The organism is Sphingobacterium sp. 40-24, from assembly GCF_001899705.1.
Lineage (GTDB): Bacteria > Bacteroidota > Bacteroidia > Sphingobacteriales > Sphingobacteriaceae > Sphingobacterium > Sphingobacterium multivorum.
In genome coordinates this window covers 1-115,343 of sequence record NZ_MKWH01000026.1, presented here as the reverse complement: position 1 = coordinate 115,343, position 115,343 = coordinate 1, and the positions used below count along the sequence as shown (strand labels likewise).

The window sequence follows — 115,343 nt, the reverse complement described above, 5'->3', positions numbered from 1 at the left end:
GTCTTTATCTTCCTTTTTCTAATCTATCACTAATCTACGAATAATTCGTAAATACCAAAAATATTTTTTCCTCTCCTGTACGCATCTAACCCAAAATAGAGCCTTCCTCAACCCTCAAAAAAAAGAAGTGGCTCATTTCTTGCGTATTTAAACTCAAATCCGACGAATATAAGTTAGCTGGCAAAAAATTTGTTATACGTTTATTTTAATTCTAAATTCATTCATAAATCGCTTCATCAATTGAAAGAACGGGAATTTTCACTGTATAAAATTGATAGCAATCAGTCGCACCATTCACTCCAAAAGGAGATGGTTTAAACAAATACAAGAAAGATAAATGGCCAAAAATATCAAAGCGATCAAATGTCCGCATTGTGGTAGTATAAAAATCACCACACTACGCCCCGATTATTACAAATGCGATAGTTGTGGAACAGAATTTTTTCTGGATAGTGATGACATCAATATCAACCACAACTATAACTACCCACGCAACAACCAAGATCAATATAAAGCCATACGGATTGTATTATTTGCTGTTGTGGGCTTTATTGCGCTGATGTTTGTCATTGGAGCCCTAAGTGCTCTATTTTCCAAAAAGCCAGCGTCTAATTATTCAACTTACAGCACTTCCAATACAGCAGAGAAAAAAGAAGAAGCCCAACCGCTGGAATGGAATTACGCAAGTAACACGCTATTTTTGGATAAAGATAATACGCCACATATCGTCGTCGTCGGTAATGTCGGAACCTTCAGGGGTCGAATGGACGAAGGCAAGGACAATAAGGTTTATATTGGGCTCTTCGATCCAAAAACTGGTAAGAAAGAATGGGTTAAGACTTTGATGGAAACTCCCGTCGAACTGTCGAGCAGCGACGTCAAACTTCAGGTATTTGAAGATCAGCATCTTTATATCATCGTCAAATCCAAATATATTTATCAGCTGGACAGAAATACACTCACTTATAAAAGTGTCCTAGAGAACTATGTAAAAGATGCTCCATCTTTAAGCACAGGCATCGCTAAAGTTGAATTTAAATACGAAGACTATGGCTCTGCCTATCAGATTGTCAACAATGAAGGACAAAACCTAGCTTATTACCCCTTAATTAACAAATCTATTCCCGATAAACAACTGTACGATGAAAGAAGGAAAAAGCTGCCCAACCCAACAACAAAAACGGAATTCACCTTTTCAAGTAAATCAAGTTATTACCCAGAAGAAAAAATTCAGTTAATCCAGTACAGCTACCAATATCAATATGGATTTCCCAAAGATAGCCCACGCTTTTCCTGGGATAAGGATTACGGCGGATCAGGTATTTTTACCGACCGCGATCCATACAAAAAGGTCTTGATAAATCCATGGCAATTTAAAGGAGCCCGTCTGATCAGTTTCAAAGACTTTACACCGGGCAGACTTTACTTCCAGCCCGTAGTGGTTGCTCAAAATGACAAAACACTTCTCATTGCGTATAAGCCGACACCTGCTGAGGACGACCCCTTACAGATCCAGTTGCTGGATATAACAACGGGGGCCATACAAAAAACGATCAGCACAGACCTAAAGTCCATTTATGGAAATGGATGCCTGTTAAAGGATGGTTTTATTGTAAAAGACGGGAGCAACTATTATTATTTTGATAATAATGGCAAACAAATCAACAAGTTTGAAGGGTATAACCCCAAATTCGACACACTAAATTAAATACTATGGGACTATTTAATCTTTTTAACAACCAGCTTTCTGAGATCATTGAGTGGAAAAACCAGGATCCCCGAATATTATGGTATAAATTTCCATCTGAAAGGAATGAGATCAAAAATTCCAGTAAGCTGATCCTTGCTCCAGGGCAGGGCTGCATCCTCGTCTACGAAGGAAAAGGTGAAAACTTGCTGACCGAGGCAGGCACATACAATCTGAAAACGGACAACCATCCATTCTTTACTACTTTAGCACGTTTGCGGCAAAATTTTGAATCAGAACATAAGCTCTACATTTACTTTTTCCGTACAGCCGCTATTGTCAATCAATCTTGGGGAACGGGAACACCTATTAAATATATCGACCCCCATTACAATTTACCGATAGAAATCGGCTTGAATGGTACGTTCTCTTACCTCATCAAGGAACCTGTACATTTCTATAAAAACATTGTGGCGAATCAAAATACGGTTAACACAGCTGTTATTCAAGACATCATCAATAATCGGATCCCCCAACAAATTATCGCGCAGATTGCACAAAAGAAACTGGGTTACAATGAGATTGACAGTCAACTGGGATTACTTTCCAACGACATCAAGACCGCGGTTACACAAGACTTTAATGACCTTGGTCTCGACATTACGGATTTCAAAATCCTAGGAACTCAATTTGATGCCAATACACAACGAAGAATTGGAGAAATCGCCGATTTAAGCACACAAAATCAAGCAGCGCTACAGGCAGGTCTGAGCTATGTTGAATTAGAAAAATTACGGGCACTACGCGACGCAGCTAAAAATGAAGGCGGAATTGCTGGTGTAGGTGCACAACTGGGAGTCGGTATGGAACTCGGAAAGCAATTCGACCTTCAAAAAGAGGAGATCAAAGATCATATTCAGCAAGAGGGTGACTTTGTCGAGAAACTCCAAAAGCTACAGCTGCTGCTTCGTGAGAATATCATTACCCAAGAAGAATTCGACACATTAAAAAAACAGATTCTCAATAAAATCTAGTGTATTACGGGAGATTCAACCTTAAAAGTGATAGCTATCCCATGAGATATTTTAAAATGTAAATCGGTACGATTCAGCTCAATATACTGAGGTCAATCCATTCACAACCCATAAATTAATTCAGCTATGAAATATATATTCGGCATATTATTCACCCTGGTGATCCTTTTCGTTGCCACCTATTTCCTTTTGGGACTTTGGGGTATTAAGCTATTGGAGGCGGAAAACTTCAGCAAAATATTGTGGACTACAGGAATTCTGACACTAACGTCCATTATTCTGGTTTGTTTTGTCATACTACCTTTTTTCGGATCGGGCAAACACGACAACTACGAAGACAAAGGAAAGGTTGCGCAACGAAAAATAGATTGATATTTTTGCAGAATAAGATAATGTTAAATTTGAATAAATTATTTGCTTATTTAAGTAAATAATTCGTGAATATTATCCAAAATGACGCAGTCATGTCATTTTAATTCCAAAAGAACTTTCAATTTTAAATATCAAATAGTTAAATTTGTGAGATTAGCATAACAAATCAGATATAAGATAATATATAAACATGTCAGATAAAGCATCTATAAATTTAGACGGCACTTCGTATGACCTTCCGGTCATTGTCGGTACTGAAAATGAAAAAGCAGTTGATATTTCGAAATTAAGAGATCTAAGCGGATTTATTACGTTAGACCCAGGATACAAAAATACAGGTGCAACGAAAAGTGCGATTACTTTCCTTGACGGTGAAAAAGGCATATTGAGATATAGAGGATATCCAATTGAACAATTGGCAGAGAAATCGACTTTCTTGGAAGTTGCTTATTTGTTGATTTATGGAGAACTTCCCAAAAAAGAGGTATTGGAAAAATTCAGAGCTGACATCAAAAAGCAAATGATGATTCACGAAGACATGAAAAACTTCTTCGCTGGATTCCCATCCAAATCTCACCCAATGGGTCAGCTTTCGTGTTTAGTAGGCGCATTATCGGCATTTTACCCAGAATCTTTAAATCCTAACTTAACTGACGAAGAAGAGGATCAAACGATCATCAATCTTTTGGCAAAAATGCCAACGATCGTTTCCTGGATTCAAAAGAAATCATTGGGTCATCCTGTCGTTTATCCAAAAAACAACCTTGGTTACATTGACAACTTCCTAAACATGCTGTTTGGAGAAGTGAATGATGAAAAAACATTCGATCCTGTGGTGATTGACGCCATGCACAAATTGTTGATTTTACATGCTGATCATGAGCAAAACTGTTCAACATCTACTGTTCGCATCGTTGGTTCATCCAATGCAAACCTTTATGCATCTGTTGCATCGGGTATCAATGCATTATGGGGACCATTACATGGTGGTGCAAACCAAGCTGTAATCGAGATGTTGGAGGCCATTAAAAATGATGGTGGTGATGCTGAAAAATATCTTGCTAAAGCAAAAGACAAAAACGACCCTTTCCGTCTGATGGGATTCGGTCACCGCGTTTACAAAAACTTCGACCCTCGTGCTAAGATCATCAAAAAAGCATGTGATGACATCTTGGAAAAATTAGGCGTTCAAGATCCGGTATTGGATATCGCTAAAAGACTCGAAGAAGCAGCATTGAACGACCAATACTTCATCGACAGAAAACTTTATCCGAATGTTGACTTCTATTCAGGTATCATCTACCGCGCATTAGGTTTCAAAGCAGATATGTTTACCGTATTATTTGCTTTAGGCCGTCTACCAGGATGGATTGCACAATGGAAAGAAATGCGTGAAAACAAAGAGCCTATCGGTCGTCCTAGACAAGTATACGTTGGCCACACAGAACGCGACTACGTTGAATTTTCAAATCGCTAATCCGATTTCGATTTATATCCTTAAAAAGCATCCCTCGGGGATGCTTTTTTTATTTCTACCCCAACCAACATGGAGAACTTTACAGCTGTCCGAAACCACCCACTCGAACACTATAGGATGCACCGTCGTTACGTTATTGTCACGATAATCTACTTGTTAAGTATATTTTAATTTTTCCTTATCTAAATTCCCTGTTTTTCGTTAAGTTTGCGTATTCATTGGTCTCTTATTAAAAATCATTATAAATAAGACTTGTTAGAAACAATACTACATATCTTGGTTCCCATTGCTATTTTCACTTTTATAGCAGCCTTTACCTTATTTGCAGTATATGCCGAGCGTAAGATCGCGGGATTTGTACAAGATCGTCTAGGACCGATGGAAACAGGAAAGTATGGCAGTCTCCAAACGATTGCCGACATTCTCAAATTATTACAAAAAGAATTAATTACCCCCTCATCGGCCGATAAAATACTCTTTAGAGTTGCTCCTATCGTTATTTTCGTTGCTGTATTTACAGGTTTTGCCGTTATTCCCTGGGCCAAAGATTTTATCCCTGCGGATACACATACAGGCTTGTTCTTTATTATGGCCATCATCTCCATTGATGCTTTGGGCATTTTAATGGCAGGTTGGGGATCTAACAACAAATATTCTTTATTGGGTTCCATGCGTGCCATTGCACAGATGGTGTCCTATGAAATACCGGTAGCCCTTTCGCTGATTGCTGTAGTGATGCTAACCCAAACCCTAAATTTGAATGAAATCGCCATTGGACAAGGAATTCTAACTCATGGAAGCATTAAATTCTTTGGTTTTTGGGAAGTCAATGAGATCGGAGGCCTTTTCGCCTGGAACATCTTTCAGGCCCCACATTTGATTATTACCTACATCATATTCTTTATTGCTACCCTTGCCGAGTGTAATCGTGCACCCTTTGATATCCCGGAAGCCGAATCTGAATTAGTTGGTGGTTTCCATACAGAATATGGGGGCATACAATTTGCCTTTATCTTTTTGGCAGAGTATGCCATGATGTTTTTGGTATCGATGTTGGGAGTTGTTCTCTTCTTAGGCGCTTGGAATACACCATTACCAAACATAGGTGCAATACGCTTGGCCGATTGGACCACAGGTTTAGTGTGGGGAATATTTTGGACATTAGCCAAATCATTATTTATTGTTGGTATCCAAATGTGGATTCGATGGACATTACCACGGTTACGTGCAGACCAGCTGATGAGTTTATGTTGGAAAGTATTGACACCGCTGGCTTTTCTTTGTATGGCCATCTCTGCAATTTGGCGAATTTTAGTTATAGCATAGGATATGATATTTAAAACAGCTTCGCATGCATTTCGTACGGCAATCAAGGGTTTATCTTTGACTGTTAAGCACTTGTTTGGTGCCCGACGTTCGCGAACAGAATTGAATATCAAGAAAGACAATTACTTTGATCAACAAGAAGGTATTGTCACCGTACAATACCCGCGTGAAAAAATGCCAATCCCCGAAGTTGCCCGCTATCAATTGCAAGTCGATATCGAGGACTGTATTGTATGTGATCTATGCGCAAAGGCTTGTCCTGTCGACTGCATCGAAATCGAAGCTATCAAATCACCGGAAGCGATTGGAAAAACTTCCGATGGCAGCGTTAAAAGACTATATCCGGCCAAATTCAATATTGATATGGCCAAATGTATGTACTGTGGCCTTTGTACTGTGGTATGTCCGACGGAATGTATTACCATGACCAATGAATATGACCGCAGTTCTCAAAAACTGACCGATCTTATCTATGGTTTTTCAGATATGACCGATAGTGAGGTCGCACAGCGCAAAGCAGAGTGGACCAAGTTTCAAGCTGAAAAGGAGGCAGCAAAGCAAAAATAAAAGATGGAAAGTATTTTATTCTACGCCTTTGCTACCCTAGCAATCGGTTCAGCACTTTTACTGGTCAATCTTAAAAATATCGCGCGTGCATTGTTCCTGTTTTTTATTGTGTTATTTGCTATGGCAGGACTCTACTTATTTGCTTTAGCCGATTTTGTAGCTATCACGCAAATTATGGTGTATGTCGGAGGCGTGCTCATATTGATGTTATTTGCCTTTATGCTCTCCAACAAAGAACTCCTGAAAGACCTTCAGGATAGCAGCGGTACATTCTTAACCATGCCTAAGTGGCAGACGATTCCCATCGTGCTTGGCTTCCTATTGCTTATGCTATACGGTATTGTTGAATGGCAACAAGCACCATCTGCGTGGATTTTACAAGCTAGGGAAAATAACACCGAGATTGTCGCAACAGATAATAACATTCATCAGATTGGTTTACGTTTTATGACCTTTTACGTTTTACCATTTGAAATTATATCCGTGTTTTTGATGATGGCCTTGATCGGAGCCTCACATCTATCCAGAAAGGAGCGTACAATATGATTACGCTGACGCATTTCTTAGTTGTCAGTGCCTGCATCTTTTGCATTGGTCTTTATACTGTACTTTCCAAGAAAAATGCGATCATGATTCTGGTGGGTATTGAATTGATGATCAATGCCGCCATCCTGAACTTTGTTGCTTTTGGAAAATACGACAAGGTCAGTTATGGTGGGCAAATTTTCGCATTATTTGCCATTGTTCTCGCAGCGGCTGCAGTCGCTGTTGGATTGGCTATTGTATTAAATGTCTATCGGCATTACAAAACCATTAATCCGGATGAGATAAACCAATTAAAAGACAAATAAGCATTGGATCAATTTGTTCACATATCGCCCCTTCTGACCGCACTGTTTACCTTGGCAGCGCCATTTGTGGCATTCCTATATCAAGCAATAGCAGGCAAACGCGATCAGTCGGGCCTAGTTTCTCTCACGGCTATTATCCTCAGTTTTATCGCTGGTGGATTGACCTGGTTCTCTATATGGAATAATCCGGCAGTATCAATGCAAGTAAGCTGGTTCACTATTGGTGAAACATCATTTAAAGTTGGTATCCTGCTGAACAATTTGAGCACGTTGATGCTTTTTTTGGTACCGACGGTTGCCCTACCCGTACATATATACTCCAGAGCCTATATGCATGGCGATTCAGGTATTCACCGTTATTGGATGTATCTTAGCTTATTTTGTTTTGCGATGTTGGGATTGGTCATTATGGATAGCCTCCTATTGATGTATGTTTTTTGGGAATTAGTCGGTTTCGCATCGTATCTCCTCATCGGCTTCTGGTTCACACGTGAAACAGCTGTACAAGCCAATAAAAAAGCATTTTTGGTCAATCGCATCGGCGACCTCGGGTTTCTAATTGGGCTTGCGATCCTATTTACACAGTTCAAAACCCTCAATTTAATCGATCTCTTTGGGGACAATGGCTTGATTTATCAATCCACAATCGCCCAAGGATTATGGACATCTCCAGTCAATAGCTTACCTCAGATTTGGCTTACCATTGCAGGATTAGCCTTTTTCTTGGCAGCGATGGCTAAATCTGCACAATTCCCATTACATGTATGGCTTCCTGACGCCATGGAAGGTCCTACATCCGTATCCTCATTGATTCACGCCGCGACCATGGTTGCTGCAGGTGTATTCCTTTTGGCTACTGTATTTCCATTATTTAATGAATCTGCCTTATTATTTATTGCCATCATCGGTACAATAACCGCTGCTTTGGCCGCATACTTCGCGCTTGGCCAATACGACATCAAACGTATTCTTGCTTTTTCGACCATATCGCAGCTCGGTTATATGATGGTTGGAATAGGTATTGGAACCTGGGACGCTGCTTTATTTCATCTGACTACACATGCCTTCTTTAAGTGTCTATTATTTCTTTCTGCAGGAGCTGTCATTCATGAAATGGCCCATCTCAAAGCCCATAGTCAATTGGACTTTAACCCGCAGGATTTACGGAATATGGGTGGACTACGTCACTATATGCCAAAGACCTTCGTGCTGATGTGTATAGCATCGCTAGCACTTGCAGGCTTCCCTTTGACTTCAGGTTATCTATCCAAAGACAGTATCGTCATCTCTTCCTTTGAATGGGCTCTTTCAAAAGGTAACTTATACCTTATCATCCCCGCGATTTTAATTCTAGTAAGTATTTTAACGGCTTTCTACATCGGTCGTCTGCTCTTTAAAGCCTTTTTTGGAGAGTTCAGACTGTTGAAACAGCTTCAGGGCAAACTACTGGATCATCCACTACATGAAGCCCCAAAGACCATGTTGATCCCCATGTTTGTTTTGGGACTATTCTGCTTATTTCCACTGTTTTCTTTCAATCCGTTTTCGTATCACGATTCCTGGTTGATGGACGGCCTTTTATTGGATGAATATGCTTTTGCACCAAGCCATAGTGCACACCTTATTATCCCTGCAATACTGCTCCTTGGTTCGGTTATTGGCTGGATCATCGGCTGGAAATGGTATGTACAAAATAAATACCCTTTGAACTCAGCTAGCCAGGCATTAAAAGCCGCTTTCAACCAGGGGTATATCAATGAATTTTACCAAGCAGTCTTTGTGAATGGCACATTAAAATTAGCGCAGTTCTGTTATTGGTTTGATCGTCACATCGTTGACGCTTTCGTTTCTTTGATTCAGTTTATCGTCTTATCCCTCTCACAGCTAAGTGTGTGGATAGATAAATATATTGTAGATGGTTTTGTTAATACGGTTGCTACTGTAGCCTATTGGACAGGCAATCAAGTTCGCCTGGTCCAAAACGGAAAGATACAGACAGCATTGTATTCCGTCTTTTTATTAGTTTTACTTGGTTTAATTTATCTTATATTCTTTTAGGAAATGCCTATTCTATCCTTATTGATATTTTTACCGCTATTGGCTACGGCGCTCATTCTCGCCTTACCAACACGCTATAAATCGAGTTACAAATATATTGCTTTAGCATTCACAGCAATACAATTTGTACTGGCCGGAATATGTTATGCACAATTTGATGCAAGCAAAACAGGAGTCCAAGATCTAGCGGGCTATCAATTTGTTGAACAGCTTTCCTGGATCCGATTAGATTTAGGATCAATAGGAAAACTAGAGATTGATTATCTTATTGGTATTGACGGGATCTCCATGCCCTTGTTATTGCTGAGTGCATTCGTTATGCTGATGGCTATAGGTGCCTCCTGGAATATTCAGAAAAGTCCGAAGGGATATTTTGCCTTGCTCATGGTACTTAATATGGCCGTTATGGGGATTTTCTGCGCATTGGATTTCTTCCTATTCTATTTGTTTTATGAAGTCATGTTACTGCCACTCTACTTCTTGATCGGTATCTGGGGTGGCGCAAGACGCGAATATGCAGCTATAAAATTCTTTTTATATACCCTATTCGGGTCTGTATTTATGTTGTTGATTATCGTCGGATTGTATTTTTCAGTAATCAACCCCTTTACTGGAGCACATACCTTCAACATGATCTATATGATGAATCCACAGAATTATCTTGAGGGTTCTATTTTCGGCTGGGAAGGTTATCAGGAGATTTTGGGCATTTCCGCTCGTCTGGTCGGTTTCATTGTGCTCTTTTTTGCCTTTGCTATTAAAGTACCCATTGTTCCGCTACATACTTGGCTACCGGATGCGCACGTTGAAGCGCCAACACCAGTATCTATTATTCTTGCCGGTATTCTCCTCAAAATTGGTGGTTACGGTATCATCCGTATCTGTTACAGCATCTTTCCCGATATGGCAGCCTTATCCAATTGGTGGCTTGGGTTAATCGGTGTTGTTTCCATTATTTATGGTGCTTTGAATGCCCTATCGCAAAAAGACTTGAAACGAATGATTGCTTATTCATCGGTTTCACATATGGGTTTTGTGCTGCTTGGTGTTGCATCGCTGACTGCAGAAGGTATTTCTGGCGCCATGTTTCAGATGATTTCGCATGGTTTTTTATCGGCGGCACTCTTTTTCCTTGTCGGCGTGGTCTATGACCGTGTACACGACAGAAATATCTATAGTTTCCGTGGCCTAGCTCAAATTATGCCCAAATACACAGGTTATGTCGCTGTGGCATTTTTTGCGTCCCTAGGCCTGCCCGGCTTTTCAGCTTTTATTGGCGAAGCCTTTGTCATTATCGGTTCCTTCAATGCCGCGAGTATAGGAACTGGATTACCGCGCTGGATGGCACTAGCGGGATCCATAGGTATCCTATTAAGTGCAGCCTATTTACTTTGGACACTGCAACGCATGTTCTTTGGACAAATTCGCTTAAAAGGCGGAGACTCCTGGAGTAATGCACTTACAGACGTCAATTTACGGGAACAAGTGATCTTATTTCCTACCCTAGCGCTTGCGCTATTACTTGGAATTATGCCGGCATTAGTATTTAACAACCTAAACGCCAGTATTCTGAATCTCGTGAGTTTTATCCAACAATTTATCTAATTCAGCATGCTCGCATTCAGTCCATATATCAGTTCTTTCATCGATCAGATTATCGTAAGCGTTCCTTATTTTAAGCCCGAACTGACATTGATCGTCACTTTTATTGGTACTATCCTCGCTAGTCTTTTTATTGACAGACACTGGAAGAATACCTCTTTTGTCATTACCCTCGTTGGCTTATTGCTCAGTGGTTGTTACCTTGTGGGCCAGGGACTCAGTAAGGTCGAGGTAACGGGCTTCTTTGATATGATCCATATTGATGCATTTGCTGTAGCTGCACGTTTGATTATGCTGTTGTCGACAATGCTCATCTGTATCTTCATCCAACAACGCCAGCAAGACCGTCCCTTAGGCGACCTATACGCCGTGCTATTGACCGCAACCCTTGGCCTGAACCTGCTGACGATGACGAGTAACTGGCTGATGATCTTTATCGCTGTGGAGACTGTTTCGATCAGCTCCTATATTATGGTTGGCTATTTTTCTTCCACAAAGGTTCAATCGGAAGCTGCTTTAAAATATGTCCTGTTCGGATCCATTTGTGCCGCCGTTATGCTCTATGGCTTGTCTTTACTATACGGTTTCACGGGAAACCTGAATTTTGATGCACCAAGCCACATTGCCGGCTTGATGGAAGCACCTCAGATCATGATCAGCATTGCTTTATTATTTTTGCTGACAGGTATTGGATTCAAACTCAGTTTTTTTCCCTTTCATGTCTGGAGCCCGGATGTTTATCAAGGTGCCCCAACAGTGATTACCACCTATCTTGCTACTGTACCCAAAATTGCGGTCGTTGTTCTTTTGTCCAAGATATTCTCCGCATGGCTCAATGTCTCCTTTTATTTCAGCGATTTTCTGACTTATGTGATTATTGCGATCGCCATCGCAACCATGCTGATTGGTAATTTAGCCGCTTTGCGTCAACAGGATGCCAAAAGGATGATGGCCTACTCTTCCATTGGGCATACGGGTATACTCCTTATGGCTGTATTGGTTTATCAAAATAAGGAATCAAATGTGCTCTTATTTTACCTTTCCATATACGCGCTGATGAATATTGCTGTATTTATCTTTATTGATGCCTTGGAAGCTAGTTTAGGAAATACCACGATTGAATCTTATCGTGGCTTAGGAAAGCAATTTCCCTTATTGTTTACTTCCTTTTCGATTGTTTTAATCGCTTTGGTCGGCCTACCTCCTACTGCGGGTTTTGTTGGGAAACTTTTGGTCTTTTCCAAAGTATTCGAGCAATACCAAAACTTCCAATCCTTTAGTTTGCTGGCATTACTCCTAGTGGGTGCATTGACATCTGTCATCTCCCTATTTTATTATTTTAAGATACCACTGAATGCGTTTCTAAGGGAAAATACGGGATCTCCAGCGGTTAAATTCAATGTGCTACTCTTGTGTATTGGAATCTTATGTACCGTGGCCGTGTTGATCTTAGGTATCTTTCCCGATTTATTACTTTCGGCATTCTAGAAAACAGGAAACTTCTTTCATTTTAATAAGTTTATCGTCCAATTCATTCCCTTAATGTCTGCGTTGAATAGTAAGAATAACTCCATAATATATTTTATATTTGTAACATGATTAGTGCAATAGCAAATCCAATTTTTCAGCGTGCTATCCAGGATTACCACGTATACGATCAGATTGATCATCCAATCCAAAATCCGTATGACAAACAATCTCTGGAACATCTCCTCTATTTAAAATGCTGGATTGATACCGTCCAATGGCATATGGAAGATGTTGTGCGTAATCCCGCTATTGAACCTCAAGAAGGCTTATATTGGAAAAGACGTATCGATGAATCCAATCAGTACCGCACAGATACCGTCGAGTACATTGATAGTTATTTTCTGCAAAAATTTCAAGATATACAGGCGAGTTCTACAGCGACAATCAATACTGAAAGTCCGGCATGGGCTATTGATAGACTTTCCATTCTGGCATTAAAAATCTACCACATGGAACAGGAAACATTACGCACAGATGCTTCCGAAGCACACATCATTTCCTGCCAGGAAAAACTAAACGTTTTATTGGAACAACGAAAAGATTTATCCCAAAGTATTGATGAATTGATGAGCGCCATCGCATCAGGTGATAAATACATGAAAGTCTATAAACAGATGAAAATGTATAACGATCCGGCATTGAACCCTGTCCTATATTCATCAGGAAAATAAAACATGTCCTTACCGCAACGGATCATAGTAACCCGATTTTCAGCTATGGGCGATGTTGCCATGGTCGCTTCAGTATTGAAAGAATTCAGCAACCAATACCCTGATGTAGAAATCATTATGGTCAGCCGGCAATTCTTTGCCCCATTTTTTGATGGAATAAAAGGTGTACGGTTTCACGCGATTGAGCCCAAAACAATTCATAAAGGTTTTTTTGGATTAGTCAAGCTAAAAAAAGAACTGGCTCAATACGGCGCAGATGCTGTAGCGGACTTACATTTCAATTTACGCTCCCGCGTAGTCGATCTTTTATTTTCCTTATCGGGTGTAAAAATAAAACAACTTGACAAAGGCAGGGCTGAAAAAAAAGCCTTAACCCGCGAAAACAACAAAATTAAGGTTCCTTTAAAGCTAACGGTCGAGCGCTATGCAGATGTATTTCGCGCATTAGGTTTCAAATTTGAACTCAGCAATAAATTGGTTCTTAATTTGCAGGATGTACCCAAAGCTGCATTTAGTATGTTCGCGAATTTCGATCGAAAGAAAATTGGCATTGCCCCATTTGCGCAACATCGTTATAAGATTTTTCCGCAAACCAAGATGGAAAATGTGATAGAGATATTGACACACAATGGCTATGATGTTTTGTTGTTTGGTGGTGGTGAACAGGAATTCCAGATTGCGCAAAACTGGACGGAGCGATTTCCCAACACCTATAATACCATAGGCAAGCTTTCGCTGCGGGAAGAACTGGATTTGATTTCAAATCTAGATCTCATGATCAGTATGGACTCTTCGGGACTTCATATGGCATCGTTGATGGGTGTAAGGTGTCTTTCTTTGTGGGGAGCAACGCATCCTTATGCTGGATTCACCGGTTACGGGCAGCAGCTAACAGATTGCATCCAAGTTGAACACCCCAATAGACCGAGTTCAGTGTACGGCAACAAGCCCTGTGATTGTGATGGGATAGAAGCAATTGATTTAATTACACCGGAAATGGTGATTGAAAAAATAAGAGCAATAGGATGAAGATAGGGTTAATAACCATTCGATACGGATTGGATATCACCGGTGGAGCCGAATTCCATTGTAGAATGCTAGCTGAACGATTATCAGCAAAGCATGACGTGACAGTATTAACCACCACTATTAAGTTTTTAAATAAACCAGCGGAAGATTTCACTCCGGGCCTAGAAATTATACAGGGAATACCTGTGACGAGGTTCGTGACCGATAAAAATTTGCGTTCCGAAAAGAAAAGTAAAATCGCCCGGAAGATACGCCGATTGATCTATCGCTGGGGATTAGCAAGGCCTATTTTCTCCTTATTTCCTGTTTGGAAATTCAAAGTTGATGATGAATCAACCTATTTGGAAGGACATCCATTTTATTCGTCTTCATTACTTAACTATATTAGGGAATTCCAACACGATTTCGACAAATTCATTTTCTTTACTTACGAAAACCCACTAACCATATTGGGATCACTCCTTGTACCAGAGAAGTCTATTCTGATTCCCACTGCACATATGGAGAGCATGTTATTTAGAAGTATCAACACACTTTTATTTTCAAAAGTCAATCATATTGCCTTTAATACAGAAAGTGAAAAAGAAATGTGTTTAGAAATTTTCAGAAATTCGCTGGCAAAAAATACAATTGTTGGCATAGGCGTCAATCAAATAGATGACTTAGCAGCTGCGACAACCATCAGTGCCAAATATCAGATCAAATCACCATACTTACTTTATTGTGGTCGCATTACACCAGTGAAAATCAACAATTTTATGGCCTATTTTCTGAAATTAAAATCGGAAAAACAGATCGACTTGCAGCTTGTACTTACAGGAGAAAATACCATGGATGTTCAGCAAGATCCTGATATCATCTATACTGGTTTTGTAAGCGAGGAAGAAAAAAAAGCGCTAATGCTACAAAGCTTTGCCATTATTAATCCCTCACTCGCTGAGAGTTTATCACTATTGACATTAGAAGCGCTCCATTTAGGGAAACCAGTCATTGGTAACAAAAAGTGTGATGTCATGGTCGAACATGAACGCAAAAGTGGAGCTGTATTCTGTTATGATTCCTTCAACTCCCTAAGTTCCATTATCACATATTTGCAAGATCCAAATACCGATAAGAACATCATTGCGGCAAAAGCTAAAGAATATGTTTCTAAATATTATAATTGGGATTTGGTATTAAGTAAATTTGAACACATTTTTAAAGAAAGCTAAACCGGGTCAAGCATGATAACAATTGGATTTGACGCTAAACGATATTTTCTCAATCGAACAGGCTTAGGCAATTATAGTCGGGACCTTGTCCGTATACTGGAACAATATTATCCGGACAATACTTATTTGAAGTATACACCAAGATTGGACGATAATGATCTTTCGAAGAAGGCGCTTATCGAAGAAAAAATTCGTCTCCCCAAAAGCACATTTAACCGCGCTTTTCCCGCACTTTGGCGAAGCTTTGGAATAGCATCTGACCTGCTTAATGACGGTGTAGAACTCTTTCACGGGCTTACAGGAGAAATACCAAGGGGCTTAAAAGCCCGTGGAATTAAATCTGTTGTCACGATACATGATTTAATCTTCTTACGCTATCCCGAACTCTATAAACCCATCGATCGTTGGATATACAACAAGAAATTCCAATTAGCGGTTAATCACGCGGATAAAATTATTGCAATTAGTGAACAGACTAAATCAGATATCATCGATTACTATGCAATTCCCGAACATAAGATCGAGGTTATCTATCAGGGTTGCCATCCGGCTTTCAAGGTTCCAAAAAGTGACGACGAGCAGGACAAATTAAGGTTAAAATATAATTTACCCAAAGACTTTCTGTTAAATGTGGGTTCAATTGAAAAACGAAAAAATGTTTTACAAATTGTAAAAGCTATTCAGGATATCGATATCCCATTATTAATAATTGGTAAGAAAACGCCCTATCTTGAGGAGATTAACAGATATATTATAGCCAACAAATTGGAAAGAAAAGTCATTATAAAACAAGGGTTTACTATTGAAGAACTATCGACTATTTATTCGATGGCATCAATTTTTATATACCCTTCTATCTTTGAAGGCTTTGGTATCCCTATCATCGAAGCCTTATATGCTGGTACTCCTGTCATTACAACCAATTCGGGCGTATTTCCAGAAGCTGGTGGACCATCGTCTTGTTATGTCGACCCTTCAAATGTAGACGAAATAAATCTAGCGATCAAACGTATTCTCGGCGACTCCCAAACCAGTGCAAGGATGATTTCACAAGGACGTCACTATGTGCAAAAATTTAATGATGAAAAAATTGCATCAGAACTCATAAACTGTTATCAGTCCTTATTGTAATTTAGGCTGAACGGTATGCGTAAAATATTTATCCAAGACTTTTAATGCGATTATATCCTCTATTTTTTTATTTTTAAACTGAGCAATATATTCGTGTGCATTTTTTACGATCCTCCTAGCCGCATGATCATCTGCCATAAAATACCGTAATTTTTCCTCCAAATCAGAATAATCATCTTTAATACAAATAAAATGAACATCTGGAATTAGGCGTCCTTCCATAAACCAAGTCTCATATTTCGGCATAGGCATGACCGCAATAGAATTAGAGGACATAATCCACTTCAAATTTGTCGCAACATCGTTTCCCTCAAGCGCCAAAATAAATTTATAATCAAGGTGCCCTGCGATGGATAAATAATCCTTATCGGAAGATCGATTAGCCTTTTTGATATTGCACAATGGATGATCATAATACAATTGGTAGAATCGACTTCGATGAATCTGTCCAAAACCGCTCCTTCCGACCAACATATCTATTTTTTTATCAAAAGACACGTCGTCCTGAAGAAAATTAAAATGTCTTGCTTTATCCAAATTTAAGACTATTGCATTGCTATTATTACCATGAATAGGTCGGCTCTTGAGTAAAGTCGGATGTGAGGGAATATGAATGATATCACCGGGCAAAATACTGAACCGCAATTTGGGGTTAAAATACCTTAAATATTCCTTACTGTCGAAATAATAAACGCGTATGCGTTCTGGTACGCGATATTTGCCTATTTCAATGGCGTCCTGATCTAAAATCTCAAGCCGTTCCAACTTATTGTAATAATTTACCCTATCATCAATATATGTGGCATTTTTGCGATAATAAGTGCTATCTAAACGCTTTGTCAGTTGGGCTTGAAAAAGACTATCAGGAACTAGCTCCCTAAGAATTGCTTTAATATAATAGTAAATCTTATTATTTTTATTTCGCAAAAAGATTCTTTTGAAATTCATCGATGTGCAATGCTTTTTCCTCAAAAATAAGTAAAAATAACTCTCCCTTAAAATAAATAAGCCTAAAAGTCTGTATCAGGTTTTACAACAGGAATACGCAGTTGTAGTTTCTTCCAATGGTTAGATTTGTCTTTATAAATCATGAGTTTACCTAATTTATACTTAAATTTCAGTAATCCTTTATAATCATCTTCAATGCAGCGATACGCTACATTCGGATTTTCTTTCAGAACTTCATTAATCGCTAATGTATAAACTGTTGGGCCTGTCATCGCATGTACATCATGTGGAAATCGATTCTGTTCAATATTATCCACAATCAGCTCCATCGTTCTTTTTAAAAAAGGATGTCCTTTATCAAAGATAAGTGCCCATTGTGCATACAGGCTCCTATTGTTCTCATGCGTTATTACCGCAACGTCATCGCTATTTAGATATTTATCGATGGAGACTAACAAATCACTATCTAAATCTATATAAATACCACCATATATATATAAAACAGCATAGCGAAAAAAATCTGCTTTGGCGGCCCCTATCTGAAGACGATGATAAGCTTTGTTAATGCGCTCATCAAAATGTTCAGCAAAGAAGTCACTCACCCGTTGATCATCATAGAACTCATACGAATAATCCTTATTCTTTTTTAAAAATGAGCGAATATAGAGCTTCGTAAGCCAAGGAATCTTATTATCCTTAAATGTTTGAAATATATTTTTTGGAATTCCCATGATAATGAATAACTATAGGAAACTAGAAAGTCCGTCAGCACAGGATGTCAGCTTTTCTAATTTTGTCTTTTCTAATAAATGATCGTTTTGTGGTAGTGCTTTTCTAGACGCCTCCTTATGATATAAGTGATACCCAATTGCAGCAAACTTGATTAGTTGCCCTTTGAGTCCATAATTGAATAAACGTTCAACAAATTCACTGTCTTCCCGGCCCCAGCCTTCAAAAAGATTATTAAAACCATTCACTGCACGAACATCGCGCATGTAGAAGGACATATTACAAGAGCGTACTTTGCTTCTTTTATGTGCTAGGTTTTTCGCAGTCCATCGTGCTAAAAGAAGATTACGAAAACTACTTATTCTCTTTTCAAACCGACCAGATTCGAATCCCGCCTGAAACATATTCGGATACCTTAGTTGATTCGACTCAGTTAACAATTTGGCTGTTAATGCTTGATTCAGTAAAACCCTTCCACCTTGGATAAAATGTCCGACTTTGGCAAGTTTTAGATGGTCTTCAATAAAATTTGGTGCCATAAGGATATCACCGTCGACAAGTATAACATAGGGTGATTTTACTTGGGCTAGCGCTTGATTTCTAATACGTGCAACGCGAAAACCACAATCGTCCTGCCAAACATGGCTGATTGGAATTTCAGAAACCTGCTCATAACGATGGACCAGCTGTCTTGTTCGATCATCAGAACCGTCATCTGCAACAATAACTTGACTCGGCAAAACTGTTTGATTTAATGCAGACAATAGCACCAATTCCAATGCATCGGGCCTATTATACGTTGTAATAATTATCGAAGTTTCCAAAAAATAGCTATAAAACCGTAAGTGCTAATCAGATGATTTCAGGTATTTATCAATACCGTTATCACAATAGGTCAAATTTAGCTTTTTTGTTTTTGCAAACAAACAATTGTTGTTGCCTAAATTCTCTTTTGCATTTATCGCATGCCAGATGTGAAACACAATGCCGCCGAATTTTAAGAATCGTTTTTTGATGTTGATATTTAGAAGTCTAGCGACAAATTCTTTATCTTCCGGCCCCCAGCCCTTAAAGTCTTCATTATAGCCATTCACACGAATGGCATCTTCTCTCCAATAGGCCATATTGGCACCATGAATCTCCCAACGCTCGTTGCCTTTGTTTTTATAATTAAATTCAAAATATTTCCATAACAACTGAAAACGAAAAGCACTGAATAAGTTCGAAACTCCTTTATCGAATCTATTTACCTTTGTATCACGCTTCGTCAATTTTTTCTCGGAAAATTCCCGATCAAGGTAAATACGGCTGGCGCGTACCACCGATCCTTTTCGCGCAAACTTTCGATGATCTCGAATAAAATAGGGATGCAAAATTAAATCACCATCAATTTGGACAATATAATCGGATGAGGCTTTAGCAATGGCTTTATTTCTGATTTTCGCCAACTGAAACCCCTCATCTTCATGCCATACATGAATAAAAGGAATATTAAACTTACTTTTATATTCTGCCACAACTCGCTCTGTCTCCTTTCCAGACCCGTCATCAGCGATAAGGATTTCATCAGGAAGAACCTTCTGAAGCAATACACTTTCCAAGCATAATGCCAACGCCTCCGGCCAGTTATAAGTAGATATTATTAGAGAGATTTTCATTTATTCATCTATTGTTAAAAACAGCGTCCAAGACTTCATACTCTTTCTTTACGGTATGATTATTTCTCATATATTCAATGGCCTGATTCGATTTTATCTTATAAAATTCATCCTCCTGGAGCAATTCAATAATATGAGAAGCAAAAGCCTGTTCATCTAACGATATAAGACATCCATTATCTGATTTATTAAACAATCCATCGACACCACGTTGATTGGTTACAACCGGAATGCCAAAAGATAATGCTTCCAAAACCTTTATTTTGATTCCTGTCCCTGAAAGCATTGGACAGATCGCAACTTTAGCTTGCTCATAATATGCTGCAAGATCATCCACCAATCCATGTTTTATAACATTTTTCACGGTTGGAATATGTGCACAAATCTTTCCAATCACATGCAGTTCAACATGTGCAAGTAGCGGAAATACTTGTTCTAAAAACCACTTTATACTCGATACATTGTGTGGATTATCACTCGCCACATAAATTAAGTCTATCTTCTTTTCGCGTTCTTGAATAACAGGAGATGGCATTGAAACCGGAATTAATCGTACAAATTTATCTGCAAACTGTTCAAAAATATATTTTTCCTCAATTGAAAATGTCCATATCTCATTAAAAGAGGTCATCATAGACAACTCAGCTCCAAACATTTTACCCAATTGACGCATTGAAAAGTTTTCCTTTTCCTTTGTCTTATTTTGCAGCGTCAGAAAATCATGCGAATCTAAAATTGTATAAGATCCTATCAAACTCTTTACCAAACTACCAAATTCAACATAACTAATAATAACGTAATCATACTTATGATCGCTTAAAATCTTTTCAAATCTTCTTTGAAATGATGGCGAAACACGATCAATCAAATTGGAGTGGAAGATATTTTTAATCTCTTTTTGTAATTTATCACGAAAGAAATAACTAATCCTATTTTTTTTGGAAGATTTAAAAGGTAAAATAATCAGGTTAATATTTGGAAATTCGGATTGAAAAATAGCTTCATCACCTGTTCTCCAATTAATTGAGGATACAAAATCGATCTCAAAATTTGCACTTATCGTATTAAAATAAGTTAACAATTGCTTACACCTAGTCAAATTGCCTGCTTTCGAACTGTTAGGATTTTCAGGCATAAAGTATAATATTCTCTTTCTCTTTATTGTTTGCATTTATTCTTATTGAATAGGTAAAAAGCAGCATTTGCTTTTATAATAAATAATACGAATTATTCTCGGAAAATGCCACATTCTATTTGAATTTTTCTTTGCCGGACTAACTAAATCTCGCCTTCGCCCCGAAAATGCTTTGTGACGGTCTCCACTAAATTTAACCACCCTTTAGCCATATTTTCAAAACTGTACACCTCCATTGCCAAGTTGCCCTGAACGCCAAATCTCGAACGTAGCGAAGAGTCCATGATCAATTGTTCGAGGTACAGGGCCATCTCACGGTCGTCCAATGCTAAAAAACCATTCTGATTATGTTTGATCAATTCATTTACCCCGGAACAAGTGGAAAAGCCAATACTTGGCAGGCCTATTGACATGGCTTCTGCTAAGGCTAATCCAAACCCCTCATATTTGCTGGGGAAAATAAAAATATCCGCATCCCGCATCCTTATCAGAGGATCCTCGGTGAATCCACGCAGAAAAACCCGTTCAGCCAATCCAAGATCACAAATTTGTGTATTCAATCGATCAAAGTCTGGACCTGTCCCCCAAAACTCCAAATCCCAATTGGGATATTTGTTTGCCAGGCCAGCAAAAATTGCAATGGCAACATGCTGCTGCTTACATTCTGTATCCAAACGCCCAACATGAATAATCTTATATCTTTCCTTGATACGGTCATGCCTAACTAAATCGCGGGAATCTACCTGCTGGATTGGATTGGCAATAACGTCGCATTGTCCCGAAAAATTAGACGGTAGAAAATCCCGATAGCTATCAAATAAGATCTGAACACCATTCAGATGATCGAAACTAGCCGTTAACAAATCAACCATATATGCTTTTCTCCCGCCTAGAACATTGGTATAATCGTAATCAGGTCTTCCATTCACCGAATCTATAATGGGGATTGACAGTGTATTTCCATAAGTAATCTCCAGAAGTGAGCCAATGGACATGGTAATAATCAAATCCGGCTTTAGTCCGTCGATATAATCTTTCCATAAAATCGCCCGCTTTCGCAAATTAAATTGAAATAATTTAGCTTCCCCCCCCATCCGTTGCTTCAATCGGCGGTTATACCACTTGCTGTATTTTTTGCGGGCCTTGTATTTCAACCATAAAAGTGGATTCGTCCCCTTATAGTTATAAATAGGAAGCTCGAGCTTTTGCTCCAAATTAGCGTCAAAGATATTCGTCACTTTCACCGACTTATGCAGCGGAAAAACTGGGGAGCCTTTTATGTTTTCATTGGTTGCAATCTCCACTACATATCCATTTGTACTCAGTATGTTCGCTAACGTAGAACATATCTTTTCCGTGCCTCCTATTCCATTTAAAAAATACAAATGTTGTATTAGTAAAATCTTCATACGTCGAGATACTTATTTCTGATCCTTTGACGGACTTTTCTTCTTAGGCCAGCAATTGGAATAAACCTCACCCAAAATAAGCCTCGCTTCAATTTTTCAGCTCTCCTTTTACAATAATCTACGTAAAACGTATCAAAATCCCTATGATCTCGAGCTTCTACAAAATAGCTAAAAGGCACCGTTAATATTTCTTTATCAGCTTTGGTAAGATGTGGGCTTACATATTCTTGCATAAAATTTTGCAATAACTTAAACAGCTCTTCCTTCTCAAGATCATTAAATGCCATTTTTAAATAGCGAAACTCAAAAGGTTCATGTTCGATAAATAGCGCTAGTTTTAAGGCTTTTGAAGCAAAAAGATCATGTTCCTTATAAAACTCCTTCAATAGTTCTAACCATATTGGGATCTGTTTCAATAAGCGATCCGTCTGCCGATTAATTTGCGTATGATTTTGATTCTCGTGCTGTCTATAAAAATATACTGCGCCCGGATTGAATCCGATCTTATCGGTCATCAAAAAGAGACGATGTGAAAACAAGCCATCCTCGCAGGGCTGAATTCCTTCAGGAAAACGGATATTGGGATAAGTGTCCAATAAGGTCTTTTTGGTCAGCAAACCGCATGTCGGTACAGCAGTCAAACGTGGCGCCCGGGAACAATAAGGCTCCCCCAAAATCAGCAAATCAAAATTTTGCTGTTTAGCAATCGCTAAAGAAGCTGACAAAAAGGTGCGTTCAATAGTATCATCAGAATCTAAAAAATAGACATATTCTCCGCTCGCATGAATGAGGCCGTTATTTCGAGCGACAGAAACGCCCGAATTTTCCTGGTCAAAAAAATAAATGCGAGCATCCAATGATGCATACTTCCGACAGATTTCAGCCGAAGAATCACTGCTACCATCATTAACGAGTATGATTTCGAAATCTTGTAATTCCTGATCAAGCACACTTTGGATCGTCTCGTCTAAATATTTTTCGACATTGTATACCGGTATAACTACCGAAACAGCAACCGGACGAGGACAATCCATACAACCATTTTTTACCATCATTAATCTTTAATATACAAAAATAGTAACAGAAATGATATATTAAATGCTGAAATCATTTTAATGATTTCTCGATCCTGTCTTTATTCAATGTAAATTCCCGGTATCTGAACTCACCAGATTTATTACCGATCATTGCTCCCATTTTAATTAAAGATTCGTTGCTGCCCATTGGAAAAATTGAACTTCTATAGGCATTATTTTTCAACAGCGGCTTCGGTAATACTTTGAAATTTAATCCATCTTTGGAATACCCAACGTACAATAGTTCCGCGGTATATCGTTTCACATCACCCACAGCAACACAGAGAAAATAATAACCATCGGCAAATGTGGCCTGAATATGCCATGGTGAATTCACTCGTCCCTCCTTTAACCAGGGTCTATTTAGAAAATTTATGATTTTGCTTTCTTTAAACCCTGTAAAATTAATGCCATCGGTAGATGTTCTACGAACAACATAAGAAGGGTCTTTACCTTTAAAATTTTTCGAATTAAAATTCAGCTCAATTTCATAACTCAAAAACTCCTTCCCGTCATGAATAAACGAAGGGGACAATAGATGATCATCTTTGGGCGTAAACGGAGGGTTGCTGGTAAAGGCGACATTCAAATTCGACCACTTTATACCATCTGTAGAGGTTTGTTGTACAATGGTGCGATGTGCATTTTGTTTCAATCGATCAAAATTGGTATTACTTAACACACATTTGCCTTTCAAAGCCTGCGCAGTGATAAAACTACCCCTATAGTAAAGATAAAACTGATTATTTAAGTAGATCCAATCCACATCTGACCAGAAACCCTGAATCGGATCAACCTTGTTTTCACCGAAACTTTCTGTCGGAAAGGGAGCATTGATAATTGGATTGCTCAATCCCGGAGGATTTACCCAATCAAGACCATCATTGGATACAACAACACTTGGATTTTCAAATTTCTTTGAGTTTTGATTCGTTCCAACTGCGCCAAAATAAGGCGTGAAAACCATCCAATACTTGTATCCATTCAGCTTATTTGGAAAATAGAGAACATCCGGATGACAATAGCTGGCATTTGCACCCGAGATATCTATAAAATCATTGGCATTTTTTAGGCCTTTAAAATTAGCGTCAGCAACAGTATGTATATTGACCAAACCTTCATCACTATCAAAAGTAACTGAATCAATGGGTTCAACAGTCCAAATAGGAGCTTCAACATCCTGCGCAAAAAAGTCCTCTGGACGGTGGCAAGCCACGAGAATAATACTTCCATATAGAAGTATCAAAAAATTACGAATCATAAGTAAATATCAAACGGTAGAAACAAAAAAATGCGACTTGGCTAATGATGTTTTTCAATAAATAAAATAAGCTGACGGCAAATAGCTGGATAAAACAAATTATTGTTTTTCGCTGCGAAATTAGCATAATTTTATCAAAGTAAAACAACGATTTTGTTTTTTAAATCACCAAGACAACAAAGACCCAAAATCAATCTAAAAAATTCGTTATCAAGACTTTCATTTTGCCGTTATAGGCACTAAAAAAACCACAATGCTTTAGCTTTGACACGATATTAAACGTATCACTTGAGGTAAAAAAACTATTCATAATGTAATATACTTTTCAAAACTTACTGTATTATTATTTGTATTCATACGCAAGCCTGCTCATTGCGCAAACACAATGAACCGGAACAACAAGCGTTATTATCTATATTGGTATTAAGAATCAAAAATTTTAATCATGGACAACAGTAAAAAACTTTATATCATCCGACATGCAAAAGCCGAAACTATTCCGGGCATAAACGACTTTGATCGTGCGCTTACATCCGACGGTATACAACAGGCCAAACAAGTTGCGGCTAAGTTATCCGCAAAATTGACCCTAGATGAAAACAGTATGGTGATCAGTTCGCCAGCCAATCGCGCACTCCAAACAACGCGTATTTTTCTAGACGTCATGGGCTCCTCTTCTTTTGATATTCAAATTGAAGAAACAATTTATGAATGTACGTACAAGCATATGCTGTCCATCATCAATGCCATCCCCGATCATGTCAATCATGTCCTGCTCTTTGGGCACAATCCCACGTTGACTGATCTGGTGGAATACCTGACCCGAAAAGCAGCCTACTTACGCACCTCATCTTGTGCAGAGATAAGACTTGACGGCGGCTTCACCTTTCATATGCTCAGTGGCAATTGTGCCGATCTTGTGCAAATAATTGATTAAAATTCTATTCAAAGAACAAACTTATTTCCAGCTAATATCTGCTGATCACTTACCCGCATTTGATTTCATTGCCTTATCAATCACCAAAGGCACTGAAATCAAATCCAAATCATGTGAATACACCACAAATTTCTCGACCCAGCAGGGATCAAATTTTTCCTTAAATTCTTTTAAGCCCTTTGGCTGACGGAAGTAAGGATTATTTTCATATAAAAAACTGATCAAACGTTCAACGAGCCCTTTCTTCTTGTCAAATCCTGAAAAAGGAGCCAGTCCCATATTGAGAAAAGAATAACCTTCCTCTTTGCAATATTCTAAAAAACGGATAATCAATACATCCATATTTCCGCCTGGTGCATCTTGCAATTTCCGGATAAGATCATACGTCGCCTCGTCCGGAGCATAATTAGGAATGATATTCAAAAAGGCCAAAATGCGCCCTTCGTTATCCTCCAAAGTAATTACATGGCTATTTTTAATCTTACCAACGTCAAACATGCCCTGAGAAAAAACACGTTCTGAACGCTTCATGTCTCTCAACCAATGGTCCGATACAACCTGTAATTTCTGAAGCAAACCATTGGATAACGGCGCCCGATATAAATTCGAAACAAAACCTTTCTTTTCAATGCTATTCACCGCATTCCGGAGTGATTTGCGTTTCTTTCCTTCCAGCGAAAAATTATCGACATTGACAATGGCCTCTTCTCCAATCAGAAAAGATTTTTTGCCCAACTGCTTAAAAACCCCCAAATGTCTACCGTCAACGCGGTAATAAGCTGTTTTTAAACTCGATTTGCGACAATAGTGTTCAAATGCATTTATCAGTTCTTTCATGGCATCTTCAGTATCTTCACAAACGGGACCTTCGAGCACCATCGCAAAACCATAACATTTTTTATACGCAATAAAGCCTGTCAGCTCCTTGTTAAAGAAAAGATCTTTATCGCCATAGGTCTTAAAGTAATCGACAGGTGATTTACCATAACGCTCCAAAATGCGCTGCGCGATTTCCATCTGTCCATCCACCTCTTCCTCCGCTAACTGACATGGGTTGACCATCCAGTAGAATAATGCGGAAAGACTGATCACACTAAAAAAATTGATAGAATATAAAAAGTATTGTCCAATGGCAGTCTGCGGCTCTGCGACATCACCATTGAGCAGTACAAAACCGTGTAATGTATTGCTCACTGCATTTACAATGGTGAAGTCCGTATTAAAATGCTTCGCATTCAAGAAATAAAAGCCCGTAATCCCATACAGAAGCACAACCCCAATAAGCCACAAAACCAAGCTGAGATTTAAAGAGCTTAGCCTTCTGTTACTTTGCACAAAGTAATGTTTCGATGAATAGAGTAACATCAGCAACACCAAAAAAGCAAACCAGGCTTCTTCAAAATCCAACCCTTTGGAAAGATTGGCAACAATAGAAAGTGAACATAACGCAACCGCAACATACCAAGCCATACGTAGTCCCTTCAACAAAAAGCCCGAACACATCACCAACAATATACCGAAGAAAAGTACCGCTGCATTTGAAAAATTTAATGCATCATAAGATATAAATTGCTTTAATGCCGTTATACGGCTATGGATAGCCGGCGTCAAGACCGAGATGATATTAATAAGGCCCATCACAAAAATAAAAACAGATGGAAGTATCCGAACAAAGATGTTGTTCTTATTCACAAAGAAACTAATTCCACCCAATGCCAATGGACCCCAAAACTCAAATAAACGATATAACAAGGATATCGAAATCGCCTGTTCTTCGCTGTAGCCAAACTTACACAGAATGACAACCATCGACACCTCGATAAGTCCAACCCCCTTCATCAACGGTGAAAAACAATAGACCAACGTTCCGACTGCATAGGTTACCGTACAAGCCAATAACGATGTTTCAAAGCCTAAAGCAAGCATAGCGATATAGATATGTAAAATCCCGACAAGCTCAATGGCTGTTGCCCAAAGGAGACTTTGCAATACAGCCCAAAAATCTACGCCTTTTTTATGGAGTTCATCCCAGGTACCTGCAACGGAAGGGAAATGACGTACTGTAAAATTGTATGCTCGGCCACCACGGTAAAATGATCTGCAGTACCAGCCAAATCCCAGCAGTAGGACGCTAAAAACAAGCATAATCCCGATGATCTGCATATCAAGACCTGCGATTCCAACAAACAGAAAAACAAAAAGACAGAGGATAAATAAGGACACCAAACTAATGACGGCGTAGATAACAGAAGAAAGGTTGGCGTTTGCATCATCAATTCCCTCCTGATTGACCTCTTTCTTAAAGAAAGCCAGGGAGGTAAATCCACCTACCGGAAGAAAGACACTGATAAAGTTTCTTTTTAGAAATAGGCGGGTAGCCCCACCCAGTGATAGTTTTTGTTGCAAAGACTTAAAACTATAGACATAGACCAGACCTTGCATGGCGATATAAGCCAAAGAAACCACGATCCCGATTGCCACCCAAAATAACGAACTTGACTGGATAAGCCCTACCGACGATGCCAGCTCCTGTCTTTGATTTGCAAAAAAATATACAGCACCCAAAATGACCAATAGGCCCAACAAGGATTTCCAGATCAACATCTTGTTTTTCATCAGCATAATTACCTCTCGAATTGACAAACCCAATTATTTCGTTTTTCTAAACCACTTTTACTAATGACATCATTTCCTCAAAATAGTCCCAATCCAATTTGTCTTTTTTCAAACATCAAAAATCAATACCGATCTTTGCCCGCACACCCCATGGAGATACCCCCGAATTATCCAGGTACGTAAAACGGCGAACCAGATCGACCCGTAAAATTTTAAAGATATTACTCAGCCCAACACTACCTTCTATATAGGCCCCATTATTAAGCGAGAACAGCTGCGGTTCGCGCGGATCCTTGGGCAATTCATCAAAATTTTTTGTGTATCTGTTGGAGGCATCAACAGCGCCATACAACATCTTTACAGAGGCAATCTCCCGGAGATCCAGTTTTTTTAAAAGCGGAACTTTATTCAGAAAAAAACCATTAAATGAATATTGAAGCAATAGTGATGTATATTTATCGCTCATAAATTCCATCGAATTCATCAAATTGTAGGAGTTGAGCTGATACGAATACGTTTGATTTGCCCGATGAATAATCATCAGCGGATAAGGAACCTTTCCAAATTGGATACCCGATTCAAATACGATATCGGCAAAACCAAATTGGGACGCAAAAAATCGCTTATTGGCATTTAATATGAAACGTTGGTAGTTATAATCTCCACCCAATAAACCTTTCACACCAACCTGTGCGGCTAAGGTAAAAATTGGTTGGCCCGTATTGATGATACGTCGATAACGTTTTCCCTGGTATAATTTCTCATGTGGAGCCCAGCGAATCTCTCCGGTGAAAGCAGAAGTCCACAGCTCATTGCCGTTACTTCTTCTAAAAGCGCGACGGTCAAATGTTAAGATACCACCCGGACTAAGGATTTGATTGAAGAACCCCACTTTAAAGGATAAATGGTTTTCAAACTCCTGCCAATATTCGATCTGCCTCCGCTGTAGATAAAACATTTTGTCATTTTCCCCTCTTCTGAATGAAAGCAAAAAATTGTCATTGTCAATAAAATTGAGATCCTGGCCCGGCACCTGCACCTCTTTACTAACCTTAGCGGAGACTAACTTTACCGGAAATTTGTATACCGATTCACCGTTAAGGGAGTAAGTAGCCCCCATATTATATTTCCATTGCCTATCTTTCGTACCATAGGCACCATAACCATCCAGGACCAATGTCTTGCTAAAAATATCCGTCGTGTTGCCCCCAAATTTAAATCGGCTTCCTTCGACAGGGTTAAAACTATAGAATGAAGGTACTGGCCCTATTTCGATAACACCGCGGCCATAATACCCCGACATGATAAAGGAGCCCAATGCCATCAGATTTTTGAAAGATTTTGATTGTTTTAAACTATCGATATTCGTAAAGGCCTGCGCCTCCAGCTTACTCAGTTTCTCAGGTCTCGCAAGATTCCAGTCAATTCCATTCGGATTCTGTGGTCCTGTTCGTGTCAATGCTTTACCATTAACAGCGAGCTGTGTTTCACTGGAAGGTGACCTGCTGGTCACTTTCTCCCCAAACAAACCCATACCATCCTTAAAGATTCCCATGTCTATCGTCAGGACTCCCCTACTCAGAAAAAAACGATGTGCTTGATTTTCCGAATAATTCAAAACAATATTTAACCCCTTCACCCAATTGATATTGGTCGCTTCGTTGATGGTCAGCTCCGCTTGATCTAAGGCATAACTCCCATCTAGGCGGATATAGATGAAGCCTGAAAAAAGTGCATCCTCCCTATTGCGTGGCTCTACGCGTATTTTGGCATGCCAAGGTTTACTATCCTTCAAAGTGTCAACCAGGTAATATTTATAAAACGAAGGTGCCAACGTCGCTATGGGGCTCAAAAACCGTCTATTCCCAATAGAGACATCCGTATCATAGATATTTGTTTCGCCATAGATTTTATCCAGATACTCATCAATACCGTCTTCATCCAGGTACTGATCTACGCGCGACTGATTCTCCCCCAATAAAACAAAGTTATTACCTTTAGCGGCATCCAATTTTCGCTGACCGATTTTTTCATCCATGAATATGGGTACCAGCGATCTCCCCGGATACTTTAGCGTATCCATCCCCTGTTTCAAGAATCCGAAACGTTTGAGTAAGCGGGATTTATCCACCTTTTGATTTTGGATAGACAGGGACATCGATAGCTTCTCATATTCCTGATAGCTACCCGCTGCCCCATTTAGGGCATTATTTTCGTCTCTTTTTTCAATTACTTTACGGATTAAATCGACTGTTGGATTATGTTTATTCGTGTATTTCCTCTTTTTAGGCGCATTCACGACAACTTCATCGAGGCTCTGTTGTTCATCTTCCAAACGGATAATAAGAACCTTCTTGCCCTGTGCGACACTCATCGGGAACAACTGCTTTTTATAGCCAACGGCACTAAATAATAATTCCCAGTTGTCAGGCACGGATGATAGTTGAAAATGCCCCTCTTTATTTGTTGCTACAGATCTGGCCGTGTGGGAAAGCGTTACAGTAACACCTTGAATGGGTTTTGCTGATGAGGTATCGAGGACAATTCCTGTTAATGAAGCTCCTTGTCCAAATAGTCGAGAAGTAAAGAACAGTAAAACCAATAAGAAACGATATTGCATAAAAAAACCTTGCATCTAAATTCAGTAGGATGACAAGGTTTTTATAAAAAAGTCCTAGTGCGATTGCTATCTTAATCGCACAGTATTATAAATCGTCTTAAAATCACGATTATAATTATGCGGTCCAGCCAATACATCGACCTTTAATCCCGCATTACGAAACATTTTCACGAGATCTTCTTCGCCCTCTTTACAAAAAACATAAGTCGAAGGGATTTGCTTTAGCTTCAACACTTCAGCAAGTACCTCATAGCCATTGGCTTTCTGTTTCCAGTTGAGCATTGTCGATACGGTCACCTCAAAGCTCGCGTACTGATCGGGTGATAAATAGGTAACATGCCGGATAGCTTTTTTCAATGGATCCGAAAAATTATTCAGGACAAAGGGCAACACTCCCGCAGAAAATGAATGTCCTATCAAATAAATCTGGTCACAATCCCATTCTTTTCTGAAATGGTCAATATATCGTTCGAATTCCCTGCCCGCTTCTTGTGGTGTTTTCTTTTTCCAGAAATATTTTTTTGCATCGATGACCAAACGAGGATATCCATCGAGCGAAAAGTAAGCTAACAGGCTTTTACTAAAATCATTATAACCGCCATCACCCGTAATAAATACAAGCATTGTTTTTTGTTTGTTATTGGCATCTTTAAGTGGAATAACGTAACTTGGTAGTACTTCTGCGTGTACTGGTTTTAGGGCAAGACTTAGCCAAAAAAATAGCAATAGCAATAATCTATCTGCTTTATAATGTGCAGTGTTCATGTGTATATAATATGTGTAAATATTTGCTTTGAATAATAACAATGCCTGTGACCACCTGGGATGATTCATTAATAAATACGCCGTGAAATCCTTTCCTCTGACACTATTTACCGGTTCTAATGTCCTTTATTGGAATAGATTTACGCACACCGTCCATCACATAAAAAAAACCAAGGGCATTATTCGAAATATTACCCTCGACATTAGCAGGTACTGCAGACAATAAACCTTTCCATTCCGTCTCCTGAAATAGATTATAAATAAAACGGGAGTAACGTGGCGATTCAGAAAACTTAGAGACGATTAAACTATCCTTCAACGATACTTCATAGTTGTAGGTCTTCCCAAGTAAGTTGTTCAGTACGTTGGGCGCGCCCAAACGATAACTATAACTAAAAGGAGATCGAAAAGAAGAGATATCGTCTTCGGAAAAATCCTTCTGCGGCATAATAAGCCATTTATTAGAAGTTCGCATCCCGAACAGATGTTTACTGACTTTTACCCCCCATTTGCCATTCAAGTTATTTTTTTCTACCGGCAGAAAGGCATTTTCAATCGGTATCACGGGTATCAATTGATCCTGTGCTTCATATGATTTCCCATTCAAAGTAATCGTAAGCTGAAATACATTTCCTACGGTGTCCTTGAGGTTGAACAGCTCCCCATAGTAAAGCCCTTCACCCAAATCATTGAATTCAATCGTATTGGGACCATTGGTTACCCGGACGGTGGCTCCGCTAATCCCAATAGTCCCTGAATTAGACTTTAGCCCATCCAATTTCTTTAATTGGATATACTGCTCTTTGTACATGGTATTAATCCCGCCTTCAACAATCATATCGTACGATTGCCCCTCGTCTACAGCTGACTTCTGACAGGAAACCACTAAAAAACAAGCAACTATAATCAATAAGAATCTCATATCAATCAAAATCTCATGGTGTAACTAATTGAGGGAACCCGCCCGGAAAAGGATGTTTTCTGAATTGCCAAATTCCCATTGCTATCTTCGGAGAAACTATAATAAAGTGGATTGCGCTGATCAAATATATTATATAATCCAAAATTCAAGGTGTGTCTTCTCCCTCGCTCTCGCTGCCTTATCGTTTCCAAATCTACCGAGCAATTTAGATCAAAACGACTAAACGTAGGCATGCGATGGGAATTACGGCTTGAATACACTGGAACATATATCCCCTCATATTCCATAAATCCTATTGGATAGGTTAAAGGTCTCCCTGTATGAATCGTATAAAAAGCACTGAGATGCACCGACCTCCCCAAATCGTAGGACAAGTTGCTCTTAAGCACATGTGGAATATCGAAATTGGCGGCATACTCTTTTCCTTTATTGATGCCGTTGATCTTCCGAAAAGATCTGGACCAACTATAGAAAATACTGCCCGAAAACTCACCGATACGCTGATTGACGGATAATTCCAGTCCATAGGCGCGCCCCTTTCCTTGGCGCAGCTGTGTTTCGATAAATGGGTTGAGTATTAGCTGCGCATGATCGATCAATTCGACCTGATTGCCCATTCTCTTCCAATACCCTTCCAGTCCAATATTTCCACGATACAATAATCTGTTGATACGAAAAGAAATCGCGTCAACATATTGTGGTTTAATATTTAATCCCGCCGGTACCCATGCTTCCAACGAGGAAAAAGCAAGTTCATCGTTCTGTAACAACTGCAAATACTGATAGCTCCGATTATAAGCCAGTCTGAAAGCGTAATCATTGCCCATTTTATATTGCAAAGACAGGCGTGGCTCTAAACCATAATACGATTTTTTCTTGTCGGCATCGTTCGACAACGGCTTATACGAGCTGCCATCCAATAAATAATAGCGTCCAAAGGAAGCATTAAAAAAGGCATTCGCCCGCATTCCCGCAACAATCCGGAAGGCGGAATCAATCTTCCAGTTAAACGAAACATAACCCGTATAATCATAGGCCTGGGCCCTAAAGATATTATCCTCCGTATTTGAATTTACCGGTGATATCTCCCCGGGATTAAAACGATGTAAGGTTCCCTGGAGACCAAAATCCAAGGTGCGATCCAATCCCATAAAATACGTAAAATCGGATTTCAAACTAAAGTCACGTATCCGTGTCAACCAGATCTGATTGTCACTCGATTCGGGTTTACTGACATCCAATTTATTATGATAATCACTGAATATGGCCGAAAGGTTCATAAATAATCGGTCACTATGCACATGGTTCCACCGCAAAGTAGAAGTCCAATTACCCCAACGATTGGTATTCTTATTCGGTGAAATAACTTTATCTTGCCCATAATAACCCGAAAGATAAACCCGATTTTTCTCGTCAAATGTATAGTTGAACTTCACGTTATAGTCACTGTATTTACCTTTGACATTAAACAACCGATAATCTGTATTAAAAGCATTTAATATACTTCCCCGTGCAGTGGCAATGAAAGCACCTTTTCCTTTTTTTATAAATGGCCCCTCAGCACCAACCCGAGCAATCAAAAGACTTGATCCACCAAAAACATGAAAAGCATTGGCATCGCCGTCTCTGGTACTCATATCCATAATGGAAGAAAGACGTCCCCCTAGATTTGCAGGGATAGCATCCTTATAAAACTGTGTATTCTTCAAGATATCCGAATTAAACACCGAGGTTAAACCGAATAGATGCGATGGATTATAAACAACAGCTTCATCGAGCAAAATAAGATTCTGATCTTTACCGCTTCCCCTTACAAAAAGATTACTGCCACCTTCTGTTAATCCGTTAATCCCATTTTGCATCTGTAATACCTTCATGATATCAGCCTCGCCTTTATAAAAAGCATTTCTTCGTGTTTGGGTCCAATTGATCTTATCGGTGAAACTTCCCATGTGCTGCGCTGTCAAGGAAGAATCAACATTAACCACCACCTCACTCAAGTTGAAATCTACCGGAGCAAGCTTAATGACCAGGTAATTATTTTCTAACGCAGCATTTAAAGAGACCACCCTTGTTTTATAGCCCAGATAACTCACATAACAACTGTATTCGCCCCGTGGTAATGTCAGTGAGTAAAACCCATATTTATTACTTAAACTACTTTTGTTTTTCTCCGCGATCAACAAAGTGGCACCAATCAGGTTTTCACCGCTCAGACTGTCCACCACACGTCCTTTTATGGTAAAAGTTTTATCTTCCTCATAGAAGATCAGCGCTCTATTGATAATTGTAAATCCAACATTGGAATCTTTCAGCAAATAATTAAGGACTTCTTCCAAACTGGACTTGTCGAACGAACGACTATAGATGATGTCCTTGTTAAAAATCTGCTCATCATAGGACATGGATATATCGTATGTTTTATGAATTTCGGTAAGTATCTGAATGATCTGTTTGTTGTGCGTGTCAATTGAGATCCGTAATTCAGCAGGGGAGCTCTGTCCCATGGCTTTCGAACATACAACCATAACTAACCCGCAGAAAAAGAGCAGACGATACAGGATCCTATCTTTCATATCAGCAACGCGAAGAGTCTATTCGTAGATACTATATCCCTTTTTACCAGTTTTCCATTTCACGTTTAAGGTTTTGGAAAGAATCTGAACGATCTCATTGAGCGTCTGCCCATCAAAATACATGCTGAGCTTCCGTGCTTTTAAACTATCTCCAACGACAGTTATATTCGCCCGAAAGTGCTTTTCCAAATCTGAGCAGATACTATCCAACCGAACATTTGAGTAGCTCAGCTTTTGCGCTACGTCAGTATCATTGTCTACCGACAGATCAATTTTAGATAAAGACGCTGTTTGTCTTTTATAAAGGCCCTTTTGATTTTTCTGTAAAACAAGTTCTTCCGCATGGTCTCCTTTTCCACTGCTTAAAGCCACTATCCCCTCCTTAACAAGTACTTCGACATCATCTTTTAGTAGGTTGACTTCAAAGGTAGTGCCGATATCACGTACATAATTATGTTCAAGATCAACCACAAAGGAGCTTCCTGTTTGATGTTTGACATCGAATAGCGCTTTTCCCTTTTTGAGCTCGACAGTTCTTTGCTGTGGAAATGTCCTTTTGTTGAACATCGCTTCAGCTCCGGCCTGTAGTGTGATGATCGAACCATCGGGAAGTAGGGTAGGCTGCTGAGCTACTGATCCATATAATCGGATTTCATTGCCCATCCAACGGTCAAAGTTCAGGTAAGCGGCAAAACCGACCACGAACAATACGGCTGCAGCCACAAATTTCATCCAGGGTTTCCAGATTGTTCGTACCGCTTTCGCGATCTCCGGTTTTTGATGATCCCCTGTTTTATCCAACTGATTTTTAAATTTTTCCCATTGGCTACCAGTATCTACTTTTTTATAGCGTTCCAGTACTATAAGGTCGTCAGCTATACTTCTAACGTCGTGGTATAGCTCGTGGTTCTCTACATCCTCCGAAATCCAACGCCCAAGCAACACTCCTTCCCTTTCGGAAATAGTCCCATCCAGCTCTTTCTGAATCAAGTCATAAGGAATAAATCTTGAAGTATTGTTTTCTTCCATAACTATAAGATAATAAACTGGACAAAAAGTCCCAATGAAAAAAATAAAAAGCCAATGAGAAGCAACAGAAAAGTTTTTTGCTTGGCCAAAGCGACCCGAATTTTATCGTAAGCAATGGTCAGATGATTTTTAACCGTTTTTATGGAGATTCCCAATTGATCTGCGATTTCCTGTTGTTTCATCTTATCGTACTTACTCATAAGAACGATTTTTCGACACTGCGGCGGCAGTCCTTCCAGTATACTTTCGATCATCAACAACTTGGATTCGTAAAGTGCGGCACGATCAGTTTCATCTTCATCATCGGTCAGATCCAATTCCTTGCTATAATCGTTATTCCGTTCCAATAAACGTTGATTCTTTTTGAGGTAGGTAAGCGAAAGGTTAATAACGCTGCGAGATAGGTAAGCTCCCAGTGATTGACTAATAGCCAACTTGCCTGCATTTTCCCATAACATCATAAATACGTCGTTGGTGAGCTCTTCAGCGATGGCCTCCTCGCGCACGTACCGAAAAGACAAGCTATACAATTTACGGAAATGGCTCTTATAAATAGCTTCAAAAGCATCGCGATCTTTTTGGACTATCTTCTTAAGCAGGTCAACGTCATTTGACATAGGACTTCGGTAAAGCTAATAATAAACGTATGTAAAAATAATCAAATTCCATGGAGATTTTATGCATCTAGTTAATTTACAACTTAATGAGTCACCAAAACTGTTTAACGTAGAAACAAACAATAACGCGACTCAATTAAGTGAATTTTAAATAAATTTTCTATTTTTACAAAAAATCACAAAAACATGTTAAAAAACCACTTTTTTATAAGTTTAATTTTATTTATTTTCATTTCATGTGCCAAAGAAAAAATAAATCCGCACAATTAACACCAGAAAAAGAAAAAGAATATTTACTGGAAGCGGCAAGTAAAACCTATAGTAGCCCTTCGCTCTCTGCAGGGAATAATGGGCAAGCTGAACTAGATAATAAGTATAATTTACTTTTCAAAAATAAGTTTAACGCCACTACAGTAGCAATCTGGGAAAACCGATCTACCGCTGTCGCCCTGATAGGTTATCCAAAAGATAATATTGAACATTATAGGATTATCGGAGAACCTAAATATTAAAACATGTTTTTAATATTAGAGAAACAAAAGCATGTTTACACGCTAATTTTAACAGCTATTTTTATAGTTTACATAAAAACATCAAATTTAATTTTACAATCATGAGATCATTTTTTTTATTCACTGTAATCGGTCTTTTCTTTATTTCTTGCAAAAAAGATCAACCTGAAGTTAATCCTGATGACAATACAAAAGCAAAACTCATGTTGAGCGACAGTATTTCGTATACAATTGACGGCGTAAAATATGCTTCTAATGATCTATATACTAATGGCTACAGTAATAAGCAAATTAACATCAAACCCTATAATCAGGAATTGCCGAATAGACATTTTGCCTATAACACAGGTAATACCTGGTGGTATGGCGAAAAAGATTCTTTGCTCGTTGAATATAATTATGCATTTCTTGGCGAAGCAAATGTGACAATTGGTTTTACTAAAAAATACAATATCGCGAAATTGCAAGAAGGAGCAACAGTGTATCAACCTATCAATGGATTTCAATTAGCAACAGGACCACAACAATTTATCACAGACTATGCCCGTGAAAATAAAACTTCAGGTGTATTTTTAAGTATCTCTCCCCAAACGGAAGAAGCTATGTTTTCGTACATTCCCAATAGATCCATGACAAAACCTGTCCAATTGAATAATAATATCCAGGATGACGCTACGTTTACGATTTTGAAGTTTGAAAAGCTCGATAGGGGATTTTATTTACTGGAAGCCGAGTTTGAACTCAACGGATATACGGAAAAGAATAAAAAATATCGTATCAAAGATGGTTATGTACGATTAGTTAGCCAATTTAAACACTTTTAATGTAGAAGAATCTGCATCAACTAGCATTGTTTTACAAGGCAATGCTAGTTGATGCAGATTTTCACTACCTTCGTCTTATGGCGAATCAATTGCAATTTGAAAATTCACCCTACCTTAAACAGCACGCACACAATCCCATAGATTGGATGCCCTGGGGACCGGAAGCTTTAAAAAAAGCAAAGGACGAAAATAAACTCATCATTGTAAGCATTGGCTACTCGGCCTGCCACTGGTGTCATGTGATGGAGCGTGAAAGTTTTGAAAACTCAGCCATCGCCCAAACCATGAATACGTTTTTTGTATCCATCAAAATCGACCGTGAAGAACGCCCCGATATCGATCAAGTTTATATGCTTGCGGTGCAGCTGATGACCAATGCCGGCGGCTGGCCCTTGAATTGTATCTGCCTACCCGATGGAAGACCAATTTATGGTGGCACCTATTTCAAACCGCACGACTGGCAGAATATCTTATTGCAAATTGCACAAATGTGGACGGAGAAACCCGAAGTCGCGTTTGACTATGCCGAAAAGCTGAACAACGGCATCCAACGTGCCGAGAAGCTCCCTATCAATCCCATCCCTGATCAATACACGATCGACGACTTAAATGAAATTGTGGCCCCTTGGACCGAGATGTTCGATAAAAAAGACGGTGGTTATCAAAAAGCACCCAAATTTCCGCTACCTAACAATTGGTTGTTCTTGCTTAAATATGCGGTGCTTGCCGACAATCAGGAAGTCCTGGATCATGTTCATTTGACGTTGAAAAAAATTGGATCAGGAGGTATCTACGACCAGATCGGTGGTGGCTTTGCCCGTTATTCGGTTGACCATTATTGGCATATTCCCCACTTCGAAAAAATGCTCTACGACAACGGGCAATTACTATCCCTTTATGCCGAAGCTTATCAACAAAGTCAAGATCCATTCTATAAGCGGATTATCGAGGAAACGATTGACTGGGCCGAGCGTGAAATGCTTGCGCCGAACCATGGTTTCTATAGCGCTTTAGATGCAGATAGCGAAGGTATTGAAGGAAAATACTATTCCTTCTCAAAAGCTGAATTTGACGAGGTATTGGGCGATGATGCTGCCCTCCTTGGCCAATATTTTAACATCACCGAAGCAGGGAACTGGACGGAAGAGAAAACTAACATCCCAATTTGCGCCATTAATGCAGACCAGTTAGCCGTAAAGGTCAATATGTCAGCTGACGAATGGGCAGATTTTCTAAAAATTTCAAAGAAAAAATTATACAACTATCGTGAACAACGGATCCGTCCGGGACTCGACCATAAGCAGCTGACCACCTGGAATGCTTTATTTCTAAAAGGACTAATAGATGCTTATCACAGTCTTGGGAACAGCCATTTTCTCGAACTCGCTTTAAACAATGCCCAGTTTATCTGTACACACCTTATTCAAGACGACCTCCAGTTATTGCACCAACCAAAAGATAACAACAGAGCGATCGCAGGCTTCCTGGATGACTATGCATTCACTATTGAAGCCTTTATAGCCTTATATGAAGCGACATTTGACCTCAATTGGCTCACAAAAGCAAGACAGCTTGCCGATGAGGCCATTGCATTGTTTTACGATGGATCACAAAAAACATTCTACTATACGTCGACAGCGGCGGAGGAACTTATCGCACGGAAAAGCGAAATTATGGATAACGTAATCCCGTCCTCTTCCTCGACAATGGTTCGCCAATTGAAACGATTAGGTTTACTTTTTGACGATGAAAATTACATCGCCATTACAGACCAATTGCTAGCGAATGTATTCCCCCAAATCAAGACTTATGGTTCGGCCTATTCAAATTGGGCAATATTATTGCTAGAAGAAATATATGGAATCAATGAAATTGCATTGACGGGGGATAAAGCGATGGCTTTAAAAAAAGAACTCGACCAATATTATATTCCTAATAAAATTGTTCTTGGCGGTACGGAAGAAAATCTTCCATTGCTAGAACATAGAGTCGGAAAGGAGACAAAAGCATATCTTTGTAAAAACAAGACCTGCAGTCTACCACAGGATTCAATACAAGCGTTAATAAATTATATTTAATAAACGGTAGCCTCGGCTTCCAAAAATCAAAATCAGATGGCTATAAAAGCAAACGACGTCGTAGCATTGACGTACAGACTTCACACAGTAGAAAACGGTGAAAAAGTTTTCGTTGAAGAAACAACTGCAGAACAACCTTTAGATTTCTTATATGGTGTAGGTATGATGTTACCTAAATTTGAAGAAAACATCGCAGACTTAAACGTTGGTGATAAGATTTCATTTGAATTGGCACCGGATGATGCTTACGGTCAAAAAGACGACAGAGCATTCGCACAATTGCCAGTAGATATGTTCAAAGAAACAGGTTTACCTCCAGTAGGAGAAGTATTGCCTTTACAAGACAATCAAGGAAACCAATTCCGCGCTGTAGTAGCTGAGGTTACTCCAGAAGTAGTTGTTGCTGACTTAAACCACCCAATGGCTGGTAAAACATTAAATTTCGATATTGAAATCTTAACTGTACGTCCTGCTACTGAAGAAGAGTTGTCTCACGGACACTCGCATGGTGTAGACGGTACGCAAGGTCACTAATCCTGACTCAAGATACTAAAAAACAAAGCCGGATGTCAGATGACACCCGGCTTTGTTTTTTGCTTATTTAAAAACCGTATCTTGTTTTTAAACACACGAACGATGCTAACATTTGCGGAAAAAGTAGTTTTATTCAATAAACATCTTCATTATCAGGGAAGTCTTCCCCCAGCATTCAATGTAATTAACCCCTACCTTGACAACCCCGAAACATTGGTCGTGATGGAACAGTTCTACCACAAATATTACAATGATAACCTAACAAGAAAATTCATTATTGGTATTAATCCGAGCAGACACGGGGCAGGTGTAACGGGAGTTCCTTTTACGGATACCAAAAGACTAGCTAGCGCATGTGGCATACAAATGCATTCTGCATATACCCATGAAATATCTTCGGTGTTCATGTACGATATGATCGAAGCCTATGGTGGCCCCGATATTTTCTACAAACAATTTTATATCAATTCACCCTTTCCCCTGGCGATTGTCCGAGAAACGAAACCCAACAATTGGATCAATGCAAACTACTATGATGATAAAACACTTTTCGACATGGTCAGCCCTTTTATGCTTGATTCATTGAAACAACACATCGCTATGGGCTTAGCGACGGAGGAGGTCTTTGTGCTCGGAAAGAAATATGCAACCTTTCTCGCTAAGATCAACAAAGAAGAAAAGTTGTTTGGAAAAATGACCGTCCTAGACCACCCACGCTATATACAACAATATAAATCCAAAGACAAACTGCACTACATCGATAATTACATCAGCGTGCTGAGCATAGACTAGGTTATCACACATGTAAACTCTAAACAAAAATTTAGAAAAGCATAAAATAATTTGTATCTATATTCCGAACAAATTAAATATTATAATATACATTTTGAAAATTAAAAGATATAAATGCATATATTAACAGAACGAAGTCCGAGTTAACCAACCGATTTGACAATCCGTTTGAGTCGCTTCGAATCAATTTCCGCCCTTATTCGTATCAGGAAGCAGATAGATGCATGCCCCGACCATACTGTTACCTCCTCATTTCCGGGTTTGACTCGGACTCACCACGGACTCATGCTGCTTGCAGTATGCTAGCAATCCGACGCTATGACGAATGTTTTCCAAAGAAGATTGGAATAAATTTCAAATCAAACATATCATTCCGTAGCGAATGAAATACGTTTTCATTATGAGTTTAATAATTGGCATTTGACAACGATTGCCATATTTAAAATCAGAGGCAAAGCCCAATTTTAAATCTATTAAAAACAAACAACTATTTGTTTTTCAGCAATTTAAATACATATATTTACGATATGGCAACGATAGAAAATGGAAATCTGAAAGGCTTAGTTGGGAACGTGGTCTTTCGACAATCGAATGAAAAAACAATTGTCCAGACGAAAGTAGGACGGAAACCAAAACAAACCAAAGGGACAAAAGCCGCCTCCGTAAGCTTTGGAGTGAGCAGTGCGATTGGCGCTTACATACGACGGACGATGGCAGAAGTACACATGGGTTTTTATGATAGCAATATGCACAATCGCTTAGTAACTCAGTTGCAGCGAGTGAACGGCCCTAGCGGACATATATCCAAAGAAAAATCTATACGCAGCAATAAGATAAACCGTTTGGTCAATTTTCAATTCAATGAAAAATGCCATATGCAGGACTTTATGCATTTCGATCCACAGATCCAATTATTGGACAATAAGCAACTTACAATCCAGTTTCCAAAATTTGATAAACAAAAGGACATACGGCAGCCAAAAAATTGCGACCTGCTCATCTTTAACCTCTTTATTGTCATGCTCAACTTTGAGCAGCAACAATATATTCATGTCCATAGCCCCCAGATCCCCATCAACCTGCATACGGGACCCAAAATGGTTGAATTAGAACAGCTATCATTTGATGTAAACTATAAAGATGCAACAACCGTACTTGTTGGTATGAACATCGAATATTATGGATTTCATCGCCATAAACATCTGTTATTAAATAACAAAAGCTTTCATCCAGCTGCAATAGTCGGTGCGTTTATTAATTAAGATGTGCAACTCTCAAAAGCTGATGTTATCACAATGCCTAATAAAATCGATTGGATACTAAAACTATATTACCCATTGAATAGCAGACGCTATACAAGCCACAGCCGTAGCAATCTTAGCATTATTGGTTTCTACAAGCTTTCTAAAGCGTGGACCTGTATAGAGCAAGTTATACTCTATTTCAATTTCTTTCGTCATGTATGTTGACCCGTAAGATTAACTCTTTCCGATGCTATTATATAAGACAACCGCTACAACTTTGTGGCACGCAGCATTTCCCGCTTGCCTGGTGCTCCGGGAGCCTTTTCTATCGAAAATCCCAATGTTTTCATACTGCGTTTGAGGTTCCCGGTAATCGCATAAGTCACAAAAACACCACCCGGTTTAACAAACTGTGCAATATGCCCCAAGGCAGCATCATTCCACATCTCAGGCTGATGCACAGCAGCAAAGGCATCAAAATAAACGACGTTAAATAAGCGGTCCGATTGAAAATTCATCAACAGGGTATGATCAATATGAAGTTTTAATTGTTCGTTAATCTGCACGTTTCCCGTCAAAGCCAGCTCGTATGCATTCAAATAACTTGTCCAAACAGTTGGGTGTACCGTCGCATCATAGCCCGTTGCAGCAATAGTAGACAAAGGCAGGGGAAATCCTTCAATTCCGACGTATTCCACCTGAAAAGATTTATCCCTAAGAAAGTTGGCTGTTTGTAGAAAATTCAAACCGGTACCAAAGCCAACCTCCAAGATACCAACGTCGGCGGCTCCTGTCGTTTGTACGTAGTGGTCAAGCCCTGTCTTTATAAAAACATGCCTACTTTCCTGTACCGCACCGTGTTTCGAATGATAACATTCTCCTATTTCAGCATTAAACAAAGTTTTCGAACCATCTCCTGTCGTTACAAATTCCATTTTTATACAAATACGTTAAGTTCTAATTTTTACACATGGAGTCCAAACAAAGAAACGATGCCAAAACGAATGGCCTACTCCCTGCCCATGATGCATATCTTGCTACTGTCCAAAGATAAAAAAGCCAATGCCCGTATCAAAATCCTCACGGTTTTAGCAAGCCCGACCATCTATCAGCGTAGACTAAAGGTGATGTCAACCAATTGACCAGTACATCGACTTCCAAATGAAAAAGCATATCAATACCGAGCGTATAGTAGGCATGGGTACCGCTATAAAGAAATGCTTTCAATAAAAAAAGTCCAGTCGACAAAAAGCGGATTTTTTCAGTAAGAAAAAACAAAAATGAACAAACACGCATAAATTCAGCTCGTTTTAATAGACCTATTCGAGAAAAACAGTATTTTAGCAATCTAAATAAGAAACATTCACAAAACCTAATGGAATATCCAAACCTAACAAGCGCAAGCAATACAACAGCATTGGATATTCTCCATATGACCAAATTACAAAAACAATATAAGCAGTTCTTCCATGCGAATGAACTCCTTCTAAATAACTAATCATACACCTATGAAATACGCTACAAAAACTTTTGTGCAGAACTACGGCAGTATCTTACTTCTACTCCTAGGAATCAGTATTGGAAGTTTGATCGGCATCTTTTTTCCTCCTATCGTCAACAATCTTAAACCGATCGGCGACATTTTTCTAAACCTCCTCTTTGTCAGCGTCATACCCTTGGTATTCTTTGCCATATCCTCATCTGTTGCCAATATCGATGGCGACAGTGTGCTGGGAAGGATCATCGGCATGATGTCATTCGTATTTGTATTGGGTATTGTTGTCGCCGGAGTATCAAGCATCTGCTTCCTTTACCTCTTTCCAGTCGATGCTCCCCTGCCTATCGAACAAGCAACTCAGATCGTGGAAACGGTTGCCCATGATTCTTGGGGTGAAAAAATGGTCCGCTTTTTAACCGTTAGCGAATTTTCGAGTTTATTATCACGTCAAAATATGCTGGCCTTTGTCATCTTTTCGTTCCTCGTTGGCATTGCTACGCGCAAGTCTGGAACATCTGCAGAGACCTTCCGTAAATTTATAAACTCGGGCAATGTAGTGATGGGAAATCTGCTCGTGATGGTCATGAACCTCGCTCCCATTGGTTTGGGAGCATATTTTGCCTATCAGGTTGGAACATTAGGCCCTCAGCTCTTCGGTTTTTATGCCAAACCTATCGGGCTATATTACTTTTTCGGAATCTTCTATTTTTTCACGGTTTTCAGTTTATTCGCTTTTTTAGCATTCGGGCTTAAGGGGGTCAAACGCTATTGGCAAAACAACATATTACCTTCCTTAACTGCATTGAGCAGCTGCAGCAGCCTTGCCACCATGCCAGCAAACTTACTTGCGGCCAAACAAATTGGAATCCCCGACAGCGTCGCTAGTGTCGTCATTCCCCTAGGCACGACATTGCACAAGCATGGTTCTGCAATCGCCTGTATCTTTAAAATTTATGTTGCGCTTTTATTAAGTGGAAAGGAATTTTTTGATCCGTCGAATCTAATTATGGCGGTAGGAATTACTTTATTGGTCAGTATTGTGGCCGGCGGCATTCCTAATGGTGGCTATATTGGAGAAATGCTGATTATATCGGTTTATCAGATGCCAACCGAGGTGATCCCGTCCATTATGATTATCGCAACCCTGGTCGATCCCCTCGCAACAATGCTCAATGCTACTGGAGACACCGTAGCCGCTATGCTCACCAGCAGATTGATCGGGCAAAAACTGGCCGATCCTATTCCCGAAAATCCAGGCTAAACAGGCTACAAACGGCAAGCATTTCAAGGATAGCGGATCAACGGAGACTCTACCAATGCGCAGCGGATCAATATGGGTCATATCTATGGCTGGCAGATCAAAAACGGTAGGCAAAAAACAGCTCGCCATATTGATGCCGATGAAACACCGATTTGAGCTCTTTCGAATTGAATATATAATTGATACCGTAATTGATCTTGTGATTCGACCAGTTGAAACCTATGCGGTGACTAAGCATCCAAGGCTGAATAGTGTATAGCTTGCCTATGGGATCATTTTGACCTCTCCCTCCTTCTACGGTTGCGCTGTAAAAAATACGGGACATACTTGGTTGATAGATAAAATACCATTCTTTATCATTATCTGCTCTACCTTGTGTCAAATGCCCATGTGTAAGGGTCGATGCCTGATAGGATTTCAGCTTCCCCAACCGAAACGGGGCCGCAATCCCCAGATTGGTATTATTTAGTCCAATAGTCCCTTCACCGATAATTCCCACATCAAATTGCTGGTTTTGACTGCGATATAGTCCTTTTTTATAGGTTGCACTTAAATCAATACCGAAGGAATTTCCAAGCTGCGTATCCCAACCTGTTGCCTCATACATACCAAATAGATGATGGATAAACTTCTGGGCTTCTTCACCGTAGGATTTAGGACCGATCTGCGCCAATTCGGTCTTGAACTCAATGACCTGATCCTGCGGTAAAAATCGCGTTACCCCAGCACTAAAATAAAGGTAACCTGCAAACGGTCTATCGTATTTTTTTTCCTGCCGTCTATAGTCAATAATACTGATACCGTTATAAATACGCTGGCCTATTTCAAAATCCAATACCGTATTTGAAGACTGTTTATCCAGTTTCCCCGGCAACGCAATCCTATAGTTTATATTGATACCGTTTGTATAATAGCGGTCTTGACCGGTCAGGAGATATACGTCATTGTCATTTTGAACAGCAATTTCCTGATTACGGAATTTCACCTGTCCAAAAACAAAAAAACAGGGAACTATAACAGCCCAAAAGAGGCCTAAAAATCGCAAAGCAACACTCATATTAACAGGAAATTGTAAAATTCATGCGATATCATTAGAACCAAAACAGCAAATTTCACTTCAAATTATTCAAAAGCATTCGAATCTAGCTTATTTTTCCAATTAATTCAAACTATTTAGAATAGATATAAATAATATGGAAAAGTTGCATTATTCCTTTCTTAGCGAATCTATTTGTAATTTTGCATTCGATTAGGTGTCAAATGTAAACAATTTGGGATTTTAGCGCGCATAACGTTGTCAGGTTTGGGTAATAATCTTTCGAAAAAAACAGAAAGATATCGGACAGATCGGAACAGCCATTAACTGGTAAAAAAACAAACCGAGTGAAACGAGCTCATTGATACGACGAGTTCAGACACTTATAAATAAGTAAATACAAATGAAAAAAAGTTCAATTATTCTAATCGCTATCATTGCTGTCGCAATTGCCATGATACTTGTTATCTATACCGATTCAAGTACGTATTCGACATTTACCGAAGCTAAAGAAAAGAAAACCGAACTATATGTGGTAGGTCAATTGAATAAAGACAAAGCACTTCACTATGATCCCAAAACTGACGCCAACAAATTTTCGTTTTTCATGCGTGACAACGATGGTACAGAATGTGAAGTGATTTTTAGAGGTGCCAAACCTCAAGATATTGAACGTTCAGAGCAGATTGTATTGACAGGAAAAATGGACGGGAATGTGTTTAGGGCAAGTAAGATATTGATGAAATGTCCGTCGAAATATAACGATAAATCGGTCGTCACCGAGATCAATGCTACTGCTTTCAATAATTAATTCGTAAAATCAATTTTCAATGGACGTTAATTACGTTGGTGAGCACCTGCTGCCAGGGCAGATCGGACAATTTTTCATTGTACTTTCTTTTGGTGCTGCACTTCTATCTTGTATCAGTTACTTTTTTGCAACAAAATACCCTGAAGAGCATTCATGGAAAAAAATTGCACGTATTGCCTTCTGGGTTAATGCAGCCTCCGTCGTAGCGATTGGTGCAACTTTATTTTATATTATATACAATCACCTTTTTGAATATAATTATGCCTGGGCGCACTCGTCCAAGACACTCCCTACCTACTACATCATTTCCAGTTTTTGGGAAGGTCAGGAGGGTAGTTTTTGGCTTTGGATGTTCTGGCAAACGGTATTAGGCGCTGTTTTGCTCTTTAAAGCAAAAAGCTGGGAATCGTCTGTTATGACTTTCGTCATGTTATGTCAAGCATTTTTAGCATCCATGATTATTGGTGTGGAAATCTTCGGTCTGCGGATCGGTAGCTCTCCTTTTATCTTATTGCGTGAAGCAATGGATATTCCAATCTTTAGAGAAGCAAATTATCTTTCACTAATCACCGACGGTAATGGTTTGAACCCTTTACTTCAAAATTACTGGATGGTGATTCACCCACCGACACTTTTCCTTGGCTTTGCGTCGATGATTGTTCCTTTTGCTTATGCAACAGGTGCTCTTTGGACCAAACGTTACAAAGAATGGATCAATGCAGCACTTCCTTGGGCTTTATTTGCCGTGATGATTTTAGGCGCAGGTATTATCATGGGCTCATTCTGGGCTTACGAAGCACTTAACTTCGGTGGATTCTGGGCATGGGATCCGGTAGAAAATGCATCTATTATTCCTTGGTTTACCTTGATTGCCGCTGTTCACGTCATGATTGCTTACAAGAATTCAGGCCACTCCTACTTCACCGCTACTTTTTTGGCGATGATCAGCTTTGTGCTTGTGATCTACGCATCTTACCTGACACGTAGTGGCGTCCTCGGAGAGACTTCGGTACACTCCTTTACCGACCTGGGCATGAGCGGACAATTGATCTTATTCAATGTTGTCTTTTTGGTTATCATGGTGGTCTTTCTTACCGTCAAAAAGAAAGAGATGCCCATCACAGAAAAGGATGAGGATATCTATTCAAGAGAATTCTGGATGTTTATTGGCGCCTTGGTATTGACTGTTGCCTGTGCACAGATCATTGCTTCAACATCAATTCCAGTGTTCAACAAGATCTTTGGCACCAAGGTAGCTCCGCCTTTGGATCCGATCCAACATTATAACAAATGGCAATCGGGTTTTGCCGTCATCGTGATGATTTTAACCGGATTTACGCAATTCTTAAAATACAAACGTACCGATAGCCGCAAGTTTTTGGCTTCCACTGTAGCATCCTTGGTTGTGTCTTTAATCCTAACGGCTGCTGTAGTCTATTTTACGAAGACGTATACCAACTTGATCTACATTTTGATCACCTTCGCAAGTATTTTCTGTATTCTGGCAAATATCCGCGTATTGGGTGACGCTGTCAAAGGTAAATGGAAACTGGCTGGTTCTTCGGTAGCCCATATCGGTTTTGGTTTATTACTTATCGGTGCCATGGTGGCCGCGGCAACCAACGAAGTCATCTCTGTCAACAACACGGGTTACATCGCTGTATCGGGATTCGACAAAGTAGAAAAGCCTGGCGACAACTTATTCCTGACCGAGGGTGAACCTGTACAAATGGGTGAATACAAAATTACCTATATCGGCGATAGCATTGTTGCTCCAAATACGTTCTATAAAATCAAATACGAGCGGATCGACGAAGAAACAGGCAAAGTGAAGGAGCATTTTGTGCTGCAACCTTTTGCACAAAACAACGCGAAAATGGGGGGGTTGATTGGTACTCCAGCCACCAAACATTATGTTACGCATGACGTATATACACTGATTACAGCGGCCGCAGCTGAAAGTCAAGCAACACACGCCAAAGTTCCTGCTGAAGATAAAACTGGTTTTGAGGACTACGAGGAGCCGGCAACATATCAGGTAAATATTGGCGATACCTTACGCTACCGCAATGGATATTACGTCATTGAAGGCTTAAACAAAGAGGCCCACCTAGAGAAAATTCCAAAGGGACCCAGTGATGTCATGGTTGGATTGAAAATAAAAGTATTTTCGGCCGACAACAAACAGTATGAGGTACAACCGATTTACTTAATTAAAGACGGTGGTGTTTACGACTTCAACAAGGATGTTACCGAGCAAGGACTTAAATTCAGATTTACGGGAATTAAACCTGACAAGGATAAACTGGAAATCATGGTTTATCAAAAGCCACTTCCAGAAAAGAAATGGGTGGTATTTAAAGCCATTAAATTCCCATACATCAACTTTTTCTGGTGTGGAACAATTGTCATGACCATCGGTTTTATCATGTCCATTGTGAGAAGAAATAAAGAAGAGAAACGAAAAGCACTTAAATAATGAATATTGTGATCTTAGGAAGCGGTAATGCCGCGACCCATTTTGGACAACAGTTTCAAAAAACAGGACAGCATATCGTTCAGATCTACAGTAAAACAAAAGCCAATGCAGACGCATTGGCTTTTGCGCTTCATTGCACAGCAACTGACCTACTGTCTGAACTCGACCTCCATGCCGATCTCTACCTTATTGCTGTTTCGGATCAAGCTATTTTACCGCTGGTAGAAGCGCTACCGAAGGATTTAACAGGCATTGTTGTCCACTGTTCAGGAGCAACCGATCTTGCTGCCCTGGCTGGATTTAAAAACACGGGCGTCATCTATCCACCACAATCGTTATCCAAAAATAAAGCAGTGGATTTCTCGACGGTTCCACTTTGCATTGAAGGTAACACAGATGAAAATAGTGCCGCGCTACTTCAGCTTGCACAGACATTTGCACCGCAGAGTATCTATTGTAACTCACCGCAACGCTTAGCCATTCACCTAGCCTCGGTCATGGTCAATAATTTCTCCAATATCCTCTATCAGATGGCTTATGAGTTACTGGAAGAAAACAACTTATCCTTTGATTTAATCAAACCAATTATCCTGGAGACGGCAGAAAAAGTGCAAAATAATATTCCGATAACAGTTCAGACAGGACCAGCGATCCGACAGGATGTATCGACAATGCAAAAACATTTGCAATTTATTAGCAATAAACCAGATTTACAGCAAATCTATCAACTTTTGTCGCAGGAGATTACTAAAAGAAAATAGTTTGTTAGAAACGGTTATAAACTTATCAAAACTTACTTCCAGGGGGTAAATATATCCATTTACTTCAGGAACTTTAGTACATTTGCTTCGTCCAAAAGCGCATTTTGGAATGCTAATTGAGTAATAAAATAGTCAGTTGGGCTAAACATTAAAATAGCGAATTAAAACTAAACAATCGTATTTTCTATGGAAGTTAGAAAACTCATTCTTTCAATAATGATTGTGATTAATTTAATCATTGTATCATTTGGATTTATATTTACATCAAGCTGGTTTTGGCTGCTTATTATCCCATTTCCGTTGCTATTGATCGCGTTATATCATAGTTTCCAGACCAAACATGCCATTCTGCGCAACTATCCTTTAGTTGGATATTTTCGTTATATCTTCGAATCTATTCGTCCCGAGTTGAGACAATATTTTTGGGAATCGGATATGGATGGACGTCCTTTCAACAGAAGACAACGTTCGATCGTATACCAACGTGCAAAAAATCAACGGGAAACTGTTGCATTTGGTATGCAGACAGATCCACAGGCTGTCGGGAACGAATGGGCTGCGCACTCTGTTTTCCCTTGCCATATCGAAAACCACGATCTGCGTACCACGGTAGGAAATGCAGCCTGTAAGAAACCTTATAGCTTAAGTGTGTTCAACATCTCGGCTATGAGTTATGGTGCGTTGAGTAAAACAGCGATAACGGCACTAAATAAAGGTGCTGCCCTTCAAAACTTTGCACACAATACCGGCGAAGGGGGGATCAGCGATTACCACAACAATGGAGGTGATTTAATCTGGCAGGTCGGTACAGGTTATTTTGGCTGCCGCAATAAGGAGGGAAAATTTGATCCCGAACTTTTCAGAGAAAAATCCAACCGTGAAAACGTGAAGATGGTCGAATTGAAGCTTTCGCAAGGCGCTAAACCTGGTCATGGCGGTATACTTCCGGCGGCAAAAAACACCCCTGAAGTCGCTGCTATCCGTCACGTCATTCCTGGAACAGACGTGATGTCGCCACCAGCACATAGTGCTTTCTCTTCACCGACTGAAATGATGCACTTCATACAACAGCTGCGCGAGCTATCCGGTGGAAAGCCTATTGGCTTCAAAATTTGTATCGGCGATAAACATGAGTTTATCGACATCTGTCATGCCATGCAAAACACGCAAATCTTCCCGGATTTTATCTCCGTAGATGGATCAGAAGGTGGTACGGGAGCTGCTCCACTTGAGTTTACAGATAACTTGGGGATGCCACTATACGATGCATTGGCATTTGTAACGAAAACCTTGATTGCTTTTGGTTTAAAAAAACACATTAAAGTTATTGTATCAAGCCGTATCGTAACAGGTTTCGATATCTTGAAAGTCATTGCCTTAGGCGCAGATGCATGTTATAGTGCTCGCGGTATGATGTTCGCTTTAGGTTGTATTCAGGCACTTAAATGTAATGAAGACGTCTGTCCGGTTGGGGTTGCCACACAACAGCCGCATTTATACAAAGGACTCGACGTAAATGATAAATATGTACGCGTCGCCCAGTTCCACCGCAACACATTACGTGCGACAGTTGAAATTATGGAAGCTTGTGGTTTCAAAACACTTTCGGATGTATCGGCAGATAAATTCTATCGTAAGGTGGATGCAATCCGGACGCTCAGTTTTCAGGAAATCTATTTCGGTACTGAAGGTAAATTAGTCAATAGCCACACCGATTTCGAAAGCAAACTTTTCGAAGATTAATTGCTAGCAATTCATAAAAAGAAGGTCCCCCATGTATTCATAGGGGACCTTTTTTTTATACCTTGATAGTTCCCTTACAGGATAAAACCCGCTAATTATCTTTATTTCAAATTAAACAATACGCGGTGCAGAATCGTATTTGATAAAGTAATTTGATCGTCGGCCAATCCCCCTAAGGCCTGTTCAATTGTATTTTTTGCCTGCTTCATTCCTTCATCCTTCATCTTCCGCCCGATTTTTGTTAAATAGATCAGATTGGACCGTCTGTCGTTTTTATCATTAACACGAATAACCAGATTTACCCGTTCCAGGTTATTAATTAATCGAGTGACACTTGGTTTATCTCGAAATGTGCGCACAGCAAGCTCCTGCTGGGTAAGCCCCTCTTCTACCCACAGGTTATACATGATACTCCATTGTTCAGAAGTAATGTTTAACCCGGCCTCCTTGAGATTACGCTGTAATCTCCGCATAACTGCAATTGAGTATTTCCCTGTTAAGAAATTATAAAAATACTCTTGTGATACTAAATCTTGGTCTAACATATGAATAATGGTTATGGTTGTTTACGCAACTTATTTTAATAATAAAACGTCGTCTTTCAATCAATTTGAGAAAAAGCTAAACGTATTTTGGCTAATAGTTAGCCTAAATTACGCTTTAATATAGCTGTCTCAAACAAAATTTTATCAACATGTCATAAGTAGATGTTGATAAATCATAACAATTTGATTTATACTAGACTGAATTTAATAAATAAAAAGGATACAAACAAAACCTTCATAACTTTGCAAACACCAACAGCAATTAAATCAAACTGAAGGTTCTTTCTGACTAATAAGATCAGGCACTCTCAGAAAAAATAAATGCTTGCAATTGTACCTAATTTAGAGGATGTTATCCGATTGTAAAAGAATCGGAATCTTTTAAGAAAGGAAATTTCTCACGTGCTTCCAACAGGTCGTTCGGATTTAAGGTAAAGGTATACAAGTCCTCATCTTCCGGTTTATAATACACCACGTCACCAAGAGGGGATATACACATAGAGCCACCAGAATAGTAAATATCATTACCGTCGTGCCCAACACGGTTTACCCCAACAACATAAGCTTGGTTTTCTATTGCACGTGCCGGAATAAGAGCTCTCCAATGTGCTGAGCGCTTGTCTGGCCAGCTGGCGGTATACACTAAAATATCATATGCTCCGTTTTGATTTTTAGACCAGACTGGGAATCTCAGGTCATAACAGATCATCGGGCAGATTTTCCATCCTTTGATATCGACCAGGATACGTTCATTTCCTGGCTCAAAGTACTCGCTTTCTTTGGATAATCCGAAAAGATGACGTTTATCATATTTTACATATTTACCGTCTGGAAACATCCATACAAAGCGATTATAGTATTTCCCACCTTCTTCGATAATCAAAGAACCGGCAACAACACAGTTAAGTGAGCTTGCCATTTCAAATAGCCATCTTGTCGTAGGTCCATTTGCAGGTTCTGCACATTTCTCGACATTATTCGTGAAGCCTGTATTAAACATTTCGGGGAGAATAATAACATCCGTTTTCTCACGCAATGAGGAAAGTCTCAAGGCTAGATTATTTAGATTCTTCTCAATATTTTCCCAGAATAAATATGCTTGAAATACGGTGATTTTTAAAGGCTCCATGAACGTAATCTAAAAATTTATTTAATTATTTTCTTACAAAAAGACATTTAATGGCAAGATACGAATTTTAATAGAATTTATACTTATTGCTGTCTTACCAAAAGGTTATTTGCTAACACTAATAACGCTTCTTTGCGATCATTTGGTACATTCAATGCTTCCATTTTTTCAAATGCCCGTTGCGTATAGCTATCTTTCAACTCGTCGGCCGCAGTTTTAACCGCATACTTGTCGTATAAGGCAAGCATATCCGCTACTTTTGATGGAGCAGTCTCTATAGTGGCATTTAATAGGGCTTGTAAAACCGTCTTATCATCCTCCGAAATTACCGCCATCAACTTCACCAATAAAAAAGTTTTTTTATTGATCATGATATCACCACCAACAATCTTTCCAAAGGTATCTGGATCTCCATATGCATCCAAGATATCGTCCTGTAATTGAAATGCTAAGCCTACGTTCTCTCCAAAATCGTAGATCAGCTGCTGTTGCTGTTCATCTGCTCCCGACAGAATAGCCCCCAACTGTAATGCTCCACCCAATAACACCGAAGTTTTAAGACGGATCATCTCAAGATACTCAGGCATTGTCAGCGAATCCCGGCTCTCATAATCCATATCTAATTGCTGGCCTTCACATACCTCCATAGCCACTTTACTCAAAATTTTCAAAGTTGCAGGCAAGTAAATAGGATTACATTTTGAAATTTCCTCATACGCTTTGACCAACAAGCCGTCTCCAGACAATATGGCAATATTAGCATCCCACTTTTCGTGAACTGTCGTTTTACCTCTTCTTAAAGGAGCCTTATCCATCAGATCATCGTGGATCAGTGAAAAGTTATGAAAAAACTCCACTGCTTTGGCAGCAGGGATAATTTCCTCCATCTCTTGCATGCCGAATAATTCGGCGGCCATCAATGTCAGCACAGGTCGAACCCTCTTTCCGCCCAAAGTCAATATATACCGTATCGGATCATATAAATTTGATGGTGTTTCAGGAAATTGACTTGTCTCTATCGCCTCTATCACGAGTTGTTGTAAATGTTGCATATATCTTTACGATCGAATCTTGCGAATATAGCAATAATCATATAGAAATGGCAATTTTGTCCCTTTAAAGGAAGTCACCTCAAAATTGTACATTTGTATAAGTCTTTTATTATGCGCATACTGATTATCCATACATTTTATCAAGATCCTGGTGGTGAAGACACTGTATTTCAGCAGGAATCTTCCCTCCTCGCGCAAGGACATGAGGTCCAAACGCTAACCTTTCAAAATAAAAAGGGGTTGCAGGGTGCACTACAGACAATAGGATCTTTTTGGAATATTTGCGCTGCTCAACGTGTCAAAAAAATAATTCGGGCGTTTAAACCAGACATCGTTCACGTTCACAACACGCATTATGCAGCCGGCCCGATTATCGTGCGTACCATTGCCAAACTCGGCGTCCCCCAGGTCATGACCCTGCACAATTTTCGTTTACTATGCCCTTCGGCGACACTGTACCATCACAACCGTCTCTTTCTGGACTCACTCCAAGAGGAGTTTCCGTGGACAGCCGTCCGACAAAAAGCATTTAACAACTCGATAGTAAAAACATTTCTTCTCGCACTGAATTACTGGTTTCACCGCAAAATTGGAACCTGGGCAAAAGTAAATCGCTACATCAATTTAAGCTCCTTTGCAAAGAACATATTCGTTGAATCGACATTGCACCTTCCGCCTACTAAATTCGCGATCAAACCGAATTTTGTCTTTCCTACGACAATAGCACCAGAGGGTCCGCAGGCTCACTTTGTATATGTCGGTCGTCTTTCAGATGAAAAGGGGATATTACAGCTGATCGATGCTTTCATCGGCACAGATTTTCAACTAGCAATTATCGGCGGCGGTCCGCTCGAAAATGAGGTTTTGAGAAGCATTAAACACCAGGCGAATATTTCCTACCTCGGTTTTAAAAAAAGATCAGAAATACTTCCCTTGATAGCCAAAGCACAGGCTTTACTTGTACCATCGATTTGTTTTGAAGGGATGCCGATTACGATTCTTGAGGCTTATTCAGTCGGAACAGCTGTGCTTTGCTCCAATTTAGGCCCGCTCCCCGAACTGATTATCCCCGGCAAAACAGGGCAAACGTTCGATCCCCACAACAAAAACGATATTATCCAATGTTTGAGGGAGTGGAGCACAAAAACAACAAATGAAAAAGATGAGATAAGAAAGACTTGTATTGCTTACTATTTTAGTAATTTTACGCCTGAAATAAATGAAGCTAAATTATTAGCGATCTATCAGGACGCTATTCACGATAAAAAACGGAATAAATGAGTATCATTGTATTAGATAAACTGGGTCTGGCGCCACAAATCCAAGCTGTACTGGAAACAATTTATGATCCTGAACTGAAACCCGCAAATATTGTGGATTTGGGGCTTGTATATGAAATCATTACGAAGGAAGAGGGTATTGCAAAGATTGTAATGACGCTGACTGCTCCTGGCTGTCCCGTGGCAGGCGAAATCATGAATGAAGTTCAAGAAAAAGTTGCTGCTGTAGCAGGTGTCAAAGAAGCATTGGTCGAATTGACATTTGATCCACCATGGACAAAAGACATGATGTCGGAAGAAGCAAAACTGGAGCTGGGTTTTTTGTAAAATTCACCGACTAATCAAACAAAACAGGGCTATCCAAGAATATTGGAAAGCCCTGTTTTGTTTGTATATGCTATATGCCTCTCCTAAAACATCGTTTGAGCTGTACCCTATCCGCAGGTCTATCTGCCCTGATTGTTTTCCAAATCACTCAACTTTTTCAAAGGCTTGGCGCTATTGGCATCCGCACCGAAAAGTAATTTCCAAAGCTTACGTGACTCTTTGGTCAATAGTGGGGATACAATGGAAAGAATGAGCACATATACGACCACAAAGGATTGAATAACGGGTAATAAAGCCCCTGCTTTACCAATATTTGCCATGATAATGGAAAACTCCCCCCGCGCAGACAAGGTAAAGCCAATATCAAAGGACGTTTTAGGTTTCATACCCGAAAATTTAGCTGCAAAATAGCCCGAAGCAAGATTCCCCATCACCGTCACCAGCGCTGCAATCGAAGCCCAAAAGACAGCTCCTCCAAGGGACATAATGTCAATAGACAATCCGAAACTAAAGAAAAACATGGCCCCAAAAAAGTCCTTATAGGGCAGCACCATCGATTCAATCTTTTTGATGTATTGCGAATCCGCCAACACTAAGCCGGCCATCAATGCCCCGATAGCCTCCGCAACATGGATGGTTTCGGAGAAACCTGCCACAATAAAAAGTAAGGCAAAGATGATCAATATAAATAATTCAGAAGTTTTCTCCTTCAATAAGCGATCGATCGCAGGCACCAGTTTTCTGCCCAAAATCAAAAAGGCCAATATAAATCCCAAGGCCAGTAAGGAAGTTCCAGCTACCGTCCAAAACGAACTGCTTCCTGTCAGTATCAGGCCCGAAAGGAAAGAAATATGCATCGCTATAAACAGGTCATCGAACATAATCATTCCCATGATCACCTCCGTCTCCGGGTTGGCTGTACGTTTGAGATCTGTCAGCACCTTTGCAACAATCGCCGTGGATGAACTCGTCATGATACCACATAACACCATCATCTCCTTAAATGGCATATCCATTAGCCATCCGATCAACAAACCTGAAGTAAAGTTCAATAAGACGTAAATTGTCCCACCGGTGACAATTGCTTTACCGGACTTAATCAGCCGATTGACCGAAAACTCAAGACCAAGGTAGAACAACAGGAACAACACGCCCAACCGTCCCATGAAATCGATAAAAGGTTTACTCTCTGTAAATGTTAAATCCACCAGACCAACCTGCGGAGCGTGCTGTCCCAAAACCATTCCTATAATAATGAAAAATGGAATAACAGAAAACTTAAGCTTATTGGCGATGAGGCCAACAATGGCAACAAGTCCTACAGCGATTCCAATTTCCAGAATTAAGGTATGTGATAGCATAAATTACAGTAAAATTTCCTTTAAAAGTTTAATATTATTCTTCTTTCCAGCAATGACAAGTGTGGTACCTGGGCTAATCAAATAAGACGGTCCTGGATTGATAACCGTATCATCATCTCGTATCCCAGCAATAATCGATGCACCTGTACGTTGACGAACTTCCAGCTCTCCAATTGTCTTACCAGCACCCTCATTTTTGCCTTCCACTTTGTACCATTCAATGCGTAAATCGTCCAAAGCGACTTCAATTGTCTCCAATGCTTTAGGCTTATAGGACAAGCCACCGATAATACCCGCAATCTGCCGAGATTCATCGTCATTGAGTGTCATGACGCAACGTGACTCATGCTCCTCGTCATCATAGCGATAAAGTTCCCGTCTGCCATCGTCATGGATAACAACAACCATATTGTCTCCCGCATCGGTTTCAATTTGAAATTTTTTTCCAATTCCAATCAGATCGGACTCTCTTACAATAGACATAATTTTCTATTTAAATAAATACTAATAATATAAGCTTCATAACGTGGTATACCACAATTACAAAAGCAAGCTGAAGGTTCTTTCTCGCAAAAAAACAAAGACTTTGAGGAAAAACAGCATCAGCCCTTAGCTACTAAAACACAAATTTACCCAAAAAATCAATCTTAAACGAATCCGCAGGTAGCTAACGGGATGGGCTACAAAGAGCAAATTACCCCAAAATACTAAAAAAAGAGCAGAAAAACGACTCTTTTAACCAATTTCATCCCTTTTTTCGACGTATGGCTTCGTGATGACATAACTGAACAACACTAAAAGCGCTCGAGGTACACATGCTATTAACGATCCGAGTTCCTAACAGAACAAATCAGCTTTTATTAGCTCCAATTTTCATTACAAATACCCATTTCTATAACGTTTTCGTAGTTCATGCAATCGTTTGTTCCAAGAAGCAATAGAATTGCCAAAGGTTTATTTCTTTATAATTGCCGCATTAAACACTTACTGAATCTAAATTACACACCTATGGTCAAAAAGAGTCATCTCATCCTTCTGACACCATTATCAATCTTGTCATTAGCGGCACCTATTTACGGGGTAGCGAACCCACGTAATTTAGTTGCAATAACCAGTCTTTCACCCTTTCAGCAGGTCGTCTCCGGAAAGGTCATTGATGAAACCGGGAAACCAATAAGCGGGGTTACCGTTTCTGAAAAAGGTAAAGCGGCAGCAACGACAACCAATCAAGACGGAATCTTCTCACTGAACGTCAGTTCAAAAAGTGCCATCCTAACATTTAACTCGATCGGATTTACCGCGAAAGAAGTCTCCGCGGCACAAGCAGCACAAATAACCTTGACAAAATCCGAGGATGTTTTGGATGAAGTTGTGGTCGTAGGTTATGGTAAACAGAAAAAGAGCGATTTGACAGGAAGTATCGCTACAGTGGAAGCAAAATCCCTGGAACGAATAAATTCACCGAATGTTGTCGATAAACTTCAGGGTAAGATTTCTGGTTTAGCGATCAATTCCGGTTCGGCCAAACCTGGCGAAACAGCTTCTATCAATATCCGCGGTGAGAACTCGATCTCGGCGTCCAATGCACCCCTAATTATCCTGGATGGAATTCCTTTTAGTGGTTCCCTGGGCGATATCTCTTCCAATACAATTGCCAGTATCTCGGTACTGAAAGATGCCTCATCCACTGCAATCTATGGTTCAAGAGCTGCAAATGGCGTTATCCTCATCACCTCAAAAAAGGGTGCGGCAGGAAAAGCACGCATCAATTATAACGGTTATTTTGGGGTACAAAGTGTAGAACGTCGTCTTAAATTGATGAACGGCCCACAATACATCCAATTTATGCGTGATTACCAGGCTTCGAAAGGAAAAACCGGCGATCAGCTTAACCCAGAGAATTATCTTTTTGCCAACGTATTGGAACAATACAAAAAAGGGGAAGAAGTCAATTGGCAGGATGAAGTATTCAATAGCGGCGCTCCTGTTCAGGAACATCAACTCAGTTTTTCGGGCGGAACGGATAAATCCGATTATTATGCATCTGTGAGCTACCTAAATCAAGATGGCGTTGTAAAAAATACGCCATACGAAAGATACAATGTCAACCTGAACCTCAATCAAAGTTTAAGCTCTTGGTTAAAGCTAGGAATGACCATGCAGGCTTCTCAAGGGAACCGCGACGGCGTACAGCCCAACCTCGAGAGTGTTGTAAAACTTTCCCCTTACAGTAAAAACCGCGATGCCGATGGTACTGCTATAACGTACCCGATGTATGCACAAACACTATGGGCACATCCTTTTGCAGACGAAAAAGGCCAATGGGATCAGACCAGAAGAACAGTCTATGCGAATACTTGGCTTGATGTGAAACTCCCTATTGAAGGATTAAGTTTCAAAACCACATTCGGAACCAACTACCGAAATATTAATGAAAACTCCTATTACGGTTCCAATACAGTTACAGGACGTGGCGTGAATGGTACCGGATCAATTTACAATGAGCATTTCTGGGACTGGACCTGGGAAAATCTCTTGACCTATGACCGTACCTTTGGTGACCACAAGATTAATGTCGTGGGTCTCTATTCCTCGCAGAAAACAAATTTGAAAACTTCAAGAATGAATGGAGACGATTTTGTATCAGATGCCGGATATAACAACATGGCCTCTGCCTCTAAAAATCTTAAGATCGAATCTAATCTGCAAAATACAGCGATGATTTCCTACATGGGAAGAATCAACTATGCTTTTAAGGATCGTTACCTATTAACTTTAACCGGTCGTTCGGACGGTTATAGTGCATTCTCGATCAACAACCGATATGCATTTTTCCCATCCGTTGCAGGAGCCTGGGTGGTTTCTAAAGAAGGAAATGTGCAGGATTATTTCGATTTATTAAAACTTCGTGTTTCTTATGGTAAAAATGGAAACCAGGCCGTATCGCCATATCAAACTTACGACCGTCTGACTAACGTCGATTATATCTATGGTCTTGACCCCGTCAAAGGACTTGTGATGAATTTCAATGGCCGTGGAAGTAATCTAACGTGGGAAACAACAGCTTCATTAAACCTTGGTTTGGATTTTGGTATTCTCAAAAATAGACTTTCAGGAACGATCGACTACTACTCCTCTAAGACATCGGATCTCTTATTAAGTGAACAGGTTCCTGTCATGAACGGTTACAACACCATTTTGACCAATATCGGTGAAACCTCAAACAAAGGGATCGAAGTTACCTTGAATGCCATACCGGTCAAAAATGACAATTTCCAATGGAACGTCAATACGACCTTTGCCTATAACAACAATAAAATCACCAAACTGCGCGCGGATGGAAAAGATGATTTGACCAATGCCTGGTTAATCGGAAAGCCTATCCGTATTTTCTACGATTATAAAGTCATTGGTGTATGGCAAGAGGGCGACGACATCGCAAACTCCTATCAGCCTAAAGCGAAACCTGGCGATGCCAAGTTAGCAGATCTCAACAATGACGGTAAAATCGACGCCAATGACCGTACCATGATGGGGAACAAGATATCACCTTATACACTCGGTATTGGCAATGATTTCACGTACAAGAATTTCTCCCTGTCGTTCTTTATGAATGGAGCATTTGGTGGAACGAAAATAGATGATTTCAAAAACATCGAACGTTTCTTACCTAACAACGGCGCCAATTATCTTGCTGACATGCCTTACTGGACACCGGAGCGTACAAACACAGACATCCCATCCCCTGGATACACCCCAGTAAACAACCATACGTATTATATCAATTCATCCTATTGGCGAATTAGAGACTTTAGCTTGGGCTATACCTTTGACGGCGATTTTCTAAAAAGATTGAATCTCTCTTCCATTAAAGCATTTATCAACGCCCGTAACCTCTATACATTCTCCAAAATCAAAGGTTACAACGTAGAGGCATTGAGCGTGAGTTCGACCACAGGTAATCCAACAACGACAAATATTGCCAGTCCTTATCCTGTTGCAAGAACATTCTCATTGGGAGTAAATGTCCAATTCTAAACACATCAAAATCATGAAGAAAAGAAATACAACTTTATATACAATGCTAGCTGGCCTAAGCCTACTTTTCACAGGCTGCAGCAAGAACTTCTTAAATGAAGACACCAGTAGCTTTCAGTCACCTGATAATACCTATATTAACACGAAAGGCTTCGAAACTGGACTAAATGGTTTATACTCTTATGCCCGCATGGAATTCCTGACCTGGAACGGTAGTATCTTTTCCCAAGGAGCAACCCCGCAGGAAGCGCTACAAGTCGGAACGGATATCGTTGCCATCAAAACTACAGGTACAGACGCTACATTGGCTCCATTCAGCAATTATACGCTAAATCCGGCTTCGTCTTATGTACGCAATTATTGGAAATATGCCTACGGATTTATCGGTAATACCAATACCATCCTCGAGGCTTTAAAAAAGGATGGCATCAGCTGGACGGACAAGGATAACGATCCAAAACGTGTAGAAGCAACGGCCCGTTTCTTCCGCGCCTATAGCTATCGCTACTTAGTCAACTTATACGGCGATGTGCCTTGGGTGGACAAGGTCTCCGAAACACCCCGTCGTGATTTCACCCGTACACCGAAAGCTGAAATCTTGACGCACATGATTGAAGACCTGAAGTATGCAAGTGAAAACCTACCCGACAATCCAGGCACAATTCAGGAAGGTAAATTGACGAAATGGGCTGCTTTACATTACCTGGCAGAAGCATATATCGAAGCTGGACAGCCAGATTTAGCTGTAGAGGCTGCCAACAAAGTGGTTCAAAGTGGCTACTTTAAATTGAACGATCAACGTTTTGGTGCCGAAAAAGATAAACCCGGGGATTATTTCCACGATATGTTTATTGAAAACAATCAAAATCGCGGTTCCGGCAATCAAGAAACCATCTGGGCCATCCAATTGGAATACAATACACAAGGAGGTGGCGACCGCTACACCGATTGGAGCAAACGCGCGTGGGTTCCTTTCTATTCACAACAAAAAGGATTTGCCTTGGCCGACTCACTTGGAGGAAGAGGTCTTGGGCAAGTACGCCCTTACCAATGGTGGCTGGATAGTTATGAAAAACAGGATGTCAGAAATTCTTCTTTCAATATCAAACGCGATTGGTATTATAACGATCCTTCCGTACCTGAACTTTATGGTAAGAAGATCGTACTTACTGACGCGATCAAAGAATCAGGCAACGTGTTCCCGACAACAACCAAATTTTTCTACGGAAAGACAGCTGTTGACCCTGCATTTGAAGGAAATATGAAGGACCGTGTGAAAGTACGTTTGGCCGAAACTTACCTGCTATTGGCTGAAGCATACTGGCGTGCCAATAAACCAGCACAAGCTAAGGATGCCATCAATGCTGTCCGTGCCCGTGCGAAAGCGTCATTAATCGATGCCGCAGCGATCAATGCGGATCTGATTCTCGACGAACGTGCCCGCGAGCTTATTGGTGAGGAAATGCGTCGCATGACCCTTGCCCGTTTCGGTGAGGATGTCTTTTTACGCCGCGTGCAAACGTTAAACACACAATCGAAAAATGTGGTGAAAAAAGAATTTATTCTTTGGCCTATTCCACAAGAAGTTATCGACAGTAACACTGGTGCAGCCTTCCCACAAAATCCGGGATACTAAACCTTCCAAAAACCTTCATGAGCCCAAAGGCCATGGAGGTTTTTTCTTTTACGACTTTGCTTCAATCAGTTTATAGGTGCCATCTTCCCGGATCTGACTACGACCAATGGTGATATTTTTTGAATGGTAAAACAAAAAAATCCAGCCCGCTGGTGCACCTTCTGCCCAGTACTCCTGACGCAACGCTTTGGAGCGCCGACCATCAAAATCATATTTGGCAACATAGTTATGGAAAATTTCTTCAGGCTCAGGTAATACATCTCCGCCAAAGAAATAGTGCTGGTCGCCCGTTTGAATATGAAATGCCTGATGATGTGCTGTATGTCCACCATTGAGCGCATAGCTGATTTCTGTATTTATTCTACCTTCACCTTCCACCAGAACCAAATTTCCACTGCGCTGAATCACATCAAAAATCTCGGTTCTATATGAACTGGAGATGCCTGAATAAGCATCTTCCCATTCGCCACGTTGAACAATATATTCGGCTTCAGGAAATGCGATGCGTCCGGTTCCGTTTTCAAATGTGACCATCCCCCCAGCATGATCCTTATGAAGATGAGACATCAGTACATATTTTACATCTTCTGGTCTGAAACCCAACTTACGGATATTATGATGCAGTTGTAGCACGCCACTGTCATCGGTATAGCCAAGACCGGTATCACAGAGTACAAGTCCCGCATCAGTTTCGATCAAAAAGGGGTGAACTTGAATAAATAGGGAGCCTGGCCGGTCCTGGGGCTTGTCTATTAACGGATCAAAGGGTATAAATTTTCTGCTTTTGTCGACTGAAAAAGAACCTTCATATAAAGAATAAGCCTGCACCATATTTAAAACATTGGGAATATGCACGTTAAGCAACAGCGGATCAATACCGGGTTTAGGAATTAGGTAAGTCCAGCCTTAAAACGTATATTTACACTTAAAATATTGTGCAAAGATATGCAAAAAAGGTGGGTACTAAAATCTAAAACTGATGTCAAAATAACCAACAAACTGCGCGAGGAATTAAACATCAACACTGTCTTGGCAGAGTTGCTCGTGAGTAGAGGAGTGGAGACTTTTGACGAATCAAAGCAGTTTTTTAGGCCTCAATTATCGGATTTGCACGATCCATTTTTGATGCGGGACATGGAAAAAGCCATCACCCGGATCATCCAAGCCATTGGCAACAAAGAAAAAATACTCATCTATGGAGACTATGACGTAGACGGTACAACAGCTGTTGCCGTTGTTTATAGTTTTTTCAGGGAATTTCATAGCCAGCTGGAGTTTTATATTCCAGACCGCTATGCCGAAGGTTATGGAATCTCCACACAGGGTATTGACTATGCCGCAGCAAATGGTTTCAGCTTAATTATTGCATTGGACTGCGGTATCAAGGCAATCGATAAAATAGATTACGCAAATAGCAAAGGAATTGATTTTATCATTGGCGATCACCACCTTCCCGGTGAGGAACTTCCCAAAGCCTACGCCGTGTTAGATCCCAAGCGTGCAGACTGTGAATACCCCTACAAAGAACTTTCAGGTTGTGGAATAGGCTTTAAGATTATTCAGGCTTTTATACTCACCAATGGCATGGATATCAATGCCTGTTATCAGTTTTTGGATCTTGTGGCCGTGAGTATTGCTTCGGACATTGTTCCTATTACCGGCGAAAATAGAATACTAAGCCACTTTGGTCTCATTAAACTCAATACGAATCCCTGCGTCGGACTAAAGGCACTGATTGATTTATCCAATAATCGAACGAAGATCTTTACAGTGAATGACATCGTGTTCCAGATCGGGCCCCGCATCAATGCAGCGGGCAGAATAGACCATGCTAAGGACGCCGTCAAACTTTTGATCTCCAAATCGCTGCAAGAAGCCAAAGACTTCAGCTCTAGCATAGACGATCAAAACAATGTACGGAAAGACTTTGATCTCAAAATAACAGAAGAAGCGCTTGCACTGATTGAGGATAATGTTCTTCTTAAAAGCCGCAAATCCACGGTATTGTATAAAGCCGACTGGCACAAAGGTGTCATTGGTATTGTCGCTTCCCGACTGACCGAAAAATATTACCGTCCGACGATTATATTGACCGAAACAAATGGTCATATTGCAGGTTCCTGCCGTTCGGTACTGGGTTTTGACTTGTATGAAGCCTTAAGCGAATGCGCTGACTTGTTGGAGCAATTTGGTGGTCATAAATATGCTGCCGGACTAACGATGTCCTTAGATAATGTCACGCTATTCCAGGATCGTTTTGAGGAAGTGGTATCGCGACGTATCAGTCCTGAAATGCTGACCCAAGAAATTTTGATCGATGCAAAGTTGGCATTGAAAGATATCGATGCTAAGTTCTTCCGTATTCTCCAGCAGTTTGAACCTTTCGGGCCCCAAAATGAATCCCCTATTTTCCTCAGTAAAAAGGTAAATGCAGTAGGACAAGCTTTTATTGTGGGCACCAATCACCTCAAGATGACGGTTATTCAAGAAGACTCTCCTTCATTTGACTGTATCGGTTTTGGACTGGCAGAACATATCACACACATCAATTCTGGGCAAAGTTTCGACATCTGCTACAGCATTGAAGAGAATGTGTGGCGCAACAAAAGAAACTTACAGCTCAACATCAAAGGGATTAAGTATTAGTATTGCATTAGTAAGAAGATATTAAATATATTTACACAAGATTTGGTCGGGCATCCCCCCATACTGGATTAGATACCAGGCATGAAAGAATGGTGAGGGTTTTAATTAGTCCTATTGAACAGATACATACAACACAAGACATTCCACGAAGATGATTTTAAAGGCAGAACATCTCATAAAAAAATATAAGCAGCGTACCGTTGTCAACAATGTTTCCTTCCATGTGGAACAAGGCGAGATTGTCGGGTTATTGGGCCCTAATGGGGCAGGAAAAACGACCTCATTCTATATGATTGTTGGTCTTATCAAGCCCAATGAAGGGAAAGTATTTCTCGACGATCAGGAGATTACGCAGGATGCGATGTATCAACGCGCACAACGTGGGATAGGTTATCTCGCTCAGGAAGCATCGGTTTTTCGGAAGCTCTCCGTAGAAAACAACATCCTGGCAGTATTAGAAATCCATTATCCGAATAAAGAAGAACGTTTGGCAAAATTGGAAGAACTACTCACAGAATTCAGCTTACACCGTGTCCGTAAAAACAGAGGTGATTTGTTGTCCGGTGGTGAGCGTCGACGTACCGAAATTGCGCGAGCATTAGCTGCTAATCCATCCTTTATTCTTCTGGATGAACCTTTTGCAGGGGTTGACCCGATCGCCGTAGAAGAAATTCAGACGATCGTAGCCAAGCTCAAAACCCGTAACATCGGCATCTTAATTACCGACCACAACGTACAGGAAACGCTATCTATTACTGACAGGGCCTATCTCCTGACCGAAGGAAAGATTATGCTGACGGGTACACCTGAAGAAATTGCAGATAATGAGCTTGCCCGTAAATTTTATCTCGGTCGACATTTTGAATTAAGAAGGAAAAAATTTTAAAGATTAAAGAATCCCTCCCCATATGGCCTTATTAAACTCCATTTTTACTTGGTTCATGAAAAAAAGAATTCACCAGATTGAACTTTTCATGAAATACCCACACGATGTACAAGAAGAATGGTTTCAGAGTTTAATTGCCACTGCTGAAGCGACGGAATGGGGAAAAAAATACGATTATACAAGTATATTAACCCCAGAGATCTTCAAAGAACGCGTCCCGATACAGGACTATGATGATATCAAGGGCTACGTTGATCGCATGATAAAAGGAGAACAGAATATCCTGTGGCCTTCTGATATCAAATGGTTTGCCAAGTCCTCAGGTACCACATCTGATCGCAGCAAATTTATTCCCGTTAGTGAAGAAGCACTCGAAGAATGTCACTTCCAGGGCGGTAAAGATATGCTGACAATATACTGCCATAATAGACCTGAAAATCGCGTATTTACGGGAAAATCAGTTGTTATTGGTGGTTCTTCACAGATCAACAATTTCAGTCCGGACTCCTACTACGGCGATCTTTCATCAATCCTCATCCGTAACCTTCCTTTCTGGGCCGAATTTAAGCGAACGCCCAATATGGAGGTTACTTTAAACCCAAACTTTGAAGAGAAAATTGAGCAGATTGCCCAAATTACACTCAAAGAAAATGTAACGAGCTTAGCTGGCGTACCGACATGGAATATTGTTATGGCCAAGCGTATTCTTGAGATTACAGGCAAAGACAACTTGCTTGAGGTATGGCCAAATCTAGAATTTTATGGACATGGCGGAGTGAGCTTCAAACCTTACCGCGAGCAATTCCAAAAATTGATCCCTTCGGACAACATGTATTATCTCGAGAATTATAATGCCTCAGAAGGATATTTTGGCTTACAGGATCAATCTGATTCGGAAGATCTTCTGCTCATGCTAGATTATGGTATTTATTACGAATTCTTACCTACTGAACGAATGCACGAAGAAAATCCGTCAACCTTACGTTTGGATCAGGTGGAGCTCGGAAAAAACTATGCATTGATCATTTCAACCAATGCGGGTTTGTGGCGTTATAAAATTGGAGATACCATCAGGTTTACGTCATTGTCTCCCTATCGCTTTCAGATCTCCGGACGAACCAAACAATATATTAACACCTTTGGCGAAGAGGTTATTGTTGACAACGCAGAACAAGCCTTGGCCGAAGCGAGCAAATTGACACAGGCACGAATCAGAGATTATACCGCTGGACCGGTCTATTTTAAAGATGCCGAGGCCGGAGCACACGAATGGGTGATCGAATTTGAGCAACAACCCAATGATTTTAAGCGTTTTTGTGAAATATTGGATGCTAAACTCCGTGAAATCAATTCGGATTATGACGCCAAACGTTTTAAGAATATGGCACTTCGACCACCTATTGTACACAATGCGCCCGAAGATACATTCTATAAATGGATGAAATCAAGAGGTAAGCTAGGTGGACAAAATAAGGTTCCAAGATTGAGTAACAGCCGCGAATATCTCGAGCCGCTCCTGAAAATACTCGCCGAATAATACGGCATATCAACTTAAAAATACGGCACAGCGACCGAATAATAGCACGGTCTCCGGCTGGAGATTAGCCAAAATTTTTGGAAACCTTATTTTGGCTAATCTCGTATTGCTGAATTTTGTTGTTTTAAAGAACTGCTGTGAGTTCGTCTAATTGATAAGCTCAAGAAAGCTTAGACTATAATGGAGGTTTGTTAAGGTTTAATTGCCGTTTTATATAAAAAAACAAAAAAACCAAGAATAAAATTCATAGAAATACCTTTCTTCTGAACTTCAACATCACCCTGTAACAAGGAGCGATTATCGCCTGCTGCTACTTCGTTACTTTTGTTTAGACTGTGCGTCAATTCCATACTAAGTTTATTTTTATGATAAGTGATTTTATAGCGTTACTGCGGACCAGAATGCCCATCTAAAGGACCGCATTCTTTACAGCCAAACTTTATGCCATAATATGAAAAGAGTGTATTAATTAATAAAAAATTAACACATTTAATTATTAATACAGGATAACTGAGAGATATGAAGTGAAATTCTTCCATTTCAAAAAAAAGTGTAGTAAAATAGGGAACAACTGTCCGAAATAAAAGGCATAGCCAGGCTGGTAAATTATACAGGTATATGTGCAACTTATATTTCATTTTTTTCCTAACTTAGCCTAAGTAATTAAATAATAAGATGAACGCGACAGAGAACTATTCAATTCGCGTAGAGCCAACTCAAAATTCAAGACTCTCGCAAGTAGATTTCGACAATCTAAAATTCGGAAAGATTTTATCCGACCACATGCTGGTCGCAAACTATGATGACGGTGAATGGAAAGATGTCAGCATCGTCCCTTATGGAGATATCAGTATTAGTCCTTCGATGTCCGCTTTACATTATGGTCAAGCGATCTTTGAAGGAATCAAAGCTTATAAATTTGCAGATGGAACAGTGAGTATCTTCCGTCCGGACAGAAACTGGGAAAGATTCAATAAATCTGCCGCACGTCTTCAAATGCCGGAGGTGCCTGAGGAGATTTTTATGGATGGTCTAAGCAAACTATTGGACATCGACCGTAACTGGATCCCGGCAAAAGAAGGTTCATCATTGTACATCCGTCCTTTTATGTTCGCAACAGAAGCGGCATTAGGTGTACACCCTTCTAAGTCATACAAATTTATCATTATCACTGGCCCTGTAGGCGCATATTATAGCAAAGCAATCAGCTTAAAAGTGGAGACCTACTATACACGTGCAGCAGAGGGTGGTGTTGGTTTTTCTAAAAATGCAGGTAACTACGCCTTATCGCTTTACCCAACACAATTGGCCAATGACGAAGGTTATGACCAAATTATGTGGACAGATGCTTCTGAACATAAATACATTGAAGAAGCAGGTACGGCAAACCTTATTTTCCGCATTGGCGATACGATTATCACACCACATGGTGATACAATCTTACACGGTGTGACACGCCGTACAATTATGGAATTGGCGGAGAAATGGGGTTATAAAGCCGAGCAGAGAAAGGTATCTATTCAAGAACTAATCGACGGTATTAAAGCCGGTACAGTAACGGAAGCTTTCGCAGCTGGTACTGCAGCCACAATTACGGATATCAGCCGTATCGGTTTTGAAGGACAAGATTATCACTTGCCACCAGTAGAGGGCCGCGAGTTTTCAAATCGTGTTTTGAATTACCTCAACGACTTGCGTTATGGTAAAGTAGAAGATCCATTCGGATGGAACTATTTAGTGAAGTAATTTCTAAGAAGAAATAAAAAAAGCCTTTGTTATGAATAACAAAGGCTTTTTTTATTTCTTCTATTTAAATTGCCGGTGTACGATAGGTATGCTTTGAAACACAGGCCATATGCTTGGTTTGGATCTGCGATGCTTCATTTGAATCTGCGCGGATAACCCCAAGTTCTCTCCTATCAGATCCTTAGGAATGTTCTCCCCTCAGCTCCTTTTGAATAAAATCAATGATAGCGGCAGTTTCTTGGGGTTGGAACCAGTGTGTATTACCGTATTTTTTAAACCATGTAATCTGTCGCTTGGCATAACGTCGCGAATTTTGTTTGATTTTTTCGGTCGCTTCCGCCAAAGACTGCTTGCCATCAAGATAATCAAACAACTCGGCATAGCCAACAGTGAGCAATGCAGGCTTCGTTCTGAAAGGAAGTAAAGCTTTCACTTCGTCCAGCAAGCCATTTTTTATCATCAGATCGACACGTAAATTGATCCGTTCATACAACTTTGCCCGATCCATATTCAAGCCAATGGTAAGAATATCAAAAGGTCTTTTTTCGACATCTTTCTTATGGTAAAATGACATCGGTTTACCAGTCGCCTCAAAAACTTCAAGCGCCCGTACGACACGTTGCGGATTATCGATGTCCGCCGTTTCAAAATATGCAGGGTCAATACTTTTCAATCGATCTTTTAAGGCCTCCAATCCTAATACTGCAAGTTCATGATTAAGTCGCTCGCGCACTTCATCTCCGGCCTTGGGTAGATCATCCAATCCTTCGCATAGGGCCCGTACAAACAAGCCTGATCCACCTACCATAATGACGACGTCATGCAATTGAAATAACTCTTCTAGTTTCAGTAAAGCCTCCCGTTCAAAATCTCCTGAAGAATAATCCTGCGTGATGGAGTGTGAATCAATGAAATAATGGGGAGCAGCAGCAAGTTCCACTGGATCTGGTTTAGCCGTACCAATAGACATTTCCCGATAGAACTGACGGGAATCAGCCGAAATGATCGCTGTTTTAAAATATTGTGCCAATGAAATAGCCATTGTAGTCTTACCAACAGCAGTTGGCCCCACAATGGCTATCAATGTTTTCTTATTTGCCATAATATAGCACTTCACAGGCCGAAAGAACCTGTAAAGTCTTCTTAATTAATATTCGTCTTCGTAGCCGCTGGATTCTTCACGCTCTTCACCTTCTTCGCCCTCTTCCTCATCGTCACCATCACTGTCGAAGCCATCCAGTTCGTCTTCATCATCGACCCCATATTGCGTATCGTCTTCCTCCACATAATCGTCCTCTTCAACAGCATCTGAGACCGGAAAATTAGCAGCAGTCATTGTTTTGGGAACCTGACCAATAGATTTAAACAACGCCGGATAGTCCTTTCCATCCTCTTCCTTCAAGATCTTGATCAATTCAACCTGGAAATCATAAGGGCGATCAAAATTGTAAACGTAGTAAAATTTCTGATGTGGATCATCGATAAACTTACTTAAACGGATATTCTCCATCAACAATACCTCAGCATCTTTTTTACGTTGTGTAGGCTTGAATGCAATCTCTGTTCCCTTTTTCCACTGATCATTGCTCACATAGAACGAGGAAGATGCATCTGCAGCATAACCTGTTGATTTATGGATTTCCTCATGTAGGTCTATAAATGTGCTTTTAGAAGGCATGTCGATCTCACGATATACATCTTCATAATCCTCAAAAGTAACTCTAAATCTATAAATTGCCATCTCTGCTATTTTCTTCTTTTAACCCTCTAAAATTAATACTATATTTTAAGAATTGGAAATTTCCAATGGGATTTCTTCTTTGATCGTCAGGTTCATTTCCCCTGCTTTTTTCACCAAAAATTGGTATGCTTCTACTCTGGAATTTGGAATCTCGCCCTCTAAAATAGCCTCGCGAATCAAATTTTTCAGCAACCCTACAGTACGCCCTGGTGCCAAGCCAAATAGGATCATGATATCCTCGCCACTGATCGGCGGCTGCCAGTTCCGAACCTTGTCCCGCTCTTCGACATCCTTCAATTTTTGTTTGACAAGTTCAAAATTCTGACGATATTTCTTCTTTTTAAACTCATTTTTTGTGGTCACATCCGCATGACATAACATCATCAGGGCTTCAATATCATCGCCAGCCTCAAACAACAGACGACGTACAGCAGAATCTGTTACGATATCCTGCGCCAAGACAATTGGCCGAAGATGCAATTGTACCAGCTTTTGCACAAATTTCATTTTCTCATGGAGCGGCAACTTTAGTTCGGCAAAAAGCTTTGGTACCATACGGGCACCACGATCTTCGTGCCCATGAAAGGTCCAGCCGAGCTTTTTATCGAAACGTTTTGTTGCCGGTTTGGCAATATCATGCATAATCGCGGCCCAACGTAACCAGAGGTCATCAGACAATTCACATACATTATCCAGCACTTCCAAGGTGTGGTAGAAATTATCTTTATGGCCTTTGCCATCAATGACATCAACCCCGTGCAAATTATACATGGCCGGAAATATCAATTCCAGGAGACCGGTATCAAAAAGATATTTAAAACCTACTGACGGTTTAGGTGAGAGAATAATCTTATTGATTTCATCGATAATACGTTCTTTCGAGATAATCTTTATTCGCTCTTTGGTATCGCTAATCGCTTTGATTGCATCAATCGTGATTTTAAAATTTAGCTGTGTCGCAAAACGGATAGCCCGCATCATACGCAGTGGATCATCAGAAAACGTTTCTATCGGATCTAGAGGCGTTCGAATAATACGTTGTTCAAGATCTTGCACGCCGTCAAACGGATCCACCAAAGCACCATAATCTGCTTTATTCAATGAAAACGCCATCGCGTTGATCGTAAAATCACGTCGATTTTGATCATCGGATAAGGTACCGTCTTCCACAATAGGCTTACGCGAGTTGGCACGATAGGATTCCCTTCGGGCACCGACGAACTCCACATTGAGTCCTTCATAAACCAGCATGGCTGTACCAAAATTCTTGTAGACAGCAACTTTAGTATGTAGCCTATCACCCAGTAAAGTCGCAAATTCAATGCCGCTGCCGACGACAACAATATCCACATCATTCTTAAAAGGCCGCTTCATAATATAGTCGCGAACATACCCCCCGATGACATAACATTCTGTATTTGTTGTCTCGGCGAGTTCCTTAATGATTGAAAATATTGGATGTTGTAAATTATCGTACATAGTTAGAACAGCAGGTAAAAAACCAAACAGTTTGCAAAAGTAACAATTTTTTTTGTATTGGAATTAGAGACAATTGAACAAGGATCAAAGACGCTGACACTATAAGCGGCGAGCTTACAGATTAAATCAACCCTCTTTATCCTTGTCCCTAAAAAAGTAAGACGGAATATTTAGTCTCTATCTTTGGATAACTTACGGAAAGCAAGTGGATTTTTAAGTAATTCGGCTTGTTCACGGCGGCGTTTTACAATATGTAAAGCCGAGAAAATTGCCTCTACAAAAGAGCTTTCAGAAGCTAAGTTTTTTCCAGCAATATCATAGCCTGTACCGTGATCTGGCGAAGTACGTACAATAGGTAAACCAGCTGTAAAGTTTACACCGGCACCTTTGGCAATATGCTTAAAAGGGATTAAACCCTGGTCATGGTACATCGCGAGTACCGCATCGAATTTCTCATAAGCACCTTTTGCGAAGAATCCATCGGCAGGATATGGACCAAAGCAGAAGATCCCCTGTTCGTTTGCTTTTTCTACGGTAGGTCTAATGATCTGATCATCTTCGGTACCAATAATCCCATGATCGCCAGCATGTGGATTTAGTCCCAAAACTGCGATCTTAGGCTTTTCAATCCAAAAATCTTTCTTCAATGAGTCATTCATGAGGGCTAGCTTTTTAAGAATAGCCTCTTCGGTAATATTCGCCGCAACCTCATGCAGTGGAATATGACCTGTTACCACGCCAATACGCAATTCATCACAAACCATAAACATCAATACATCATCAGCCTCTACTTTGGCCTGCAAGTATTCGGTATGGCCGGGAAATTGAAATCCTTCCTGTTGAATATTATGCTTATTAATTGGGGCAGTCACTAAAGCATCAATCTTGCCGGCTTTCAGGTCTTCAACAGCTTTCTCCAACGAAAGGAAAGCATATTTACCGCCGATCTCGTTTTCTTCACCCAACGAAATCTTGACGTCTTCCTGCCAGCAATTGATCATATTTGCTCTTTTGGAATGCGCCTGCTCAGCATCATTGATCACGTTAAAACTAAAATCATTTACACCGATCGCTTTACGGTGAAAAGAAGCCACCTTTGTATTTCCGTAAACCACTGGCGTAAAGAAATCGCACATACGCTGATCTACCAAAGATTTAATGATGACTTCAAGTCCAATGCCGTTAATATCGCCTACGGTAATTCCGATTTTTAATTTATCGCTCATTCTGTTTAAATGCTTTGATTCAAAAATAGGGATTTTTTTCTTAGAATGACTTTTCACTTATTTATTTTTTACTTTTGCACTATGAGCACAGTAAGAGCAAAAAAACATTTAGGACAGCATTTCTTGAACGATAAAAATGCTGCACAAAAGATTGTGGAAGCATTGGATCCTAAATTGGGTTTTAGCCAGGTGCTTGAAGTTGGCCCGGGAATGGGGGTACTTTCAGATTTTCTCTTGCAGAAGGAAGATTATGAAACTTATTTGATCGATGTGGATGATGAATCCATTGCTTATTTGGACGATAAATATCCCCAATTGGGTAAGCGATTGATCCACGGTGATTTCCTGAACCTTGACTTTTCACAGTATTTTGGCGAGAAAATGGCCGTTATTGGCAATTTTCCGTACAACATCTCCTCTCAGATTCTCTTTAAAATTTTGGATGAGCGGCATCGTGTTGTTCAAATGGCGGGGATGTTCCAGAAAGAGGTCGCTGAACGCTGTACTGCCAAAGCAGGAAGTAAAGAATATGGCATCTTGAGTGTCTTTTTACAGGCGTATTATAAAGTAGAATACCTGTTTACTGTAAAGGCGGGAGCATTCAATCCGCCGCCAAAAGTATTGTCGGGCGTGATTCGCATGACACGCAACGACAGGGAACAATTGAATTGTGATGAGAAATTATTTTGGCGCGTTGTTAAAGCAGGTTTCAATCAACGTCGTAAGACCCTCCGAAACTCACTTTCGGGTGTTGTTCCGAAAGATAAAATGTCTGACAACCCACTGTACGAACTACGCGCAGAACGACTAACAGTAGATGATTTTGTCGGCTTAACAAACGAAATAGCAAACAGTCTCTAATATGCATCCGACCGGCAGCACATTTATGATTATTGGCGGTGGTATCGCTGGATTATGTGCCGCAATAGGGCTTGCAAAAGTAGGTATTGAAGCACATGTCTATGAAAGCGCCATTGAACTCAAAGGCATAGGTGCTGGATTCGGGCTCGCGGCCAACGCCATGCAAGCTTTGGAACATCTCGGATTGAAGGATGAAATCGTCCCGATAGGGCACTACCTTGCATCCTACAACGTCTTGGATCAAAAAGGAAATATTCTTGTTGAACCAGACACTAGGTCAATCAGCCAGAAATATCAACAGGACAACTTCGCTATCCATCGGGCTGATCTGCATCAGTTTCTCCTATCCAAAATCCCCACTGAACAAATTCATCTCGGCAAACGCGCCATTTCCTTTGAGCGAGAGGGGGAAGATATTCAAGTTTATTTCGCAGACGGAAGTCATGTACGCGGCCAGGCTCTTTCGATTGCTGATGGCGTACACTCAGCATTACGACAACAGCTCATACCAGGCTCGGCCCCTCGTTATTCAGGCTATACCTGTTGGCGGGCAACCATTGACAATAGCAGCATACAGCTCAGTAAAGGAACGGAGACCTGGGGCAGCAAAGGACGCTTCGGAATGACCCCACTTGTCAATAACCGCATCTATTGGTACGCCTGCATCAATACAGAAGCACAGAATCCGGTCTTAAAAAACTGGAAAACAAAGGAGCTCCTCGAAAATTTTAAAGATTATCATGCCCCTATTCCAACGATCCTGTCGGAGACAAAAGATAGCGAACTAATCGCAAATGACATTATTGACATCACACCACTTCAACAACTCGCTTTTGGCAATATCTTGTTATTGGGTGACGCTGGACATGCGACGACGCCCAACTTGGGCCAGGGAGCCTGTCAGGCTATTGAAGATGTTGCTGTTCTCGTGGATGAGCTCCAAACCTCAGCTTCCGTTAATTTGGCTTTCCAACGATTCGAAAAAAGACGATTGGATAGGGTAAATTATATCTGTAATACTTCCTGGAGGATAGGAAAAATAGCGCAATGGGAAAATCCTTTCCTGATAGGAATGCGAAATTTTGGCATGAAAATAATGCCCAATCGCATGAAACAACAACAGTTAAATAAATTACTGTCTGTAGATTTTATGCAGATCAACCATAATCATGACGCTGGGATCTAAATCATCGTACTACACAGCAACGGTATTCACTGATCAGTGCCACATAAAAAAAATTGAATGAAAACTACTATTTTGATCGTCGACGACATTCATGAAATCATGCTTGAGAAATTCGAACAGGCGGGGATCGCCTACAATTATCAACCTGATATCAGCCGAGAAGAAACTGAAAAAATCATCGCTAATTACTCGGGTATGGTTATCCGTTCCAAATTTCAGGTAGATAAAGCTTTTTTTGACTTGGCACCAAACCTCCGCTTTATCGCTCGTGCTGGTGCTGGGATGGACAATATCGACGATACAATTGCTGCGCAAAGAGACGTGCTGTTAATTCCGGCCAATGAAGGCAATCGGGATGCTGTAGGTGAACATATGATCGGTATGTTGCTTAGTCTAATGAACAATTTGAATCGTGGTGACCAACAAATACGATCTGGGCAGTGGCTGCGTGAGGCCAATCGTGGATATGAACTTAAGGGGCGTACTGTAGGTTTGATCGGCTATGGACACAATGGTGTGGCCATGGCAAAAAAATTATCCGGCTTTGATGTACAGGTACTTGCCTATGATAAATATCGAATCGACTATACGGATCAATATGCATCGGCAGCAGACATGGAAAAGATCTGCAAAGAAGCCGATGTGATAAGTTTCCATATCCCCTTAACGGATGAAACAAGAGGTATGATTGATGTGGATTATCTGGCAAAATTTGAGAAACCCATTTTCTTCTTACTTGGTGCCCGAGGCGGTATTGTACAAGTTCCAGCAGTGCTTAACGGCCTTGATTCCGGTTCCATTATCGGAGCAGCATTTGATGTGTTGCCCGTAGAAAAGTTCCCAAAACTCGCCGAACAGAGCTGGTATGCAGATCTTATCCGTAGAGACAATGTAATCTTGTCGCCGCACGTTGCCGGATGGACCTTTGAAAGTTATTATAAATTGTCGGAAGTCGCCGCAGATAAGATCATCGCCTTTTTGGCGTCTTAATTTTGGCAAAGAGTTATTTGCCAAAATCTTCAATCAATCAATCAATCAATCAATCAATCAATCAATCAATCAATCAATCAATCAATCATGCGAGCAAGCGAGCAAGTAATCAATTAAGCATCCCCTATTCATACAGGTACAGGAGAGTAAAGTAAGCCATTGCTCTTGAAAGGTCTAAAAAATCAGGTTCCGGGGCTAAAGATACCGACAACAACAACAATCAGAAACTGAAGCACCAAGCTACAGTCCAGTAGATAAGCGTAGTGGTAATGGTCTCTTGTTTTGAAAACAGCCAACTTAAGCAAGGCAAATATAAGTACGTTGGTCAGAATCAATCCGATTTTAATAGGTGCTGTATAAGGCACGGTCAAGATCAAAACACAATGCAGGCCTAATAGTCCATAGGTTAGATTTTTAGCTTTTTGTTCGCCCAGCATATTAGGTAAAGTGCGTAGATGATAATAGGAATCCTGTTGGATATCCCGAATATCGAAAGGCAATGTACAGATAACCAAAAATATAAACTTCAATCCGCAGAGCGCAATAAAAACCCACTGATCTATTGTGACACCGATGTTGGCTAGTTCCACATAAGGGAGCACCACACTGCTGCAGACCCAGACCAGGGCAATGTGAAAAATCTTGGCCCCGGGTATCTGTCGAAGCCCCACTTTGCGGTCACGGAAAGTAAATAGAGGCATTCCGTATAGTAGACTCAGGATTCCAATAAATCCCAAAAACAAAAAGGAATACACATGAATAAACCACAAGCAATAACCAAGCACAAGCAAAGCGATACCATTGTTTAACCACATGACCCATTCATGATTAAAGATCCAGCGTGTCCGGGGGAATTTTGATTCTTTTGGGTGCTTCGGTTTGGACCACCACAGGCTAAAATTATAGAGTAGCAAGGTCGCCGTTCCTTCTACTAAAACGATATACCAATTGATAGACCGTTCAAATATGATATAAGTCAATGCGCATTGTGCCATGGCCGCCATGGCGATCAGAAGATTTGTATAGATTGTAATATAGAATAGCTTTCTTAGAAAAGACATCTTGAAAAATCTTGATGCAAGATAACAATCTTATAGATAAAAGTAGTTTAACATTATATTAAACATCAATTTTTTGATAAAATGGGCAAAAACCGCTAAATTGTACACCGAAATCGAAATATCAAAAACAATTTCGCAACGATAACAATATAAATTAAAATAATTCATAATAATCCTAATAACGATGAGCCTACAAATAAAATCATTTGAAGAATATCAAAGTGAATATAAGCGAAGTGTAGAACAACCTGAGGAGTTTTGGGCGAGCATTGCAGATCATTTTTTCTGGAAAAGAAAGTGGAATAAGGTGCTGAACTGGAACTTTGAGGAACCCAATGTCAAATGGTTTGAGGGTGCTAAATTAAATATTACAGAAAACTGTCTAGATCGCCATATTTATGCTAATGGTGATAAACCAGCCATCATCTGGGAACCTAATGATCCCAATGAAGCGCACCGCATTCTTTCCTATAAGCAATTACTACAAAAGGTAGAGCAATTTGCCAACGTACTTAAAAATAATAACATCAAAAAAGGAGACCGGGTATGTATTTACTTGCCAATGGTTCCTGAATTGGTTATTGCTGTATTAGCCTGTGCTCGTATCGGCGCTATCCACTCGGTGGTGTTTGGAGGTTTTTCAGCACGATCTATCGCGGATCGTATCGTCGATGCGGAATGCAAACTGATCGTCACTTCAGATGGTAGTTACCGCGGCAATAAAACCATTGGTTTAAAAAACATTGTGGACGATGCTTTAATGCAATGTGACACTGTTGAAAAAGTAATTGTTTTAACACGTACGCGTACACCGGTATCGATGATCAAAGGACGTGATGTATGGTGGGAAGATGAGATCAAAAAAGTAGAAACACAGGGAAATCCAGCATGTCCAGCAGAAGAGATGGATGCTGAGGACAATTTATTCATCCTTTATACATCGGGATCCACAGGTAAACCTAAGGGTGTAGTACACACTTGTGGTGGTTATATGGTGTATACAGGCTATACCTTTATGAATACCTTCCAATATAAGCCAAACGATGTCTTTTTCTGTACAGCGGATATCGGCTGGATTACAGGACACAGTTACATCGTTTACGGACCGTTATCACAAGGAGCTACTTCTTTAATGTTTGAGGGTATTCCAACATTCCCGGATGCGAGCCGTTATTGGGATATCGTTGATAAATTCAAAGTCAATATTATCTATACATCCCCTACTGCTTTGCGTTCATTGATGGCTTTTGGGGACGAATTTGTCGACAAAAACGACCTTTCATCTTTACGTGTTTTGGGATCTGTAGGCGAACCAATCAACGAAGAAGCCTGGAACTGGTTTAACGAAAAAGTTGGTAAAAAGAATTGCCCTATTGTTGACACCTATTGGCAGACAGAGAATGGAGGCCATTTGATCACTTCATTGGCCGGAGTAACACCAGAAAAAGCAAGTTATGCGATGTTCCCGATGCCGGGCATTCAACCCGCTTTGATGGATGAGAATGGAAAAGAAATCGAAGGCAATGATGTAACTGGCAATCTGTGTATTAAATTCCCATGGCCAGGTATGTTACGCACGACATGGGGCGATCATGACCGCTGTCGTCAAACCTATTTCTCGACGTATAAAGATATGTATTTTACGGGCGATGGATGTTTCCGTAGTCCAGAGGGCTATTACAAAATCACAGGCCGTGTAGATGATGTATTAAATGTTTCGGGTCACCGCATTGGTACAGCAGAAGTGGAAAATGCCATTAATATGCACGCTGACGTGGTTGAATCTGCCATTGTTGGGTATCCGCACCCCGTAAAAGGACAGGGTATCTATGCTTATGTCATTGCGAATCACCATACCGATGCAGAAGCCACCAAAAAGGATATCATGGAAACCGTTTCACGCATTATTGGCCCAATTGCTAAACCAGACATCATCCAATTTGTTGATGATTTACCAAAAACACGTTCAGGAAAGATCATGCGTCGTATTTTACGTAAGATTGCCGAAGACGATATCGCCAATGTAGGTGATACTTCGACACTTCAGGATCCTGCCGTTGTAGAAGGAATCATCAAAGGCGCTGCAGCTTTGAGAAAATAGCATATAAAGTATCTAAAAAAATAACAGCCGTCCAAATGGAAGGCTGTTATTTTTTTAGATACTTTTGATTATATCCCACTCAAATTTAACCTTATAGGCAATGTATAGCCAACCCGCACAGGTTCACCACGGAGGATACCGGGTTTCCAGTCTCTAAGCTTTTTTACGACCTGTATACCAGCCGCCCCTGTACCGAAACCCAAATCGTTCTTTACTTTCAAATCTTCTATTCGGCCGTGTTGATTTATAATGAACGCTATTTCTACAGTACCACTTACACCGTTCATCATGGCTTGTTTTGGATATTCATAATTTCTTGCCACAAAATACAACATTTCCTTGGTGCCTCCAGGATATTCGGGTTGCGTTTTATAGGTCGTAGAATCATATGGAATGACGACACCATTTTCTTTTGTTTTGGTGCCTGACAGTAATTTATCTGCATTATAATACTCTACAAAGGAATCACGACCGCTCTTTCCTCGCCACTCCCCTTCACGCATATTATTGACCAGCTGACCTTCTTCAGTTTCTTCCTTTTCATCTATACTAAAACGAATAATACCATTTCCATTTTCTAACTTTTTATTGTTTAAAGAGTCATAATACACCACATAGATCGGCTTCTTCACCAGCACTTTTTTCTTCTTAAGTTCGCTTGGATAAAATACGACCATTTTCAACCTATTGTTGGGGTATAGATAAAATGCCGAATCGATCAATTTACTCTCATCGTTAAAGTTCTCAAGACTTTTGAGTGTGCCATTTTCATAGAATTCATATTTTTTACCTAGAAAATTGAAAGGTGCGTTCCCGCTCTTACTTATCGCATTTAACTTTAGCGAGTCATTGCGTAGATAATACTCCGCTATTCGATACACTTTATCCTTTCCCGCCGCATCGATCTGAATTGCTCTTAAAAAATAAGCCGAGTCTTGCTTCTTCGTCTCCTCCCCATTTTTCTTATGATAAGTGGTAAAAGTAACTTGTGCCGAAAGGCTCAATCCGCACAGGTTCAATAGAAAAAAACAAATAAGTTTCGTCGAAAAGTCTAAATAATACTTCATAATATTTGTTAATGCAACGGTAATAATAAGAAATATCGAGATTAATTAAAAAATTAATAGGTTAAATAATGTTTAATTTTATCGCAAGGGGATTGCAAAATACTTCTTTTATGTTATCCACATTATGTTAATAACATTGTGGATAACATAAAAAGCTACGGTCATCATCATCAACGCGCAAGATTTAGCCGTATGGGCAAGGTATAACCCACTCTTACGGGCTCACCTCTCCGAATACCCGGTTTCCATTTTTTAAGCATTTTTACAACTCGGATACCAGCTTCACCAGTATTAAATCCTAAATCACTCTTTACTTTTATATCTTCGATGTGACCATCCCTATCGACCACAAAATCTATTTCTACTAAACCATTTACCCCATTTTTGACGGCTTCTTTGGGATATTCGTAATTTTTGGCAATAAAAGTCAATAACTTATATATACCTCCAGGGTATTCTGGTTGCACAAAATAAGTTTTCGCATCATAGTTTATGAGCTCCCCATTTTCTTTGATTTTACTACCCTTTAATAATTTTCCTTTTTTATATGTTTCGACAAAAGTTTCATTATCTGCCCGTCCTTTCCACTCTCCATCACGCAAATTATTGACCATCCTCCCTTCTTCAACATCATCGTCACCGCCTTCGCGTAAACGAATTAAACCATTTCCATCCGACAAGGTTTTATTCTCTAAAGAGTCAAAATAAGCCACATAAATAGGATCTTCGGCCATCCGATCGCCTCTTTTATTTAATGAGCTTGGGTAAAACACCGTCAATTCAGGCTTACCGCTTGGGTACCAATAGTATGCAGAATCTATCAGTTCACTCTTTTCACTGAAATTTTCCATGCTCCTTAACACTCCATTTTCGTAAAACTGTGATTTCTGACCTTGAAAGCTAAACTGAGATTTCTGACCCTGAAATCTAAATGGAAAACCAGCGTCTTTGCTGGTTCCTTTTAACTTAATCGTGTTGCTATTGATATAGTACTCTTCGACTACATAATATTTTTTGTTTTGTTCGCTTACAGGACGAATGATACGTTTAAAATAAGCGGGGTCTTTCGCTGTTATCTCTTCCCCATCTTTTTTATGAAATGTTGTGTCGATATCTTGGGCTACAGTAGTCTGCAGGCAAGAAATCATTAGTACAATGAGGCAAGCGAATTTTGACAATTGATTTAAATAATATTTCATAAAATGCGCAGTATAATAAATGTAGGAGGCAATTTACACAATTCATTTGATGGTCTTTTCAACACTGACCCATAAACAGTTTTCCACACAATGTTAATAACGATGTTGATAAGTTTTAAAGCACATTAAGATTAACCAGCATAAAAAAGCATTAAACACAAAAAAGCCACATCATCCCGACGTGGCTAAAATAAACATATGAATTTAATTAAACAGTTTCTATTTATAGGAGTTTACGGAGCTTGTAACCTTCCAGGTTCCCGATTCATTGATTAATGTCACTAGATCTGTTTTCGTGAAATCGTCAAACTTCATGGTGATACGCGCTACCATATAGTTTTCAGATTCCTCAAGTACCTCAGTACTTGTACTGCAGTTCAATTTTTCACCTTTTTGCTTTTTCAGGAAGGAAATGACTTCCGAACGGCTATTGGTACGTGCAGCTTTCCCCTGGACTTTTTGATTGAATTCGGATGCAAACAATTTTTCTACGCCCTGAGATGCACCTTCTGTCATTACTGACACGTAGCTATCGATAGCCAAATCGGCTGTGGAAAGGTTCAATGCTTTACCAGGGTCAGCTGCTGCCATTGCGAAAGTTGATAGTGTAATCAATGCTGCTGCTGCGAATGTCTTTACTAAAGTTTTCATAATTGCTATACTTTATATTGTTAGTTTTTTATCTCTTTTCTTATTGTCGCAAGGATATTGATTTTGTTGCATCATTTCCTTTAAGATTCTGATTCAAAAGTAAGACAATGCAGCATCCCATTTTATTACATTTAGATCAACAGAATAAAAAAGTCGGTAAATGGAGGTAAAGGAGCGGTAAATGATGGCCCACTCCGATAAGAGAAACAAAGTTATAGGCAGGAATTTGTCATAAATCGATATGACGTTTGTATCGAAAAAGTATAGCTATATACGTCTTGCACCTTTATTGGAGTTTGCGGATAAAGTAATCACGATGCTGCTTGATATAAAACCTACAAATATGGAATCTCGAACGGAAGATTTGTCATCCAAAAAAAAGTAAACCGACGCTGCAATTAAAAAACATACGACAAAGGCCAATATTAAAACAAGTACAGATCTGATTTTCATTTTTAAGGTCTTAATCCAGTATAGTTAAAAATACAAAAATTATATAAACCCTGAAAGTCACTCCACTTTAATTTTCTAGCTCAATGAGGTTTGACTACAAATTGCGATATTATGGATAGAGCAAAACGTTTTCCACATCGTTATTAACATCTTGTGGAAAACTTAAATATTCACAAAAACATAACTATTACCTAATTTACGTGGTATGATAATGGTTCTATCGTCCAATACCCCAAGCTAATTGTATATAGAAATGTCCCAGTCTGTCCTTCGGAACATTTGAAACGGCAGCATTCACTACTTTCCAATCATTATGTGTAATCGAAGATTTATAACCGATTCTACATTCTGGGCGAAAGCTAGTTCGTTCGGAATTGGATGTTTTCAACGTAACACTTAGATCGACAATAGCAGCATCATGTTTCATTTTTGTTTGGTTGGACTGTGTTGTCAAAAAATCTCCAAATTCCCCATTCAGATTTTTCTTTTGAATGGTAAAGGTAGTAGACTGCGTACCGACTCCCAGCTGCGGGCTAAAGATCAATCCGCCTGTACGTATCGCATTGGTAGATACATATAGCGTAAAATCGCCTGTATTCATTGTATTGTCGTTTTTACTGCTTGTCGACAAGCTAAAATTCACGCCAATAAGGGTTTGTTTGATCCTGTATGCAAGTCCAGCCCCAGCATTCCACCCAAATCCAGGCACCTTTCCGGAATCATAATCTTTCAGAATCCTATTCAGATTGCTAGCGTTATTAAATTGAACACCAGCGAAATAGATCGTCTCAAATGGCAGATGTTTAGTTTGATTGTTTTTTTGTTGCGCGAATAACGGAAATGCAAAAACAAATAAAAGGGCACTAAAAAAATACTTCATAAAATTTACACTTTGGTTTATTTCAATTAAACTAATTAAGGTAAGGCCTATATCCTTTAATTATGACAACTGAATCAACAGATTTATTACATCAGAAAAGAGATTTACAAAAACCTTCACCCAAAGCAACGAGAAACCAATTCGTATTGACGAAACTTTATTGAGGAAACATACTATTTTGCTTCGATAACATTGATGCTAGGTGCAATTTGTTTTAATTTATCAATAAACTCAGTCGGATTTTCTGGATCAACGAATATATCATCAATCACATTATAATGCAGGATCATTCCCCTTCTGTAGGGCCTTAAAACTGTGAACCTCATCGATCCAAACCAAAATACCTTATCCGTCTCTACTTTACGAATGGAGTTGACATCAACAGATTCTGTTCCGCAAATACTTTTTATAAACAGTTTGTTATCTTCAATCCAATAACGTTTATAGAAGAAAGTGAAATACCAGGTTAATGCAAATACAGCGAATAATAAAAGTGCCCCTGTGTAAAGTCCTTGCTCCAAGTCACCATATGATACCATGGCAATAAATATAATCATCCCAGTCCCCCAAATATAACTACCGAAGGGTATGTGGGTATTAAAAAATTCTTTCATAATCAATAGTTTGATAGGTCAGTTACTTTTATTCCAAACGGTAAAATTTTGCTTAACTGAAAGCGGGAACAAATTATAGACTTCACGATATTGTTCGAAATCTTCTTTCGTATTAACCTGAATATGATAGATATGGGAAATGACCTCGCTATCTATATTATCTTTCATAAAATTTATTTCTTCACGTAACAGTGCTGTTTTAATATTTGGCAACCAATCTTTTGCTAAGAGTGCGCTTAATCGCTCTGAGCCCTCGAATAATTTAAGATCATTGTAATGCATTGCTACTTGCTGAAGGCTGTCATTTAGATGTCGATTTTCGGTCCTATATTGATCCACTAAGGCTAAGTATTCATTGTAGACCTTATTGTTTTTTCCATCGGATACGACCGCCATTTTTATTGATTCGCCTCTATTCTTCGCTAACAAAAGTTCTTCTAGTTCTGCTTGTTGATAGGTACTGTCCAGTAACAGTTTATAATTATCAGACTCATTGGCATCCAGCCAAAATGTGGTTGACATATAATATTTTGGTGTACCGAGTTCAGGTTGACGGGCAAATCGTTCGATTTCTTGGGCTTTCAAAATATCTCTATCCCATGAAACAGTGAGTTGATAAATGCCCTTTGGTAATATGCCTACCTCATAATTGATATTGTTAGAACAAATTGTATCAGACATAACCTTAATTCCCGTACGCATATTGTATACATCGATATAAAAAGGATTTTTTATCGGAATATTCCCACGTAGATGAATTTGATCTGGTGTACCGCAGCCAACTAAAAGAAATAAAATAACACTAAATAACAGTTTTATTTTATTGTTCTCTAAAACGCGTGCATTTTCTGCTGCAAATAAATATATTTCACTATTATAATAGACCATAATACAATTAAGACGGCTTCTTTCTTAAGACATAAAAGAAAAGTAATATCACAATAGCAAGAAACGTCCGAACAATTTAATATAATACCCCACGATACCTTTTTTGGATATCGTAGGGCATATTTATTAAAAAATCAACATCTTACTTTAGTAAGCGAAAGAGAAATAATAATTTGGATCCTCTACACTTGTAAACTGTATTCCCGACCCAAAATCTTTATCTGTTATGAATGAAAGTTTAAAATCATGATTTATCATTTTCTTAAAGAATGTAGCATTCATGTAAGGCACCATAATCCCCCCATTATTAGTTGTATTCTTGATGGAAAGAAAACGTATCGTGCCTTTTTCAAGATCAATGGAGTAATTCATTAAATACCCTCCAATAAACCTTGTATTCCCCTGATAAATATAACCATCCATGGTAATGACTTTCTTTGCATCATTAAAATTGTAGAAAGAATCTCCTACGGTGAGATTATATCCACTTGTTTTCGATAACCGCACATACTCATTCCAATCCACCACATAACTTGCAGACCAAGTTTTTAAAGGTAGATAGCTCGCATAGCTGTAAACACCTGGCTGGAACATATCCGTAATTGCTGTTCCCAATTTATACTGTGGCGGTAATAAATAGTCGTTCGATTTTTTGATAGCAAACGTTTTTCCCGATAAGGCATGCAGTGTATAAACACCATTCTTTTCTGTAATCTTTGAAAATTTCTCGCCATCAAAGGTTGAATCGCTGAGCAGAGTCATATTTTTATCCAAATTGTAAAAATATGGAATCTGTACACTCTCCACTTTACCATCGATCATTGCCATTAGATTAACTTGTTTTGCTGATGTATTCAGTGTAAATTCACAGTTAGCTTTATTCAGCATGACAATGTTTATTCCATTTTCAAAATAAGCGTCTACATCATTTATACTAGCCAAAAGTTTTTTGCTTAAATAGGCCGTCTGTTCTTCCGCCGTCGCCTTGACCAATACAAGCGGTTTTATAAATTTCCGTCCTTGGAAAAACAAAGTATCACCATGTGTTTTAACATAATCGTACTCGTTGTCGCTCCCATGTCCCCTTCCCGGAAGACCTCCATAAACACTGGGGTCTGGATCCTGTAACATAGTAATGTAGTTATAGGTGTCAAATGACAAGGTAGCATACATAATCTGGCGTATCCGATAAGTAGATTCTTTTGCTTCGGAAGCAGTCGTTTTGTTTAGATCTGCAATCATCCTCAACCGATCATTTTTATCAAACTGCATATAAAAGCCATATCCACCTTTAGATATTTCCGTCGTTGTATAAGCTTTCCAGCCGTATGGAGCATCTACTAATGTCTTCCTGACGTATAACAACGTATCGGATATCCTTTCGTCGGGATTACCGAATATGGGATCCATTTCTTTTGGTTTACTACAACTGAAAGCCAATAGGACCAAAAACATTAAATAAAATATCTTTTTCATAATCTAATACTTCCTCAAATTTACTTTGCCTATGAATGTTGCATTCGGATCTTTTGTATCCTTAAAAATCAAAAATTGCAGATAATCACTTGGATTAACCGTTAAATCAACCTGTTTCCATCCACTGGAGAAACTGGTACTACCTAGATAATCGATTAACGGCTTAGTATCCTTTAATACCCAATCTATATTTCCGTTACCATAATTATTACCTGTCCCTTGGGTAGCCGACTTAGCAATTTTAAATGTATTGTCTGCATTTTTTGTGATATCAAAGTCATAGGATGCCGTGTAGGTTACATTATTATCGCCAAACCCAATGTTTAATGTTGCCTTTGTAGCGGAGACAAACTGGAATGTCATTGATTTGGTGGTCCATCCGCCAAGCTCATCCAAAATAGCCATAAATAAAGACCTTTGCTTGTTAGAAATCGTGTTCTCTAATCCCCAGGTGTTCCTTATATCCCAGTCTAAAGAACCAAAATAATTGCTACTAAGTGCGGTTGCAGCAGAATAACGAGTTGAATTATACTTTTCGGTCATGACGCGTTGAAATTCAATTTGTAACTGCGTTACATCAATATTAAAATTTTGCATCATGTAATCTCGTACAATCGATTCCTTCTGTTTAAACTTGGGATAGGCCTCTCTTCCGCTATCGTAAGCAAAATCATCATAATATAATTGACCTGCGACGATTAAATGTGATAAGACTTCCGCAAAATCTTCACCGATAGACTTTCTTGAATAAGGAGTGATAAACCCCAATGATCTAGCTTTTGCCTGATCATTCTCTTGGGCGGTCCAATTCGAGTAATAATCGCCTGCACAAACTTTTCCGAACTCAGCGGGAATAAATCTCATCTGATTAAGGATATGCGTAAATTCGTGATGGATGACTTGAAGATTTCCACTTATGGAATTCGGATTTACCGCATCGAAATTATTAATTCCATACAAGGTAATGCGTCGACCTCCATCCGCAGTTCCTCCTTTCACAGAGCCATCTACATCGTAGTCTCCTGATCCAAATAAAGCAAACTGTTTGGGTGTATATGTTTTTATAAAGGGCACTCCGCCGATTTTTTTATAGACATCCAAAAATCCATTAATTACCACATCCATTTGGGGAATGACTTTGGACTCATCTGCTGGAGCTATGTTTTTATTGATATCATGCATATTGCGTTGATACCTATATACGACTTCAATATTATAGGGGTCAGTCAGATTCTTTGTAATCCATTCGTCAATAGCTCCTGGAACAAAGGTGTCATAATTTTCAATTTTTGTATTGAGCTTTTCCTCTTTTACGCAAGAATATAAACTGACGATCAGACCGACTATTATGTATGTTTTTGTTATTGTTTTCATAAAATTACCTTGGATTTTGTTCAACACCTGACAATTTTGCTTCTTGTGGGATCTGAAAAACACGTCGCGGATCCTCAGGTTTTAATTCGATATAAGACTCGCTTTCATCATTGGCAATGACAAGATGTTTCACTGTTATCCCTTTACGAATAATATCGAACCAACGTAATCCCATCGACATAAAACCAACCTGCTTAAATTGCAGCACGGTTTGAATAAGCGCTTCCTTATCATCTTGAACCCCAAAAAACAACCGGGACTTTGCAGCCGTTACAGCATGGTTCGTCGGGTTATAATTTTCAATTCGGTTGCTTGCCATCAAATTCATATCGGCAATACCAGCTGCATTATTTCCCAATTCCAAATAAGCCTCGGCTCGATTCATCAGCGCCTCATCTGTGATTAATACAGGAACCATAAGCATAGGAAACCCTGTGTTTGCCGTTGCGTTTGTTACATACCAAAATTCCTTCCAGATATAAGTAGTATAGTGTGGAGCACCATAGGAAACCCCAAAATTATAAAACTTGGCTCCAGCAGCAGTCGTACCATTATAAATATTCTGGAACACATTGATCCCCATAGCGTAACGATTATCCCACCAGCGTTGATAACCACTGTAAGTCTCGTTGATCAAAAGGCTATAAGGCTGATCCGCTTTGGAAAAAACTGAATGTACCTCCTCAAAAGTCATTTTTTTAAAGGTGGAATTATAGGGTATCAATTTCCCCGCAAAATTTCCTCCTGCAAAAATTTTGTTGGCATTGTCAACTACTTTTTGCCATTCGCCTGTAAACAAATAGAATCGAGTCGCAAAGGCATGCGCAGCTGCGGGTGTAAAATGGTATTTAGGCACATTCCATTCAGCAGGGTTTCCATCCAATAGGGCTAAGCCCTCTTCCAAATCCTTCCGAATATTGTCATAGACAGACTTTACGGTTCCACGATCATATTGTTTGATCACCACAGTCTCTGGTTCAATCACATAAGGGATTCCAGGAGAAGTATTGTTCTCTGGTTTTTTATAATCATAGACTTTCGCAAAGAAATTGACGAGCATAAAATGTGCATATGCCCTTGCAACCAAAGCTTCACCTTTAAATGCAGCAATTTCTTTCCCAAAGTTATTAGCTTCAATTGCTGCCAAAGCATGGTTGGCTGCAGCGATCGCTTCGTAACAATTATTCCAGTAACTATTCGGACTATCCGTATCACTATTGTTGATATCTTGCCAACGATATAGAGAAGGAACCGGCTGGTATAGTCCACCCACGCCTTTGTCTTCCACATTATCCGAGTACGTTTCGGCCATAGCAAGATAATTACCAAAAGGATAGGCTGATGTGATCAGTCGTTTGACTTTATCAACCGTATTGATTTCAGCTCTCATATCCGGTTGCTGATCCAGGTATTTGTTACAACTGCTGAGTAGCAGTGCGGAAGAAATGAATAGATATTTAAGATTTGTAAGTTTCATAATTTAATCGTTTAGAATCCCAATTTTACAGACAGAGTGACTTGCTTAGGAACAGGTAAGGCTACCCCCCCATTATTATAGAACTCCGGATCTACTCCATTTAGTTTTTTATCAGCGTAAATCAACCAAAGGTTATTGCCGACTAAATTTACTTGGGCAGTCCTAAATTTAATTTTGCTGACTACGGATTTGGGAATATTATAGCCGACGGAAATTTGCGATAAACGGAGATAATCACCTTTGGCAACTCGTTCAGATGAATAATTATAAGCGTTATAGGAATAAACAGATGCCGTGCGATCCCCAGCAGCGTTCTTAATGTCAAATTCTGCTGTTAGTCCATCGAGCGTAGATGGAACTACTGTTAAATATTCATCTCCTTTATAAATAAAGCGATTGATCAGTTCCCTGGATACATTATACATATCGAGGTAAATCGGTGAATAATTAGGCTGTAAACGGACCATATTTCCCAAACCAAATTTCAGCAAAAAGGAAAAGCTAAAATTTTTGTATTCTAGGCGGTTGTAGTAACCTCCGGCAAGTGTAGGATCCACTGGCCCCTCATACTTTAAGAATTCCGTTTGATTATCTTGGAACCAAAAATAGGTTTCACCCGGAGTACCATCCGTTCCTATATAGGTTGGATAACCTCCATTGGCGGCCAACTTATCAAAATCCAACGAATATAACCCCCTATGCGGCCTGCCGATCATTGCTCCACCTTCACCTGAAATGAGATCCCAAATATTGCGGGTTACATTTAGCTTGGTGATTTTTGTTTTGTTAAAACCTAGTGTAAGCTGCGTACGCCAGGTAAAGCCATTCGGATCTTTAAATGGATATCCACCAAGCTGAATATCAACACCGTGTCCTTTCATATCAGCATAATTGGCTAATTTTTCAAATTGTCCTCCAATCCCTGACGTCCGAATTGGTCCTATTAAATCAAATATATTACGTCTATAATAGTCAAAATTTAAATCAATGCGATCGTTTAAGAAGCCTAAATCTGTACCAATATTAAGCTCGTACATTTTCTCCCAGGTCAACTCTGAATTTTCCAGACCATTGATACTGATCTTACCTTCTTTTTCTCCATCATAAGGTCGATAGGTAATCGCATTATAGAAGACAGCCGAGGAATTCGATGCATTTCCCATATTCGCAACTAAGCCATAAGTCCCCCGTAATCTAGCGCGTGACAAGATCTTATTTTCTCTATTAAAGAAGTTTTCCTGATCGATATCCCAGGCAGCGGAAACATTCCAGGTAGGTAGCCACCTAGCAACATTAGTACGCCCCATTTTATTGGATCCGTCATAACGGGTCGTAAAGTTAAATGAGTACTTATCCTTATAATTATAAGCACCGCGCAAAGCATAAGCTAGTTTACGGTCGTAGGTATAATTCATCGCAAATGGTGCATCGCCAGATTCAAGTTGTTTCTTATAATACCGATACACAGGCAGGACTAGATTACCATTACCATATTCTATTCCTGGCCCATTAAAATCGTGACTCTGTTTATCCGCATATTGAAGTTCATAGGTCCCAAACAAATTCATGGTATGATCATTCCACTTTTTGTTGAATTCCAGATTGTGCCGCATATAATAACTGATCATATTGTTATTGGCGACATTGAAGAATCCTCCGTTGGGAAGAATGACATATTTATCCGTGTTTGGAAAATCCGGATCAGCATAAAGGAAGCGATTGCCGCTATTTACCGTCTGATCTTGATTTGCACGATAAGCCTTAGAAAGATTAGCATTCTCCGTGATCATATGCTGCCTTTCGGAATTATAATAACGATACATTCCGGTCGCAGAATAGGTCAAAGAAGGTAAAATTTTATACGTTATACCCGCTTGCACCTTAATATCCATTAATTTAAGTTTGATATAATTATTATCAAGTTCATTGAAGATATTAAATGGAGCGTAATCTCGCGTAAAATATTCGCGGTCACCATTTTCATCATATGGTGTAATAATACGACTGGTATTTAATGCGTAGGAATATGGATTAATATCAAAATCCCGCGAATAGCTACCATATACCGCATCAGAATTTCGATTTAAAGTACCTGGTGTACGCTGATCGCGAATATTTCCCTGAAAAATAAATTCCGTACTAAGTTTGTCATTGATTTTATAGTTATTACGAATGTTAGCCGTAAACCGCTTTGCCTGGTTACCGAGTGTATAACCTGGGTCATTCATAAAACTCGTTGAAGCATAGGTCTGCGCCTTAGCCGTTCCAGTACTCATACTTAACGAATGATCATGCACAAAACTGTTCCTGAACAACAAATCAAACCAATCTGTATTGACGTTCGCATAACGTTGCAAGAAGTTATAACGAGAGGGAGCATCATTTCTGAGTTTGAAAGAATCGGTGTTTGGGTCATATTCGTACATGAGATTGTACATTTTGGTGAATACTCCCCCCGTTCCGGCTCTCGAAACCTGGGAATGATTTAAGTACCCTTTGTTTTCCATATCAATAACCAATTGCATCTGCTCAGCAGAGTTCATGATATCGAATTGATTATAATTGGGTTTTATATAGGTTGTAAAGTTTCCGGAATAGTTGAAGTGTACTTGTCCTTCTGTATTTTTACCTCTTTTTGTATTTACAACGACCACACCATTCATCGCAGCCGCACCATACATGGCGGTAGCTGCGGCATCCTTTAACACAGTAATTGACTCAATGTCGTCTGGATTTAACCCCGCTACAGAGGATCCTAATAAGGTGTTAGCATCCCCAGTTGATAGTGCTTCATTGGAGATATTGACCGCCTCATCCAAGATCACACCATCAATTACCCAAAGTGGTTTATTATCTCCAGTTAATGAGGTTGCGCCCCGGACCCGAATTTTAGGTGCAGCACCAAAAGTACCCGACACATTTTGAACAGAGACACCAGCGGCCTGCCCTTCCAGCATGCGTGATACATCAGGCACCCCTGCGCGTTCAGCCTCCTTAGCATCAATTTTTGTAGATGCTCCAGTGAAAAACTTACGATCCAGATTCTGATACCCGGTTGCAACCACATTGACCTCCTCCAATTTCAAGTCATTTGCCGTAAGCACAACATTTATGGTCGACTTACCAGCCATGGAAATTTCTCTAGTTCCAAACCCGACATACCGAACGACCAAAACGGAAGATGAAGAGGCATTAATCCTAAAGTGGCCTGAATCATCTGTTTGGGTCGAAATAGAAGTTCCCTTTACAGTTACAGTAGCGCCGCTTAGTCCCTTTCCGTTTTTATCAGTAACCGTACCTGAAACAGATTGCTGTATAGCCAATGGGACTGTCATGCTGATATTCTTTGCATTACTGTTGACCGAAATAGTATTAGCAATAATTTTATATTCAATATTATTGCTTTTCAAGACAGCATTCAATGCTTCCTCGACAGACGCATCTTTAACGTTCACTGAAATCCGGGCCTTAGTATTCAAGTTTTCACTATATAATACACGTAGATGGGACTGCTTGGAAATGGCAGACAGTGCTTCTTCAATACGTGCATTTTTCATATTCAACGTGACTTTTTGTGCCGTGCTCTTAGCGTGCACACCCGTCACAAATGCGAATAGAAGACATGTACTAATTTTCATAATACGTAATGGTTTGCAAAATCGTGGGTCTTGAGGGATCAAGGACCACCTTTTGCTAAGTGGTAAGTTATTCATACATTTACACTTTGTGGTTAATTGGGATTTAATTGTTCATTTTTAGATTTAGGACCTGATGATCGCATCTTTTTCTGAACAGGGATGCTGCAACATTCCTGTTCTCTTTTTTTAGGTCATTGCTTTTGATGTATTATTTTACCATAGGCGTGCTATTTACTGCTTTATAAATTGTTAATCCTTAACTTTTGGTAGCAATAATCAATTTATTGCCTTCAACTTCAAATTTTAGGTTACTGACATAGGATAACATCTCCAATACCTGTGACAATTTTACATCACGTTCGATACTTCCGGTATACTCTTTATCCAGCTGCACATCTCCTCGGAAGGTAACATCGAGATCATACCAGCGCGATAACTGATGTGCTATGTTCGTTATCGTTTCCTTTTTGAAATAAAATTCATTATTGTGCCAAGCAAGATCATGGGCTAGATCTGCCCGCCCTTTGACCAAATTATCCTTAAAAGAAGAAGCGAATTCACCTGGTAATAATTCGACAAACTGATTATTCTGCCGCACCTCGACCCTCCCTTCAGCTAAAGTTGTACGAATCTGATCGGAGTAGGCGTTAATATTAAAATGTGTTCCCAACACCTTGATTTCATTCCCTCTGGATTCTACAATAAATGGTTGCGCTGCATTAGGGGCAACTTCAAAATAGGCTTCTCCCTCCAAAAAAACTCTACGCTCCTTAGCTGAAAACTGCGCCGGAAATTTCAATTGAGATAACGCATTTACCCATACTTTAGTCCCATCCGCCAAAGTCATCTTATAGAAACTTGCTTTTGGAACAATCAAAGAGTTATATTGTAATGGGATCGCTTGATCTGTTTGCTTAACGATCAGTTCATTGCTGTTCCCAATCAGATTATTGTTTTTAGTCAGGGTTTTCGTAGAATCACCATTTAAAGAAACTTTGGTACCATCAGCTAGCACTAATACCGCACCACTTGTTGCAGGAGCAATATCTTGCTTTTTTGCAACTACTACACTTTTATCGCCCGAAAAGAATGAGGCAAAATCACCTTTCCATAATAGAAAACCTCCTAACAAAAATACAATAGATGCTGCAATGCTTAAGGGCCATTTCCAGAAAAATCTCCTACTGTTAGCTTCTTTATTTTTCAACCGGCCCCATGCTTGATTCGCATCTAATTGCCGAATAATAGCTAAATCTTCTGCTATATTTTCCGCATTTCGGAAGGATTCTAAAAGTTGTTTATTTTGTGAACTGGCCTTGAGCCATTCATCAAGTTGTACTTGTTCCTCAGCTGTCAATTGTCCAAAAAGGAATTTCTGTATTAAATCAGCGATATGTCTTGTGTTTTCTTTCATTAACTACCATAAAGAAACCTAAGACGAAGAAAAGGGTGACAAAAATTTAAATATTTTTTAACAAAAATATAATAAGGGGAATAAACTCGGGATTCAAACGCTTGAGCAACATTTTCATACCACGTTGCTTCTGTGTTTTTACGGTATTGATACTAATTTGTAGCTCGCGTGTAATTTCAAGATTGGATAACCCCTCGAGATAACCCAGCCGAAAAACTTGTTGACAGGCAAAAGGCATTTCCTCAATAATTTTATATATTTCCTGAATGACCTCACTGTGAATCATATTCAATTCAAGCGCCGTATTATCTTCTTCGGTAAAACCTACGACATTCCAATACTTTTGCCGCACTTTTTCATGACGGATATGATTATAACAGCCAAAACGGACAGAACTGTATAAGTAATTCTTAATAGCAATATCATTATCGCTGACTTGATCGGTATTTTTGAAATACGCAATAAAAGAGTCTTGTACCAGATCCTCCGCAACAGAAAGGTCACCAACAATCTTCCATGCAAAATGGCAAAGTCCATTATAGTGCGTCTTAAACAATACTTCTTCTTTCTGCATAGTTAGGTCGCTTCCACACTCAGCTTATATTATTGTATAGATGAGGTTATTTAGGATAAAAAACACATCCGAATACGAATGTTTAATAATTGTATCGTAAAAATGCTCTTTTTTTTTGTTAATCACAAATAATAATTTTAAACCAGCATGTATCGCTCTCTAAATTGCTAAACCAGTTTAGTTTTTTTTCAGACAAACAAAACAAAATCCCCTCTTTCATCCTTTACATAGCGGGAAAATGATCAAAAACTAGCATTTTTTCGCTTTTTTTTATTATATTGTAAACTTTCAAAAAACCTTCATCGCCATATAAGCATTGGCAACGATGAAATAGTGAAGGTTAAAAATTAAAACAAAGACTAAATGCTATTTACTGTTCTGTCAGGATTAATAACATCGAGCCTTATTGTTCCATTTGGTCGGTTCCTAAAAACCAGATGGGGTATTATTCTCGCATTCTTACCGGTACTTCTATTTCTATACTTTGCGCAATATATCGTACCTATTGGTCAAAGCTCCTATTTCGTGCAATCAACACCCTGGGTGCCCTCCTTAGGCATCAATCTGGATTTTAAATTAGATGGACTATCCCTACTTTTCGCCTTATTGATTACTGGGATCGGAGCGTGCATCTTTTTCTACGCGAATGCCTATCTCAAAGGTCATCGGTATATCGACCGGTTCTTTGGCTACCTCTGCCTTTTTATGTCGGCTATGCTGGGGCTAGTCCTGTCGGACAATATGCTGTTGCTCTTCATCTTTTGGGAACTAACCTCGATCAGCTCATTTTTTCTCATTGGATTTAACAATGACAAAAATGATTCGCGCAAAAGCGCATTAACTGCACTTTCCATTACTGGTTTGGGTGGTTTTTTTCTACTGGCAGGTTTTATTTTGCTGGGTAATATTGCGGGTACTTACCATATTACAGCACTCATCGACAAAGTATCCCTCATTCAGCAACATCCACTATTTCCCCTGGTCTTTGCCCTCATAACACTTGGAGCAATTACGAAATCAGCACAATTCCCTTTCCATTTTTGGTTACCCGGTGCCATGAAGGCGCCAACGCCAGTGTCGGCCTACTTACACTCGGCAACGATGGTTAAGGCAGGAATCTATCTTTTGGCCCGTTTTTCACCAATTCTTGGGGGCAACCCGATCTGGACGTATTCCCTCATGGCCATTGGTGGTTTCACGATGCTTTATGCTGCATTCCATTCGCTTTTTAGAACAGACCTCAAGGGAGTACTCGCCTATTCGACCATATCCGCCCTCGGTATTTTAGTATTCTTGTTGGGACTAGGCACCAAGGATGCCGTTATCGCAGCAAGTGTCTTTATACTCGTACATGCCTTGTATAAAGCTGCCTTATTCTTGATTACGGGGATTATAGACCATGAAACGGGAACGCGGGATCTTACCATCTTACGAGGGCTACGTAAGGTATTAATGCCTATCGCTATAGCAGGTTTCCTAGCGGCACTTTCCAGTGCCGGTATTCCACTTACATTTGGGTTTATTGGAAAGGATCTGATTTATGAGGCAACACTACATGCCACACCTGATTTATTTCTCTATTTGACCGTCGCTGCAGTAGCAACCAATATACTCCTGGTCTCTGCTGGATTTATGGCCGGCATCAAACCTTTTATGGGTAAGTTGCCCGAGCAATTTCATAAAATCCACCTACCCTATAAAGCCATGTGGATCCCGCCTTTACTTTTAGCCGTCCTCGGTGTTGCTTTTGGCTGTATCCCCGGACTTATCGGCGACTGGATTGCAGGGCCAACCGCGGTAAGCATACTTGCAAAACCGGAAACTTTTCAACTGAAAATCTGGCATGGCTTTAATTTAGTCCTGCTATTAAGCGCTATTACAATTGCCGCGGGTACCTTACTTTATTTCGCAAACAGACCCAGTGCTAAAAAATTGGCTTGGATTGCAAATTTCAATAAGATTTCGCCTGAATATATCATTCGATTATGTGCTCAGGAAATTGTTTTATTCTCTACTTTTTTCACCAACAAAATGCACAACGGCTATTTGCGTTCGTATCTGTTGAAAATTATCTTATTTGCCGAATTACTCATCGCTTACCAACTATACCTAGGCGGCCCACTCCATATCAAATGGGAAACCCTATCTCCGGTGAGTTTCTACGAAGTCACCACAGTCTGCATTTTGATCGGCGCCATTGTACTCACCATCCGCACCTCATCCCGTTTAACAGCTGTAGTAGCCACCAGTGTTGTAGGTTATGCTATATGTCTTATTTTCGTGTTTTACAGTGCTCCAGATCTAGCGATGACACAGTTTACCATCGATACACTCACGGTGGTACTCTTCGTATTGGTACTCTTTAAACTACCTTCTTTCCTGAACCTGGCCAACCGGCGCACCATCATTCGTGACGCCATTGTCGCTATCGTTTTTGGAATTTTGCTTTCCATGGTCGCACTTCGAGTTCTGCACGAACCAACAACCACAAATATCAGTGATTTCTATGGCGATTACGCCTATGTGCTTGCTAAAGGAAAAAATGTCGTCAATGTATTGCTTGTCGATTTCAGAGGTTTTGACACCATGTTTGAAATTGTGGTATTGAGTATCGCTGCACTGGGGGTATATAGCTTATTAAAATTACGTTTAAAGTCCTCTGACAAAGAATAATGATAGATAAAGGTGATTCACAAATGAGCGGACAACTCATTGCTAAATAATAACAAATGAACAGTACAATATTACAGACCGCTACGCGGTATTTATTACCAATACTTTTACTTTTCTCGGTGTTCCTTCTACTCCGGGGGCATTATTACCCAGGCGGAGGTTTCGTGGGCGGCCTGGTTGCTTCGATTGCTTTTGTCCTGCATAGTTTTGCCTTTGGCCCTCAAAATACCATGAAATTGATTCAATACAAACCCCTGTCACTCATCCCCATCGGACTGGGAATTTCGACCATCAGTATGTTCCTACCTGCATTTTTTGGTTATCCCGTCATGACCGGGCTTTGGCTGGAAGAGAAAATTCCCGTCATCGGGATGATAGGAACCGCCTTATTTTTTGACCTTGGTGTGTACTTTGTTGTCATTGGCGTTGTCCTGACGATTTTATTTACAATTGCTTTAACGACAGAAGAAGAAGAATAATGGAACTGATACTCGTACTCTTGATCGGCATCCTTTATGCTGCCGGAATATACCTCATCCTGCGTCGAAGCATGGTGAAATTGTTGCTGGGTATTATGTTACTGGGCAATGGTACCAATATATTGATCTTCTTATTGGGAAACATTATTAAGGGTAAACCACCCATCATAGGCCCCGATTTGAAGGTATTCACCGATATTTATGCGGACCCGATTCCGCAAGCCCTTATTTTAACGGCCATCGTGATCAGCTTTGGCCTGACCTCCTTTGCCATCGTTTTACTCAAGCGTGTATATGCATTGCTGGGTACCGATGATCTGGATGATTTGAACACGCCTGAGGAAGAAGATATATGATAGACAACCACATTATTGCCACGATTATCGTGCATTTATTTATTGCTATTGTCCAACTGATGTTGTGGCGCAAATCCACTGCACAACGTTTTCTGAGCGTTGGTGGAAGTTTGCTCGCACTTATTCTTGCCTTTAAACTATTCTTCAAGGTTTATGACGGTGGTATTTTGACCATGAATGCGGCCAATTGGAAAGCTCCTTTTGGGATTGTCTTTGTTGCCGACCTATTCAGCAGTACCCTTGTTCTCCTGACTTCAATAGCAGGTTTGGCGGTCTCCATCTTTTCCTGTGTCGGTGTGGGACGCCAGCGCATCCTCTATGGCTATTTCCCGATCTTCCACTTTTTGATGATGGGACTAAACGGCGCGTTTCTGACAGGTGACATCTTCAACCTGTACGTATGGTTTGAAGTCATTATTATTTCCTCTTTTGTACTGATGACCTTAGGGGGTAGAAAATCTCAATTGGAGGGAGCTGTAAAATATATGGCCATGAATATCCTGGCCTCCACATTTTTCCTAACCGGAATAGGCATACTTTATGGCATTTCAGGTTCCTTAAACATGGCCGACTTAGCCCTGCGTATCCCCAAAATACAAAATCAGGCATTAGTAGAAATTACAGCAACATTTTTCCTGATCGGTTTTGGCATTAAATCCGCCGTTTTTCCACTCTATTTCTGGTTACCCTCTTCTTACCATACGCCGCCTTCGGCCGTAGCAGCGACATTTGGGGGCTTATTGACCAAAGTTGGGATTTACGCCTTGTTCAGGGTCTTTTCCCTATTATTTATTCCCAATCATTTTACCAAAGAACTCCTTATCGTACTGGCTATATTGACTATTCTGACGGGCGCTTTTGGTGCATTGATCAAATCCAATATCCGGAGGTTATTTTCCTATTTGATCGTTTGCCATATTGGTTTTATGATTGGCGGTTTGGGCTTGTATAGCAAATGGGCCTTATTGGGGGCCGTATTCTATCTGATCCATGATATTATGGTCAAAACGAATTTATTCCTCATCGCCGGTGTTATACGACAACTCCGTGGTACCATGGATATGAATAAACTGGGCGGACTTTATGCGCAATACCCAAAGATCTCATTGCTTTTTGCCATTGTTCTTTTTTCACTGGTGGGCATCCCGCCGCTCTCGGGCTTTTGGCCTAAAATCTATCTATTCAAAGATGCCTTCCACTTAGAGAAGTATGCTTTCGCGGGAGCCCTGATCATTGGCAGTTTTATCACCTTGTTTGTCATCGCCAAAATGTGGGCACAGGTATTCTGGAAAGATGCCCCCGATCCGGAAATCATTGAGGATAAATTTGCGGGCATGATCGGCTATAAAAGAACAATGCTCATACTTCCTGTCGTTATTTTGGCATCAGCGTCCCTGTATATCGGACTCAACGCCGAATCAATTATCCATGTCGCAGATCAGATCGCTACACAATTATTGGACACATCACCTTACATAAACGCTGTATTAGGAGGGCAGAAATGATATGATTAAACAGTTTTTAATGAACCTCATGTTATCCTTTATCTGGGTCGCACTGACGGGATCGATGTACTATACCAACTTCTTATTCGGCTTTATGTTGGGATTTGGAATTCTCTGGTTGATGAACAGGAATGAGGTGGATCAACGCTACTTTTATCGGGTACCCAAAACATTGAGTTTTATTCTTTTTTTCCTGTGGGAAATGATTGTCGCCAATGTGCAGGTTGCCTACGACGTGATAACACCCAAGTTTTTTATCAAACCGGCGATTGTTAAATACCCCATGGATGCAAAAACCGATTTGGAAATAAACCTGCTTTCAACCTTTATTTCGTTGACACCCGGCACACTTATCCTCGACGTAAGTGAAGATAAAAAAACGCTCTTTATTCACGTCATGTACATGAAAAGCAAAGAACAGTTTGTTTCTACCCTTAAAAATAATGTTGAACGAAGACTTTTAGAACTCTTAAGATGACTTTAAATAGCTACTTTGATTATGTGATCCTTCCGATCCTGACTATTTCAGTCATACTGGCATTTATCCGGCTGTATAAAGGTCCCCAGATATTTGATCGTGTGATTGCTCTCGATCTCATTATCACCATCGGGATCGGCATTATTACCGTGTATAGTATACGAACGTCGCAGGAAGTGTTTTTAGACATTGCCATGATCTTGGCACTGATCGCATTTCTTGGCACGATCGCGTTTTCATTTTATTTAGAAAAACAAAGCAAAGATGATTGATATTACTTTAGCCATACTCAGTACCATCGGGGCATTGGCCATACTATTTGCGTCTATTGGCATCTTGCGGATGCCCGATTTTTATTTACGTCTTTCGGTTACGGTAAAAGCGGCAACGCTGGGTGTAGGACTTTTGCTCATCTGTGCAGCCATGACCTTTCCGGATGTATCCGTAACGACCAAGGCTATAGCCATTGGATTTTTTCTGATCCTAACAGCCCCGGTTGCCGCACACATGATTGGCAGAGCAGCTTATATACAGCGTGTGAAAACATGGAAGGGTACCACCTTAAATGATCTCGAAAAGGAAGGTAAATTAGATTGTCGAAAGGAAGATTTTTAAGAAAAGCCTATACAGTTATTCCTAAAAATCTTCTTCTTATTAGAACGTCCTTTCTGGATTAAAATATAATACAAACAGGAGCTGGTACAGCGATTTCTTTTCCAGTATCTGTCAACAAACCCGTTTTGGCATCCCGGCTAAACAAAACAATGTTATTGGTATATTGATTTGCGACCAAAAGATATTTCCCGTCCGGAGAAAGGTTGAAATTGCGTGGTCCTTTGCCTTTCACTGAAAGATTAGAAATTTTCTTCAATTCGCCGTCCTTCTCTACCGAAAAAGTAGCTATTGTATTGGCATCGCCGCGGTTGGTCGCATACAGAAATTTTCCATCAGCGGAGATCTTAATATCAGCTCCACCGTTACTTCCTTTAAAACCTTCGGGGTTGATATCAAAAGTACTTTGATACATCCATGCATCTCCATCTTTCTTATACGATGCAATTTGACCGGTCATTTCCAGGACGACATATAGGAATTTCTCTTTCTTATCAAACACGATATGACGTGGTCCTCCTCCAGCTGGAGTAAAGACATCTTCCGATTCATCAGCAAGACTATAGACATTTCCCGCTTTATTCAACGGATAAATAGAAATCTCATCCAAACCAAGATCTTGGACGTACAACTTATCCCCTTTATTGGAGAAAAAAGTAGAATGTACATGTGGCTTTTCTTGGCGTACGGGATCCACCCCCTTACCCTCGTGTTGTATTAAACGCGCTCTTTTGCTTAACACACCATTACTTTCTAAATCAAACAAAGCTGCAGAGCCGCCTGTATAATTTGCCACAGCGAGCAAGCTACCCTTCGGATGTACTTCAACAAAACAAGGCGACTCCCCTCCAGAAGGAAGTGAGTTTAGAAAAGTTAAATGACCGTCCTTAAAAGAATAGGCAGAAACAGTCCCCTCTTGATTTGGAACCTCATTAACGACATAAATAAAGTTATTATTTCGCGCCAAAAAGGATGGATCTTTACTTTCTTGTGTGCTCGACAAGGTTGTTTCACCAGTTTTAACATCAAAATTATAAATATAGATGCCCTTGCTCGCGGTTTTACTCGTATATGTTCCCACAAACATGGGAATCTGTTGCGCAAAACTAGCCAGAGGTAAAATTGTCATCAAATAAACAAATGCTTTTTTCATTGAAATTATTTTATAAATGTAGCTACTCATTTGTTGAATGAGCCGTTACATCAAGTTTGTTTCTAAATTATACGAGATCCCACTCAAATTTCCCCATTAATTCCGCAGTGTGAGGATCTAAAATCACGCCATTTTACGGGCGTAAATATCGTCAATAGACTTGTTAAATTTGGTTAAAACCGTCCTTTCTAATAGGCAAATGCGTATTTTAGCACATCAATTTTAACAATTCTAAAATCACCCATTTAAAATATTGGGAATACAAAAATATTGTTAAATAAAAGTACGAATAATTCATATAATCTGATAATTTTGTGCTGTTGTTCAAAAAAGTATATATTGAACACAAATACTACGCATACCGCCGAAGGCAACGCGAATGCTTGTGACAAAAAATAAATGATGAACAAATAACCGAGTGAAACGAGTTCATTTATATAAATGAAGATCACTCATAAATATCATAAATAATTTATACGGATGAAAAAAAACATTTATATATTGTTTTTATTGCTGTTTGCATCAATTCAGGCCAGTCTTGCGCAACGTCAAGTTATTGATCGCGTTGTAGCAACGGTTGGATCGGGCATTATCTTACAGTCCGACGTGGATATGCAATATTCTCAATGGTTGGCGCAAGGGAATAAACCAGATGAAAACTATAAAGATGGTATATTGGAACAGTTAATTGTCCAAAAATTATTATCACAACAAGCCGTAATTGACTCCATCGATGTAACCGAGACCGAAGTGGATGACAACCTCAATGCGCGTCTGCGCCACATGTCACAACAGGCAGGAGGGCAAGAACGCCTTGAAAAATTCCTCAACCGTTCCTTATTACAATACAAAGAAGAGATGCGTCCTAGTGTTTTCGAGCAATTAAAAGCACAGAAAATGAGACAAAACATCGTTTCCAAAATAGATGTAACTCCATTGGAAGTAAAGCGTTATTTTGAGGGCTTGAATAAAGACAGTCTCCCTTACTTCAATACCGAGGTAGAAATCGGTGAAATTGTCATGATGCCCAAATTGACCGATGCAGAGAAAAAGGAACAGCGCGAGAAGATTGAAGGTATCCGCAAACAGATTGTAGATGGCTCCGACTTTGGTACAATGGCTCGTATATACTCTCAAGATCCCGGATCTGCCCCCTATGGCGGTGATTTAGGCTTTGGTACACGTGATAATTATGTCAAAGAATTCTCTGCCATGGCTTTTAAATTAAAACCGGGAGAAATATCACCTATTGTCGAATCCAAATATGGCTTTCATATTATTCAGGTGCTGGAAAGACGTGGCGAAGAGGTACACACACGCCATATCCTGATGAAGATCAATCCTGGCCCTGCAGCATTAGAACGGACAAAAAATAAATTGGACAGTATCTATAAATTGGTCGTTGACAAAAAAATGGATTTCTATCATGCCGCTACAAATTATTCTGATGCGGAGGAGAGTAAATTCAATGGTGGTATGATCCTAAATCAAGAGGGTTCAAGCCGCACAACCGTAATTCCTATGGATGGCTTGGAGAAATCAGTATTTACAGCAATCGATCCGCTAAAACCGGGAGAATACTCCAAACCAGAGCAATTTACAGACAAAATGGGCGATGTTGGTTACCGTTTCAATTACCTGAAAACACGCATACCACCGCACAAAGCGAACTTGGACGAGGATTTCACAAAGATCAAAGAAGCCGCCGTTCAGGATAAAACCAATCGTAATCTGAGCAAATGGTTCGATGATAAATTGAAGACCACCTACATCAATATCAGTGATGATTTCGGTCAGAGTGAAGGATTGAAAAAATGGAAAAAACAATAAGTGTACAATACACTTATCCTATAAAAAAAGGGCTTGAATAGTATATATTCAAGCCCTTTTTTTATGTTGCAATCGTCCTATTATTTCTCAAACATCATCTCGATCAGAATATTCCAGTTCGCTTTCTTCACATCATCCTTCGCTAATTCACTCAATTGCCAGATACGAATATAATTATACTTCACCACCTTATCCTTTTGTCGCACCGTTGCAGTTCCCTTGGTATAGGCAAAATCGCCACTATATGAACGTTTTACTTCTTCGGGGACTGTCTCTATCGTCATGCGTTGTTTTTTGAGATAGGCCATCATTTTAGCCTTTCCTTCCATCGGATTGGTCCAAGGGAACAAAAACCGGACATCCTCACTTAAAAACTCCTTATATGCGGTTGGATTGTCGGCTTTCAAAACGGTTGACATCAATTTGTCTGTCTCCAGGACAATATCTTCACGCTGGTTTAAGCGTACTTTAGAACGATGCTTCAGATACCACGAGTCGGTAGGTTCGATATATTCAAGATCAAACTCCCCGTCGTTCCCGTTGTTTTCAACTTCGGCACGAATATCGACCAGCCACTTACCTTTTTTGTTGCGTTTCCAGACAGTCAAGTATTCTCCATGACGCAATCTTGCGCCTACTTTCTGAAAGTCCATAGACCCCGAAGTCACACCAAACTCCTGACTTTTAGCAATCAACGCAAAGGTAGGCTGCCAATTTAAAACATCGGGAATATTTGGTCTATTATTCAGATAGTTATAGGCATTTACTGCCGATGGGACATAAAACGTAGATTCCTTATCAATGATCGAAAGAAACGCCTGGTGTGGCGTAGACGCTTTCGCCAAGGCAGCAGCATCCTTATCGGCCTGCAATAGGCTTCCAACTTTCTCAGGTATCTGCGCATTGATGAGTGTTGTACCAGCAACACTCATCAATGCGACGACGGATAGCCTATTCCAAAAATTCATATGCAAAATGATCTTTCTTTTAAAGGTGATATGGAATATCCATTGGTTTCCACAGATAACGTGTTTTCCCAATAAGAATATTCCATTGCATTCCTCTTGTATAAATTCGATTTCTTATCTATCAAATCTTATTCCAAAGTGTTCCTTCCTTACTATCTTTCAATTGAATTCCAATAGAATTAAGCTCATCACGAATACGATCTGAGGTGACGAAGTCTTTATTTGCTTTTGCTTCATTACGTAGCTTGATGACCAGATTCATGAGGTCATCGATATCATCGGATGCTGAAGTCTGATCGTTTCGAAGGCCTAGAATATCCTCTACAAATTCTTTCATGAATAGTTTAAGGCCCTCCAATCCTTCTGCCGTTACTTTCGCTTTACCATCATAAATCGAGTTGATGATACGTACAATTTCAAATAATTCAGCAATGAGTACAGGGCTATTAAAGTCGTCATCCATAGCCGCGTAACATTTACGGCGAATTTCAGCCAAATTGAATGAATCAGCACCTTTCGACACCTTCAATTTGTCTAATAGACTGATTGCAGTCATCAGCCTTTTATACCCCTTGTCGGCCGCATCCAGCGCCTCATTGGAGAAATCCAACGTACTTCTATAATGGGCCTGTAACATAAAGAAACGTACAGCCATCGGCGAATAGCCTCTATTCAATAAGGGATGATTTCCAGTAAATAGCTCTCCCGGCAAAAATCCATTCCCTGCAGATTTGGACATACGCGCACCGTTGACAGTCAACATATTCGTGTGCATCCAATATTTGGCAGGGCTCGTATGGTTACATGCTTCGGACTGTGCAATTTCATTGGTATGATGGGTTGCTGCCAAATCCATTCCACCGCCATGAATATCAAATTGATCACCTAGGTACTTTCTGCTCATGGCCGAACATTCGATATGCCAACCCGGAAAGCCAACACTCCAAGGTGCGGGCCAACGCATAATCGTTTCAGGCTTTGCTTTGATCCACAAGGCAAAGTCCAAACGCCCCTTTTTCTCATCCTGACCACTCAATTCACGGGTATTATTGAGCATATCCTCCAATTTACGATTGGTCAATATCGTATAATCGTATGTTTCAACGTATTTTTCAACATCAAAATAGACTGTACCATTCCGCTCATAGGCATAACCATTCTCGATAATCTGTTCGATCATTTCGATCTGCTCGGAGATATGTCCTGTCGCAGTAGGCTCAATACTCGGTGGCAACGTATTGAAAAGACGCAATACGTCATGAAAACCTATCGTATACTTTTGAACGATTTCCATCGGCTCCAATTGTTCCAATTTTGCTTTTTTTGCAAATTTGTCATCCCCTTCATCACGATCGCCTTCCAAATGCCCCGCATCTGTAATATTGCGCACATAACGCACTTTATAACCAAGATGACGCAAGTATCTAAAAATCAAATCAAAAGATACAAACGTCCGACAGTTACCCAAATGCACATCACTGTATACGGTGGGTCCACATACGTACATACCAACGAGGTTGGGATGAATAGGTTCGAATTTTTCTTTTGTTCGCGAAAGCGTATTGTATAAATAGAGATTATGGTCCATGTTTAATCGCTGCTTGGAAATCTATTTTTGTCTGAAATATATTTGAATTGGCACACCTGTAAAGTCAAAGTGCTCACGCAATTTGTTTTCAATAAAACGTTTGTATGGATCTTTGATGTATTGTGGCAGATTACAGAAGAATGCAAACATCGGTGTCCGTCCAGGCAACTGTGTTGCATATTTAATTTTGATATATTTACCTTTTAAGGATGGGGGTGGATAATTCTCGATAATATCCAACATCACTTCATTCAACTTGGAAGTAGGGATCTTTTTGGTCTTGTTGGCGTATACCTTATCCGCAACTTCCAACACCTTAAGAACACGTTGTTTTTCGGTTACGGAAGTAAAGATAATAGGCACATCTGTAAATGGTGCTATTTTCTCTTTGATACGATCTTCGAAAGCCTTCATTGTCTTATTGTCTTTTTCGATCAAATCCCACTTATTGACAACAATGACAATACCTTTGCGGTTCTTCTCCGCCAAGTTGAAAATATTAACGTCCTGCGCTTCTAATCCATCCTGTGCGTCAAGCATTAAAATTGTCACATCAGAATCTTCCAAAGCTTTGATGGTACGCATCACTGAATAAAACTCAATATCTTCATTTACTTTGGACTTACGACGAAGACCAGCAGTATCGATCAATAAAAAGTTATGTCCATATTGATTGTAATGTATACGGATTGAATCACGTGTTGTCCCGGCCATTGGCGTTACAATATTGCGATCTTTGCCGATCAAGGCATTTGTCAAGGAGGATTTACCCACATTCGGGCGCCCCACGATGGTATATTTCGGTAAAGATTCTTCTTCTTCCTCTTCCACTTCAAAATGAGAAACAACAGCATCCAACAATTCACCTGTACCGGATCCTGTAGCCGACGAGATATTAAAAACCTCACCTAAACCAAAAGCATAAAACTCTGCCGATTCATGGTGCAATTTAGCGTGATCGACTTTATTAGCCACGACATACACGGGCTTAGAACTTCTTCTCAGAATATCAGCGATTTCGTCATCCAAGTCGGTAATGCCAGTGGTGACATCCACCATGAATATAACGACCGAAGCTTCTTCAATAGCGATATAGACCTGATCACGAATAGCCTCTTCAAAGACATCATCCGAACCATGTACAAAACCACCTGTATCAATTACTGTAAATTTCTTTCCGATCCACTCGGCTGTTTCATAATGACGGTCGCGCGTCACCCCGCTAAAGTCATCAACAATCGCTTTTCTACTTTCTGTAAGACGATTGAATAAGGTAGATTTACCAACATTTGGACGACCAACAATTGCAACAATATTTGCCATATTTATTTTATTTGATCCACCCACTATCACAGCAGGTGGCACTTTTATGCTAAAAATATACTTAAGGGAACAAAGATACGGATTCGAAAGGGATTATCGCGACACAAAAACAAAAATGGCTTTACCGTGAAGTAAAGCCATTTATAGGGTTTAAATTATCAATATTCGCCTAATTAGACGTTGGATTCTGAGTCAATTTCCCTGGATATGAATTGATCGCATCCTGTGGAATAAAATAAGTCACTCTAAAATCTGTCGGCACAATATCCTCAAATTGTTTTTGTGGCCCAGGATAAGTTCTATTTAACGGCAAGCCATTACGAAACACATCATAACTGCGTTCAGCCTGGTAAGCCAATTCCAACTGACGCTCTTTGTCGATCAGTTTACTTGCATTGGTAGCATCAATTGAAGTATATCCCCCATTGACAATAGAACGATTTCTGATGGTATTTAAATCATTTAGCGCAGCACCATAATTACCTAATTTTGCATTAGCCTCTGCGCGATTTAAATAAATTTCACCCAAGCGGCTGATTACAGGTGAGTGCAATTGCGACTCCTCGCCTTCACGTGAGCATTTCACAATATAGAATTGTGGATAAGCACGGTTTAAGGAAATATAGTAATCGATCATACCGGAGTAGGTATTGCCATCTTCATAAGTAATTGAATAGGTCTGTTGATTAGCATTAATTGCCGTCAATGTATATTCTTTAACAACCTCATTATCACCTATCTTTTTGACTTCTCGTGCAACAACAGTATTTCCGTTAATTACAACTGGAATTTGCAGATAGCTCATTGTTTTAGGATCACCGGCTTTCGCAGGTATATCTTGTTTGATAAATCGAAACACAGTTGAGTATTTGCCGGCCTTATCTTTGGAATAAGTAGGTTCAATAAAGGCCGCACGTGCATCGACAATCGTATAATGATCAGGTCTCCAGTCATTGCGACCTGTTTCATTTAATAAATCAATGTACTTGGCACTGGAATACATCTCGCCCCAGCCCATACCACCGATATTGGAGTACATACCACCAATACCATAATAGTGATCATCACCTGAAAATTCAGAAGCGACACGTTTCACCGCAAAGATCGTCTCTTTGTTATCTTCTGGTCTAAAGGTATTGTATTTCATGAATTGCTCACGAGCCAATAGAACATATTTACCTGAATTAATCACCTTGTCTGCGTATTCTACAGAAAGACGTGCATATTCTGCATTTGGATTTTTATACGTGCCGCTCATATACAGGTATATACGGGAAAGCATTGCTTGTGCCGCCCCCTTTGAAGCATACACTGCCCCTTTATCGATCTTCAATAAAGCTTCTGCTTTCTTCAGATCACTGATTGCTTGCGCATAGGTATCTTTTACAGACGCACGGTCTGGCAAGTTCAAATCATTGAATACATCTTCAGGTGTACCGTTGACAATTGGAACACCCAAGTTTGTCTCGGGACTTTGGTAATAAGGCTTCCCGAACGCACGGCAAAGGTAAAAATACATCATTCCACGGATGTAATAACATTCACCCAATTTATTATCCATCTCTTCACTTTGACCTTCGGCAAACATCTTAATGACGTTCGAAGATTGCGCGATAGCTTTATAACCGCTATCCCAGAAGTTCTGCAAACGGTAATTATTAGGTGTTCTCGCATAGGAGATAAATTCGTAAAATGCGTCTGTCGATGACCCGCGGATCATCATATTATCACCAGCGTATTCACCAAGACGGTGCATTGGGTCGGACCAAGCTTTTAACTGCGCATAAGTACCTGTTACCATGGCATCAGGATTACTCACAATATTCTCTTCGTCCATCGAAGTATAAGGAAGACGATCGATATCGCAGGAGGATACTGCCGATGCGATCAAAAGTCCGATTAATATCTTTTTCATTATTGATTTTCTAAACGTTAAAATTAAAATGTCACACTTGCGCCGAACATGTATTTACGAACCATTGGATATACAGAGACGCCTGTAGATCTGATCATTTGACCCCCCCCGCCTTTACCATCTGGTTCAGTCAATGGAAGCTCCGGATCAACACCCGAGTAGTTTGTAATCGTAAACAAATTCTCTCCAGCTAAGAATACACGTAAATTTTTGATGTTATACTTTTTCAGATCGAAGTTGTAACCCAAAGTCAAGGATCTCATTTTTAAGAAATTGTTACTTTCCAAGAAGCGTGTTGACGGTGAATTACCTTTATCTTGGTTATCGTATCTTGCTATCGGATGAGTAGCAACATCACCGGGTTTTTCCCAGCGGCTCCAACCATCCTGTAACTTCATCTGATTACGATCGGTATAAGTTCCATCCGAGTCAAATTCTTGGCGCGAATAATTATACAACTTACCGCCCAAAGAGAACCCGAACACGGCATTTAGATCAAACTGCTTATAACTTAAGGCTGTACTGAAACCGCCAAAGAGATCTGCATTTCCTTTTCCTGCATTACGGAAAGTTGCATTGGAATAGTTCGACGTTGTAGTCCTCGTTTCATTGCCATTGGCATCTGTCTCGTATCTGTACCACATCGGCAAACCATTATCAACATTGACACCAGCCCATTCTTTTAGATAATAGGTATCTACCGGATAACCAGGTTGAAGCAAACGTTGCGCCGATCCAGCTATCCCTGATCCGTCCCCTGCGATAATTGGTTTCGAAACAAGATTACCATTGGCATCTTTTGTCGCAAATAGCTCCGTCAATTTATTCACATTGTGACTTAAATTAACATCCAAACTCCAATGTACATTATCATTGCGAACGATATCGCCACCGATGGTCAATTCAATACCCCGGTTTTGCATCTTACCAATATTTTTCCAGATAGAAGTGACACCTGTCAGACCACTGATCGGCACTTGATAAAGCACATTATCAGTCTTCTTATCGTAATAATCAACATTAAGTCTTAGCCTATTCTTAAATAAGGCTGCATCCACACCAAATCCTGTTGTGTATGTTTTTTCCCAAGTCAGATCTTTATTACCGATTTGGCTAATTAATGCCCCTGGTATTCCATTATAGCTTGATGATGCCGATACCGAATAAAGGCTATATTGTGGATATAATGAGCTCGGTCTATTACCTACTGATCCGTAAGCCGCCCGCAGTTTTAAGTTATCTACCCAATCAGCCTTGAACCACTCTTCTTTATTGATATTCCAACCACCGCTGATTGAAAAGAAATTTCCGTATTTCGCATTGGTACCAAAATTGGATGCCCCATCTCGACGAAACGACACCTGTGCCAGATATTTATTATCGTATGCATAGTTTGCATTCGACAAGAATGACTGTACTGCCCATTCGGAAATTCCACCTTTCGTACGTTCTGGTTTTGCAACAACATCCAATACCTCGAAACCATTGACAATACCCGTTCCGTAAGCATCTAAGGTTTTGGTCCAGTAGTCGTTAAATTCGTATGCAGCCAATCCATTCAGGCTATGTTTATCCCAAGTCTTGTTGAAACGCAAGATTTGGTTGGTATAACGACGTGCAAACTCCATGCGGTAATCCGTCACACGACCAATTACACTTTCACCGCTGTTTGATCGCGGATCTTGATAACCACTGTCAGAATACGTATTGTAGCGATAATTGTTGACAGAAGAGAAGGTCAACCAATCCGTTAATTTGACATCGAAATCTAAGTTACCCATAAATTCATAATTGGTATTGGCACTATGATTCCATTGCAAGTCATACAAGTAATTCGTGCTTGCATTATTGACCCAGCCACTATAACGGTGTGGCACTAAATTTCCATTTGCATCGTATGGACTATCCCAAGGTAGGTTTCCATACATGGCATTGACATCATATTGACGATCATCTACCGCACGTCTCGAACCGGCAATAGATGGCTTGATGGTCAACCAGTCAAAAGGCTTATAGTTGGTACGTAATCTAAAGTTATAACGATCGTAATCATACCCTTTTACAGCACCGGCTTCGTTGTAGTACCCTAAAGACAAATAAGACTGTAGTTTATCATTTCCTCCCTGAATGGATAAATTGTGGTTTTGGACAAATCCGGTCTTCGTTGCCAGCTTCCACCAATCAAAATTGCTATTGCGCAAGTCCGAATTCCAACGTGGGAATTTGATATCAGCGGGATTCGAAAATGAAGCAAAGTAGTCATAAAGTTCAGCCCCGTCCATCATTTCCATGTGTCCATTGGAAAGTTGGTTGATACCCATTTTTGTAGAAAAACTAATGCTTGTTTTGGAAGCCGAAGGATTTTTTGTTGTAACGACAACAACACCATTTGCACCCTGAGAACCATAAATAGATGTTGAGGCAGCGTCTTTTAGGATAGTCAATGATTCAATGTCATCTGGATTGATATCACCTGGGCTTGAGCCAACGATAACACCATCAATAACCCACAACGGACTCGTCGTACCGCTTAGGGTTGCCTGACCACGAATCACAACACCACCATTTGACCCCGGTTTACCAGCCCCTGGTGCAACATATACACCGGCAGCCTTACCATTCAGCATATTCTCAACCGACGGCGTAGTGACATCACGTAATTTGTTTCCCTTAACAGCCTGAAGGGCACCAGTTAAACTTTCTTTTTTCTGTTGTGTTCCATACCCAACGACAACAACTTCCTGAAGTGCTTCACTATTAGACTCCAGATTGATGTTAACAACCGGTCCTGTCACCGTCACTTCCTGTGTTTTATAACCAACACTTGTAACGACCAGTACATCACCATTTTTAGCATCTATGGTAAACCGTCCATCTACTCCTGCCGATGTCGATTTAGCGCTCCCCTTAACACTAATGGTTGCACCAGCCAATGGGCCGTCTGTTGACTGCACTTTTCCATTCACTTTTTGTTGATAAACCGCGTCATTCAACAAAATATTGTTGTTTGGAAACGTAAGACCATTAGCATTAGCCGAGTTGTGTGTACTTGTAATGAGTAAAGCTAATGATAACAGACTCAACTTGTGATTGTCGAGAATCTTTGAAATCATAATATTTAATAGTTAGTTTAAAAATTGATTAGCGTGCTAATCAAAATTTAGGTACATGAATGCTAAAACTAAAGGATGATGACAGTATATCAAAATTTAGCAGCAACGAAATCGATTGCGCCAATTAAACAAACGATTGCATAAACACACATTTTACAGTACAATCCACTATCAAAAAATTAGAGCGATTAACTAACAGCAAAAGACAGTTTTTTAACAACCTCAGGACAGTCGACAATGAGAAATTTAGACGAGCAGGAAAAAGATAATCCTGAAAGACAGGTGGTATTATAGCGTGATTTAGGACACAAAAAAAAGCCAAGATATTTACCTCGGCTTTTTTCTTTTAGTAGCGGGGACCAGACTCGAACTAGTGACCTTCGGGTTATGAGCCCGACGA

The 115,343-nt window shown here is 39.9% G+C and carries 96 protein-coding genes; 49 read left to right on the top strand and 47 right to left on the bottom strand.

Annotated features, from left to right (window positions below; genetic code table 11):
- The first annotated feature begins 337 nt into the window (after positions 1-337).
- The 15 genes from BGP15_RS10695 (at position 338) to BGP15_RS10625 (ending at position 16,546) form a co-directional block, all read left to right on the top strand.
- A complete protein-coding gene (locus tag BGP15_RS10695) occupies positions 338-1,708 on the top strand; it encodes a hypothetical protein (protein WP_112374864.1) in 1,371 nt (456 codons plus the stop codon).
- A 5-nt stretch (positions 1,709-1,713) separates the two neighbouring features.
- Positions 1,714-2,721, top strand: coding sequence for an SPFH domain-containing protein (locus BGP15_RS10690; RefSeq protein WP_286769489.1), 1,008 nt, complete (start codon positions 1,714-1,716; stop codon positions 2,719-2,721).
- Positions 2,722-2,847: 126 nt separating this feature from the next.
- On the top strand, positions 2,848-3,093 hold the full coding sequence (locus BGP15_RS10685; RefSeq protein WP_286769488.1) for a hypothetical protein: 246 nt from the start codon (positions 2,848-2,850) through the stop codon (positions 3,091-3,093).
- A gap of 190 nt (positions 3,094-3,283) precedes the next feature.
- Positions 3,284-4,570, top strand: a complete 1,287-nt coding sequence (locus BGP15_RS10680) for a citrate synthase (RefSeq protein WP_046672763.1) — start codon at positions 3,284-3,286, stop codon at positions 4,568-4,570.
- A 252-nt stretch (positions 4,571-4,822) separates the two neighbouring features.
- The gene (gene nuoH / locus BGP15_RS10675; protein WP_286769487.1) at positions 4,823-5,896 is read left to right on the top strand and encodes an NADH-quinone oxidoreductase subunit NuoH; all 1,074 of its coding nucleotides are present in this window, start codon (positions 4,823-4,825) and stop codon (positions 5,894-5,896) included.
- 3 nt (positions 5,897-5,899) lie between these two features.
- Positions 5,900-6,463 (top strand): NuoI/complex I 23 kDa subunit family protein, encoded by a 564-nt coding sequence (locus BGP15_RS10670; RefSeq protein ID WP_046672765.1) that lies wholly within the window; start codon positions 5,900-5,902, stop codon positions 6,461-6,463.
- Between the two features lie 3 nt (positions 6,464-6,466).
- The gene (locus tag BGP15_RS10665) at positions 6,467-7,009 is read left to right on the top strand and encodes an NADH-quinone oxidoreductase subunit J family protein (protein WP_286769486.1); all 543 of its coding nucleotides are present in this window, start codon (positions 6,467-6,469) and stop codon (positions 7,007-7,009) included.
- On the top strand, positions 7,006-7,314 hold the full coding sequence (nuoK, locus tag BGP15_RS10660; RefSeq protein WP_046672767.1) for an NADH-quinone oxidoreductase subunit NuoK: 309 nt from the start codon (positions 7,006-7,008) through the stop codon (positions 7,312-7,314). The genes BGP15_RS10665 and nuoK overlap by 4 nt, the downstream gene beginning before the upstream one ends.
- Before the next feature lie 3 nt (positions 7,315-7,317).
- A complete protein-coding gene (locus BGP15_RS10655) occupies positions 7,318-9,372 on the top strand; it encodes an NADH-quinone oxidoreductase subunit 5 family protein (RefSeq protein WP_286769485.1) in 2,055 nt (684 codons plus the stop codon).
- A gap of 3 nt (positions 9,373-9,375) precedes the next feature.
- On the top strand, positions 9,376-10,977 hold the full coding sequence (locus BGP15_RS10650) for a complex I subunit 4 family protein (RefSeq protein WP_286769484.1): 1,602 nt from the start codon (positions 9,376-9,378) through the stop codon (positions 10,975-10,977).
- Between the two features lie 6 nt (positions 10,978-10,983).
- Positions 10,984-12,462 (top strand): NADH-quinone oxidoreductase subunit N, encoded by a 1,479-nt coding sequence (locus BGP15_RS10645; RefSeq protein ID WP_286769483.1) that lies wholly within the window; start codon positions 10,984-10,986, stop codon positions 12,460-12,462.
- Positions 12,463-12,569: 107 nt separating this feature from the next.
- Positions 12,570-13,175 carry a DUF4254 domain-containing protein gene (locus tag BGP15_RS10640; RefSeq protein ID WP_070561249.1) on the top strand — a complete coding sequence of 202 codons (606 nt, stop codon included), beginning with the start codon at positions 12,570-12,572 and terminating at the stop codon, positions 13,173-13,175.
- Positions 13,176-13,178: 3 nt separating this feature from the next.
- The gene (locus BGP15_RS10635; RefSeq protein ID WP_286769482.1) at positions 13,179-14,204 is read left to right on the top strand and encodes a glycosyltransferase family 9 protein; all 1,026 of its coding nucleotides are present in this window, start codon (positions 13,179-13,181) and stop codon (positions 14,202-14,204) included.
- Positions 14,201-15,415 (top strand): glycosyltransferase family 4 protein, encoded by a 1,215-nt coding sequence (locus BGP15_RS10630; RefSeq protein ID WP_286769481.1) that lies wholly within the window; start codon positions 14,201-14,203, stop codon positions 15,413-15,415. The genes BGP15_RS10635 and BGP15_RS10630 overlap by 4 nt, the downstream gene beginning before the upstream one ends.
- 12 nt (positions 15,416-15,427) lie before the next feature.
- Complete coding sequence (locus BGP15_RS10625; RefSeq protein WP_286769480.1) at positions 15,428-16,546, top strand: glycosyltransferase family 4 protein; 1,119 nt, start codon at positions 15,428-15,430, stop codon at positions 16,544-16,546.
- On the opposite strand, the gene BGP15_RS10620 is transcribed toward BGP15_RS10625, so the two are convergent.
- The 8 genes from BGP15_RS10620 to BGP15_RS10585 all read right to left on the bottom strand — a co-directional run bounded on the left by BGP15_RS10620 (position 16,538) and on the right by BGP15_RS10585 (position 24,762).
- Positions 16,538-17,494: a glycosyl transferase family 90 gene (locus BGP15_RS10620; RefSeq protein ID WP_286769479.1), complete on the bottom strand. Its 957-nt coding sequence runs from the start codon at positions 17,492-17,494 to the stop codon at positions 16,538-16,540. The two genes, BGP15_RS10625 and BGP15_RS10620, sit on opposite strands and share 9 nt — an antisense overlap.
- A 62-nt stretch (positions 17,495-17,556) precedes the next feature.
- Complete coding sequence (locus BGP15_RS10615; protein WP_070561253.1) at positions 17,557-18,225, bottom strand: glycosyltransferase family 32 protein; 669 nt, start codon at positions 18,223-18,225, stop codon at positions 17,557-17,559.
- Positions 18,226-18,237: 12 nt separating this feature from the next.
- Positions 18,238-19,047, bottom strand: coding sequence for a glycosyltransferase family 2 protein (locus tag BGP15_RS10610; protein ID WP_286769478.1), 810 nt, complete (start codon positions 19,045-19,047; stop codon positions 18,238-18,240).
- Between the two features lie 24 nt (positions 19,048-19,071).
- Positions 19,072-19,881 (bottom strand): glycosyltransferase family 2 protein, encoded by an 810-nt coding sequence (locus tag BGP15_RS10605; RefSeq protein ID WP_083295763.1) that lies wholly within the window; start codon positions 19,879-19,881, stop codon positions 19,072-19,074.
- Positions 19,882-19,885: 4 nt separating this feature from the next.
- Positions 19,886-21,052, bottom strand: a complete 1,167-nt coding sequence (locus tag BGP15_RS10600) for a glycosyltransferase (protein ID WP_286769477.1) — start codon at positions 21,050-21,052, stop codon at positions 19,886-19,888.
- Between the two features lie 107 nt (positions 21,053-21,159).
- The gene (locus tag BGP15_RS10595) at positions 21,160-22,425 is read right to left on the bottom strand and encodes a glycosyltransferase (RefSeq protein ID WP_286769476.1); all 1,266 of its coding nucleotides are present in this window, start codon (positions 22,423-22,425) and stop codon (positions 21,160-21,162) included.
- Entirely contained in the window at positions 22,422-23,480 is a 1,059-nt protein-coding gene (locus BGP15_RS10590) for a glycosyltransferase family 2 protein (protein ID WP_236586159.1), read from the bottom strand. The genes BGP15_RS10595 and BGP15_RS10590 overlap by 4 nt, the downstream gene beginning before the upstream one ends.
- A 52-nt stretch (positions 23,481-23,532) precedes the next feature.
- Positions 23,533-24,762 (bottom strand): hypothetical protein, encoded by a 1,230-nt coding sequence (locus BGP15_RS10585; RefSeq protein WP_112374878.1) that lies wholly within the window; start codon positions 24,760-24,762, stop codon positions 23,533-23,535.
- A gap of 445 nt (positions 24,763-25,207) precedes the next feature.
- Between BGP15_RS10585 and BGP15_RS10580 the strand changes: the two genes are divergently transcribed.
- Positions 25,208-25,699: a SixA phosphatase family protein gene (locus BGP15_RS10580; RefSeq protein ID WP_070561258.1), complete on the top strand. Its 492-nt coding sequence runs from the start codon at positions 25,208-25,210 to the stop codon at positions 25,697-25,699.
- 45 nt (positions 25,700-25,744) lie between these two features.
- Here BGP15_RS10580 and BGP15_RS10575 read toward each other — a convergent pair whose 3' ends face one another.
- The 7 genes from BGP15_RS10575 to BGP15_RS10545 all read right to left on the bottom strand — a co-directional run bounded on the left by BGP15_RS10575 (position 25,745) and on the right by BGP15_RS10545 (position 36,844).
- A complete protein-coding gene (locus tag BGP15_RS10575; RefSeq protein ID WP_286769475.1) occupies positions 25,745-28,315 on the bottom strand; it encodes a flippase-like domain-containing protein in 2,571 nt (856 codons plus the stop codon).
- Between the two features lie 115 nt (positions 28,316-28,430).
- A complete protein-coding gene (locus tag BGP15_RS10570; RefSeq protein WP_286769474.1) occupies positions 28,431-30,950 on the bottom strand; it encodes a DUF5686 and carboxypeptidase-like regulatory domain-containing protein in 2,520 nt (839 codons plus the stop codon).
- Positions 30,951-31,001: 51 nt separating this feature from the next.
- A complete protein-coding gene (locus BGP15_RS10565; protein ID WP_175441942.1) occupies positions 31,002-31,700 on the bottom strand; it encodes an AcvB/VirJ family lysyl-phosphatidylglycerol hydrolase in 699 nt (232 codons plus the stop codon).
- A 103-nt stretch (positions 31,701-31,803) separates the two neighbouring features.
- The gene (locus BGP15_RS10560; RefSeq protein WP_046672782.1) at positions 31,804-32,622 is read right to left on the bottom strand and encodes a DUF4249 family protein; all 819 of its coding nucleotides are present in this window, start codon (positions 32,620-32,622) and stop codon (positions 31,804-31,806) included.
- 5 nt (positions 32,623-32,627) lie between these two features.
- Positions 32,628-35,198, bottom strand: coding sequence for a TonB-dependent receptor (locus BGP15_RS10555; RefSeq protein WP_286769473.1), 2,571 nt, complete (start codon positions 35,196-35,198; stop codon positions 32,628-32,630).
- Between the two features lie 18 nt (positions 35,199-35,216).
- Positions 35,217-36,227: a FecR family protein gene (locus BGP15_RS10550; RefSeq protein ID WP_286769472.1), complete on the bottom strand. Its 1,011-nt coding sequence runs from the start codon at positions 36,225-36,227 to the stop codon at positions 35,217-35,219.
- 2 nt (positions 36,228-36,229) lie between these two features.
- Positions 36,230-36,844, bottom strand: coding sequence for an RNA polymerase sigma factor (locus BGP15_RS10545; protein WP_112374885.1), 615 nt, complete (start codon positions 36,842-36,844; stop codon positions 36,230-36,232).
- Between the two features lie 236 nt (positions 36,845-37,080).
- Here BGP15_RS10545 and BGP15_RS10540 point away from each other — a divergent pair, with 236 nt between their 5' ends.
- The 6 genes from BGP15_RS10540 to BGP15_RS10515 all read left to right on the top strand — a co-directional run bounded on the left by BGP15_RS10540 (position 37,081) and on the right by BGP15_RS10515 (position 42,846).
- The gene (locus BGP15_RS10540; protein ID WP_286769471.1) at positions 37,081-37,356 is read left to right on the top strand and encodes a hypothetical protein; all 276 of its coding nucleotides are present in this window, start codon (positions 37,081-37,083) and stop codon (positions 37,354-37,356) included.
- Between the two features lie 101 nt (positions 37,357-37,457).
- The gene (locus tag BGP15_RS10535; RefSeq protein WP_286769470.1) at positions 37,458-38,180 is read left to right on the top strand and encodes a hypothetical protein; all 723 of its coding nucleotides are present in this window, start codon (positions 37,458-37,460) and stop codon (positions 38,178-38,180) included.
- A gap of 77 nt (positions 38,181-38,257) precedes the next feature.
- On the top strand, positions 38,258-40,258 hold the full coding sequence (locus tag BGP15_RS10530) for a thioredoxin domain-containing protein (RefSeq protein WP_286769469.1): 2,001 nt from the start codon (positions 38,258-38,260) through the stop codon (positions 40,256-40,258).
- A 36-nt stretch (positions 40,259-40,294) separates the two neighbouring features.
- Positions 40,295-40,792: an FKBP-type peptidyl-prolyl cis-trans isomerase gene (locus tag BGP15_RS10525; RefSeq protein ID WP_046672788.1), complete on the top strand. Its 498-nt coding sequence runs from the start codon at positions 40,295-40,297 to the stop codon at positions 40,790-40,792.
- Positions 40,793-40,894: 102 nt separating this feature from the next.
- Positions 40,895-41,584, top strand: coding sequence for an SMUG2 DNA glycosylase family protein (locus BGP15_RS10520; protein ID WP_286769468.1), 690 nt, complete (start codon positions 40,895-40,897; stop codon positions 41,582-41,584).
- 527 nt (positions 41,585-42,111) lie between these two features.
- Positions 42,112-42,846 carry a hypothetical protein gene (locus BGP15_RS10515; protein ID WP_286769467.1) on the top strand — a complete coding sequence of 245 codons (735 nt, stop codon included), beginning with the start codon at positions 42,112-42,114 and terminating at the stop codon, positions 42,844-42,846.
- A 251-nt stretch (positions 42,847-43,097) separates the two neighbouring features.
- On the opposite strand, the gene mnmC2 is transcribed toward BGP15_RS10515, so the two are convergent.
- Entirely contained in the window at positions 43,098-43,763 is a 666-nt protein-coding gene (mnmC2, locus tag BGP15_RS10510) for a tRNA (5-methylaminomethyl-2-thiouridine)(34)-methyltransferase MnmC2 (RefSeq protein ID WP_286769466.1), read from the bottom strand.
- Between the two features lie 57 nt (positions 43,764-43,820).
- Here mnmC2 and BGP15_RS10505 point away from each other — a divergent pair, with 57 nt between their 5' ends.
- The 3 genes from BGP15_RS10505 (at position 43,821) to BGP15_RS10495 (ending at position 45,587) form a co-directional block, all read left to right on the top strand.
- The gene (locus BGP15_RS10505) at positions 43,821-43,970 is read left to right on the top strand and encodes a hypothetical protein (protein ID WP_286752629.1); all 150 of its coding nucleotides are present in this window, start codon (positions 43,821-43,823) and stop codon (positions 43,968-43,970) included.
- Positions 43,971-44,203: 233 nt separating this feature from the next.
- Positions 44,204-44,326, top strand: coding sequence for a hypothetical protein (locus BGP15_RS10500; RefSeq protein WP_286769465.1), 123 nt, complete (start codon positions 44,204-44,206; stop codon positions 44,324-44,326).
- A 10-nt stretch (positions 44,327-44,336) separates the two neighbouring features.
- Positions 44,337-45,587, top strand: a complete 1,251-nt coding sequence (locus BGP15_RS10495; RefSeq protein WP_286752630.1) for a dicarboxylate/amino acid:cation symporter — start codon at positions 44,337-44,339, stop codon at positions 45,585-45,587.
- Positions 45,588-45,684: 97 nt separating this feature from the next.
- Here the strand turns inward: BGP15_RS10495 and BGP15_RS10490 are convergent, their stop codons facing one another.
- Positions 45,685-46,644, bottom strand: coding sequence for a lipid A deacylase LpxR family protein (locus BGP15_RS10490; protein ID WP_286769464.1), 960 nt, complete (start codon positions 46,642-46,644; stop codon positions 45,685-45,687).
- Positions 46,645-47,026: 382 nt separating this feature from the next.
- On the opposite strand from BGP15_RS10490, the gene BGP15_RS10485 reads away from it, so the two are divergent.
- From BGP15_RS10485 to BGP15_RS10470, 4 genes are all read left to right on the top strand, one after another.
- Positions 47,027-47,434, top strand: coding sequence for a cytochrome c maturation protein CcmE domain-containing protein (locus BGP15_RS10485; protein WP_046672794.1), 408 nt, complete (start codon positions 47,027-47,029; stop codon positions 47,432-47,434).
- 19 nt (positions 47,435-47,453) lie between these two features.
- Positions 47,454-49,913, top strand: a complete 2,460-nt coding sequence (locus BGP15_RS10480; RefSeq protein WP_286752632.1) for a heme lyase CcmF/NrfE family subunit — start codon at positions 47,454-47,456, stop codon at positions 49,911-49,913.
- Entirely contained in the window at positions 49,913-50,674 is a 762-nt protein-coding gene (locus BGP15_RS10475; RefSeq protein ID WP_286752633.1) for a Rossmann-like and DUF2520 domain-containing protein, read from the top strand. The genes BGP15_RS10480 and BGP15_RS10475 overlap by 1 nt, the downstream gene beginning before the upstream one ends.
- Positions 50,675-50,860: 186 nt before the next feature.
- The gene (locus BGP15_RS10470; RefSeq protein WP_046672797.1) at positions 50,861-52,417 is read left to right on the top strand and encodes an FMN-binding glutamate synthase family protein; all 1,557 of its coding nucleotides are present in this window, start codon (positions 50,861-50,863) and stop codon (positions 52,415-52,417) included.
- A gap of 101 nt (positions 52,418-52,518) precedes the next feature.
- On the opposite strand, the gene BGP15_RS10465 is transcribed toward BGP15_RS10470, so the two are convergent.
- From BGP15_RS10465 to BGP15_RS10455, 3 genes are all read right to left on the bottom strand, one after another.
- Positions 52,519-52,962, bottom strand: a complete 444-nt coding sequence (locus BGP15_RS10465; protein ID WP_046672798.1) for a MarR family winged helix-turn-helix transcriptional regulator — start codon at positions 52,960-52,962, stop codon at positions 52,519-52,521.
- A gap of 352 nt (positions 52,963-53,314) precedes the next feature.
- A complete protein-coding gene (locus tag BGP15_RS10460) occupies positions 53,315-54,091 on the bottom strand; it encodes an amidohydrolase (protein WP_046672799.1) in 777 nt (258 codons plus the stop codon).
- Positions 54,092-54,174: 83 nt separating this feature from the next.
- Positions 54,175-55,143: a polyprenyl synthetase family protein gene (locus tag BGP15_RS10455; protein WP_286769463.1), complete on the bottom strand. Its 969-nt coding sequence runs from the start codon at positions 55,141-55,143 to the stop codon at positions 54,175-54,177.
- Between the two features lie 111 nt (positions 55,144-55,254).
- Between BGP15_RS10455 and BGP15_RS10450 the strand changes: the two genes are divergently transcribed.
- Together BGP15_RS10450 and BGP15_RS10445 are read left to right on the top strand one after the other, a co-directional pair.
- Positions 55,255-56,424, top strand: a complete 1,170-nt coding sequence (locus BGP15_RS10450) for a glycosyltransferase family 4 protein (RefSeq protein ID WP_286769462.1) — start codon at positions 55,255-55,257, stop codon at positions 56,422-56,424.
- Positions 56,421-56,750, top strand: coding sequence for a metal-sulfur cluster assembly factor (locus BGP15_RS10445; RefSeq protein WP_046672802.1), 330 nt, complete (start codon positions 56,421-56,423; stop codon positions 56,748-56,750). Before BGP15_RS10450 ends, BGP15_RS10445 begins: the two co-directional genes overlap by 4 nt.
- Before the next feature lie 119 nt (positions 56,751-56,869).
- On the opposite strand, the gene BGP15_RS10440 is transcribed toward BGP15_RS10445, so the two are convergent.
- Together BGP15_RS10440 and BGP15_RS10435 are read right to left on the bottom strand one after the other, a co-directional pair.
- On the bottom strand, positions 56,870-58,111 hold the full coding sequence (locus BGP15_RS10440; RefSeq protein WP_046672803.1) for a cation:proton antiporter: 1,242 nt from the start codon (positions 58,109-58,111) through the stop codon (positions 56,870-56,872).
- A gap of 3 nt (positions 58,112-58,114) precedes the next feature.
- Entirely contained in the window at positions 58,115-58,594 is a 480-nt protein-coding gene (locus BGP15_RS10435; RefSeq protein WP_046672804.1) for a cation:proton antiporter regulatory subunit, read from the bottom strand.
- Positions 58,595-59,119: 525 nt separating this feature from the next.
- On the opposite strand from BGP15_RS10435, the gene BGP15_RS10430 reads away from it, so the two are divergent.
- Positions 59,120-62,149: a SusC/RagA family TonB-linked outer membrane protein gene (locus BGP15_RS10430; RefSeq protein ID WP_286769461.1), complete on the top strand. Its 3,030-nt coding sequence runs from the start codon at positions 59,120-59,122 to the stop codon at positions 62,147-62,149.
- A gap of 13 nt (positions 62,150-62,162) precedes the next feature.
- The gene (locus tag BGP15_RS10425) at positions 62,163-63,785 is read left to right on the top strand and encodes a RagB/SusD family nutrient uptake outer membrane protein (RefSeq protein ID WP_286769460.1); all 1,623 of its coding nucleotides are present in this window, start codon (positions 62,163-62,165) and stop codon (positions 63,783-63,785) included.
- A 48-nt stretch (positions 63,786-63,833) separates the two neighbouring features.
- Here the strand turns inward: BGP15_RS10425 and BGP15_RS10420 are convergent, their stop codons facing one another.
- Positions 63,834-64,616, bottom strand: a complete 783-nt coding sequence (locus tag BGP15_RS10420) for an MBL fold metallo-hydrolase (RefSeq protein ID WP_286769459.1) — start codon at positions 64,614-64,616, stop codon at positions 63,834-63,836.
- A gap of 114 nt (positions 64,617-64,730) precedes the next feature.
- Here BGP15_RS10420 and recJ point away from each other — a divergent pair, with 114 nt between their 5' ends.
- From recJ to BGP15_RS10405, 3 genes are all read left to right on the top strand, one after another.
- Positions 64,731-66,431 carry a single-stranded-DNA-specific exonuclease RecJ gene (gene recJ, locus BGP15_RS10415; protein WP_046672806.1) on the top strand — a complete coding sequence of 567 codons (1,701 nt, stop codon included), beginning with the start codon at positions 64,731-64,733 and terminating at the stop codon, positions 66,429-66,431.
- Positions 66,432-66,582: 151 nt separating this feature from the next.
- On the top strand, positions 66,583-67,317 hold the full coding sequence (lptB, locus tag BGP15_RS10410; RefSeq protein ID WP_028072074.1) for an LPS export ABC transporter ATP-binding protein: 735 nt from the start codon (positions 66,583-66,585) through the stop codon (positions 67,315-67,317).
- Between the two features lie 22 nt (positions 67,318-67,339).
- A complete protein-coding gene (locus tag BGP15_RS10405) occupies positions 67,340-68,854 on the top strand; it encodes a GH3 auxin-responsive promoter family protein (protein WP_286752640.1) in 1,515 nt (504 codons plus the stop codon).
- A gap of 191 nt (positions 68,855-69,045) precedes the next feature.
- On the opposite strand, the gene BGP15_RS10400 is transcribed toward BGP15_RS10405, so the two are convergent.
- Positions 69,046-69,204, bottom strand: coding sequence for a hypothetical protein (locus BGP15_RS10400; RefSeq protein ID WP_156167568.1), 159 nt, complete (start codon positions 69,202-69,204; stop codon positions 69,046-69,048).
- A gap of 325 nt (positions 69,205-69,529) precedes the next feature.
- Between BGP15_RS10400 and BGP15_RS10395 the strand changes: the two genes are divergently transcribed.
- The gene (locus BGP15_RS10395) at positions 69,530-70,600 is read left to right on the top strand and encodes a branched-chain amino acid aminotransferase (RefSeq protein ID WP_046672808.1); all 1,071 of its coding nucleotides are present in this window, start codon (positions 69,530-69,532) and stop codon (positions 70,598-70,600) included.
- Between the two features lie 181 nt (positions 70,601-70,781).
- On the opposite strand, the gene miaA is transcribed toward BGP15_RS10395, so the two are convergent.
- The 4 genes from miaA to pdxA all read right to left on the bottom strand — a co-directional run bounded on the left by miaA (position 70,782) and on the right by pdxA (position 75,046).
- Positions 70,782-71,702 (bottom strand): tRNA (adenosine(37)-N6)-dimethylallyltransferase MiaA, encoded by a 921-nt coding sequence (gene miaA, locus BGP15_RS10390; RefSeq protein ID WP_286769458.1) that lies wholly within the window; start codon positions 71,700-71,702, stop codon positions 70,782-70,784.
- Positions 71,703-71,747: 45 nt separating this feature from the next.
- Positions 71,748-72,341, bottom strand: a complete 594-nt coding sequence (locus BGP15_RS10385) for an IS1096 element passenger TnpR family protein (protein ID WP_112374903.1) — start codon at positions 72,339-72,341, stop codon at positions 71,748-71,750.
- 45 nt (positions 72,342-72,386) lie between these two features.
- Positions 72,387-73,820 (bottom strand): CCA tRNA nucleotidyltransferase, encoded by a 1,434-nt coding sequence (locus BGP15_RS10380; protein WP_112374904.1) that lies wholly within the window; start codon positions 73,818-73,820, stop codon positions 72,387-72,389.
- A 170-nt stretch (positions 73,821-73,990) separates the two neighbouring features.
- Positions 73,991-75,046, bottom strand: coding sequence for a 4-hydroxythreonine-4-phosphate dehydrogenase PdxA (pdxA, locus tag BGP15_RS10375; RefSeq protein WP_070560760.1), 1,056 nt, complete (start codon positions 75,044-75,046; stop codon positions 73,991-73,993).
- Positions 75,047-75,127: 81 nt separating this feature from the next.
- Here pdxA and rsmA point away from each other — a divergent pair, with 81 nt between their 5' ends.
- The 3 genes from rsmA to BGP15_RS10360 are packed head-to-tail and all read left to right on the top strand — an operon-like array spanning position 75,128 to position 78,083.
- Positions 75,128-75,907 (top strand): 16S rRNA (adenine(1518)-N(6)/adenine(1519)-N(6))-dimethyltransferase RsmA, encoded by a 780-nt coding sequence (rsmA, locus tag BGP15_RS10370; protein ID WP_046671619.1) that lies wholly within the window; start codon positions 75,128-75,130, stop codon positions 75,905-75,907.
- Between the two features lies 1 nt (position 75,908).
- Positions 75,909-77,093: an FAD-dependent monooxygenase gene (locus BGP15_RS10365; RefSeq protein ID WP_286769457.1), complete on the top strand. Its 1,185-nt coding sequence runs from the start codon at positions 75,909-75,911 to the stop codon at positions 77,091-77,093.
- Between the two features lie 57 nt (positions 77,094-77,150).
- Positions 77,151-78,083, top strand: coding sequence for an NAD(P)-dependent oxidoreductase (locus tag BGP15_RS10360; RefSeq protein ID WP_286769456.1), 933 nt, complete (start codon positions 77,151-77,153; stop codon positions 78,081-78,083).
- Positions 78,084-78,265: 182 nt separating this feature from the next.
- On the opposite strand, the gene BGP15_RS10355 is transcribed toward BGP15_RS10360, so the two are convergent.
- Positions 78,266-79,144, bottom strand: a complete 879-nt coding sequence (locus BGP15_RS10355; protein WP_286769455.1) for a UbiA prenyltransferase family protein — start codon at positions 79,142-79,144, stop codon at positions 78,266-78,268.
- A gap of 184 nt (positions 79,145-79,328) precedes the next feature.
- On the opposite strand from BGP15_RS10355, the gene acs reads away from it, so the two are divergent.
- Positions 79,329-81,245: an acetate--CoA ligase gene (gene acs / locus BGP15_RS10350; RefSeq protein ID WP_286752645.1), complete on the top strand. Its 1,917-nt coding sequence runs from the start codon at positions 79,329-79,331 to the stop codon at positions 81,243-81,245.
- Between the two features lie 68 nt (positions 81,246-81,313).
- Here acs and BGP15_RS10345 read toward each other — a convergent pair whose 3' ends face one another.
- The 12 genes from BGP15_RS10345 to BGP15_RS10290 form a co-directional block, all read right to left on the bottom strand.
- Entirely contained in the window at positions 81,314-82,312 is a 999-nt protein-coding gene (locus BGP15_RS10345; RefSeq protein WP_286769454.1) for an energy transducer TonB, read from the bottom strand.
- A 170-nt stretch (positions 82,313-82,482) separates the two neighbouring features.
- Entirely contained in the window at positions 82,483-83,511 is a 1,029-nt protein-coding gene (locus BGP15_RS10340) for an energy transducer TonB (protein ID WP_286769453.1), read from the bottom strand.
- A gap of 219 nt (positions 83,512-83,730) precedes the next feature.
- Positions 83,731-84,162: a nuclear transport factor 2 family protein gene (locus BGP15_RS10335; protein ID WP_115046567.1), complete on the bottom strand. Its 432-nt coding sequence runs from the start codon at positions 84,160-84,162 to the stop codon at positions 83,731-83,733.
- 670 nt (positions 84,163-84,832) lie between these two features.
- The gene (locus BGP15_RS10330; protein WP_115046566.1) at positions 84,833-85,495 is read right to left on the bottom strand and encodes a hypothetical protein; all 663 of its coding nucleotides are present in this window, start codon (positions 85,493-85,495) and stop codon (positions 84,833-84,835) included.
- A gap of 173 nt (positions 85,496-85,668) precedes the next feature.
- Positions 85,669-86,109 carry a PH domain-containing protein gene (locus BGP15_RS10325; RefSeq protein ID WP_115046565.1) on the bottom strand — a complete coding sequence of 147 codons (441 nt, stop codon included), beginning with the start codon at positions 86,107-86,109 and terminating at the stop codon, positions 85,669-85,671.
- 18 nt (positions 86,110-86,127) lie between these two features.
- Positions 86,128-86,997, bottom strand: a complete 870-nt coding sequence (locus BGP15_RS10320; RefSeq protein ID WP_286769452.1) for a hypothetical protein — start codon at positions 86,995-86,997, stop codon at positions 86,128-86,130.
- A gap of 147 nt (positions 86,998-87,144) precedes the next feature.
- Positions 87,145-88,473 carry a DUF4302 domain-containing protein gene (locus tag BGP15_RS10315; RefSeq protein ID WP_286769451.1) on the bottom strand — a complete coding sequence of 443 codons (1,329 nt, stop codon included), beginning with the start codon at positions 88,471-88,473 and terminating at the stop codon, positions 87,145-87,147.
- Positions 88,474-88,476: 3 nt separating this feature from the next.
- Positions 88,477-89,847, bottom strand: coding sequence for a substrate import-associated zinc metallohydrolase lipoprotein (locus BGP15_RS10310; protein ID WP_286769450.1), 1,371 nt, complete (start codon positions 89,845-89,847; stop codon positions 88,477-88,479).
- 4 nt (positions 89,848-89,851) lie between these two features.
- Positions 89,852-91,324, bottom strand: coding sequence for a RagB/SusD family nutrient uptake outer membrane protein (locus BGP15_RS10305; RefSeq protein ID WP_115046561.1), 1,473 nt, complete (start codon positions 91,322-91,324; stop codon positions 89,852-89,854).
- 11 nt (positions 91,325-91,335) lie between these two features.
- Positions 91,336-94,962, bottom strand: coding sequence for a SusC/RagA family TonB-linked outer membrane protein (locus BGP15_RS10300; RefSeq protein WP_286769449.1), 3,627 nt, complete (start codon positions 94,960-94,962; stop codon positions 91,336-91,338).
- Positions 94,963-95,218: 256 nt separating this feature from the next.
- On the bottom strand, positions 95,219-96,376 hold the full coding sequence (locus BGP15_RS10295) for a FecR family protein (RefSeq protein WP_115046559.1): 1,158 nt from the start codon (positions 96,374-96,376) through the stop codon (positions 95,219-95,221).
- A 46-nt stretch (positions 96,377-96,422) separates the two neighbouring features.
- Entirely contained in the window at positions 96,423-96,950 is a 528-nt protein-coding gene (locus tag BGP15_RS10290) for an RNA polymerase sigma-70 factor (RefSeq protein ID WP_115046558.1), read from the bottom strand.
- Positions 96,951-97,313: 363 nt separating this feature from the next.
- On the opposite strand from BGP15_RS10290, the gene BGP15_RS10285 reads away from it, so the two are divergent.
- Genes BGP15_RS10285 through mnhG form a run of 7 tightly spaced genes read left to right on the top strand, consistent with a single transcriptional unit; the run spans position 97,314 to position 103,056 of the window.
- Entirely contained in the window at positions 97,314-99,623 is a 2,310-nt protein-coding gene (locus tag BGP15_RS10285) for a putative monovalent cation/H+ antiporter subunit A (protein ID WP_286769448.1), read from the top strand.
- A 56-nt stretch (positions 99,624-99,679) separates the two neighbouring features.
- Positions 99,680-100,102, top strand: a complete 423-nt coding sequence (locus BGP15_RS10280; protein WP_286769447.1) for a Na+/H+ antiporter subunit B — start codon at positions 99,680-99,682, stop codon at positions 100,100-100,102.
- Entirely contained in the window at positions 100,102-100,458 is a 357-nt protein-coding gene (locus BGP15_RS10275) for a Na+/H+ antiporter subunit C (RefSeq protein ID WP_046671609.1), read from the top strand. Before BGP15_RS10280 ends, BGP15_RS10275 begins: the two co-directional genes overlap by 1 nt.
- Positions 100,455-101,963, top strand: a complete 1,509-nt coding sequence (locus tag BGP15_RS10270; RefSeq protein ID WP_112374930.1) for a proton-conducting transporter transmembrane domain-containing protein — start codon at positions 100,455-100,457, stop codon at positions 101,961-101,963. Before BGP15_RS10275 ends, BGP15_RS10270 begins: the two co-directional genes overlap by 4 nt.
- Positions 101,964-101,982: 19 nt before the next feature.
- Positions 101,983-102,441 (top strand): Na+/H+ antiporter subunit E, encoded by a 459-nt coding sequence (locus BGP15_RS10265; RefSeq protein ID WP_227550155.1) that lies wholly within the window; start codon positions 101,983-101,985, stop codon positions 102,439-102,441.
- The gene (locus tag BGP15_RS10260) at positions 102,438-102,713 is read left to right on the top strand and encodes a monovalent cation/H+ antiporter complex subunit F (RefSeq protein ID WP_046671612.1); all 276 of its coding nucleotides are present in this window, start codon (positions 102,438-102,440) and stop codon (positions 102,711-102,713) included. Before BGP15_RS10265 ends, BGP15_RS10260 begins: the two co-directional genes overlap by 4 nt.
- Complete coding sequence (gene mnhG, locus BGP15_RS10255; protein ID WP_046671613.1) at positions 102,706-103,056, top strand: monovalent cation/H(+) antiporter subunit G; 351 nt, start codon at positions 102,706-102,708, stop codon at positions 103,054-103,056. Before BGP15_RS10260 ends, mnhG begins: the two co-directional genes overlap by 8 nt.
- A gap of 58 nt (positions 103,057-103,114) precedes the next feature.
- Here mnhG and BGP15_RS10250 read toward each other — a convergent pair whose 3' ends face one another.
- The gene (locus BGP15_RS10250; protein WP_286769446.1) at positions 103,115-104,206 is read right to left on the bottom strand and encodes a lactonase family protein; all 1,092 of its coding nucleotides are present in this window, start codon (positions 104,204-104,206) and stop codon (positions 103,115-103,117) included.
- A 480-nt stretch (positions 104,207-104,686) separates the two neighbouring features.
- Between BGP15_RS10250 and BGP15_RS10245 the strand changes: the two genes are divergently transcribed.
- On the top strand, positions 104,687-106,036 hold the full coding sequence (locus BGP15_RS10245; RefSeq protein ID WP_112374932.1) for a peptidylprolyl isomerase: 1,350 nt from the start codon (positions 104,687-104,689) through the stop codon (positions 106,034-106,036).
- 80 nt (positions 106,037-106,116) lie between these two features.
- Here the strand turns inward: BGP15_RS10245 and BGP15_RS10240 are convergent, their stop codons facing one another.
- The 5 genes from BGP15_RS10240 to BGP15_RS10220 form a co-directional block, all read right to left on the bottom strand.
- Positions 106,117-107,004: a DUF4440 domain-containing protein gene (locus BGP15_RS10240; protein WP_286769445.1), complete on the bottom strand. Its 888-nt coding sequence runs from the start codon at positions 107,002-107,004 to the stop codon at positions 106,117-106,119.
- 121 nt (positions 107,005-107,125) lie between these two features.
- Complete coding sequence (gene cysS / locus BGP15_RS10235; protein WP_286769444.1) at positions 107,126-108,592, bottom strand: cysteine--tRNA ligase; 1,467 nt, start codon at positions 108,590-108,592, stop codon at positions 107,126-107,128.
- Positions 108,593-108,613: 21 nt separating this feature from the next.
- Positions 108,614-109,915, bottom strand: a complete 1,302-nt coding sequence (gene der / locus BGP15_RS10230) for a ribosome biogenesis GTPase Der (RefSeq protein ID WP_112375434.1) — start codon at positions 109,913-109,915, stop codon at positions 108,614-108,616.
- A 169-nt stretch (positions 109,916-110,084) separates the two neighbouring features.
- Entirely contained in the window at positions 110,085-111,830 is a 1,746-nt protein-coding gene (locus tag BGP15_RS10225; RefSeq protein ID WP_115046555.1) for a RagB/SusD family nutrient uptake outer membrane protein, read from the bottom strand.
- Positions 111,831-111,853: 23 nt separating this feature from the next.
- Positions 111,854-114,943, bottom strand: a complete 3,090-nt coding sequence (locus tag BGP15_RS10220) for a SusC/RagA family TonB-linked outer membrane protein (protein WP_286769443.1) — start codon at positions 114,941-114,943, stop codon at positions 111,854-111,856.
- Positions 114,944-115,343: the final 400 nt, after the last annotated feature.

What these genes read in the sequence shown, in the direction of transcription:
- BGP15_RS10690 (WP_286769489.1), top strand. Translation starts at nt 1,714, where the DNA reads ATGGGACTATTTAATCTTTTTAACAACCAGCTTTCTGAGATCATTGAG.
- BGP15_RS10600 (WP_286769477.1), bottom strand. Translation starts at nt 21,052, where the DNA reads ATGCAAACAATAAAGAGAAAGAGAATATTATACTTTATGCCTGAAAAT.
- BGP15_RS10495 (WP_286752630.1), top strand. Translation starts at nt 44,337, where the DNA reads ATGAAATACGCTACAAAAACTTTTGTGCAGAACTACGGCAGTATCTTA.
- BGP15_RS10340 (WP_286769453.1), bottom strand. Translation starts at nt 83,511, where the DNA reads ATGAAATATTATTTAAATCAATTGTCAAAATTCGCTTGCCTCATTGTA.
- BGP15_RS10300 (WP_286769449.1), bottom strand. Translation starts at nt 94,962, where the DNA reads ATGAAAATTAGTACATGTCTTCTATTCGCATTTGTGACGGGTGTGCAC.
- BGP15_RS10285 (WP_286769448.1), top strand. Translation starts at nt 97,314, where the DNA reads ATGCTATTTACTGTTCTGTCAGGATTAATAACATCGAGCCTTATTGTT.
- BGP15_RS10685 (WP_286769488.1), top strand. Translation starts at nt 2,848, where the DNA reads ATGAAATATATATTCGGCATATTATTCACCCTGGTGATCCTTTTCGTT.
- BGP15_RS10355 (WP_286769455.1), bottom strand. Translation starts at nt 79,144, where the DNA reads ATGTCTTTTCTAAGAAAGCTATTCTATATTACAATCTATACAAATCTT.
- BGP15_RS10545 (WP_112374885.1), bottom strand. Translation starts at nt 36,844, where the DNA reads ATGTCAAATGACGTTGACCTGCTTAAGAAGATAGTCCAAAAAGATCGC.
- BGP15_RS10470 (WP_046672797.1), top strand. Translation starts at nt 50,861, where the DNA reads ATGGAAGTTAGAAAACTCATTCTTTCAATAATGATTGTGATTAATTTA.
- BGP15_RS10670 (WP_046672765.1), top strand. Translation starts at nt 5,900, where the DNA reads ATGATATTTAAAACAGCTTCGCATGCATTTCGTACGGCAATCAAGGGT.
- BGP15_RS10520 (WP_286769468.1), top strand. Translation starts at nt 40,895, where the DNA reads ATGCTAACATTTGCGGAAAAAGTAGTTTTATTCAATAAACATCTTCAT.
- BGP15_RS10530 (WP_286769469.1), top strand. Translation starts at nt 38,258, where the DNA reads ATGGCGAATCAATTGCAATTTGAAAATTCACCCTACCTTAAACAGCAC.
- mnhG (WP_046671613.1), top strand. Translation starts at nt 102,706, where the DNA reads ATGATTGATATTACTTTAGCCATACTCAGTACCATCGGGGCATTGGCC.
- BGP15_RS10695 (WP_112374864.1), top strand. Translation starts at nt 338, where the DNA reads ATGGCCAAAAATATCAAAGCGATCAAATGTCCGCATTGTGGTAGTATA.
- BGP15_RS10330 (WP_115046566.1), bottom strand. Translation starts at nt 85,495, where the DNA reads ATGAAGTATTTTTTTAGTGCCCTTTTATTTGTTTTTGCATTTCCGTTA.
- BGP15_RS10325 (WP_115046565.1), bottom strand. Translation starts at nt 86,109, where the DNA reads ATGAAAGAATTTTTTAATACCCACATACCCTTCGGTAGTTATATTTGG.
- BGP15_RS10365 (WP_286769457.1), top strand. Translation starts at nt 75,909, where the DNA reads ATGCATCCGACCGGCAGCACATTTATGATTATTGGCGGTGGTATCGCT.
- BGP15_RS10295 (WP_115046559.1), bottom strand. Translation starts at nt 96,376, where the DNA reads ATGAAAGAAAACACAAGACATATCGCTGATTTAATACAGAAATTCCTT.
- cysS (WP_286769444.1), bottom strand. Translation starts at nt 108,592, where the DNA reads ATGGACCATAATCTCTATTTATACAATACGCTTTCGCGAACAAAAGAA.
- nuoK (WP_046672767.1), top strand. Translation starts at nt 7,006, where the DNA reads ATGATTACGCTGACGCATTTCTTAGTTGTCAGTGCCTGCATCTTTTGC.
- BGP15_RS10630 (WP_286769481.1), top strand. Translation starts at nt 14,201, where the DNA reads ATGAAGATAGGGTTAATAACCATTCGATACGGATTGGATATCACCGGT.
- mnmC2 (WP_286769466.1), bottom strand. Translation starts at nt 43,763, where the DNA reads ATGGAATTTGTAACGACAGGAGATGGTTCGAAAACTTTGTTTAATGCT.
- BGP15_RS10645 (WP_286769483.1), top strand. Translation starts at nt 10,984, where the DNA reads ATGCTCGCATTCAGTCCATATATCAGTTCTTTCATCGATCAGATTATC.
- BGP15_RS10595 (WP_286769476.1), bottom strand. Translation starts at nt 22,425, where the DNA reads ATGAAGATTTTACTAATACAACATTTGTATTTTTTAAATGGAATAGGA.
- recJ (WP_046672806.1), top strand. Translation starts at nt 64,731, where the DNA reads ATGCAAAAAAGGTGGGTACTAAAATCTAAAACTGATGTCAAAATAACC.
- BGP15_RS10570 (WP_286769474.1), bottom strand. Translation starts at nt 30,950, where the DNA reads ATGCAAGGTTTTTTTATGCAATATCGTTTCTTATTGGTTTTACTGTTC.
- BGP15_RS10565 (WP_175441942.1), bottom strand. Translation starts at nt 31,700, where the DNA reads ATGAACACTGCACATTATAAAGCAGATAGATTATTGCTATTGCTATTT.
- BGP15_RS10430 (WP_286769461.1), top strand. Translation starts at nt 59,120, where the DNA reads ATGGTCAAAAAGAGTCATCTCATCCTTCTGACACCATTATCAATCTTG.
- BGP15_RS10460 (WP_046672799.1), bottom strand. Translation starts at nt 54,091, where the DNA reads ATGGAGCCTTTAAAAATCACCGTATTTCAAGCATATTTATTCTGGGAA.
- BGP15_RS10625 (WP_286769480.1), top strand. Translation starts at nt 15,428, where the DNA reads ATGATAACAATTGGATTTGACGCTAAACGATATTTTCTCAATCGAACA.
- BGP15_RS10475 (WP_286752633.1), top strand. Translation starts at nt 49,913, where the DNA reads ATGAATATTGTGATCTTAGGAAGCGGTAATGCCGCGACCCATTTTGGA.
- BGP15_RS10620 (WP_286769479.1), bottom strand. Translation starts at nt 17,494, where the DNA reads ATGAATTTCAAAAGAATCTTTTTGCGAAATAAAAATAATAAGATTTAC.
- BGP15_RS10280 (WP_286769447.1), top strand. Translation starts at nt 99,680, where the DNA reads ATGAACAGTACAATATTACAGACCGCTACGCGGTATTTATTACCAATA.
- BGP15_RS10240 (WP_286769445.1), bottom strand. Translation starts at nt 107,004, where the DNA reads ATGAATTTTTGGAATAGGCTATCCGTCGTCGCATTGATGAGTGTTGCT.
- BGP15_RS10505 (WP_286752629.1), top strand. Translation starts at nt 43,821, where the DNA reads ATGCCAAAACGAATGGCCTACTCCCTGCCCATGATGCATATCTTGCTA.
- BGP15_RS10310 (WP_286769450.1), bottom strand. Translation starts at nt 89,847, where the DNA reads ATGAAAACAATAACAAAAACATACATAATAGTCGGTCTGATCGTCAGT.
- lptB (WP_028072074.1), top strand. Translation starts at nt 66,583, where the DNA reads ATGATTTTAAAGGCAGAACATCTCATAAAAAAATATAAGCAGCGTACC.
- BGP15_RS10605 (WP_083295763.1), bottom strand. Translation starts at nt 19,881, where the DNA reads ATGAAAATCTCTCTAATAATATCTACTTATAACTGGCCGGAGGCGTTG.
- BGP15_RS10250 (WP_286769446.1), bottom strand. Translation starts at nt 104,206, where the DNA reads ATGAAAAAAGCATTTGTTTATTTGATGACAATTTTACCTCTGGCTAGT.
- BGP15_RS10315 (WP_286769451.1), bottom strand. Translation starts at nt 88,473, where the DNA reads ATGAAAAAGATATTTTATTTAATGTTTTTGGTCCTATTGGCTTTCAGT.
- BGP15_RS10590 (WP_236586159.1), bottom strand. Translation starts at nt 23,480, where the DNA reads ATGATGGTAAAAAATGGTTGTATGGATTGTCCTCGTCCGGTTGCTGTT.
- acs (WP_286752645.1), top strand. Translation starts at nt 79,329, where the DNA reads ATGAGCCTACAAATAAAATCATTTGAAGAATATCAAAGTGAATATAAG.
- rsmA (WP_046671619.1), top strand. Translation starts at nt 75,128, where the DNA reads ATGAGCACAGTAAGAGCAAAAAAACATTTAGGACAGCATTTCTTGAAC.
- BGP15_RS10400 (WP_156167568.1), bottom strand. Translation starts at nt 69,204, where the DNA reads ATGGAATTGACGCACAGTCTAAACAAAAGTAACGAAGTAGCAGCAGGC.
- BGP15_RS10265 (WP_227550155.1), top strand. Translation starts at nt 101,983, where the DNA reads ATGAACCTCATGTTATCCTTTATCTGGGTCGCACTGACGGGATCGATG.
- BGP15_RS10555 (WP_286769473.1), bottom strand. Translation starts at nt 35,198, where the DNA reads ATGAAAGATAGGATCCTGTATCGTCTGCTCTTTTTCTGCGGGTTAGTT.
- BGP15_RS10220 (WP_286769443.1), bottom strand. Translation starts at nt 114,943, where the DNA reads ATGATTTCAAAGATTCTCGACAATCACAAGTTGAGTCTGTTATCATTA.
- BGP15_RS10535 (WP_286769470.1), top strand. Translation starts at nt 37,458, where the DNA reads ATGAGATCATTTTTTTTATTCACTGTAATCGGTCTTTTCTTTATTTCT.
- BGP15_RS10680 (WP_046672763.1), top strand. Translation starts at nt 3,284, where the DNA reads ATGTCAGATAAAGCATCTATAAATTTAGACGGCACTTCGTATGACCTT.
- BGP15_RS10445 (WP_046672802.1), top strand. Translation starts at nt 56,421, where the DNA reads ATGAGTATCATTGTATTAGATAAACTGGGTCTGGCGCCACAAATCCAA.
- BGP15_RS10455 (WP_286769463.1), bottom strand. Translation starts at nt 55,143, where the DNA reads ATGCAACATTTACAACAACTCGTGATAGAGGCGATAGAGACAAGTCAA.
- BGP15_RS10435 (WP_046672804.1), bottom strand. Translation starts at nt 58,594, where the DNA reads ATGTCTATTGTAAGAGAGTCCGATCTGATTGGAATTGGAAAAAAATTT.
- BGP15_RS10650 (WP_286769484.1), top strand. Translation starts at nt 9,376, where the DNA reads ATGCCTATTCTATCCTTATTGATATTTTTACCGCTATTGGCTACGGCG.
- BGP15_RS10345 (WP_286769454.1), bottom strand. Translation starts at nt 82,312, where the DNA reads ATGAAGTATTATTTAGACTTTTCGACGAAACTTATTTGTTTTTTTCTA.
- BGP15_RS10665 (WP_286769486.1), top strand. Translation starts at nt 6,467, where the DNA reads ATGGAAAGTATTTTATTCTACGCCTTTGCTACCCTAGCAATCGGTTCA.
- BGP15_RS10335 (WP_115046567.1), bottom strand. Translation starts at nt 84,162, where the DNA reads ATGAAAACTTTAGTAAAGACATTCGCAGCAGCAGCATTGATTACACTA.
- BGP15_RS10515 (WP_286769467.1), top strand. Translation starts at nt 42,112, where the DNA reads ATGGCAACGATAGAAAATGGAAATCTGAAAGGCTTAGTTGGGAACGTG.
- BGP15_RS10575 (WP_286769475.1), bottom strand. Translation starts at nt 28,315, where the DNA reads ATGAAAAACAAGATGTTGATCTGGAAATCCTTGTTGGGCCTATTGGTC.
- BGP15_RS10615 (WP_070561253.1), bottom strand. Translation starts at nt 18,225, where the DNA reads ATGGGAATTCCAAAAAATATATTTCAAACATTTAAGGATAATAAGATT.
- BGP15_RS10580 (WP_070561258.1), top strand. Translation starts at nt 25,208, where the DNA reads ATGGACAACAGTAAAAAACTTTATATCATCCGACATGCAAAAGCCGAA.
- der (WP_112375434.1), bottom strand. Translation starts at nt 109,915, where the DNA reads ATGGCAAATATTGTTGCAATTGTTGGTCGTCCAAATGTTGGTAAATCT.
- BGP15_RS10465 (WP_046672798.1), bottom strand. Translation starts at nt 52,962, where the DNA reads ATGTTAGACCAAGATTTAGTATCACAAGAGTATTTTTATAATTTCTTA.
- BGP15_RS10480 (WP_286752632.1), top strand. Translation starts at nt 47,454, where the DNA reads ATGGACGTTAATTACGTTGGTGAGCACCTGCTGCCAGGGCAGATCGGA.
- BGP15_RS10405 (WP_286752640.1), top strand. Translation starts at nt 67,340, where the DNA reads ATGGCCTTATTAAACTCCATTTTTACTTGGTTCATGAAAAAAAGAATT.
- miaA (WP_286769458.1), bottom strand. Translation starts at nt 71,702, where the DNA reads ATGGCAAATAAGAAAACATTGATAGCCATTGTGGGGCCAACTGCTGTT.
- BGP15_RS10485 (WP_046672794.1), top strand. Translation starts at nt 47,027, where the DNA reads ATGAAAAAAAGTTCAATTATTCTAATCGCTATCATTGCTGTCGCAATT.
- BGP15_RS10380 (WP_112374904.1), bottom strand. Translation starts at nt 73,820, where the DNA reads ATGTACGATAATTTACAACATCCAATATTTTCAATCATTAAGGAACTC.
- BGP15_RS10525 (WP_046672788.1), top strand. Translation starts at nt 40,295, where the DNA reads ATGGCTATAAAAGCAAACGACGTCGTAGCATTGACGTACAGACTTCAC.
- BGP15_RS10640 (WP_070561249.1), top strand. Translation starts at nt 12,570, where the DNA reads ATGATTAGTGCAATAGCAAATCCAATTTTTCAGCGTGCTATCCAGGAT.
- BGP15_RS10420 (WP_286769459.1), bottom strand. Translation starts at nt 64,616, where the DNA reads ATGGTGCAGGCTTATTCTTTATATGAAGGTTCTTTTTCAGTCGACAAA.
- BGP15_RS10385 (WP_112374903.1), bottom strand. Translation starts at nt 72,341, where the DNA reads ATGGCAATTTATAGATTTAGAGTTACTTTTGAGGATTATGAAGATGTA.
- BGP15_RS10425 (WP_286769460.1), top strand. Translation starts at nt 62,163, where the DNA reads ATGAAGAAAAGAAATACAACTTTATATACAATGCTAGCTGGCCTAAGC.
- BGP15_RS10245 (WP_112374932.1), top strand. Translation starts at nt 104,687, where the DNA reads ATGAAAAAAAACATTTATATATTGTTTTTATTGCTGTTTGCATCAATT.
- BGP15_RS10550 (WP_286769472.1), bottom strand. Translation starts at nt 36,227, where the DNA reads ATGGAAGAAAACAATACTTCAAGATTTATTCCTTATGACTTGATTCAG.
- BGP15_RS10290 (WP_115046558.1), bottom strand. Translation starts at nt 96,950, where the DNA reads ATGCAGAAAGAAGAAGTATTGTTTAAGACGCACTATAATGGACTTTGC.
- BGP15_RS10490 (WP_286769464.1), bottom strand. Translation starts at nt 46,644, where the DNA reads ATGAGTGTTGCTTTGCGATTTTTAGGCCTCTTTTGGGCTGTTATAGTT.
- BGP15_RS10275 (WP_046671609.1), top strand. Translation starts at nt 100,102, where the DNA reads ATGGAACTGATACTCGTACTCTTGATCGGCATCCTTTATGCTGCCGGA.
- BGP15_RS10270 (WP_112374930.1), top strand. Translation starts at nt 100,455, where the DNA reads ATGATAGACAACCACATTATTGCCACGATTATCGTGCATTTATTTATT.
- BGP15_RS10585 (WP_112374878.1), bottom strand. Translation starts at nt 24,762, where the DNA reads ATGATTCGTAATTTTTTGATACTTCTATATGGAAGTATTATTCTCGTG.
- BGP15_RS10560 (WP_046672782.1), bottom strand. Translation starts at nt 32,622, where the DNA reads ATGAGATTCTTATTGATTATAGTTGCTTGTTTTTTAGTGGTTTCCTGT.
- BGP15_RS10225 (WP_115046555.1), bottom strand. Translation starts at nt 111,830, where the DNA reads ATGAAAAAGATATTAATCGGACTTTTGATCGCATCGGCAGTATCCTCC.
- BGP15_RS10450 (WP_286769462.1), top strand. Translation starts at nt 55,255, where the DNA reads ATGCGCATACTGATTATCCATACATTTTATCAAGATCCTGGTGGTGAA.
- pdxA (WP_070560760.1), bottom strand. Translation starts at nt 75,046, where the DNA reads ATGAGCGATAAATTAAAAATCGGAATTACCGTAGGCGATATTAACGGC.
- BGP15_RS10320 (WP_286769452.1), bottom strand. Translation starts at nt 86,997, where the DNA reads ATGGTCTATTATAATAGTGAAATATATTTATTTGCAGCAGAAAATGCA.
- BGP15_RS10440 (WP_046672803.1), bottom strand. Translation starts at nt 58,111, where the DNA reads ATGCTATCACATACCTTAATTCTGGAAATTGGAATCGCTGTAGGACTT.
- BGP15_RS10540 (WP_286769471.1), top strand. Translation starts at nt 37,081, where the DNA reads ATGTGCCAAAGAAAAAATAAATCCGCACAATTAACACCAGAAAAAGAA.
- BGP15_RS10395 (WP_046672808.1), top strand. Translation starts at nt 69,530, where the DNA reads ATGAACGCGACAGAGAACTATTCAATTCGCGTAGAGCCAACTCAAAAT.
- BGP15_RS10305 (WP_115046561.1), bottom strand. Translation starts at nt 91,324, where the DNA reads ATGAAACTTACAAATCTTAAATATCTATTCATTTCTTCCGCACTGCTA.
- BGP15_RS10260 (WP_046671612.1), top strand. Translation starts at nt 102,438, where the DNA reads ATGACTTTAAATAGCTACTTTGATTATGTGATCCTTCCGATCCTGACT.
- BGP15_RS10635 (WP_286769482.1), top strand. Translation starts at nt 13,179, where the DNA reads ATGTCCTTACCGCAACGGATCATAGTAACCCGATTTTCAGCTATGGGC.
- BGP15_RS10500 (WP_286769465.1), top strand. Translation starts at nt 44,204, where the DNA reads ATGGAATATCCAAACCTAACAAGCGCAAGCAATACAACAGCATTGGAT.
- BGP15_RS10360 (WP_286769456.1), top strand. Translation starts at nt 77,151, where the DNA reads ATGAAAACTACTATTTTGATCGTCGACGACATTCATGAAATCATGCTT.